100 protein-coding genes and 1 riboswitch (2 of these 101 cut by a window edge) are annotated in these 115343 nt (G+C 51.5%); of the genes, 45 read left to right on the top strand and 55 right to left on the bottom strand.

The features are described 5' to 3' along the window. The 5 genes in view from PsAD5_RS21695 to nagA are tightly spaced (at most 20 nt apart) and all read left to right on the top strand, a layout consistent with a single transcriptional unit that may run on beyond the window. Positions 1-152, top strand: partial view of an SIS domain-containing protein gene (locus PsAD5_RS21695; protein WP_063293650.1) — the end only. It extends 859 nt beyond the left edge of the window; 152 of the gene's 1011 nt are visible here — the last part of the coding sequence; its start codon lies off the left edge, out of view; the stop codon is at positions 150-152. A gap of 20 nt (positions 153-172) precedes the next feature. Continuing rightward, complete coding sequence (locus PsAD5_RS21700) at positions 173-1279, top strand: SIS domain-containing protein (protein WP_063293651.1); 1107 nt, start codon at positions 173-175, stop codon at positions 1277-1279. 1 nt (position 1280) lies between these two features. Further along, positions 1281-2216 (top strand): ROK family protein, encoded by a 936-nt coding sequence (locus PsAD5_RS21705; RefSeq protein WP_063293652.1) that lies wholly within the window; start codon positions 1281-1283, stop codon positions 2214-2216. Further along, positions 2213-3526, top strand: a complete 1314-nt coding sequence (locus tag PsAD5_RS21710) for a class II D-tagatose-bisphosphate aldolase non-catalytic subunit (RefSeq protein WP_063293653.1) — start codon at positions 2213-2215, stop codon at positions 3524-3526. Before PsAD5_RS21705 ends, PsAD5_RS21710 begins: the two co-directional genes overlap by 4 nt. After that, a complete protein-coding gene (gene nagA, locus PsAD5_RS21715; protein WP_063293654.1) occupies positions 3523-4668 on the top strand; it encodes an N-acetylglucosamine-6-phosphate deacetylase in 1146 nt (381 codons plus the stop codon). Before PsAD5_RS21710 ends, nagA begins: the two co-directional genes overlap by 4 nt. A 24-nt stretch (positions 4669-4692) precedes the next feature. Here nagA and PsAD5_RS21720 read toward each other — a convergent pair whose 3' ends face one another. The 3 genes from PsAD5_RS21720 to PsAD5_RS21730 all read right to left on the bottom strand — a co-directional run bounded on the left by PsAD5_RS21720 (position 4693) and on the right by PsAD5_RS21730 (position 9602). Then, on the bottom strand, positions 4693-6003 hold the full coding sequence (locus tag PsAD5_RS21720; protein WP_063293655.1) for an HlyD family type I secretion periplasmic adaptor subunit: 1311 nt from the start codon (positions 6001-6003) through the stop codon (positions 4693-4695). Then, a complete protein-coding gene (locus tag PsAD5_RS21725; protein WP_208988748.1) occupies positions 6000-8219 on the bottom strand; it encodes a type I secretion system permease/ATPase in 2220 nt (739 codons plus the stop codon). The genes PsAD5_RS21720 and PsAD5_RS21725 overlap by 4 nt, the downstream gene beginning before the upstream one ends. 486 nt (positions 8220-8705) lie before the next feature. Beyond that, on the bottom strand, positions 8706-9602 hold the full coding sequence (locus PsAD5_RS21730; protein ID WP_063293657.1) for a LysR family transcriptional regulator: 897 nt from the start codon (positions 9600-9602) through the stop codon (positions 8706-8708). A gap of 146 nt (positions 9603-9748) precedes the next feature. Here PsAD5_RS21730 and PsAD5_RS21735 point away from each other — a divergent pair, with 146 nt between their 5' ends. The 3 genes from PsAD5_RS21735 (at position 9749) to PsAD5_RS21745 (ending at position 12895) form a co-directional block, all read left to right on the top strand. Next, positions 9749-10663, top strand: a complete 915-nt coding sequence (locus PsAD5_RS21735) for a hypothetical protein (RefSeq protein WP_063293658.1) — start codon at positions 9749-9751, stop codon at positions 10661-10663. Between the two features lie 116 nt (positions 10664-10779). Continuing rightward, positions 10780-11520 (top strand): glutamine amidotransferase-related protein, encoded by a 741-nt coding sequence (locus PsAD5_RS21740; protein ID WP_057463794.1) that lies wholly within the window; start codon positions 10780-10782, stop codon positions 11518-11520. A 61-nt stretch (positions 11521-11581) separates the two neighbouring features. Further along, complete coding sequence (locus PsAD5_RS21745; protein WP_063293659.1) at positions 11582-12895, top strand: NAD(P)/FAD-dependent oxidoreductase; 1314 nt, start codon at positions 11582-11584, stop codon at positions 12893-12895. 9 nt (positions 12896-12904) lie between these two features. Here PsAD5_RS21745 and PsAD5_RS21750 read toward each other — a convergent pair whose 3' ends face one another. Both PsAD5_RS21750 and PsAD5_RS21755 read right to left on the bottom strand, forming a co-directional pair. Next, positions 12905-13825 carry an SDR family NAD(P)-dependent oxidoreductase gene (locus PsAD5_RS21750; protein WP_063293660.1) on the bottom strand — a complete coding sequence of 307 codons (921 nt, stop codon included), beginning with the start codon at positions 13823-13825 and terminating at the stop codon, positions 12905-12907. After that, positions 13822-15204 (bottom strand): flavin-containing monooxygenase, encoded by a 1383-nt coding sequence (locus tag PsAD5_RS21755; protein ID WP_063293661.1) that lies wholly within the window; start codon positions 15202-15204, stop codon positions 13822-13824. Before PsAD5_RS21755 ends, PsAD5_RS21750 begins: the two co-directional genes overlap by 4 nt. A 146-nt stretch (positions 15205-15350) precedes the next feature. Here PsAD5_RS21755 and PsAD5_RS21760 point away from each other — a divergent pair, with 146 nt between their 5' ends. The 3 genes from PsAD5_RS21760 (at position 15351) to PsAD5_RS21770 (ending at position 18386) form a co-directional block, all read left to right on the top strand. After that, positions 15351-16415, top strand: coding sequence for an AraC family transcriptional regulator (locus PsAD5_RS21760; protein ID WP_084406028.1), 1065 nt, complete (start codon positions 15351-15353; stop codon positions 16413-16415). Between the two features lie 319 nt (positions 16416-16734). Beyond that, complete coding sequence (panB, locus tag PsAD5_RS21765; protein WP_063287105.1) at positions 16735-17541, top strand: 3-methyl-2-oxobutanoate hydroxymethyltransferase; 807 nt, start codon at positions 16735-16737, stop codon at positions 17539-17541. 107 nt (positions 17542-17648) lie between these two features. Next, a complete protein-coding gene (locus tag PsAD5_RS21770) occupies positions 17649-18386 on the top strand; it encodes a cysteine hydrolase family protein (protein ID WP_063293663.1) in 738 nt (245 codons plus the stop codon). Here the strand turns inward: PsAD5_RS21770 and PsAD5_RS21775 are convergent. The 10 genes from PsAD5_RS21775 to PsAD5_RS21815 form a co-directional block, all read right to left on the bottom strand. After that, complete coding sequence (locus tag PsAD5_RS21775; protein ID WP_063293664.1) at positions 18383-19201, bottom strand: phosphodiesterase; 819 nt, start codon at positions 19199-19201, stop codon at positions 18383-18385. The two genes, PsAD5_RS21770 and PsAD5_RS21775, sit on opposite strands and share 4 nt — an antisense overlap. Positions 19202-19662: 461 nt before the next feature. After that, complete coding sequence (locus PsAD5_RS27915) at positions 19663-19794, bottom strand: DUF2474 family protein (protein WP_152986720.1); 132 nt, start codon at positions 19792-19794, stop codon at positions 19663-19665. Then, a complete protein-coding gene (gene cydB, locus PsAD5_RS21780; RefSeq protein ID WP_063287108.1) occupies positions 19794-20801 on the bottom strand; it encodes a cytochrome d ubiquinol oxidase subunit II in 1008 nt (335 codons plus the stop codon). The genes PsAD5_RS27915 and cydB overlap by 1 nt, the downstream gene beginning before the upstream one ends. After that, complete coding sequence (locus PsAD5_RS21785) at positions 20791-22200, bottom strand: cytochrome ubiquinol oxidase subunit I (protein ID WP_084404363.1); 1410 nt, start codon at positions 22198-22200, stop codon at positions 20791-20793. The genes cydB and PsAD5_RS21785 overlap by 11 nt, the downstream gene beginning before the upstream one ends. A gap of 251 nt (positions 22201-22451) precedes the next feature. Beyond that, positions 22452-22826, bottom strand: coding sequence for a DUF805 domain-containing protein (locus PsAD5_RS21790; RefSeq protein ID WP_063293665.1), 375 nt, complete (start codon positions 22824-22826; stop codon positions 22452-22454). A 151-nt stretch (positions 22827-22977) separates the two neighbouring features. Next, positions 22978-23424: a DUF805 domain-containing protein gene (locus PsAD5_RS21795; protein WP_208980511.1), complete on the bottom strand. Its 447-nt coding sequence runs from the start codon at positions 23422-23424 to the stop codon at positions 22978-22980. 134 nt (positions 23425-23558) lie between these two features. After that, positions 23559-23792 (bottom strand): FeoC-like transcriptional regulator, encoded by a 234-nt coding sequence (locus PsAD5_RS21800; protein ID WP_063287111.1) that lies wholly within the window; start codon positions 23790-23792, stop codon positions 23559-23561. A gap of 1 nt (position 23793) precedes the next feature. Continuing rightward, positions 23794-26136 (bottom strand): ferrous iron transport protein B, encoded by a 2343-nt coding sequence (feoB, locus tag PsAD5_RS21805; protein ID WP_063293667.1) that lies wholly within the window; start codon positions 26134-26136, stop codon positions 23794-23796. Further along, positions 26133-26453: a FeoA family protein gene (locus tag PsAD5_RS21810; protein ID WP_063293668.1), complete on the bottom strand. Its 321-nt coding sequence runs from the start codon at positions 26451-26453 to the stop codon at positions 26133-26135. Before PsAD5_RS21810 ends, feoB begins: the two co-directional genes overlap by 4 nt. 143 nt (positions 26454-26596) lie before the next feature. Further along, the gene (locus PsAD5_RS21815) at positions 26597-28165 is read right to left on the bottom strand and encodes a bifunctional aminoglycoside phosphotransferase/ATP-binding protein (RefSeq protein ID WP_208988750.1); all 1569 of its coding nucleotides are present in this window, start codon (positions 28163-28165) and stop codon (positions 26597-26599) included. A 299-nt stretch (positions 28166-28464) separates the two neighbouring features. Here PsAD5_RS21815 and PsAD5_RS21820 point away from each other — a divergent pair, with 299 nt between their 5' ends. Further along, on the top strand, positions 28465-30138 hold the full coding sequence (locus PsAD5_RS21820; protein WP_063293670.1) for a thiamine pyrophosphate-binding protein: 1674 nt from the start codon (positions 28465-28467) through the stop codon (positions 30136-30138). Between the two features lie 24 nt (positions 30139-30162). On the opposite strand, the gene PsAD5_RS21825 is transcribed toward PsAD5_RS21820, so the two are convergent. Together PsAD5_RS21825 and PsAD5_RS21830 are read right to left on the bottom strand one after the other, a co-directional pair. After that, the gene (locus tag PsAD5_RS21825; protein ID WP_063293671.1) at positions 30163-32880 is read right to left on the bottom strand and encodes a bifunctional acetate--CoA ligase family protein/GNAT family N-acetyltransferase; all 2718 of its coding nucleotides are present in this window, start codon (positions 32878-32880) and stop codon (positions 30163-30165) included. 197 nt (positions 32881-33077) lie between these two features. Further along, the gene (locus PsAD5_RS21830) at positions 33078-33908 is read right to left on the bottom strand and encodes a universal stress protein (RefSeq protein WP_063293672.1); all 831 of its coding nucleotides are present in this window, start codon (positions 33906-33908) and stop codon (positions 33078-33080) included. 450 nt (positions 33909-34358) lie between these two features. Here PsAD5_RS21830 and PsAD5_RS21835 point away from each other — a divergent pair, with 450 nt between their 5' ends. The 4 genes from PsAD5_RS21835 to PsAD5_RS21850 all read left to right on the top strand — a co-directional run bounded on the left by PsAD5_RS21835 (position 34359) and on the right by PsAD5_RS21850 (position 38535). Beyond that, positions 34359-35378: a C4-dicarboxylate TRAP transporter substrate-binding protein gene (locus PsAD5_RS21835; protein ID WP_063293673.1), complete on the top strand. Its 1020-nt coding sequence runs from the start codon at positions 34359-34361 to the stop codon at positions 35376-35378. 138 nt (positions 35379-35516) lie between these two features. Next, complete coding sequence (locus tag PsAD5_RS21840; RefSeq protein ID WP_063293674.1) at positions 35517-36188, top strand: TRAP transporter small permease subunit; 672 nt, start codon at positions 35517-35519, stop codon at positions 36186-36188. Continuing rightward, on the top strand, positions 36185-37552 hold the full coding sequence (locus tag PsAD5_RS21845; RefSeq protein WP_063293675.1) for a TRAP transporter large permease: 1368 nt from the start codon (positions 36185-36187) through the stop codon (positions 37550-37552). The genes PsAD5_RS21840 and PsAD5_RS21845 overlap by 4 nt, the downstream gene beginning before the upstream one ends. 95 nt (positions 37553-37647) lie before the next feature. Further along, on the top strand, positions 37648-38535 hold the full coding sequence (locus PsAD5_RS21850; RefSeq protein ID WP_063293836.1) for a GNAT family N-acetyltransferase: 888 nt from the start codon (positions 37648-37650) through the stop codon (positions 38533-38535). A gap of 367 nt (positions 38536-38902) precedes the next feature. Here PsAD5_RS21850 and xseA read toward each other — a convergent pair whose 3' ends face one another. Beyond that, positions 38903-40438: an exodeoxyribonuclease VII large subunit gene (xseA, locus tag PsAD5_RS21855; protein ID WP_063293676.1), complete on the bottom strand. Its 1536-nt coding sequence runs from the start codon at positions 40436-40438 to the stop codon at positions 38903-38905. 196 nt (positions 40439-40634) lie between these two features. On the opposite strand from xseA, the gene PsAD5_RS21860 reads away from it, so the two are divergent. The 4 genes from PsAD5_RS21860 (at position 40635) to PsAD5_RS21875 (ending at position 45495) form a co-directional block, all read left to right on the top strand. Further along, on the top strand, positions 40635-41363 hold the full coding sequence (locus PsAD5_RS21860; protein WP_084404373.1) for a 16S rRNA (uracil(1498)-N(3))-methyltransferase: 729 nt from the start codon (positions 40635-40637) through the stop codon (positions 41361-41363). Between the two features lie 23 nt (positions 41364-41386). Further along, positions 41387-43222, top strand: a complete 1836-nt coding sequence (locus PsAD5_RS21865) for an adenylate/guanylate cyclase domain-containing protein (RefSeq protein ID WP_063293677.1) — start codon at positions 41387-41389, stop codon at positions 43220-43222. Between the two features lie 146 nt (positions 43223-43368). Beyond that, on the top strand, positions 43369-44187 hold the full coding sequence (locus tag PsAD5_RS21870) for a hypothetical protein (protein WP_208986492.1): 819 nt from the start codon (positions 43369-43371) through the stop codon (positions 44185-44187). A gap of 429 nt (positions 44188-44616) precedes the next feature. After that, positions 44617-45495 (top strand): LysR family transcriptional regulator, encoded by an 879-nt coding sequence (locus PsAD5_RS21875; RefSeq protein ID WP_063287123.1) that lies wholly within the window; start codon positions 44617-44619, stop codon positions 45493-45495. 136 nt (positions 45496-45631) lie between these two features. Here the strand turns inward: PsAD5_RS21875 and PsAD5_RS21880 are convergent, their stop codons facing one another. After that, positions 45632-45955, bottom strand: coding sequence for a DUF1127 domain-containing protein (locus PsAD5_RS21880; RefSeq protein ID WP_057463768.1), 324 nt, complete (start codon positions 45953-45955; stop codon positions 45632-45634). Positions 45956-46149: 194 nt separating this feature from the next. Between PsAD5_RS21880 and PsAD5_RS21885 the strand changes: the two genes are divergently transcribed. Continuing rightward, positions 46150-47049 (top strand): LysR substrate-binding domain-containing protein, encoded by a 900-nt coding sequence (locus PsAD5_RS21885; protein ID WP_057463767.1) that lies wholly within the window; start codon positions 46150-46152, stop codon positions 47047-47049. Positions 47050-47099: 50 nt separating this feature from the next. Here the strand turns inward: PsAD5_RS21885 and PsAD5_RS21890 are convergent, their stop codons facing one another. The 3 genes from PsAD5_RS21890 to PsAD5_RS21900 form a co-directional block, all read right to left on the bottom strand. Next, positions 47100-48038, bottom strand: a complete 939-nt coding sequence (locus PsAD5_RS21890) for a DMT family transporter (protein ID WP_063287124.1) — start codon at positions 48036-48038, stop codon at positions 47100-47102. Positions 48039-48163: 125 nt separating this feature from the next. Then, entirely contained in the window at positions 48164-48787 is a 624-nt protein-coding gene (locus PsAD5_RS21895; RefSeq protein ID WP_063287426.1) for a hypothetical protein, read from the bottom strand. An 85-nt stretch (positions 48788-48872) separates the two neighbouring features. After that, positions 48873-50057, bottom strand: coding sequence for a Na/Pi symporter (locus PsAD5_RS21900; protein ID WP_193757737.1), 1185 nt, complete (start codon positions 50055-50057; stop codon positions 48873-48875). Positions 50058-50315: 258 nt separating this feature from the next. Here PsAD5_RS21900 and PsAD5_RS21905 point away from each other — a divergent pair, with 258 nt between their 5' ends. The 3 genes from PsAD5_RS21905 to PsAD5_RS21915 all read left to right on the top strand — a co-directional run bounded on the left by PsAD5_RS21905 (position 50316) and on the right by PsAD5_RS21915 (position 52920). Then, entirely contained in the window at positions 50316-51113 is a 798-nt protein-coding gene (locus PsAD5_RS21905; RefSeq protein ID WP_208980525.1) for a transporter substrate-binding domain-containing protein, read from the top strand. A 173-nt stretch (positions 51114-51286) separates the two neighbouring features. Continuing rightward, entirely contained in the window at positions 51287-52111 is an 825-nt protein-coding gene (locus tag PsAD5_RS21910) for an amino acid ABC transporter permease (RefSeq protein WP_063287126.1), read from the top strand. A gap of 110 nt (positions 52112-52221) precedes the next feature. Next, a complete protein-coding gene (locus tag PsAD5_RS21915) occupies positions 52222-52920 on the top strand; it encodes a type 1 glutamine amidotransferase (RefSeq protein WP_063287127.1) in 699 nt (232 codons plus the stop codon). A gap of 103 nt (positions 52921-53023) precedes the next feature. Here the strand turns inward: PsAD5_RS21915 and PsAD5_RS21920 are convergent, their stop codons facing one another. Further along, positions 53024-53926, bottom strand: coding sequence for an MBL fold metallo-hydrolase (locus PsAD5_RS21920; RefSeq protein ID WP_063293679.1), 903 nt, complete (start codon positions 53924-53926; stop codon positions 53024-53026). A gap of 15 nt (positions 53927-53941) precedes the next feature. After that, positions 53942-54607 (bottom strand): DsbA family protein, encoded by a 666-nt coding sequence (locus PsAD5_RS21925; RefSeq protein ID WP_063293680.1) that lies wholly within the window; start codon positions 54605-54607, stop codon positions 53942-53944. A gap of 95 nt (positions 54608-54702) precedes the next feature. On the opposite strand from PsAD5_RS21925, the gene PsAD5_RS21930 reads away from it, so the two are divergent. Further along, on the top strand, positions 54703-55608 hold the full coding sequence (locus PsAD5_RS21930) for a LysR family transcriptional regulator (RefSeq protein ID WP_063293681.1): 906 nt from the start codon (positions 54703-54705) through the stop codon (positions 55606-55608). A 14-nt stretch (positions 55609-55622) separates the two neighbouring features. Here PsAD5_RS21930 and PsAD5_RS21935 read toward each other — a convergent pair whose 3' ends face one another. Then, on the bottom strand, positions 55623-56516 hold the full coding sequence (locus PsAD5_RS21935; protein WP_063293682.1) for a LysR family transcriptional regulator: 894 nt from the start codon (positions 56514-56516) through the stop codon (positions 55623-55625). Positions 56517-56617: 101 nt separating this feature from the next. Here PsAD5_RS21935 and PsAD5_RS21940 point away from each other — a divergent pair, with 101 nt between their 5' ends. Together PsAD5_RS21940 and PsAD5_RS21945 are read left to right on the top strand one after the other, a co-directional pair. Next, the gene (locus PsAD5_RS21940) at positions 56618-57547 is read left to right on the top strand and encodes a tyrosine-protein phosphatase (RefSeq protein WP_208988752.1); all 930 of its coding nucleotides are present in this window, start codon (positions 56618-56620) and stop codon (positions 57545-57547) included. Positions 57548-57820: 273 nt separating this feature from the next. Continuing rightward, positions 57821-59338, top strand: a complete 1518-nt coding sequence (locus PsAD5_RS21945; protein ID WP_063293684.1) for a hypothetical protein — start codon at positions 57821-57823, stop codon at positions 59336-59338. Positions 59339-59502: 164 nt separating this feature from the next. Here PsAD5_RS21945 and fbaA read toward each other — a convergent pair whose 3' ends face one another. Both fbaA and PsAD5_RS21955 read right to left on the bottom strand, forming a co-directional pair. Next, entirely contained in the window at positions 59503-60573 is a 1071-nt protein-coding gene (gene fbaA / locus PsAD5_RS21950; protein ID WP_063293685.1) for a class II fructose-bisphosphate aldolase, read from the bottom strand. A 278-nt stretch (positions 60574-60851) separates the two neighbouring features. After that, the gene (locus tag PsAD5_RS21955; RefSeq protein WP_063293686.1) at positions 60852-61667 is read right to left on the bottom strand and encodes a (Fe-S)-binding protein; all 816 of its coding nucleotides are present in this window, start codon (positions 61665-61667) and stop codon (positions 60852-60854) included. Between the two features lie 223 nt (positions 61668-61890). On the opposite strand from PsAD5_RS21955, the gene nfsB reads away from it, so the two are divergent. After that, on the top strand, positions 61891-62547 hold the full coding sequence (gene nfsB, locus PsAD5_RS21960) for an oxygen-insensitive NAD(P)H nitroreductase (protein WP_063293838.1): 657 nt from the start codon (positions 61891-61893) through the stop codon (positions 62545-62547). A gap of 184 nt (positions 62548-62731) precedes the next feature. Further along, on the top strand, positions 62732-63178 hold the full coding sequence (locus tag PsAD5_RS21965; protein WP_063293687.1) for a GNAT family N-acetyltransferase: 447 nt from the start codon (positions 62732-62734) through the stop codon (positions 63176-63178). Between the two features lie 66 nt (positions 63179-63244). Here PsAD5_RS21965 and PsAD5_RS21970 read toward each other — a convergent pair whose 3' ends face one another. Next, positions 63245-63643 carry a c-type cytochrome gene (locus PsAD5_RS21970; RefSeq protein WP_057463750.1) on the bottom strand — a complete coding sequence of 133 codons (399 nt, stop codon included), beginning with the start codon at positions 63641-63643 and terminating at the stop codon, positions 63245-63247. A gap of 340 nt (positions 63644-63983) precedes the next feature. Here PsAD5_RS21970 and PsAD5_RS21975 point away from each other — a divergent pair, with 340 nt between their 5' ends. Genes PsAD5_RS21975 through glcF form a run of 3 tightly spaced genes read left to right on the top strand, consistent with a single transcriptional unit; the run spans position 63984 to position 68029 of the window. Further along, the gene (locus PsAD5_RS21975) at positions 63984-65480 is read left to right on the top strand and encodes an FAD-linked oxidase C-terminal domain-containing protein (RefSeq protein WP_063293688.1); all 1497 of its coding nucleotides are present in this window, start codon (positions 63984-63986) and stop codon (positions 65478-65480) included. Between the two features lie 35 nt (positions 65481-65515). Further along, the gene (gene glcE / locus PsAD5_RS21980; RefSeq protein ID WP_063293689.1) at positions 65516-66715 is read left to right on the top strand and encodes a glycolate oxidase subunit GlcE; all 1200 of its coding nucleotides are present in this window, start codon (positions 65516-65518) and stop codon (positions 66713-66715) included. 3 nt (positions 66716-66718) lie between these two features. Then, a complete protein-coding gene (gene glcF / locus PsAD5_RS21985) occupies positions 66719-68029 on the top strand; it encodes a glycolate oxidase subunit GlcF (RefSeq protein ID WP_063293690.1) in 1311 nt (436 codons plus the stop codon). A gap of 53 nt (positions 68030-68082) precedes the next feature. Here the strand turns inward: glcF and PsAD5_RS21990 are convergent, their stop codons facing one another. The 3 genes from PsAD5_RS21990 to PsAD5_RS22000 all read right to left on the bottom strand — a co-directional run bounded on the left by PsAD5_RS21990 (position 68083) and on the right by PsAD5_RS22000 (position 70634). Then, positions 68083-68583, bottom strand: a complete 501-nt coding sequence (locus PsAD5_RS21990) for a PEGA domain-containing protein (RefSeq protein WP_057463746.1) — start codon at positions 68581-68583, stop codon at positions 68083-68085. 362 nt (positions 68584-68945) lie between these two features. Next, a complete protein-coding gene (locus tag PsAD5_RS21995) occupies positions 68946-69716 on the bottom strand; it encodes a hypothetical protein (RefSeq protein WP_063293691.1) in 771 nt (256 codons plus the stop codon). A 207-nt stretch (positions 69717-69923) separates the two neighbouring features. Then, on the bottom strand, positions 69924-70634 hold the full coding sequence (locus PsAD5_RS22000) for a L,D-transpeptidase (protein WP_063293692.1): 711 nt from the start codon (positions 70632-70634) through the stop codon (positions 69924-69926). A 448-nt stretch (positions 70635-71082) separates the two neighbouring features. Here PsAD5_RS22000 and PsAD5_RS22005 point away from each other — a divergent pair, with 448 nt between their 5' ends. Together PsAD5_RS22005 and PsAD5_RS22010 are read left to right on the top strand one after the other, a co-directional pair. Beyond that, on the top strand, positions 71083-71832 hold the full coding sequence (locus tag PsAD5_RS22005; RefSeq protein ID WP_063287144.1) for a protein phosphatase CheZ: 750 nt from the start codon (positions 71083-71085) through the stop codon (positions 71830-71832). 155 nt (positions 71833-71987) lie between these two features. Further along, on the top strand, positions 71988-72644 hold the full coding sequence (locus tag PsAD5_RS22010; protein ID WP_084406033.1) for a DNA-3-methyladenine glycosylase I: 657 nt from the start codon (positions 71988-71990) through the stop codon (positions 72642-72644). 67 nt (positions 72645-72711) lie between these two features. Here PsAD5_RS22010 and PsAD5_RS22015 read toward each other — a convergent pair whose 3' ends face one another. The 6 genes from PsAD5_RS22015 to hisS all read right to left on the bottom strand — a co-directional run bounded on the left by PsAD5_RS22015 (position 72712) and on the right by hisS (position 83497). Beyond that, on the bottom strand, positions 72712-73545 hold the full coding sequence (locus tag PsAD5_RS22015) for a GNAT family N-acetyltransferase (protein ID WP_208988754.1): 834 nt from the start codon (positions 73543-73545) through the stop codon (positions 72712-72714). Positions 73546-73752: 207 nt separating this feature from the next. After that, complete coding sequence (locus PsAD5_RS22020) at positions 73753-75570, bottom strand: calcium-binding protein (RefSeq protein WP_063293693.1); 1818 nt, start codon at positions 75568-75570, stop codon at positions 73753-73755. 281 nt (positions 75571-75851) lie between these two features. Continuing rightward, positions 75852-79631: a calcium-binding protein gene (locus PsAD5_RS22025; protein ID WP_063293694.1), complete on the bottom strand. Its 3780-nt coding sequence runs from the start codon at positions 79629-79631 to the stop codon at positions 75852-75854. Between the two features lie 257 nt (positions 79632-79888). Further along, on the bottom strand, positions 79889-80854 hold the full coding sequence (gene hisG, locus PsAD5_RS22030) for an ATP phosphoribosyltransferase (RefSeq protein WP_063293695.1): 966 nt from the start codon (positions 80852-80854) through the stop codon (positions 79889-79891). Beyond that, positions 80854-81975 (bottom strand): ATP phosphoribosyltransferase regulatory subunit, encoded by a 1122-nt coding sequence (locus PsAD5_RS22035; RefSeq protein ID WP_084406029.1) that lies wholly within the window; start codon positions 81973-81975, stop codon positions 80854-80856. Before PsAD5_RS22035 ends, hisG begins: the two co-directional genes overlap by 1 nt. Before the next feature lies 1 nt (position 81976). Beyond that, positions 81977-83497, bottom strand: coding sequence for a histidine--tRNA ligase (gene hisS / locus PsAD5_RS22040; protein ID WP_063293696.1), 1521 nt, complete (start codon positions 83495-83497; stop codon positions 81977-81979). A 260-nt stretch (positions 83498-83757) separates the two neighbouring features. Here hisS and PsAD5_RS22045 point away from each other — a divergent pair, with 260 nt between their 5' ends. The 7 genes from PsAD5_RS22045 (at position 83758) to PsAD5_RS22075 (ending at position 89750) form a co-directional block, all read left to right on the top strand. Next, positions 83758-84906 carry a glycosyltransferase gene (locus PsAD5_RS22045; protein ID WP_063293697.1) on the top strand — a complete coding sequence of 383 codons (1149 nt, stop codon included), beginning with the start codon at positions 83758-83760 and terminating at the stop codon, positions 84904-84906. 86 nt (positions 84907-84992) lie between these two features. After that, positions 84993-86498, top strand: a complete 1506-nt coding sequence (locus PsAD5_RS22050; RefSeq protein WP_063293698.1) for a glycosyltransferase family 39 protein — start codon at positions 84993-84995, stop codon at positions 86496-86498. A gap of 81 nt (positions 86499-86579) precedes the next feature. Then, positions 86580-87377 carry a ChbG/HpnK family deacetylase gene (locus tag PsAD5_RS22055; protein ID WP_208988756.1) on the top strand — a complete coding sequence of 266 codons (798 nt, stop codon included), beginning with the start codon at positions 86580-86582 and terminating at the stop codon, positions 87375-87377. A gap of 219 nt (positions 87378-87596) precedes the next feature. Then, a complete protein-coding gene (locus tag PsAD5_RS22060; protein WP_008552228.1) occupies positions 87597-88286 on the top strand; it encodes a Crp/Fnr family transcriptional regulator in 690 nt (229 codons plus the stop codon). Positions 88287-88366: 80 nt separating this feature from the next. Further along, the gene (locus tag PsAD5_RS22065; protein ID WP_063293700.1) at positions 88367-88780 is read left to right on the top strand and encodes a group III truncated hemoglobin; all 414 of its coding nucleotides are present in this window, start codon (positions 88367-88369) and stop codon (positions 88778-88780) included. 59 nt (positions 88781-88839) lie between these two features. Continuing rightward, positions 88840-89268, top strand: a complete 429-nt coding sequence (locus tag PsAD5_RS22070) for an acyl-CoA thioesterase (protein ID WP_057463735.1) — start codon at positions 88840-88842, stop codon at positions 89266-89268. A 32-nt stretch (positions 89269-89300) separates the two neighbouring features. Continuing rightward, a complete protein-coding gene (locus PsAD5_RS22075) occupies positions 89301-89750 on the top strand; it encodes a group III truncated hemoglobin (protein ID WP_244272112.1) in 450 nt (149 codons plus the stop codon). Between the two features lie 29 nt (positions 89751-89779). Here the strand turns inward: PsAD5_RS22075 and PsAD5_RS22080 are convergent, their stop codons facing one another. Then, the gene (locus tag PsAD5_RS22080) at positions 89780-90160 is read right to left on the bottom strand and encodes a hypothetical protein (protein ID WP_208988757.1); all 381 of its coding nucleotides are present in this window, start codon (positions 90158-90160) and stop codon (positions 89780-89782) included. A 47-nt stretch (positions 90161-90207) separates the two neighbouring features. Further along, positions 90208-90338, bottom strand: a riboswitch (SAM-I-IV-variant riboswitch). Positions 90339-90625: 287 nt separating this feature from the next. Between PsAD5_RS22080 and PsAD5_RS22085 the strand changes: the two genes are divergently transcribed. After that, entirely contained in the window at positions 90626-91867 is a 1242-nt protein-coding gene (locus tag PsAD5_RS22085; protein WP_063293702.1) for a PQQ-dependent sugar dehydrogenase, read from the top strand. Positions 91868-91952: 85 nt separating this feature from the next. On the opposite strand, the gene msrA is transcribed toward PsAD5_RS22085, so the two are convergent. Together msrA and PsAD5_RS22095 are read right to left on the bottom strand one after the other, a co-directional pair. Next, entirely contained in the window at positions 91953-92582 is a 630-nt protein-coding gene (gene msrA / locus PsAD5_RS22090; RefSeq protein WP_063293703.1) for a peptide-methionine (S)-S-oxide reductase MsrA, read from the bottom strand. 118 nt (positions 92583-92700) lie between these two features. Continuing rightward, on the bottom strand, positions 92701-93168 hold the full coding sequence (locus tag PsAD5_RS22095; RefSeq protein WP_063293704.1) for a GNAT family N-acetyltransferase: 468 nt from the start codon (positions 93166-93168) through the stop codon (positions 92701-92703). Between the two features lie 296 nt (positions 93169-93464). On the opposite strand from PsAD5_RS22095, the gene PsAD5_RS22100 reads away from it, so the two are divergent. Continuing rightward, positions 93465-94853, top strand: a complete 1389-nt coding sequence (locus PsAD5_RS22100) for a sugar porter family MFS transporter (protein ID WP_057463844.1) — start codon at positions 93465-93467, stop codon at positions 94851-94853. 519 nt (positions 94854-95372) lie between these two features. On the opposite strand, the gene PsAD5_RS22105 is transcribed toward PsAD5_RS22100, so the two are convergent. From PsAD5_RS22105 to PsAD5_RS22130, 6 genes are all read right to left on the bottom strand, one after another. Then, positions 95373-96035, bottom strand: coding sequence for an NAD-dependent epimerase/dehydratase family protein (locus PsAD5_RS22105; RefSeq protein ID WP_057464071.1), 663 nt, complete (start codon positions 96033-96035; stop codon positions 95373-95375). A gap of 124 nt (positions 96036-96159) precedes the next feature. Further along, entirely contained in the window at positions 96160-96606 is a 447-nt protein-coding gene (locus tag PsAD5_RS22110; RefSeq protein WP_057464070.1) for a DUF4268 domain-containing protein, read from the bottom strand. A 94-nt stretch (positions 96607-96700) separates the two neighbouring features. Further along, positions 96701-98353, bottom strand: a complete 1653-nt coding sequence (gene groL, locus PsAD5_RS22115; protein ID WP_063293705.1) for a chaperonin GroEL — start codon at positions 98351-98353, stop codon at positions 96701-96703. A 65-nt stretch (positions 98354-98418) separates the two neighbouring features. Then, positions 98419-98706, bottom strand: a complete 288-nt coding sequence (groES, locus tag PsAD5_RS22120; protein ID WP_057464068.1) for a co-chaperone GroES — start codon at positions 98704-98706, stop codon at positions 98419-98421. Between the two features lie 479 nt (positions 98707-99185). Further along, on the bottom strand, positions 99186-99761 hold the full coding sequence (locus tag PsAD5_RS22125) for a hypothetical protein (RefSeq protein WP_063293706.1): 576 nt from the start codon (positions 99759-99761) through the stop codon (positions 99186-99188). 174 nt (positions 99762-99935) lie between these two features. Then, positions 99936-101387 carry a sigma-54-dependent transcriptional regulator gene (locus tag PsAD5_RS22130; protein WP_063293707.1) on the bottom strand — a complete coding sequence of 484 codons (1452 nt, stop codon included), beginning with the start codon at positions 101385-101387 and terminating at the stop codon, positions 99936-99938. A gap of 380 nt (positions 101388-101767) precedes the next feature. On the opposite strand from PsAD5_RS22130, the gene PsAD5_RS22135 reads away from it, so the two are divergent. Then, entirely contained in the window at positions 101768-103210 is a 1443-nt protein-coding gene (locus tag PsAD5_RS22135; RefSeq protein ID WP_063293708.1) for an EAL domain-containing protein, read from the top strand. Positions 103211-103254: 44 nt separating this feature from the next. On the opposite strand, the gene PsAD5_RS22140 is transcribed toward PsAD5_RS22135, so the two are convergent. From PsAD5_RS22140 to PsAD5_RS22180, 9 genes are all read right to left on the bottom strand, one after another. Beyond that, entirely contained in the window at positions 103255-104610 is a 1356-nt protein-coding gene (locus PsAD5_RS22140) for a M16 family metallopeptidase (protein WP_063293709.1), read from the bottom strand. A gap of 13 nt (positions 104611-104623) precedes the next feature. Next, the gene (locus tag PsAD5_RS22145; protein WP_063287163.1) at positions 104624-106033 is read right to left on the bottom strand and encodes a M16 family metallopeptidase; all 1410 of its coding nucleotides are present in this window, start codon (positions 106031-106033) and stop codon (positions 104624-104626) included. A 186-nt stretch (positions 106034-106219) separates the two neighbouring features. Continuing rightward, entirely contained in the window at positions 106220-106957 is a 738-nt protein-coding gene (locus PsAD5_RS22150) for a hypothetical protein (protein ID WP_208988758.1), read from the bottom strand. 198 nt (positions 106958-107155) lie between these two features. Further along, positions 107156-107662: a signal peptidase II gene (lspA, locus tag PsAD5_RS22155; protein ID WP_063293711.1), complete on the bottom strand. Its 507-nt coding sequence runs from the start codon at positions 107660-107662 to the stop codon at positions 107156-107158. Between the two features lie 27 nt (positions 107663-107689). Further along, complete coding sequence (gene ileS, locus PsAD5_RS22160) at positions 107690-110623, bottom strand: isoleucine--tRNA ligase (protein WP_063293712.1); 2934 nt, start codon at positions 110621-110623, stop codon at positions 107690-107692. A 339-nt stretch (positions 110624-110962) separates the two neighbouring features. Beyond that, complete coding sequence (locus PsAD5_RS22165) at positions 110963-111937, bottom strand: DMT family transporter (RefSeq protein ID WP_063287166.1); 975 nt, start codon at positions 111935-111937, stop codon at positions 110963-110965. 162 nt (positions 111938-112099) lie between these two features. Beyond that, complete coding sequence (locus PsAD5_RS22170; RefSeq protein WP_063287167.1) at positions 112100-113038, bottom strand: DMT family transporter; 939 nt, start codon at positions 113036-113038, stop codon at positions 112100-112102. A gap of 24 nt (positions 113039-113062) precedes the next feature. Continuing rightward, a complete protein-coding gene (locus PsAD5_RS22175; protein ID WP_063287168.1) occupies positions 113063-114064 on the bottom strand; it encodes a bifunctional riboflavin kinase/FAD synthetase in 1002 nt (333 codons plus the stop codon). 234 nt (positions 114065-114298) lie between these two features. Further along, positions 114299-114745 (bottom strand): MaoC family dehydratase, encoded by a 447-nt coding sequence (locus PsAD5_RS22180; RefSeq protein WP_057464057.1) that lies wholly within the window; start codon positions 114743-114745, stop codon positions 114299-114301. A 280-nt stretch (positions 114746-115025) separates the two neighbouring features. Between PsAD5_RS22180 and PsAD5_RS22185 the strand changes: the two genes are divergently transcribed. Further along, positions 115026-115343: the 5' portion of a response regulator gene (locus PsAD5_RS22185; RefSeq protein WP_008552155.1), read on the top strand. Its footprint extends 66 nt past the window's final position; only the first 318 of its 384 coding nucleotides appear in the window; the start codon lies at positions 115026-115028; its stop codon lies beyond the right edge, outside the window.

Genomic DNA, 115343 nt, shown 5'->3' on the forward strand with positions numbered 1-115343 from the left:
CAGAAACCGTTGGTGCGCAGGGCCTTACCCCCGCAGCAAGCTCGGCCATGCTGCTGCGTGCATTGTACCCAGTGATTTTGGAAACTGCTCTCCAGTTGGGTCTGGACCCAGATCAACCGGAAACACTTTCCAAGATAACTGTAACTATTTGATTTTATGAAGGAATGCTGCGATGGTCGATCTGACCAAATGGGCAACTACGCGCGAAATTCAGGCGCAACCGCAAATCTGGGCAAGTTGGGGACAGGATTTCGCTGCACGTCTGAGTGACCTGAGCGAATGGGTTGCCAATTCCGGAGCCACGGAAGTCTGGTTCTGCGGGGCAGGCACATCCGCCTATATTGGCGACCTTCTGTGCAGAGCGCTGGACGCAACCTCCGTTCTTCCAATGCGCTCCGTTCCTTCAACAGATCTTGTCAGTGCCCCACACGTCTTCAAGCGCAACGGTGTTATCCCGCTGGTTGTCTCTTTTGGTCGCTCCGGCAATTCCACAGAGTCCATCGGTACGCTGGACTTGCTGGACGCGATCTTCCCCGAAGCGCCACGGCTGAATATCACCTGCAACAAGGACAGTGCACTGGCAACCCGCCAACCTGCCTCAAAGGCCAGCCAGCGCGTGATTGTTCTGCCGGACGAATGCCACGACAGTGGCTTTGCCATGACCTCCAGCTTCACCACCATGATCCTGACAGCCATGGCAGTGTTTGGGCAGGAAACACCGGAAGAGTTCGCCGCCAACATGAACGAGATCAGCCATGCAGCTGAAATTGTGTTGGCGCAAGCGGATCAGCTGGCAGGCAAACTCACCATCCCGCAGCGCGCCGTCTTTGTAGGCTCCGGCCCGCTTGCCTTTGTTGCCCGCGAAAGTGCGCTGAAGGTGATGGAACTCGCCGCAGGCAAAATCCCGTCTATCTGGGACAGCTCCCTCGGCTTCCGGCATGGACCAAAGTCCTTTGTCGATGACCAGACCAAGGTCTTCGTGTTCCTCTCCAATAACCTGCATTCCTGTCGTTACGACGAGGATCTGACAGAAGAAGTGAAGGCGCAGTTCGGCGAGCACACAGTCACCACCCTTGGCAATTCTGCAAAGGCAGATGTGCACATTCCATGCAAACTGGAGGATGGCTGGATGTCCGTGCTCCATGTACTCATTGCTCAATGGCTGGGAGTGGCTTGGTCTGATCAGCTTGGTTTCAACGTCGACAATCCGTTTGAAGGGCAGGGCACGCTGACCCGCGTTGTCTCGGGCGTCAAGCTCTATGCACTGGAAGAGGCCTGATATGGTTCGAGCTGGCGGCATTGATCTGGGCGGCACCAAAATTGAGGCAACCGCCTTTGATAGTGATTGGGCGGTGGTTGAAACCAAACGCATACCAACCCTTCAAGATTCCTACGAAAATCTGGTTGACGCTCTCTGCGAGATGGTCGTGTGGCTGGAAGAAACCGCAGGCTCAAAAGGCTTGCCAGTGGGCGTTGGTATTCCCGGTTTCCATTCCAAACGAACCGGCAAGTTCCTCACCGCCAACCTGCTGGCCTCAGGCCGCACCGTCCATCAGGACCTGATCGACAAGTTGGGCAGAGCCGTCGCGTTTGAAAACGACTGTAACTGCTTTGCCCTCTCTGAAGCCATGCTCGGCGCTGGGCGCAGCTACGCCAGTGTCTTCGGCCTGATCATCGGCACCGGCGTCGGCGGAGGCTATTGCTCCAACGGCACGTTGATCTCGGGTCTGAATGGGGCTGCCGGAGAATATGGTCACCTCGGCATTCCCTACATGACCATGAAGGAACTCGGGCTCGACGGTATCCAATGTGGTTGTGGTCGCACCGGCTGCTTTGAGACCTATCTGGCTGGCCCCGGAATGCGCCGCCTCGCCAAACATGTCACCGGCAAAGACGCCGATGCGAAGACCATCACCACGGCAGCCGCTGCTGGTGATCCGCAGATGCAGGAAGTCATGCGCATGTGGGCCCGCATTGCGGCGGAACTGGTTGCGGCGCTTCAATGCACGGTGGACCCGGACTGCATTGTGCTCGGCGGTGGCCTTTCTAAGATCCCGAACATCGACCGCCTCATTGCGCAAGCTCTGCCCGGCCATTTGCTGGACCAAACCGAGCCGCCGGAGATCCGCGTTGCAGAATACGGTGACAGCAGTGGCACACGTGGGGCGGCGCTTGCAGCTGTCCAAAACTATCAAATACTGGAGGAGCCGTCATGAGCAACCCTTTGCTTGAGGTGATCACTGCCAACCGTGCAGGCGCAAGAGCTGCGCTTCCCTCCATCTGCTCCGCTCAGCCGGATGTCATCCTTGCTTCCGCTCTGCTCGCAGCAGAAAAAGGCTCGACCCTGCTGCTGGAAGCGACCAGCAATCAAGTCAATCAGGACGGCGGCTACACAGGCATGAAGCCAGCAGACTTTGTCAGCTACGTCAAAAGCATTTGCGCCACTGCCGGATTGCCGGAGGACGCACTCATCCTCGGCGGCGACCATCTCGGCCCGCAAGCATGGCGCTCCATGCCTGCTGATCAGGCCATGGCAAAAGCCAGGGAGTTGATGAAAGCCTACGTTCAGGCTGGCTTCACCAAAATCCATCTGGACTGCTCGGAAGGCTGCGCAGGCGAAGAGGCTCAGGTCGGTGATGAACTCAGCGCCAGCCGTGCTGCGCAATTGGCCGCTGTTTGTGAAGAATATGCACCAGACCCAAGCCGTCTCAGTTACATCGTCGGTACGGAAGTTCCTCCTCCCGGAGGCGCGCGTGAAGAAGGCGAGGCTCATAGCATTGAGCCAACCCCACCCGCGCGTGCCTCCCGTACCTTGCAAATGCACTTTAAGAAGTTCGATGAGCTGGGCCTGCAGGATGCAAAAGGCCGTATCTGCGGCCTTGTCGTGCAGCCGGGCGTCGAGTTCTCACCCTTCCACATCGATCATCTACCCGCTGATGACGGCAAAGCTCTGCGAGCAGCGCTCGACCCGTTCCAAAATGTAGTCCTCGAAGCGCACAGCACTGACTACCAGCTGGACAACGCGTTCCCACGCCTCGCCAACATGGGCTTTGCGATCCTTAAAGTCGGCCCTGCGCTCACCTTCGCCTACAGGCAGGCCATCTATGGACTGGACCAGATGCTGGATTGGCTGGAAGAGGACAAGCGCACTGCGCCAAAAATCTCAAAGATTCTGGAAGCAGAAATGCTGTCAGAGCCCAAGTACTGGCGCTCCCACTATCAGGGATCGGATCAGGAACTGCGCCTGCTGCGCCACTTCAGTTATGCAGATCGTATTCGGTATTACTGGCCACAGGAGAAGGTACAGGATGCCCTTAAGGCACTCTTTGCTGCCCTCCAAACCCATGAGATTCCAAAGGTACTGCAGCTTCAACTGTTTGCATCTCGCACTGTTGAACGAGCACGGGCTTTGCAGCGCCATGGTTTTGGCATAGAGAAGGCGCTGGTGCTTGCTGAAATCCAGCAGGCATTGGACCCATATTTCTTTGAGAGAGTTGAGGCACCTCAGCTTGAGGAGGCTCTATGAGCACCGCACCGGGCAACCAAGACATCTGGCTGTGTCCAGATCAGCTGTTTGACGGCCAGAACCTGCTAACAGATACCGCCATTCATCTCGTGGATGGCAAATGCGCAGGCTTGTCTTCAGCAGACCAGTTGCCCGTCGATGTGACCGTGAAAAAACTCTCTGGCCTCATCACGCCGGGCTTCTTTGATATCCAGATCAACGGTGGCGGAGGGGTTCTCTATAACACCTCTCCATCACCAGAGGGTCTGGCTGCCATTGCAGCGGCGCACCGCCAATTCGGCACCACAGCCTTGCTGCCAACAGTCATCACCGACGCGCCAAATGTGCTGGAGGAAGCCGTTGAGGCCATGAAGGATGCTTACGGCACCCATGGCATCAAAGGCATCCACATCGAAGGCCCGCACATCAGTGTAGAGCGCAAAGGCACCCACGAAGCCAGCTGGGTTCGTCCGCTTAATGAGCGCAGTTTGCAGCTGGTCCGCGACCTGCGAGATCGGGACATCCCGGTCCTCATGACGGTCGCACCAGAAGGCGTTGCCAAAGGTGATGTTGCAAGACTGGTTGAAATGGGCGCAGTTGTCTCTATCGGCCATACTGATGCAGGCGCAGCGCAGATCAAACCAGTTCTGAAAGAGGGCGCAAACCTCTTCACACACCTGTTCAACGGCATGTCCCAGATGGTCAACCGCGAACCGGGAGCCGTTGGAACGGGCATCAACAGCACTGCCTATTGCTCGCTGATCGTAGACGGTCACCACGTCGCCGATGATATGCTCCGCCTTGCCATACGTGCGCGGCCTGTCAAAGATCATATGATCATCATCAGTGATGCTATGCCAACTGTCGGCGGACCGGAAAACTTCAACCTTTACGGTCATCAGGTCTATCTGGAAGACGGCAAGCTCATCAACAAAGCCGGGTCTCTGGCAGGGGCACACGTCACCATGCTGGAATCTGTTGCGCGCATGATAACTGAGCTTCAGTTTCCGGCAGAAGAAGTGTTGCGCATGAGCCTGTCCAATCCGGCTGCTCTGATGGGACTGCAACAGTCCGTGGCCTCTCTGCAAAACACTGACTTGGCCGATATGCTGTTGCTCGCACCGGACTACAAGTCCTTCTCATTCCTCTCGCCTATGCTCTAGTTTGCTGCGAGAGGAGTTGCTGTCTCACCGCTCGCGAAATGCCTCCGCTTTCACCTTGAGCAGTGGTTTGGCGAGATAGCTCAGCACGCTTTTCTCACCGGTCAGAATATCAATGCTCGCCGTCATGCCCGGCGTGATGGGCAACGGGTTTTGCTCTGATCCCAGATGGTTTTGCTTGGTCCGCACAATCACCTTGAAAAACGCCTGTCCCCGCTCGTCCTCTGATGTGTCCGGACTGATCCGCTCCAACACCCCATCCAATCCGCCATAGATAGAATAATCATAGGCCGTGATCTTCACGCTCACATCCTGACCCGGATGCAGGAAGGCCACATGTTGCGGCTGGATTTTTGCAGCAATCAGCAAAGTATCTTCCAGCGGAACAATCTCAATCAGTGGCTCACCAGTCTGAACCACTGCGCCGATGGTACTGACATTAAGTTTGTTGATCACCCCGCGCACTGGTGCCACCAACGCACTGCGATGCACCCGATCCTCCGCCCCACGCAGCCGCTCCTCAATCACAGCAAGTTCCGCTTTGGTCGCCACCAGATCTGACTGTGCCTGAGAAGCAAACGTCGTCTGCGCAGATGCTACCTTTTGTAGAACCTCTTCCTTGGCAGAGCGGGCACTTGCAAGAGAAGCATCCAACATCTGCCGCTCCCCCTCCAGAGTTGTGTACTGCCGCTTGAGCCGCAAAAACTCGATCTCTGGCAGGACACCACGTTTATAGAGCTGCTGGTTGATCTCCAGTTCCCGCGCAATGATGGTAAGATTAGCGCTCAGCATCTGTGCCTCAGCTTCAAGCTGCTTCAGATCCTGTTCTTTCTGGCTGAACTGACTGCGAAGCACTGCAACTTCCGCAGTGAGCTGCTCTTTGCGAGCCTTATAAACCGCCAGCTCTCGCTGCAAGAACGCGGCAATATCGGCAGGCGTGTTTGAAAGATCAAGTGCCAGATGTGCCTGACGAGCCTCAGCGGTCAACCGTGCAAGACGAGCCTGCAACGCATACTTCTTCTGCTGCAGCTCCCCCAACTGAGAGGCAAAGCCGGTATTATCCAGTTTCACCAGAACCGCCCCTTGCTCAACGATCTCACCCTCATAAAACAACACCTCAGAGACAATCCCGCGTTCTGGAGCTTGCACAATCTGCATCTGACGAGAAGGGATGATGCGTCCATTGCCTCGTGTGACCTCTTCCACATGCGCAAATGCTGACCAGACGAACAACAACAGCATAATTGCGGCACATGAGAAGATCAGAACTCTGGACTGCTTTGGGCTGTGAAACTCTGGCAAATGCAGCGGTGTAACGGGAAGCGACCAACCCTTCATGCTCTCAGCCTTTCTTCAATCGGAACCTGCACAGGCTGTGGCACTTCATGCAGACGCGGTTGCTGCATGGATTGCTTCACTTCCTCGCTCAGTCCATCTGCAATGATGCGGCCTTGATCCAGAGCGATCAGCCGATTGGTGAGCTTCAGGAGGGAAGGGCGGTGTGTGCTGATAATGAGTGTCAGAGAACCGTTGTTATAGCGCCGCAAGCCACGCAACAAACGCTGCTCAGCGGAAAGGTCCAACTGACTGGAGGGCTCATCCAGAAACAGGATCTTAGGTTTGCGCAAAAGAACACGAGCCAACGCCACACATTGCCGCTGCCCACCAGAAAGCGCAGCTCCGTTTTCACCCACAATCAGATTGTAACCAGCCGGATGCTTGTTCACGAGACTATGCAGCCCCGTTATATGGCAAATTTCCTCGATCTCCTCGTTGGAAAGGTGAGGCAACCCAAGGCAAAGGTTGTCTCTCAGCGTGCCCTGGAACAGCGTATTGTCCTGAGACAGATACCCAACAAAATGGCGCAGGTCTGATGGATCAAACTGGCGCGTGTCAATTCCATCAATGAGAACAGCACCCTCAGAAGGATACCGAAGCCCGCTCATCAGCCGGCCTACGGTCGATTTTCCGGACCCGACACACCCAACCAGCCCAATGGTATCTCCTGGCTCAATCGAGAAATTGCAGCGGGTCAGGCTGGCCTTCTCACTGAGAGGATAAGAGAAACTGACATTTTGAAACTGAACTTCACCACGGCAGCACCGCAGATTTGCAGTTGCTTTTCCTGTCTTGCGTTCTGTTGGTTGGCTCAGCAAATCTCCAAGCTGGCGATAGCTGTGCAGCACCTGACGAAACCGGACCAGTGCATTGGCGATAGAGGAGATCGGCGCAAGCACACGCGACGACAGCATCATCGCAGCAATCAACCCGCCCATGTTCACAGCACCTGCCTCAACCTGATAAACACCCCAGACAATAATCAGCACCGACACCATGCCTTGCACATGCCCTGTTCCCACCATCGCCAGATTGGACCAATGACGGCTCTGCAACAGGATCTCGCTGCTGCGCTCAACAGACTGCTCCCAGCGGGATTGCATATGAGCTTCTGCATTGAGAGCACGCACTGTCTCATGCCCGCCCAATGTCTCCATCAAAATGTTCTGCCGCTTATTCCCCTCAAGGCTTGAGGCTTGAACGGTTCGCTCCAAAGGCAATTGAGCCGCCAGATTAAGCAGGCAAACCACGGGCACAGCAAGCAGGGGAATCCAGGCGATAGGGCCAACGATGAAAAACAGGATGCAGATGAAAAGCCCGACAAAGCAGAAATCCAGCAGGGCGATCAAGGCAGTTGAGCTGAAGAACTCGCGGAGCTTTTCATAATCATGAACAGTCCCGGCATATTCACCGGCACTCTTGGTTTTGGCAGAAAAATCAATATTCTGCACATGAGAGAATATCTTGGAAGCCAGTCGCTGATCTGCCTTTTTACCAAGGCTGTTGAGGATGGATGATCGTGCCACCTTCAGCAAACTATCTCCCGCCAGTGCCAACGCCACACCAATTGTCAGAGCCCATAGCGACGCCACAGCGAAGTTGGGCAGGATGCGGTCATAGACATTCATGATGAACAAGGGAGAGGCGAGGGCAAGGCAGTTGATCAGCAAGGTCCCGAGCGCAACATTTCCATAGTCAGGCCAGAACCTTGTGAATTCGGACCAGAACCAATGCTTGCTGTCTTGATGAACCTGCCCACTGCTGTCGCGTGCATGAAGAGAAGAAAACAAGATCGCATACCCGGAGTACGCGCGCTGCAAAATATCCAAGCTGAGATACTGCGGTCTTTCCAAATCTAAGGGGTCCAGCAGTTTAGCCTGCCGTGTGGCTGCGTCATAACCCACCAGCAGGCGCAAGGCTCTGTCATGAAACACCAACAGACACGGAAGGCTGCTGCTGGAGATCTTGCTAAGAGCAATCTGTTGCTTTTCGGCTTGTAACCCACAATTCTCGGAGGCTTTTTCTACCTGAGAGAATTGCAACCGCCCATTGATCAGCGGAAGTCCGGCAGTCAACGCTGTTTTACTGAGGAAATTCCCATGGGCGCGGGAGACATAAGCGATGCTTTCAATCAGGGCGTCCAGCACCTCATGCATTGGATGGCTACCTTCCTCAGTATTGAGGGCATGAGGGCTGGACAAGCGAAAATCACTCACGGCGTGTTCCCTTGATTTATGACAGTAATCGCAGTTTCATTATTGTGATTTTTTCGAGGGGCCACGCTTTGTTTGGTCTTCTTGCGAGAAGCAGAAAGATTATGAGATACAACGCATTACAGGTATCAAGTAATCTCTCAGTTCCCGCTAAGAAGTTTCGGTGTTCTTGTGGGATCTAAGAAAACACCCTGAGTAAAATGTGGCAATCTCGGGAACTTGTACTGTCAAATAAGGGGGCAAAAATAGCAGGAGTGTATTTACCAAGGCATTCGCTATAAGATCAGCGCCTTAAAATTCTGATTGTCCGGAATCGCAAGTTTCCCAATGAACACAGCGTTTCTCTCCAAACCAACATATCCGAAAGTTTGAGAGTGAGCGTGTGTACGAAAGGGGATAGTGGGATAATTTCCCCTACGGCAAGTTATCCCATGCATTCTTAGGGGTAAAACACGGGACCAATGAGGTTCAGCACCCAGAACCTCTCAATCACAATAGCTTAGGCAGTTTCCCGGCTAAGAAGTCAAAAAACAGCTTTATGCGTGGAATTTGCTTGAGAGTGTGCGGCGAAGCCAGCCAGACAGGCAAAGCAGGCAATGGGTCCTCCAGATCAAGGCGCACAAGACTGTCATCCTCAAGGCCGATTCCAATCTGACCAAGACCAACCCCGCATCCGGCACGCACCAATTCCCAGTAAGTCACCCTGTCATCACACCGGACACTAAAGAAGTCCCGGTCCACGTTCAGGCCAGCTTCCTGCATGCCGCGCAGGATCAGGTCAGACCTGTCGTACCCGATCCAGTCAAGCGCTAAGAGTTCCTCTCTTGTGCTCGGCATGCCAACCCGCTCTACAAACGCGCGGCTTGCAAAAAGCCCCAATGGCGTCTCGCCAATCTTCTTGGCAACAATATCCAGCTGCGTCGGCGTAAACATGCGCACTGCAATGTCAGCTTCCTGAAACAACAGGTTTTGCGCATCGTCAGAAGGGAGAAGCTCAATCTGGACCTCAGGGTAGCTCTGCCGAAATTCTGCAATAAGCTTTGGCAGCACATAATGAGAGATCACCTGACTGGCGGTGACACACACAGGCCCAGCAAAACCACTTTGCTTGCGCTCTTCTGCATGAAGCAGAAATTGAGCCGCCGCAGAATGCATAGCCTTGGCGTGCGGCAGCAACGCTTCCCCATCCTCTGTCAAGCCAAGCCCGCGCTGATGACGGTAGAACAATGAGACGCCCAGCTCCGCCTCAATCGCCTTCACTTGTCGCCCAATTGTCGGTTGGCTCTGGTTCATCTTCTTGGCAGCAGCTGAAAGACTACCTGTCTCCGCAACCGCTACAAAAACACCAATGAGATCCCAGGAAAGATGATGTAGTCTGCTATTCATAATTGAATATCATACCTGCATTTCATTCGAATTTACATAGGAAATAGAGCGCCTACTATCGTGTCTAAAGCGTATTCCCAAAACGTGACTACCGATGTTCGGATAAGAATATGCGATTTGGAAAAGAGTATTGGACAGGAGCGGCCATGAGACCCGTAGCTTTGATTTTAGGTGCCTCTGGCAGATTTTCAAAAAACATGACTGAGCAGTTAGAAGCTGCAGGCTGGGAAACCCGCGCCTTTGATCGTGCAAACCAAAACATGAAAAAAGCTGCAGAAGGTGTTGATGTCATCGTGAATGGAGCAAATCCGCAATATCCGCACTGGAAGCGGGATGTGCTTCCCTTCACCCACAAGGTGATTGAAGCAGCCAAACATGCCAAAGCCACAGTCATCATCCCGGGCAACAACTACTGCTTCGGCCCAAACATGATCCCCCCCATTGGCCCGCAAACACCTCAAAAAGCAACCAACGAACTGGGTGTGATCAGAATAGAACTGGAACGCCTCTACAAATCATCAGGTGTGCGGACCATTTTGCTCAGAGCCGGAGATTTCATCGACACCTCTGCCAGCGGCAACTGGTTTGACCTGATCATGGCCACCAAGCTGGAGAAGGGGAAGCTCATCTATCCCGGCAAGACCGATATACCCCACGCATGGGCGTATTTGCCGGATATGACACGTGCTGCCGTCCAACTGCTGGAAATGCGAGACCAGTTGAACACCTATGAAGACATCTCTTTCCCCGGTTACACGTGGACGGGGAATGAACTCCGCAAAGCACTCACAGAAGTCACCAAACAGAATGTGAGCATCAAACGGTTCAGCTGGTGGCTGATCCGTCTGAGTCGACCTTTCTGGCCTATGGCAAAACACCTTTTGGAAATGCGCTATCTTTGGAATACCCCGCATTGGATGGATAAAACACGGTTTGATGAGCTGCTCCCTGACTTTGAGGCAACGCCGGAACGGGAAGCTCTGAAGCAAGCCATCAGCCATTTACCCGCTTTCCAGCTGAACAAACCGGTCTCACTGAAACAGCCCAAAAGAGCGGCATGAGATTTTGCCTGAAGTGACCTCCAAGAGTTTACAGAGGCAAAGCCGACAGGATATAACTGAGTAGTCCAATCAGATGTATTATGCGGCATTTGCCTCTTTGAATTTTGGAGTGCTCTTTGACCTTTAAACTTGGAATTCTGGAAGTTGGCCGGCCACCCGAGAACCTGAGCAAGACATTCGGTGATTACCCGTCAATGTTCGAAACGCTCCTGAAGGATCAGGGGGGCAACTGGCATTACATGTCTTACCCTGTGGTGGATGGCCAACTGCCTCAAAACGTTCATGACTGCGATGGCTGGCTGATCACCGGCTCCAAGCACGGTGTCTATGATGATCTTGAGTGGATCGACCGGCTTAAGACATTTCTGAAAACGGCTTATGACGAGCACGTGCCAATTGTCGGCATCTGTTTCGGACATCAGATCCTTGCAGAAGCGCTGGGCGGCAAGGCTGAAAAGTCCAATAAAGGTTGGGGCTGTGGCGTCTTCACTTACTATGTCCTCGAAAATCCCAATTGGGTGCCAGAGGGGCTGACCAGTTTCTCCATTGAAGCTTATCATCAGGATCAGGTGACAAAACTGCCAGCAGATGGAGAGGTTATCGCGTCCTCAGATTTCTGCGAGTTCGCAGCGATCGATTACAAGGGCAGGGCGCTCACGCTACAAGGGCATCCGGAGTTCAATAAAGACTACTCAGTGGCCTTGTTTAAGGAACGCCGGGGTGACACGTTGCCTGAAGACATTGCCGATCATGCAATCGCCTCCTCGGAAGCGCCCATGCAAATTGGCGAGGTTGCACACATGATCGTAAACTTCATTCAGCAGGCAGCAGTGAAAGAAAAGCAAGAAGGGCACTAACTGTTGCCCTGCGCTGTTTAAGAGGCTCGGGTTTGCAACCTGAGCCTTCTCAAGGACTTATATGGCTATTTCCCAAGGCTTTCTTCACGCCAATGATAAGGCAGGCCAATACCCAGCCTCCTACTACACCGCGACCGCAAACAAGCATCTCTCCTTTCCCGCACTGGAAGGCGAGCATACCTGCGACGTCTGCGTCATCGGCGCTGGTTATGCAGGCCTGTCTTCTGCCTTGCACCTGGCTGAACGTGGTTACAAAGTCCATCTTCTCGACGCGCACCGTGTTGGATGGGGAGCCTCAGGCCGCAACGGTGGCCAACTTGGCAGCGGCCAACGAAAAGATCAGGACGAGCTGGAAAGCCTTGTTGGTCTGGAGTGTGCCAAAGAACTCTGGAACCTTGCTGAAACCGCCAAGTCCCTGACGAAAGATCTCATTGCAAAACACCAGATCCAGTGCGACCTGAAACCGGGAATTCTCCACGCAGATCACAAACAAAGCTATGTGAACCACAGTAAGGCCTATGCCGAAAAGCTGGCAGATACCTACGGCTACGATGAAATCCGCTTCGTAGACTCTGCCGAAATACAAGAGATGCTAGATACAACGGCGTATCATGGTGGCACGCTGGATATGGGGGCAGCTCACCTGCACCCCTTCAACTTCGCACTGGGTCTTACTGAGGCTTGCGAGAATGCTGGTGTGCAGATCTTTGAAAATTCTGAAGTGCTGGAGATTGAAAAGGGTGAGCCAGCCAGGTTGACACTCGCCAATGGACACGTCACTGCCCACTACGTGGTCTTTGCCTGCAACGGTTATATTGATAGCCTTGAGAAGCGCGTCGCGGCGCGGGTTATGCCCATCAACAATTACATCATTGCCACCGAACCACTGGGAGACGATCTGGCCCGCTCTCTGATCGCCAATGATGTAGCCGTGGCAGACTCCCGGTTCGTGATCAACTACTACCGTCTGTCAGCAGACAACCGTCTCTTGTTTGGGGGAGGGGAAAGCTACAGCTTCCAATTCCCGCGCGATATAAAGGCTTTCGTTCGCAAACCTATGCTGCAGGTCTATCCGCAGCTCAAGGACGTACCCATCGAATATGGCTGGGGCGGAACACTGGGCATCACGCTCAACCGCATGCCATACTTCGCCAAACTCGCCCCTAACATGCTCAACGCCAGCGGCTTCTCCGGTCATGGTGTCGCCATGGCAACACTGGCAGGTCAGCTCATGGCAGAAGCGATCGACGGGCAAGCCAGCCGGTTTGACGTCTTGGAAAAAGTCCCAACCCACGTCTTCCCCGGTGGCCGCCATTTACGCTGGCCTTTGATGGTTTTGGGCATGCTCTACTACAGCCTGCGGGACAGGCTTTAAGGCTGGCACTCAGCTCTTCTCCAGCTCTTGCTCCATTTCCGGCTTGTCCAGATAAAGCCGTTGCCGCTGATAAAGCTTGCCGTCGACTTCCACCAGCAATCCTTGTCTGCGCAGTGAAGCCACATATTTGGCCATGCCTCGTCGTCCTTTCTTTTCAAAGAACGGCAGAATACGAGGCATCATGTTGGGCAACAGCATGGCCAGACGTGTCAGCCAGGAGTCGCTGGCTTTTGGGTAGCGCTCCAGACATGGCTTTTCCAGATGCTTCACGAACTGATCAGCCACCACGCTGGGCGATTGTGGCTCATCAATGAAGTTGAGCACGCTGCCACCTTCCAACGCTTCCTGCCGCAGCATGTAAGTATCTGTAGCAGTTGGCAGAACGCAACTCACTTTGATGCCGTGCAGGTCTTCATCCAGCGCGAACGAAAGCATGGCGCCTCGTAGACCAAACTTAGTTGCCGCATAAATCGGTGTTTCGCGAAGCGGCTGTATGCCACCAAGCGAAGTGGTTGTGATGATACGTGGATCATCGCCCTTTAGCAGATAAGGCACCGCCAATCGGCTCAGTAACAAAGGGGCGACCATGTTGATGGTGATCTCTTCTTCAATGCTCTCTGGCGTGCGCTCATGAAAGCGATCAACCTTGGTGATCGCCATATTGTTGATGAGCACATCCAGCACGCCAAAGTTCTCTTCCACCTCGCGCAAAAGACGTTCCATCTCCTCGCGCTGTGTCAGATCTCCCTCAAACACATGAACCCGCAGGTTATCCAGCCGGGCCTGAAGTTCCCGCGCAGCCCGGCCATTTTTGTCGGCCAGCACGAGGTTCATTCCCCGCTCGTGCAAACGCGTGGCGATGTGCCCGGCGATGTCACCACCACCACCAGTGATCACCGCCGTACGCCCCTGAAAACGATAGGTGCTCATGCAACCACCTCCGCTTTCTTCGGGCTCGACGAACCCTTTGGCTTAGGCGCAGCCCGCTTGAAGCGAATTTCCTCCGGGAAGGTCCAACCCATCCGCTTGTAAAGCTTCTTCACATACTTGGTGTGCGCTGTGGCATCACAATAACCTGCATGTCGGTCCGTCTTCAAAAAGTGGATGCCACCAGAAAGATCCGGTGTTTCACTGCGGATGATCGCGTCCAATTGGCTGGCACGAGATGGATTGTCTTGCTGGTCCTTCAGATAGTTGGCAACCAATCCAGCCATATAGTCAAACCGCTTGTAGGCGCCCGAGTTGGTCTCGATATAGCTGATGCCAAATAGGTTTTTGTGCTCGCGGGAGGCTGCCTGAATAAACATCTTGGGCCGTCCGCCCTCATAGCTGAAATACTCACCCGCAAAGTCCAGCTGCTGGTTGAACCCGGTCGCGCACAGGATCAGGTCAATCTCTTCCCGGCTGCCATCTTTAAACACCACGTGTGAGCCATCCAGATGGTCCACATCCGGCTTCACAGTCACATCACCATGTTGCAATGAATGCACCAGTTGAGTGTTGAGCAAAGGATGGGTCTCGAACAGCTTATGATCCGGCTTGGGAATGCCAAACCGTTGCAGCGTACCGTTGAACATACGCAGCAACAGTGTGAAAAACGGGCGGATCATCCAGACAGGTAGATCAGGGCCACCATCAGCAAACACGTCCGCAGGCATGCCAAACACATGCTTGGGAATGATGTAATAGCCGCGCCGCATGGAGATGAAGGCCTTCTCCCCCAAGACACCCGCATCACAGGCAATATCACAGCCGGAGTTGCCAGCTCCAATCACCAGAACCCGCTTACCGTCAAACTCACGAATGTTCTTGTAAGTCTGGCTATGGCGGATCTCACCATCAAAGGAGCCTTGCAGCTCCGGCATGTTGGCCTGCCATTGCGAGCCCGTAGCGCAGACCACAGCCTTATATTTGCGGCACTCACCGTTGGAGAGATGAACCTGCCAGCGATCCTTCTCGGTCTTGGTCAGTTTTTCGATCTTAGTTGAGAAGGTAATCTTCTCACGCAGTCCATAAGCCTCTGCGAAGTCGTGCAGGTACTTCAGGATCTCGGTGTGCTTGGGATAATCTGCGAAATGGTCTGGCATCGGAAAATCCGCAAAGCCAGACAAGCTGCGAGAGCTGATAAAATGCGCGCTCTCATAAATGGCTGTACCATCGTGCTTGATGTCCCAGAGACCACCCACATCCGGGTTTGGGTCAAACTGATCCCATTCAATGCCGTTGTGCTGTAATGCCCGGGCCATCACAAGCCCCGCCGGGCCTGCACCAACAATGCAGACCGCGTCACCCCTATCTATAATCTCCACCGTTCCCTCCCCGAACTGTGAAAATCTTACCCTACGGCAAGAAGTGGCAGGTTTAGAAGGACATATACGGACGCAGGGCGGACAAATTCGGTCATATCTTGCGGTCACTCCCGTGTTTCCGTAGCATGACTGCTTTGGGAGAGGGCATGCATTCTGAATTTGGCCAGTTGGCACCGCCAGAAGTGGCGCAGCATTCAAAGGTTCCACCGCACTTGTTGCGCTATCTGTTGCAGGAGCTCGAGCAACGCGGCATCGCCGCAGAAAAAGTGCTGCCTCACACATTCCTGAGCCAAAACACTGACCCCTCGGTGTTTCTGTCTCACGAGGCCCGCCTGACCTATCAGCAGAGCCGTCTCATCATTCTCAAGGCACTGGCGTTGACGGGAGATGAAAGCCTTGGCCTTGCTGTCGGCCACCGTCAGTCCATCACCTCTCTCGGGCTCGTCAGCCTTGGCGTTATGGCAAGTGCAACGGGAAGAGCGGCGCTTGAGTTCGGCATCAAGTACCACCGCCTGACCGGAAGCATGCTGGAGATTGATTTGGTGCCAGCAGCTGATAATGCGCTCACAATGATCGCACGCAGCCGATTCCATGAGCCGGTCCTGCTCACGTTCTTTGTGCAGGAACTGTTTGCCGCCATGGTGGGTGTTGTCCGCTTCACAACAGGAAGCAAGCAAGCCATCCAGCGTATTGAGATGATGCAGGCACCGCCAGCAAAGAAAAGCCTCTATCAGGAGGCACTCGGACCATCTGTCAGGTTTGATGCGTCACGAAATGCAATATTTTTTGACGCAGAGCACCTGCAACGTCCACTGGCAACCGCAGACAGGTTTGTTGTGCAGGAAGTTGAAACACTTCTGGCAGGCATGATGCAGGAAGAAAGCAACCGTCTGGGCTTCCTTAAAACCGTGGAGGAAGAAGTCCGCCGTAGCCTGAAAAACAATCCATCCATCGAAGAAATTGCGGGTGGGTTCTCCATGGGCGAGCGCAGTTTTCGGCGCAAACTAGCCGCTTTTCAAGTCTCCTTCCGCGATATCCTCTCGCAGATCCGCCAGTCGCAAGCCATGGAGCTGCTCTTATGGTCGCGCTTGTCTTCTGAACAGATCGCAGCAGAGCTCGGCTACTCGGATCCAAGGGTGTTTCGAAGGGCATTTAAGCAATGGACAGGGGAGACACCAAGCCAGTTTAGAAAGTCCGCAACTCAACTGTGAATGGTACATACCGCACCAAAAGTCCCATTGGGTATCTCAACGTTATTTTATATTCTCCGAAAATTCCTTATAAAGGCGCAGGAAGCACATGTTGCACTGCGCAATTCCGAAAGACAAAGAGTGGTTTTCGGTGAGGTCGCGTAAAGACATAAGTCTGAAAGCACAGGCACAGATCAAAAACCAATAATAATAAGCGTACGCCGGTTTGATGCTGAACGGACTGGCAATGAGTGCGCGGAATAACAAAGAATGAAGGCAGTTGGATTGCTCCAGACAAAGGGCCAGCTGCTTTGGATGAACGAAACGGGCACCTAAAACAATGTCTCATACATCTGCGACTCGGCGGAAAACCATTAAAGACATCATGAAGGCAAAAGGCCATCACAAGCTGGTCTGCCTCACGGCCTACACTGCACCAATCGCACAGATGCTGGATGAGCACTGCGATCTGCTGCTGGTGGGCGACAGTGTCGGCATGGTGCTCCACGGCTTGCCAGACACGACAGCAGTCACGCTGGACATGATGATCATGCACGGCAAAGCCGTTATGCGTGGCTCTCAAAACGCACTTGTTGTCGTTGATATGCCTTTCGGCTCCTTTGAAGAAAGCCCACAGGCCGCTTACCGCAATGCATTGCGCGTGATGCAGGAAACCGGCTGTCAGGCCGTCAAGCTGGAATACAATTCTGCAGCGCCAGAAACCATCCGCTTTCTCGTAGACCGCGGTATTCCCGTGGTGGCTCACATCGGCCTGCGCCCGCAGTATCTGCATGTGGAAGGCGGCTATAAAGTTGCTGGCAAAAGCGAAGAAAGCCGCAAAGAACAGCTGGAATGCGCACGTCAGGTAGCCGATGCTGGTGCATTCTGTGTTGTGGTTGAAGGCACAAAAGACGAAGTCGCCCGTGAAATCTCCGACAGCGTGCCAATCCCGACCATCGGTATCGGTGCTTCTGTTGACTGCGACGGCCAGATCCTTGTCACCGATGACATGCTCGGCATGTTCGACAAGACGCCAAAGTTCGTGCGCAAGTACGCTGAACTGAAATCCCAGATTGAACAAGGCGTAAAGGCGTTTGCAAATGACGTTCGCCGCGAGCAATTCCCGGCAGAGAACGAAACTTACTAAGATCGAAGACCGCCGTCGGTACCAATAGCACCAGCTGGATTGTGTGCAGGTCCTGACGGCTTTGCTCCCTAAAATTTGGAAATGTCAGACACCGTCAGCAGCATGATATGGTGTGGGAACTGGCATGTCTTGGCTTGGGGGAGCAAACGGTGCTTATTCTGGTTTTAGGAGCTTTACTTTGCGTGGCAGCCCTTGCTGCCTATACCTTTTGGGGTGTCCTCAACATTCAAACGCCAACCAACGGCCCGTCGATCATGTTTGAAAGCCGCAGAGGCACTGCGTTGCTGGTGATTGATGTTCAAAGTGACTTCACCAAGGAAACAAGCTCTCGAAGTTGGGAGCCCGACTATCTGCAAGCCCGCCTCAACTACATAAACGCGCTTGGTGAGCTGGCGCAGCAAAAGGGTTGGCCTGTCATCTCCATCCGGCAAGTTTACAAGGGATGGTACACCAACCTTCTGGTCCGGCTGTTGGGAGGAGGTTTAGGCGCAAAAGGCTCTGATGGCCTAAAGATGGATCCACGCATTACTATTGAGCCGGATCTGGATCTCGTGAAATCAAAGAGCGATGCTTTTGGCGAACCAGCGCTCGCTGAGTTCCTGAAAAATCAAGAAGTTGACCACCTGATCGTGACAGGGCTGGATGGTAATGCCTGCGTCAAGAACACAACAATCGGTGCGCTTAACAGAGGCTACCGTGTCGAACTTTGTGACCCCGCCATTCTCGCCCAAAATCAGAACGCATGGAAACTGCAGAAGGAGGCACTGCAGGAAATGGGCGCCGCCGTCTCATGGGATATTGTTGAGAATGAAGCTGATCTCATAACAGAGAAAGACCCGGCCTAATCAATCAGTTTGCCATCCTTATCAAAGAATGGGTGTTGACCACCAAAGTCGCCGATAAAGCTCAAATGGTTGATCAGTTCGCCCTCGGACCAGCGGAATACACGCACCGCTGGTGGGTCCATAACAAAGCCAGGTTCCCCGTCCGGATCCAGATCAAGCGTGACCTGATGGCCTGAAGCAGGGCAGATGCTCATCGGAATGCCGTTCTTGAAGACCTCGATTGCCCGGTGAACATGACCACAAGCAATCTGTCGGATTTGCGATTGCCCTGTAACCACAGGCCAGAAATCCTCATCAGCGCGCATCAGCATAATATCATCCATATGCTGAATACCCGTCTTGAATGGTGGGTGATGCATGAACACCAAAGTCGGCTGGTTTTTGTGTGCGTCCAGTTCATCGCGCAACCATACCTGCTTATCAGCATCAAAATGGCCGTCATGCTTGCCCGGAATGGTCGTATCCAGCCCGATAATGCGCAGGCCGTCTTTCTCAATGGAAAACTGAAGCGCACCCTCTGAAGTCAGGTAGTCATGATCCGCAAACGCATCCCGCATCGCATCCCGATGATCGTGATTACCGGGGATCACGTAAAACGGCATATCCAGTTGATCGATCTCTTGCCGGAACAACTCATACTCATCTGCATTGCCCAAATCCACCAGATCGCCGCTAATCACCACAAAATCAAGTCGTGGACGAAACGCGTTGAGGTGCGCAACGGCCTGACGCAAATGAGAAAGCGTATCAACACAGTTGTAGGCGAACTTTCCGCCAGCCTTGATGTGAATGTCGGTAAGCTGCGCGAAGATCATGTGTGGTACCCCAAAAAAATAGGCTGCAAGTCAGAATAAACTTTAAGCGATGAATAAGCCTGCATCAGCGGAAATTGCGCTGCTGATTAGTCCGTCTGACCTCAAACAACAAGTGAACTTTTCATGACAGGAGCATGGTTGCAAGACGTCACTCCGAACAATCAGAAGGAGTGGGCAGGCGTCAGCCGCAATACAACCACAGGCCACCCACATATTAGCATCGCCTTGATTTGCTCATTTTCGCCAGTTTTAGGCAATAAAATCGCCTAACTGCGGGTTTTGACGCATTGAAAGGATTTTTAAAACATATCACAGTACACCCCTGAAATATGAGAGGCGAATTTTCGGGAGATATTCGGCTCCGGACAGTTTCGAGCCGTAGCGGAGGAGGAACCGCGAGCGGTTCATTGGGAGAAGGGCGTGCTATGGGGATAGCACGCCCTTATTTTTTGCTGGTTCTGTTAAATAATCAGACTTCTTAAGGCGTAAGAGACCACTGCGATGGAGGCAACGCCTGCCACCCAAAGGGCTGCAAACCAAAGCAACCGCTTCCATAAAGGTTGGTCAATTTCGCCAGTTTTATCGAGGCTCATCAGTGATACCCTTCCGTTGATTTGATCTTGCCACGGAACACGTAGTACGCGTAGGCCGTATAGGCGAGGATCATCGGGATGAGGATGACCGCTCCCACAAGCAGGAATTTCAGACTGCTGTCAGGCGCTGCTGCTTCCCAAAGGGTGTAAACATTTGGCACCACATACGGAAAGATGTTGATCCCAAGTCCCACATAGGTCAGCAGGAAGATCACCAGTGAAGCGAGGAACGGTGTGTAATCCGCATCGCTCATCAAAGCCCGCCACAGCACCAGCGTGGTGACTGCTACAAGAAGTGGAACCGGGAATGTGTAAAGCAGATACGGGAAGCTGAACCACTTCTCCATAATGCTCTCATTGATGAACGGCATCCACATGCTGACCAGCAGAAGGAAGCCAATCAGGATAAGAGCGGCGTACTTCGAAACGCGGCGGAAATGCGCTTGCGGCACACCCTCCAGCTTCATCACCAGCCATGTAGCGCCAAGCAAGGCGTAGCCGGAGATCACGGCAAAACCGGTCATGACAGAAAATGGTGTCAGCCAGTCCCACCAGCCGCCGGCATAGGTGCGGTCAACCACCTCAATGCCTTGCACAAGCGTACCAAGCACCAGTCCCTGACAGAACGCAGCAACGATAGACCCTGCAAAGAAGGATATATCCCAGAACGGCCTGCGCTCAACAGATGACTTGAAGCGGAACTCAAAGGCAACGCCTCTGAAGATCAACCCGATCAACATGCCAATAATCGGTGCGTAGACCGCAGGCATGATAACCGAGTAGGCCAGCGGGAACACGGCAAACAAACCACCGCCACCAAGGACGAGCCAGGTCTCATTGCCATCCCAGACAGGAGCAACACTGTTCATCATCAATGTGCGTTCATCAGCGTCTTTGGTGGTCGGGTACAAGATCCCGATGCCAAGATCAAAGCCATCCAAAATCACATAGGCGAAGATCGCGACTGCAATGAGAAAACCCCAAATGAGTGGATAATCAAGAATCATGAGAACGATCTCCCTCATGTGGTTGAAGCGCCTGTGCAGGAGTGATGCCTGCGGTTCTGACAGGTACGCCTTCCTCAACGCCCTGGCTCGCATCCGGAGATTTCGCCATGGACCGGAAGATGTAGAAGATACCAACGCCAAAGACGATACAGTACACCGCTACAAAGATGACCAGCGAGGCCCAGACGGCAGGTGCTTCAACAGGTGAGACGGATTCTGACGTCTTGAGCAACCCGTACACGGTGTAAGGTTGGCGACCAACTTCCGTTGTTGTCCAGCCTGCGATGACGGCGACAAAGCCAGCAGGTCCCATAACAATGGAAGCTCGCTGAAGCCATTCACTCTCATAAAGCCGGCCACGGATCCGAGACCATAGGCCCCAAACGCCAACCAGCAACATCAAGACACCAATACCAACCATGATGCGGAATGACACAAACACGATCGCTGCCGGTGGCCAGTCTTCCCGTGGAAACTCATTCAAACCAGGGACAACACCATCGAGGCTGTGGGTCAGAATAATGCTCGAGAGGTAAGGGACCTCAATCTTGTACTTTGTTTCTCCAGCTTCCACATCCGGCCATCCAAAGAGGATGAGCGGGGCAGGGCCTTGGGAATCAAAGTGCCCCTCCATAGCAGCAACCTTGGCAGGCTGATGCTCCAGAGTGTTGAGGCCGTGATAGTCCCCGGCAAGCATCTGGATTGGCGTGACCACAATCATCATCCACATAGCCATGGAGAACATCACCTGCGCTGCCGCATTAAAACGGTTCTTCAGCAGATGATAGGCACCCACGGCACCAACCACGAAGGCTGTGGTCAGGTAAGCTGCCAGCACCATGTGCACGAGCCGGTAGGGGAAGGAGGGGTTGAAGATAATCGCCCACCAATCCGCAGGCACAAACTGACCCACGTCATTCATGGCGTAGCCTGCTGGTGTCTGCATCCAGCTGTTGACGGAAAGGATCCAGAAGGCGGAAAGGGCGGTGCCAATGGCAACAACCACAGTGGCAAAGAAGTGCAACTTCTTGCCCACGCGGTTCATACCAAACAGCATAATGCCGAGGAAACCTGCTTCCAGGAAGAAGGCAGTGAGCACCTCATACCCCATGAGCGGCCCAATGACCGATCCGGTTTTGTCTGCAAAGGCAGACCAGTTGGTGCCGAATTGATAAGCCATGACGATGCCGGAAACGACACCCATAGCGAAGGAAAGTGCGAAGATTACGAGCCAGAACTTGAAGACCCGCAAGTATACATCACGTCCTGTCCATAGCCATAAGCCTTCAAGGACAGCAAGAAAACTTGCCAGACCTATAGTAAAAGCCGGAAATATGATATGGAACGCGATTGTAAAAGCAAATTGGAATCGAGCTAGATCAACTGCTAAACTGTCCATGTGACCACCTGTCGATGGGATGTGCTAATTTTAAATCATGGAATTCCGTAGCGGAACACTGTTAATAATTATGTTTTTTCCGCGATCCATGACCAGTGCACCCCAAAAGATAGGGCACTTGTCTTTGCTGTAGTAACTGTTTCCTTGAAAAAGTGAGTTGCATTAGGAGCTATGCGCTATGCAAAGTGTCGCATAATTTCTGCTTATGCCCGATCCAACACAGCACTATCCAGTTTGTATTAATTCTAATTCTAACATTTCGTTTTGCCATGGAATGATGGCTGCACAAACCAGTAAAGCAGCAGCAAACCGCCTAGAATCGGTATGAAAGCGATGAGCAGCCAGAAGCCGGATCGATTGATGTCATGCAGTCGCCGTACGGCCACGGCCAGATTAGGCAAGAAGAATGCGATGTTCAAGATGGAGCTTAACGGAGCACCATCCTGCACACTCCCCGTGGGCAATCCCAGAATAGGGGCGATCACAAAGTTATCGATAAGGTAAGCTGCGATCATCACTATGAGCACGAAGAGTACCCACCACCAAAACTCGGAGCGAGGCGCACGCCCAGTGAACTGCACATACTTCTTGAAACAGGTTCTGATGGCGCTTTGAAAACTAACCACGCTACTCTCCAAGTTTTTGTAGGGACGTTAGACCGCACATGCTGACCAGAACGTCGAGGTTGGCTGTCTAACGATGTGCCAGAGAGCAAAGAACTGAGGTCTGTGCTCCTGTTTTGCGTGCGTACTTTTTGCCTTAGCTGAGTTTGAGTGTTTACTCGTAATTGGCGTTAACGGTTTGCCTTGAAGGAAGCAGATGCCAGTACAATAGAAGCAATGCCCCAAAAAACGGGATCACCGTAATGAACACCCAGAAGCCGGAACGATCAACATCGTGAAGACGACGAACGGCTACCGTTAGTGTTGGTAACAACAGAAAAAGCGTAACAATCATTGTGAGGATGTTGGGCAGGAACATACCGACTGCCACTGCAGTTCCAGAAGTACCTGATGATTGCTGAAGCTCTGAGATGCCCAAAATAAGACCACTCACAACCAAAATATCAAAAAGAACAGCTGCGGTGATGACAAGCGCATTGAACAAAAACCACCACCAGTATTCAGCGCGTGATGCACGACCATAAAAGTTAAAGTAGTTCTTCAGGCATGAGATGATGGCATCTTTGAAACTAAGTTCATCTTGTGAGTGCGTGTAGGCCATTGAGCCCTCTTTTTTGCAGGAAAGGCTAGAGCGCGCTTTCTCACCAGAAAGTTGAGGGCATAGGCCAAATGCAAAACAGGAGAGCAAAGACCCGGCCTTACTCTCCTGTTTGTGCTTATTTGCTTAAGCAGAGCTTATTGTTTGAGCTGATACTGAACCGTCGGCGCAAAGCTGCATCCCCCACAGGAGCTTGCACAGCTACTGGAGGCGGAGCTTGAAGAGCATCCCACTTCCTCAATGCGCCCTAATGCTTTGAGTTGGGAGACCATGGCCATGGCAAAGTCACTTGGGATGTTCATATCCTGAGCGATCTCGCCAACAGTGGCACCGCCGCGCTTTGCCAAAACACCTTCGATCTGCTGCAACATTTTATTCTGCGGCCTCCAGTGCTGCCTGATGCGCAATGGTGCTCTCTGCTTTCTGGCGCATGAAGACCAACACGCAGGCAATTGCAGCCAGTAGTCCAATGATCCAGAGCGCAGAAGATGTTGGGTGGCGAGCGAAGGTGCCAATCTGATAAGCCAGAGAAGCGCCGGAGTAGGCCAGCAAGGTGGTCCAGCCTGCCGCAAACAGAGCCCAGTTGCGCCCAACCTCTCGCCAGATAGTGGCCAGAGCCGCAGTGCATGGAATGTAAAGCAGGACTGCAATCATGTAGGCAAATGCGCCTACTTTTCCGTCAAAGTGCGCCGCAAGTGCGGTGAACAGGCCCACCTCAACCTCTTGCTCTTCAGCAGCCACGTTATAGCTGGAGGTATCACCAATATCGATGCCAAGTGGATCAAGCATCTGCGAGGTCAGATCCACAATGCTGGTCGTGAAGATATTGATGGCCTCTTGTGCAGTCTCCAGCGGCGCAGGGGCTCCACCTTCTTCATCAGTGGTGACGTAAAGCGTCTGCAAGGTACCAACCACGGCTTCCTTCGCAAAGATGCCAGTGACCAGACCAACCGTGGCAGGCCAGTCATCTTCACTCAGGCCCATAGGAGCGAAGATTGGTGTCACTTGTTTGGAAACAACAGCCAAAACAGAGTTGCCATTGGCCTCGTTGCCAATGTTTCCTTCAAAATCAACGGAGTTCAAAATGGTCAGAACAGCCACCACCGTGACAATAATCTTACCAGCGCCAAACAGGAAGATCTTCAGGCGCGTCCAGACCAGCTTCATCACCTGTGCAAACTGCGGCATCTGATAGGTCGGCAGCTCAATAGCAAGGCTGGTGGATTGCCCTCTGTAGAAGGAATTGGACAGCGCCCAGCCTGTAAAGATAGCCACGCCAACGCCAAGCAGATAAAGCGCAAACACAATGTTCTGGCCGTTGACCGGGAAGAACGCCGCTGCAAACAAAGCATACACTGGCAGGCGTGCACCGCAGGACATGAACGGCGCCATCATGGATGTCACCACCCGCTCGCGTTCCGTCTCCAGCGTACGGGTCGCCACAACAGCAGGTACGGTGCAACCAAAGCCCAGAATAAGCGGCAGGAAGGCGCGACCGGGCAGTCCGATCCGGCGCATCAGGCCATCTGCAACCACTGCTGCACGGGCCATATACCCGCTCTGCTCAAGAAAAATCTGACAGAGGAAAAGCAAGCCGACGATAGGGGCGAACGTACCGACAGTCTGTAAACCTCCGCCAAGCGCTGTGATCAGCATTTCCAGTGCACCGCCCTCAAGCCCAACTGCATAAAGCAGGCTCAGGGGTGCCTGAATAAACAAGGCATCTCCCAATCCATCAAACAGATCGATGAAGTAAGAGGAAACATTAATCGCGATGAAGAACATCGCATACATCGCGCCAAGGAACACAAATGGGCCAGCCCACTTGGAAAGCACAAAGCGGTCAATCTTATCTGAGAAGCTGCGTACATCCTGTGGCTCAGGCAGTTCCATCAGTTGCGCGAGGGAGTAAGCCCGATTGAAGTAACTCGTCGCCATCACCAACTCAGTTGGGTCTTGCAGGCGAAGCTCACATCTGTTGGAAATGGCTTGAGCCTTCTCCAGCACAGCAGCAGGCACCATCTCACGCGCCAGCTTGTCTCCTTCCATCAACCGATGCGCCAATGGCATGGATTGATCTGACAAGGTCGGAGCTAGTCTGGCAATCTCATCTGCGAGCTCTTTGACAGGCTCAATCAGATCAAACGGATCTGTCAGCAAACGGGAGGGGACATCTGGTGAGCGAACAGCAGTTGACAATTCATCACGAAAACCAGCCAGAGAATGCTCGTCGTGTACGGAAGTCGCGATCACCGGCATAGCAAGCGCAGCTGAAAGACGATCCGCAGCTGATTGCAAAACACCGGCAGGCCACAGGTCTGCTTTGGTCATCACTGCTACAATTGGCACATCAAATGCGAGTGCTTGTAGCAAAATGGCAAGAGAACGCTCCAGCGCAATCGGATCAAGCACAACGGCCAGTGCGGCCGGGCGATCAGACAAAAGCGCCTGACGGGTAATGCGTTCGTCAATACGGTCATCTTCAGGAGAGGAAAGCGTTGCAACGCCGGGTAAGTCCAGCAGCGCCAGCGCGGTGGTCTGCGTTTCACAAATGCCAGTCTTGCGGTCAACAGTAACACCCGGCCAGTTGCCGATAACCTGACTGCGGCCAGTCAGCTTGTTAAACAGGCTGGATTTGCCGGAGTTGGCAGTTCCAAGCAAATGGACTTGGGGTTTGTCTTCACAGCGGCAAGAGCCAGTGTCGTGGCAGCTCATTGGCTAACCTCTTCCACCAGAATAGTGTCAGCCAAGTCAACACCAACAGCCACGCGCTGAGAGCCGATGGAAAGGATACGTGCCCGTGAACCGCTGCCTTCAAAAATGGAAAGCGGACGATCACTGGTCAAACCAAGAGAACGCAACTTCAGGGCATCTGCCCGGTTGCGTCCAAGGCGAATAACCTTCAGCTCAACACCTGCACGTGCTTCTGTCAGCGGCATAGCCTGTACAGGTGGAACGAATGTTTCGCGATAAGGTGCGAAGACTTCTTTGTGGGGTGCTTGCTCGAATGTTTCTCTGGCTAGCAAAGACATCAACGTCTCCAAAAATCTTATTTCTTGAAGACATAAAACTGCAACTGCGAATGACTTGCAATGACGGGAATCAAACAAGAAAGGAACATTGCTGCGTTATAGAGTACTGCTATCACTTTGGAATTATTATAAAAAATGGAATACTACTGTAACTGAGACAGCCCTGTCACTCTACGTGCTTGTTCTAAAACAGCTTCTTTGGATTTAGCGCTATCCAGCCTAACCCAGTGAATCTCGCCCAGGTCGTAACTTTGCTGCATCCGCACCACCTTAGAGTCTGCATCTGATGCGTCGCCGTGTCGCGCATCAACACGGTTGATAAGCGTCTCAACGTCAGCTTCCAGCCAGATCCCCTGAAATTCTGCACCTGTCTTTACGGCAAGTTGCTCAACCGAGTCTCTTTCTGCCGGCTTGCTATAAACCCCATCGATAATGACGGAGTGCCCGGCTGCCAGCACCACTTTCGCCCGATGCAGCAACTCAGCGTAGACCTTGGCTGAAAACTCTAGTGTATATGTTTCCTTGCTGGCGGTTTCGACCTCACCGAGATCCAGCATCTCCTTACGCAAAACATCTGTGCGCAGATGTATGGCCCCTGGCATGCGTCCCAGTAAAGGTGCCAGTCCTTGAGCGAGTGTGGTTTTACCAGTGCCGGAAAGGCCACCAATCACACAAAGCACGGGCGGAGTTGGTTCAAGTGCTCTCCGGCAAACCTTAAAATACTCTTGCGCCTGATACTCGGTCTTCCGCCGTGTTTCACCCTCTTGGTGCAATGACGCCGCGGCCCCGATCTTGGCGCGGATCGCAGCTCGCATCATCAGGTAGAACCTTAATACACGGAGGTCTTCCAGATGCTTTGGCTGTCGCGCCAACTGGAGATAGGTATTGAGCACCACATTAGCTGCTTCAGGCTCTTTCCGTTCACATAGGTCTAATAGCAAAAAGGCGAGATCATAAAGAACATCTCCTGTCGCGATCGCATCATCAAACTCAACAGCATCAAACAGAAGCGGTTTCCCGTCATGCATCACTATATTGGCAAGGTGAGCATCGCCATGATTTAGACGCACGAGCCCCAACTCGCCGCGGTCCCGGATCATGCCTTCGATATGCCGGTGCTCTTTGCGGGCAGCTTCGTCCAATGCCAACACTTGGTCACTGGGAAAGAACTGCGGGAACTCTCGAAATGCCTCAAGGTTTTGGTCGGTGTAATTGAGCAGATCATCAATCCACGGCTGAGCTTGCCGCTGTGTTGTCCGGCTATGGGCATCTACCATCAGTTTCGCTAAGTCTGCCGCCAGCTCTCTGCTGATACCCTTTTCCTCAGCAACCCTGTCCAGCCCGAGGTGCTCGTTAAAGCGGTTCATATGGACCACCCATTCAACGACAGCGCCATGACCGGCCAGCTCCAAAGAGCCATCCCGCTCTAACGTGATGGGCAAGGTACTGCGGTAAATCTGCGGGGCATACTGACTGTTGAGCTTGATCTCGGCTTCACAGGCTGTTTTCCGCTTCTCTAGCGTAGAATAGTCAAGGAACGGAAACTTCACATCCCGCTTCATCTTGTAGGCATCATTTCCAACCAGAAAGGCAATATTCGCATGCGTGTCGATGCGCTTGACCTCTTGCCCCCGGTGCGCCTCCGGAGAGGTGAAAAAGCTGATGATGTCGCTTTGGGTCAGAGTATCCACGTCAAAACTGGCGGCGGTCATGGGTCCATCCATCGAAACTACGCAAAAGCAAAATACCTGGAGATGTTGTGCACCTTCAGGCTGCAATTGCCAATCTATCAATCGGGCTTAGGACTTATTCTAGGGCGAGAGACTTTGCCTTGCAGTGAAAAACAAGGGTAACTCAATAAACCACTCAATCTGTCATGCAGGCTTCATCATTTACATCGCGATTTGCCCAGTTCATTCCATCTGGGAATAATAAAGAGAAATACTGCAGATTTTCACGAGAGCATAATCCGCGTATCTTCGCCTCAATCGAATTAAGACTGGAGTGAGGGATGAGCCAGACAATGCGGACCGGTGGTCAGTTAATCGTGGATGCGCTGGAAGATCAGGGCGCCGAGCGTGTCTTCTGTGTGCCGGGTGAGAGCTATCTTGCTGTTCTGGACGCACTTTATGATGCTTCCGTTCCAATCACCCTGTGCCGTCAGGAAGGCGGCGCGGCCATGATGGCAGAAGCTTGGGGTAAAATGACCGGCAAGCCAGGCATCTGCATGGTGACACGCGGCCCGGGCGCAACCAACGCATCTGCCGGCGTGCACATTGCGCAGCAGGATTCCACACCGATGATCCTGTTTGTTGGCCAGATTGCCCGCGATATGCGCGAGCGTGACGCCTTTCAGGAAGTCAACTACCGTCAGATGTTTGGCAGCATCGCTAAGTGGGTGGCTGAGATTGATCAGGCTGACCGCATCCCGGAAATGGTCTCTCGCGCTTACCATGTCGCAACATCAGGCCGTCCCGGTCCCGTCGTTTTGGCTCTGCCAGAAGATATGCTGATCGAACTGGCAGAAGCACAACGTGTTCCGGCTATGCGCCCAATTGAAACTTATCCGTCCAATCATCAGATGGAAGAGTTCCAAGAGCTGCTGGAAGGTGCAGTACGCCCCTTCTTCATTCTGGGTGGCTCCCGCTGGTCAGAAGAGACTTGCGACACCTTTAAGGCGTTTGCTGAAAAGACTGGTTTGCCGGTTGGTGTATCGTTCCGTCGCCAAATGCTGTTTGACAACGGCCATGCTTGCTACGCTGGTGATGTTGGCATTGGCATCAACCCGAAACTCAAAGCACGCATCGAGAACTCGGATCTTATTGTCCTGCTCGGCGATATTCTCTCCGAGATGCCAAGCCAGTCCTACTCCATGCTGAATATCCCAGTCCCAGTGCAAAAGGTCGTTCACATCCATCCGGGTGCAGAAGAACTTGGTCGTATGTACCTGCCAACGCTGGGCATCAACGCCAGCCCTGCAGGCTTCTGCGAAGCTCTGGCAGAATTGGACGTAAAGCAGCAAGCTGGCTGGAAAGCTCAGGTTGAAGAAGCGCATGCGGATTATCTGGCATGGTCAGGTGCTCGCCCAACGGTGACGGGTGACCTACAAATGGCTGAGGTGATGGAGTGGATTGAGAACAACCTCGATGACACCACCATCTTCACCAATGGCGCAGGCAATTACGCAACATGGGTGCATCGCTTCCATCGCTTCCGTAAATACAACACACAGCTGGCTCCAACCTCCGGCTCCATGGGCTACGGCTTGCCAGCAGCTGTCGCGGCCAAGCTCAAGTTCCCTGAGCGCAATGTGGTTTGCTTTGCAGGGGACGGATGCCTGCAGATGACCATTCAGGAACTGGGAACAGCGGCGCAGGAGGGTGCAAACATTATTGTAGTTGTTGTCGACAACGGTATCTACGGCACGATCCGCATGCATCAGGAACGCGAGTATCCGGGCCGTATCAGCGCCACCACACTGCACAATCCAAACTTCGCTGATGTTGCAAAAGCCTATGGCTTCCACTCAAGCACGGTGAAAACGGCTGATGAGTTTGGTCCCGCCTTTGAAGCAGCAAAAGCAAGTGGCAAGCCAGCTCTGTTGCATCTGCATCTGGACCCAGAAGCGATCACGCCAATCCGTTCGCTGTCACAGATCCGCGAAGCCTCTATGGCGACGAGTTAAGCGAAATATTGCGGAGGCGATGGCTTAGCTCATCGTCTCCCGATCAAGGGTTGTGACGTCCAGAACAACATCAGCAAGCGCATCGTCATCAGGAGAGCGCTTCACGCGGAACCCCAGGCTACGGCACATATCCAGCATGGTGGTGTTCTCGCGTAAAACTTCACCTTTGACGGTCTGGATGCCGTCCACCTTCGCATAACGAATAATCAACTTCATCAGAACCCAACCAAGACCCATGCCTTTAAGGTTGGACTGAACCATCACCGCATACTCACCCTCAGTATGGTCCGGGTTTGCATGCAGTCGAACCACTCCCAGAATATCGCCCGTTTCAGGATCAATAGCTGAAAATGCCATGGCCCGCGCGTAGTCCAGCTGCACGAGCCGAGCTAGAAACGTATGCGAAAACTCTTTGACGGGAGCAAAGAACCTTAGCCGCAAGTCTTCAACCGAAACCTTCTCAAAGAAGTTTTTCAACTTGCCTTGGTCTTCAGGTCGTATTGGCCGGATCAGGATCGTCTTACCGTCCTTCAGCTTATGTGTGTGTTCCCATTCAACAGGGTAGGGCACGATAGACAGGCGAGATGCGCCTTGCCGTCCAGGCCGTTTATCTGGAGCACTGATTGCGACACGCGCATCAAGCACCACGATGCCATTTTCATCCACCACTACCGGATTCAGATCCAGCTCTCGCACTTCCGGGAAATCAACGGCAATCTGGGAGAGCTTCACCAGCAGATGTTCCACCTCTGCAACATTAGCAGATGGTCGATTACGGAACCCCTTCAACAATTTGGCTGTGCTGGTGCGGGAAATCATTGCCTTGGCGAGGTTAAGGTCAATAGGCACCAGATCAATCGCCCGGTCACCAACCACCTCAACGGAGGTGCCGCCTTTGCCAAATACGACCACAGGGCCAAACATCGGATCATCCGCGAGGCCAGCATAGGTCTCTAGCCCAAACCTGCGCGTCACCATTGGCTGGATCTCAACACCGGTAATATCAGCATGTGGGTAGGAGTGTTTCACATTGCCAAGGATCTTCTCAAAAGTTGCTTTCACACCAGCAACGCTGTCAACGCCAAGATGCACGCCGCCAACATCAGACTTGAAGGTCAAATCAGGGCTGCTGACTTTAAGAACAAGCTGATCATGTTTATCGAACAAAACCTCAGCAACCTTGGCAGCTTCCTCAACGGTTTTGACCAGATGCAACTCTACTTGATTGACTGAATAAGCCCGCAAGAGTTCTCGCGTTTGCAAAGGTGTAAGCCACTTCTGGCCGTTCTCCAGCGCAACTCGGATTGTTTCTTTCGCCAGTCGCAGATTGGGCTTGTAATCGCTGGGCAGGCTGTCCGGCACAGCGGAAAGATGATCCTTCGCTTCCTTGTATCGAACCAGATGCATAAAGGAGCGGATTGCACCAGACGGGCTTGGATAGCAAGGCACACGCGCTTCATCCAGAACCTTTCGCGGAATATTGGCCCCGCCAGCCAGTGTGGTCACAAAGGCTTGATGTTTGCCAAGCCGTTTGCGGTCTTCCTTACCGGCCTCAGCAAATGCTTTAGCGACCTCAGAAAAGTCTTCAAAAGCGGTTGGCGCAGCAATGGCCAATACACCGTCGGAATTCGGATCTTTCAAGAGAGCACTGATACCCTCTTTGAACTCCTCAGGGCTAGCGGCTTCAGGCAAGACCATCGGATTGTCCGCCCGCGCGTCAGTCCGGACCAAAGAGCAGAGCTTCTCTTTGGTCTCATCACTGATTGGCGCCAGCTTGCCGCCAACCTTCGCAAGACGGTCAGCAGCCAGCGTTGCCAGACTACGACCATTCGCGATGATAGAAAGGCGACGCCCTGCCGATGGTGCAACGCGAGTGACGGTTTCCGCAGCCTCAAACATCTCATCAAGGTCGTAAACACGAAGCACACCAGCACGTTGCAATGCAGCATCATAAACAGAGTCGCGGGTTGCCAGGCGGCTGGAATGAGCCGTACCGGAAATATGCTGGTCACGACTAGCACCACTGCGGATAACGATCACTGGTTTGGACCGGGCTGCGGCACGGGCTGCTGACATGAACTTGCGAGGGTTTGCAATGGTCTCAAGGTGAACAAGGATCGCTTTGGTCCGATAATCCTGCGCGTACCAGTCCAGCAAGTCGGAGACATCCACATCCAAACGGCGACCAAGAGAAACAACACCAGAGAACCCGATGGAGTTGGCTTTGGCCCAAGACAATGTAGTGTTGAAGATGGTGCCGGAACGGGAAATTAGTGCCAGTTCCCCCTTCAAAGCTTGCTCACTCGTCAGGAGTGTCGAGAGCTTGGAATGCGGGGAAGCGATCCCCAGACTACCCGGGCCGAGAATTCGAATATTGTACGGATGTGCTGCTTTCAAAAGAGCATCAAGGTGCTCATCGCGCCAGCTGTCAAAACCACTCGCGGGAATAACCACTGCGCGCGTGCCTTGCTCTCCAAGAAGCTTGATGTCATCTGCTGCTGTGGTGTGGTCCCCCAGCAAAATGGCAAGATCTGCTTTGCCCTCCACTTCTGGAATAGAAGCGACGCTCCTAAATCCGTCCGCCGAAGTGTTGGGCAAACCAACAAACGCCCTGGGACCAGAAAAACCGCAACCGACAAGGCTGTCTATGAGACGCTGCAGGACCACCTCCTGCTTGCTGTTCGGGCCAACAATGGCAATGGAACGTGGAGAGGTCAAACCTTCTAGATTGCAGATCGTCATAGTGCATTTCCCGTCAAACTCTGTTGAGTTTTAGGCGCTGTTACAGAGGTATTCAATTTAAACCAATGCCCTTCACGATGGAATTGATGGGCGCTTGATCTTCAAAATAGAAGAGAGGTGCGACAGCAAAGCGACACCTCTCTCCCTCTTAAAATGGGCAAGGATCGGGAGACAAAATGGGGCATCTCCCGACTAAGTTAGTGAGCCATCAGAACTGGAATAGTCATGGAATGCAGAATGTCACGGGTCGCTCCACCAATGAGGTACTCACGCATGCGGCTGTGACCGTAACCACCCATAACAAGCAGATCTGTTCCATTTTCTGAGACATAGTTGAGAAGCGCATCACCAACAGCGATTGGTGGGTTGTTGATCACATCAACATTGATCTCCAGATCGTGGCGGGCAAGGTACGTTGCAATGTCGGAACCTGGCTCACCTTCGAGAGGCAGACCTTTATTCACGATCACGATTGTAACATGCTCTGCCATTTCCAGAATTGGAAGCGCTGCGTGCACTGCACGTGCTGCTGTTGCGCTGCCATCCCATGCCAAAACAACTTTCTTCGTCTGGAAGTCACCTTTGGAGATGAATGGAACGATCAGTGTTGGCACTCCAGATTCAAACAGCAGACCTTCGATCAGCATTTCGCGCATTGGCTCTGGTGCTTCAGGATTGTCCTGACCAATCACAACCATGTCGCTCAAGCGGCAATGACCCATGATGGATTCAAGGCTGCCGCCAGTGACGATCTCTTCCACACGGGTTTCAGTAGAGATGCCAGCGAGTTCTGCATAGCCTTTGAACTTCTCGGTAGAAGTCTTTGCAGCATCGATGGCCTGATTTTTAGCAACCTGCAAATAATCGGTTGGCATTGGTGCAGCCAGGAAACCTGGTACGATTGGCTCAAATGCCAGCGCAAGCCCCGTTGCATGTGCGCCTGCCTGACGGGCAAATTCAACAGCAACCTTAGATGCTGTTTGATCGCCATTCAGGTCTGTAATGGTGAGAATGTCCTTGATTGCCATAAGCCTTGTCTCCTTGCCCTCTATTTCTTAGCGGTACGGGAGGTTGTCCCTCACCTGAAATATTAGGTCAGCATTGCAATAGCTGCTTTGATCCTTGTCAACCTTAATCATTGGGATAAGGTTTTGAAAAATAATGCAGTTTCACTATTATTATAAGTAAGGGAGAGTAAGGTAGCCCAGTTTCGCCCCAAATAGGTATACTTAAAGTCTTTATACTTTAGGCAAAGAAGAACTGATTGGCTGAATAAAAGCAGAGTTTTTATACACTTGCACCCTGCAAAGATATTTTGAACGAATGAACCTAGGGGCATGTGAATAGTCATTAAATCTTCGAATTACTAAGGTTTATTACTGAGAAAATTGTGATATTTCTATATCTGACGGAATTCAGGGAGGGGCTGAATTTGCGCCTATTGCAAGGACGGCCATTTTATTTTCGGGAGTTTATAAATGAAAAATCTTAAGGTTGCGACCGCTGCACTCGCAGCAACAATGGGCTCTGCGTTTGTGGGCGAAGCTTTGGCTGCAGATGTGACCTGGAATGTCTCGTTGTGGGGCAAACGCCGTGCATTTACTGAGCACGTTGAAAAGCTGTCTGAAGAAGTGGCTGCACGTACCAACGGCAAATTTGAAATCAAGCTGCATTACGGTGGAGCACTGTCCAAATCTCGCGAAAACCTTGATGGCATCTCCATCGGTGCGTTCGAGATGGCACAGTTCTGTGCATCTTACCATGCAGATAAAAACCCGACTCTGACCACGACCGATCTGCCATTCCTCGGCGTGCCCGATCTGGAAACTCAGGTTAAGGTGGATTTTGCGCTCTACAATCACCCTGCAGTTCAAAAAGATCTGGGCCGTTGGAATGCAAAGCTGCTGATGCCATCACCAATGCCTCAGTATAACTTGTTGGGTAAAGGCGATGCACCTGCAAAGCTAGCTGACTTTGAAGGCATGCGTGTGCGTGCTCTTGGCGGCGTTGGTAATGCGATGAAGACCATCGGCGCTGTTCCAACAACTGTGACAGCTTCTGAAGCGTATCAGGCGATTGATTCTGGGACCGTGCAGGCCGTTGCTTTCGCGCCTCACGCTCATCTGTCATTCAAAACGGTTGAAGCTGGCAGCTGGTGGACCAACAACCTGAACCCAGGCACTGTGAGTTGTCCGGTTGTCGTCAGCACAGACGCTTACGACATGCTGGCCCCTGAGTTCCAGAAGGCGCTGGATGAAAGTGTAGGCCCTGCAGTTCAGCACTATCTGGATACCTACGCAAAGGTATACGACAAGTTCTATCCAGCTCTGGAAGCAAATGGTGTAAAGCAAATCTCCTTTACCGAAGAAGAGCTTGAAGGGTTCAAGGCTGTTGCCGGTAAGCCAATCTGGGACAAGTGGGTTGAAGATATGTCTGCAAAGGGTCTCCCAGCAGCAGAACTGCTCACACTTGTACAGAACGCAATTGCAGGTAAGTAATTACCTATCAAAAGGCGCACCCCGTTTGGTGCGCCTTTTTACTCCGATGGCTGCTCATCGGAGTTTTGTTTAAGAGCCTGCTCAAAAGTACTCGCTCAGAGCAGGGCACAACATTTCTCTTAAAATCGGGCTGATAACATGTCCAAATCAAACGGCCCCGCATATCCTAAGTCGGATATGGCCTATCTCCGCTTTAATGGTGTGCTGGGGAAAATCGAAAACCTGTTCAACCTCATTGCTGCGACATCCATTCTCGTCTTGATGTTGTTAGCTGTCGTTCAGGTCGCCGGACGCAACTTGTTCAACCAGCCCGTACCCGGTTTTATTGATATTACAGAGCAAGCCATGGCCGTGTTCGCGTTCATGGGTATCGCTTATTGTCAGCGTGTTGGCGGCCACATCCGCATGGAGTTGGTGATCGGCGTCTTCAAAGGCCGTACTCAGTGGATTGCAGAGTTCCTTGGCGTGCTGGCGATCCTTCTTGTCGTATCCGTGTTGATTTATGGCTCCTTCCTGCACTTTGACCGTGCATGGACTTTCGGGGACAGCACGATGGATATTTCCATCCCAACTTGGCCGTCTAAGTTTGTTGTGCCGCTTGCATTGTCCTTGTTGTGGCTTCGCCTCGTTCTTCAGCTGTTTGGCTACACCCGTCTGATCATCAATCCATCAGCCTCAGTTCTGGATTTGCCGCACGTAATGGATGCTGCTCAGCATGCAAAAGCTGAGATTGAGGAGACATTCCATTCCGCCGAAAACGGAGAAGAGGGGTCTGAAATGAGAACAGCTGCCCATGGAGGTGCATCATGACCCCGTTTGATATCGGTCTCATCATGACCGGGATGCTCTTGCTCCTCGTCATCATTGGGGTTCGTGTTGCTTTCGCGGCAGCGTTTGTCGGCATAATGGGCATGGTCGCAATCTTCTCCATGCGCCTCGGGTTTGAGCGCGGTGTTATGACAGCTGCAAAAATGGCTGGCACGATCCCACATTCCAAATCCGTGACCTATGCGCTTTCTGTTCTGCCAACCTTCATCCTGATTGGTTTCTTGGCCTATTACGCTGGCCTGACAAAACAACTGTTTGAAGCCTCGAAACGCTGGCTGGGCTGGCTTCCGGGTGGTTTGGCAATCGGAACTGTCTTCGCCACAGCAGGCTTTGCAGCGGTGTCCGGCGCATCAACGGCAACCTCTGCCGTGTTCGCCCGTGTGGCGATCCCAGAAATGCTGGAAGCAGGCTACTCCAAACGCCTTTCCGCCGCGGTCGTTGCTGCTGGTGGAACACTGGCCTCGCTTATTCCGCCCAGTGCGATCCTCGTGATCTACGCCATTTTGGTGGAAGAGAGCGTCGGTAAGCTCCTCATGGCAGGTTTCTTACCGGGTGTTGTTTCTGTCTTAATTTACGCAGCCATCATTTACGTCATCGCCTCATGGCAAGGCGGAGCACCCGCAATTGGAGGCTATAGTTGGAAACAGCGCTTTGAATCCGTACCCGGTACATTCCCGATCATCGGCGTGATCCTGATTATCTTCTCCAGCCTCTATTTCGGCTTTGCAACACCAACAGAAGCTGGTGCGTGTGGCGCATTCGTAGTGCTACTGGCAGCATTCTACAAAGGTATGCGTACCAAGCAGCTTTTCCTGGCTCTTCACGAAACGGCGAAGCTGACAGTGATGATCTTCACGCTCATCTGGGGCGTACTCGTCTATGTCCGTTTCCTCGGCTTTGCAGGCCTTCCGGATGCATTCCGTGAGTTCATTGTTGCACTCGATTATCCACCAATGATGATCATTGTTTGCATTCTGCTTGGGTATGCTGTGCTTGGAATGTTCATGGATGCAATCGGTATGCTGGTTCTCACTCTTCCAGTAGTCTTCCCGGCGATCATGGCACTGAATGGTGGTCTCGATGTCAGCGCGGCAGAAAGCACACTCGGTATGTCCGGGGCAGCCTGTGCGATCTGGTTCGGTATCATCGTGGTGAAAATGGCAGAGCTTTGTCTGATTACACCGCCCATTGGCTTGAACTGCTTCGTGGTCTCTGGTGTGCGTCCAGACATCCCGGTTCAGGAAGTCTTTCGCGGTGCAACACCGTTCTTTGTAGCAGATGTGGTGACCGTAGCTGTCTTGGTGGCCTTCCCGGCAATCATCACCTTCTTGCCATCCTTGATGTAAAATGGATGATCAATTGAGATATTGGGAAACCCCGGTCGGTGGACCGGGGTTTTTTATTGCGCCATACTCTGTGGTTTCCAACAAAGAGCATTGCCATGAAAATCAAAAAATTATCCAATCAACATCAAGAGATAGTCTGGTCGTTCTTGATGAAACACGTCTACAGCTCAATGTTCCTGCTCAACAACATCGAACAAACTGGCCTTGAATATACGGGCGAGCTCTATTCGGGAGAGTATTGGGGCGCTTACGATGAAGTCGACGAGTTAAAGGGTGTTTTGGCACAGTTCTGGAACGGTAACTTGATGTCTCAGGCACCCGACTTGAACGCTCTGGAAACTCTCACCACGCACTTCCGTGAAGTTGTTAATCGCCCGGTCGCCGGAATGGTTGGTGATGGTGAGCAAGCCAGTTTTGTGTTGAACAAACTGAACTTTCCCGCAAATGCCTACAATACCAACCGCAGTGAAGGCCTCTATCAACTGGCCTTGGAGGACCTGCAACTCTCTGAGAAAGCAACTAGCGATCAGTTCAGTCTGATCCCAATGTCAGAAGCTGATACGTCATTACTGTTCGATTGGCTAAAAGCGTATGAGCTGGAAGCCTTTGACGGTGAAGCCAGCAAAGAGCATGACAAACACATCACAAACCGCGTAATGGAAATGCAAAAAAGCGGCAATGCATGGGTCTTGCTGGATAGCGAGCAACCTGTTGCGCTGAGCGGGTTTAATGCAACCCTCGCAGAAATCGTGCAAGTCGGCCCTGTCTGGACACCACCAGAACATCGCAACAATGGATATGCCAGAGTCGCCGTTGCACTCACACTGGATCTTGTGAAGCAACAAGGCGTACGGAGATCGGTTCTGTTCACTGATAATCCAGCGGCAGCAAAAGCTTATGAGGCTATCGGCTTCAAGCAAAACGGAAGCTTCCATCTTGCCTTACTTAAGGAGCCTGTTGAATTATCGAATGTCTCCGCCTGATCTGCTTTTATCTCGCTTGGGCCACACATACCCCTTAGTCTCTCGGATAGTGATTTCTTCCGAGGCTCGATAACCTCCAGAAACCCATCTCCTTTGCAAAGCAGCAGCATGGGCCAGTCCACGCAATCGGAGAGATTAAGCACTCCGATCGTAGCAATGCCTGGTGAAGGAGGTGGTAGATGGATGAAGCTTGAACTTAAGTCCAAAATAGAAAAAGCACGGAACAGACTGGTACTCTGGTTCCGTGCAATTCTAAAATAAGCCATCGTGAAAGGGGGCAGTAGCTCCCTTTCTCTTCCTCAATATAGTCCTGATCTCTTAATCACGCAATAATGAGGAAATAGAGAGTATTCCTCCGTAATCACTTCTAAAACAAGCTGCCTTGTGCGTCTGGATCAACCATACTTTTCTTCTTTCTCGGAGAAGGCTTAGCCTGCTTTGCTTTCGTCTGAGCCACGTGTTCCTCTAAGTTCTTTGGAGGAGAAGTTGGCTCCGCGGTAGCCTCCGCGACAGGTTCTGACACCGGCTTTACTGCTCGTGGAGGTGTTGGTGTTACACCACCTCCATCAGCCACAGCTCCAACAGTACCGCCCTTCATCTCTAATTTCAGAGCCTGACCGGCCTGCACAGTCTGAGCGCTGGCCAGTGGTACACCGTTCTCATCACGCACCACAGCGTAACCACGCTCAATCACCCGCTCATAGCTTAGTGAGGCCAAAAGCCCGGCAGAGTTGGAAAGGCGCAGGCGTTGCCGTTGCACCTGGTTGGAAAAAGCTGCAATGGCACGATCTTTCAAAACTTGGAGCCGCTCGCGCCCTTGCGCAACCTGCCGTTCAAGTGTGATGGGACGCAAGCCAGAGGAAACTGCTGTCAGAGAATTCCGGTGGATCTGCGTGTTCGTCTTCAGTCCCTGCTCAAGACGGCCTGCCACCATATCAAACCGCTGGCGTGGAAGAGCAAGAAGATCTCGTGGAGCAGGCAGTGCAGCACTTGCTGCCCGCAGCTCGGTTCGGCGCGTTTGGACCAGGCGCAACAAACCCGTTGAAAGGCGGCGGGACAGATCATCCACCTGAGCGGTCATCTCAGCCTTTACCGGAACTGCAAACTCAGCAGCACCAGTTGGAGTTGGCGCCCGCACATCAGCGGCCAGATCAATCAATGTCCAGTCTGTCTCGTGGCCAACAGCCGAAATCAGTGGGATTTGAGAGTCTGCCGCCGCACGAACCACAGCTTCATCATTAAAGCCCCAGAGGTCTTCAATTGAGCCACCACCACGCGCAACGATCAGAACATCAGGGCGTGGGATCGCTCCGTTGGCCTCAAGTGCGTTAAAACCGCGAATACCAGCAGCAACTTCTGAGCTGCAGCTCTCACCCTGAACGCGAACTGGCCAAACCAAAACATGCAAAGGAAAGCGGTCACTGATGCGGTGCAGGATATCGCGAATAACCGCGCCAGTTGGGGACGTAACAACGCCAATCACACGTGGCATACGTGGTAAGGCAACCTTGCGCTCTTCTGCAAATAAACCTTCTGCAGCCAGTTTGCGCTTGCGCTCTTCCAATAGAGCCATCAACGCTCCAGCGCCAGCTGGCTCAAGGCTATCAATCACCATCTGGTACTTGGATTGCCCGGGAAAAGTGGTGATTTTACCCGTTGCAATGACTTCAAGACCTTGCTCTGGCTGCACCTTGAGCCGTGAAGCATTGCCACGCCAGATAATGCCGGAAAGCACGGACTTGTCGTCTTTTACATCCAGATAGATATGCCCTGAAGCTGGTTTGCTCACACGACCCAACTCGCCCCGCACACGGATATAACCAAACTTGTCCTCAAGCTCGCGTTTGATATCACCGGAAATCTCGGAGACGGTATATTCAGCAATGTTGGAGCGTTCAGACAATGTCAGACTTCTTTCATATGCGGCAAAAAGTAAACCATTCTCTCTTAGTGTAGCCCGCGACAATTGCAAAGGGGAACCGTGAGAAGCGCTTCCACCTGTTGAGACATTGAGTTCTCACCAGCAAATCTTTAAGCGCAAAGTGGTATCTGCCGTGTGCTTGGCATATGGTGCCCCCATGTCCCGCTATGAGTTTCGCATGCAACGTTTATTTGTCGATCAAAATCTCCGTGCAGGCCTTCAATTGGAGGCAGACCGCGCACAGGCCAACTACCTTCTGAATGTCCTTCGCATGAAGGAGGGAGGCGACGTGCTCGTCTTCAACGGCAAGCATGGAGAGTGGCGGGCCCAGATACTGCCGACGGGGCGTAAGTCCTGTCAGCTGATTGTGACTGAGCAGCTGCGTGAGCAGACACCGATGCCAGACTTGGACTATCTGTTTGCACCGCTGAAACTGGCGCGTCTGGATTACATGGTTCAAAAGGCCGTGGAGATGGGAGCTGGGCGCTTACGCCCGGTGCTCACCCAGTTCACCCAAAACCCAAAGGTGAAGCTGGAGCGCATGGAATCCAATGCGCTTGAAGCCTGCGAACAGTGCGGCGTGCTTTCAATCCCCTCCGTAATGGAGCCACAACAACTTAAGAAACTTCTTTCTATGTGGGGGCAAGAAGAAGGTGATCGTCAGATTATCTTCTGTGACGAAGGCCATGGGACGCACAATCCGTTGGAGGCACTGAAAGATGTTCCTAAAGGACCTCTGGCCGTATTAATCGGCCCGGAAGGCGGTTTCTCTGAGGAAGAGCGTGCGCTTTTGCATAGCAAACCATTTGTACATGCTATCCCGCTTGGCCCACGGATTTTGAGAGCAGACACAGCTGCCGTCGCGGCTTTGGCCGTTGTTCAGGCAAAATTGGGAGATTGGTTCTAAGGTACCTCCGAATGGAGGCCTGAATGGACCTGAACAACAAGACTGCTGACGCTGAAAAGCAGCCCCAAAAAGAGAGCTCAAAAAAGAAAGACAGCAAAAGATGGCGCCTGTCCATCTCCACTGTCTTCAGCATTGGTGCGGCGATGCTGCTGGCCTTAATTGGCGGTTCCATGCTGCTTTATGTATCTGATGCCACAAACCGTCAGACAACCGTCATTATGCGCGAAACCGGGGCTCTCATTGTCGAACGTGGTCTGGAGGTTGTTGAAGATTTCTTCCGCAATGAAGAACGGATGGGGCTGTTGGCGGCCGAAGTCCTGTCAGATCCACTAATCTACAACGCGCCTGTAGCTTTACGTGAGCAGTTGATTTCCATCCTATCACGCCAGACCAATATTAAGCGGATTTCCTACACTTTCCCGACTGGACGACGGATCTCGGTTCAGTTAGATCACGCGAGCCAGCCGGTTCAGCAGATGGTGGTCATGCCTCCTAATGAACAGGATATGGAAGTCGGCAATCATCGCTGGGCTCCTCCGTATTATGATGAGGGCATAGGTGAAACGTTTATGCAGTTTGCCGTCTACATTAGAAATCCAGTCGACAATACAATCTCTAAACTCACGTTGGATTATCCAATATCTCTACTCGGTCAACTGATGGCTCGCATCAAATGGCGGGCTTCTCAGATTCCGTTTATCCTTTATGGACGAGATCAGGTTCTGGCGAGCTCTGAGCAAGCGTTTCTGAGCTTCAAGCCGAGTAAGGCAAAGCCGATCCCATTAATCTCAGATCTGCAGGACACACCTCTGAGCAATATCTGGTCCGAAAATGCCAATCGCAGGTCTCTCAACACCAATTATAAAGCCCACATCGACACAACTACCCATGGCACCTATCTGTATCTTTATGACGATTTGAGAAACGGAAATCGCTTCCCCATCATCATCGGTAGCTATGTATTAGCCTCTGAGTTCAGTGTTCCCTTCGAGAATCTGCACAAAATCTTTGTTGCTGCCACGGCTTTTCTGGCTGTCGGTGTGCTTCTTATGTTTTTGATTGGCCGAAGACTTGCAGGACCGTTTGTGGCTCTCGGAACCCAAGCAAATGCTATCCGTAAACTCAATATGGAAGGGTTGAGTGCGCTGCCTAGGTCGCGACTTAAAGAGGTAGATCAAGCCAACCAGGCCTTCAACTCAGCAGGCGTGGCTCTGAGCGCATTCTCCAGATATGTGCCTAAGGACCTTGTCAGAGTGCTGCTGGAGCGAGAATTTGAAGGTCTCAACAGCACGGAGCTTCGTGAGATGACAATCTTGTTCTCTGATATCGCTGGGTTCACTGGTGTTGCCTCTAAGCTGACAGCAGAAGAGACCACGTCCTTACTCAACACACACTTCCAGGAGCTTGCCGATTGCATAAGCCACACTCATGGAACTATCGACAAATACATTGGTGATGGTTGTATGGCGTTTTGGGGAGCTCCGGAAACCATGGAAAACCACGCGCAAGCAGCTATCGATGCGGTACATCTCATTGCGCAAAGGCTGGAGACAGAGCTCAAAAACGAGGAGGGCGCGACTGAAAAGCCACGCTTGCGTATAGGAGTTCACACAGGAACAGTCGTTGTCGGCAACATCGGTGCCATTGAACGGATGAACTATACTGTCGTTGGAGATGCAGTGAATGTGGCTGCACGTCTACAGGAGCTTGGCAAAACGGTGGATCCTGATGCCCGAGTGATTGCCCTTGCCAGCAACGCGACGGTGGACCATCTCAGGGATAAATCTCATACGAAACATTTGGGAGATTATCAGTTGCGTGGCCGTGAGGAGGCCGTTGATGTCTACCGGATTGTTTAGAGCGGGCATCACTATTGAACCCAATTCAATCAAATTTCGTCTCTTAGACATAATATTTGCAGAATACTACATCCAAAATTAGGGAACTGACGTTACGTCTGATGAGTGATTAAATAGCCGTGAGAAGCTTACGAGGGGAAAACCTCATGTTACGACATCCCAATAACAATATGTTTTCCCTTATGGAAATGCTCAGCCAAAACTATGCAAAAGCCTATAAGGACTACTGTGAGACTAGCCACGGTTTTATGCCCTTCATGCAGAAAGAGGAAACGCCCTCTGGAAAGTCGGGTGCAAAATCTACAGGTGTTCCTGAGTTTCCATACATGAATTGGGCTGATCCGTCTAAATGGCAAGGGATGACCGGATTGCCACAGCAGGCTATGCTCTCTCAAGTCATGAGCATGTTCAGTGGCGATAAAAATATCAGTGCAGCCATGCAACGCCACCTCAGTCGCAAAGATGCCATGAATGTTGAAAGCTGGATGGAGCTAATGCCCATTTTACTGATGCTTTCCTATGGCAACATGATGAAGAATTATCTGGCAGGGCCTCAGCGCACTATGATGGAGGCCTACTTGCAAGGCTTTGCAAAAGGATGTCCAGAGTTACATCAGGACACGGATGCTGCGCGTAATCCAATCTTGGATGCGCGGGAAGCTTTCTGGTCGCAGATGATGCCATTAGAAAATCCGATGCTTGAATTCTGGACAAATGCTCTGCAGGGTACAAGCTCAGCTTCTGATGAGCACAATGAGTCACCAAAAGAATCTACAACGCAAAACACACGAGCCAAGAAGCCATCGTCTCCGGGGAACGGATCAGGCCGTAAGGCGCATCAATCCACTGCGAAGGAATCGGGTGTGCCATCCTTGTCTGGAGGTTTGGCAGCAATGCAACAAGCTCAGGGCGAGGCTTGGCAGCAATATTGCGACGTTTTTTGGCCAACTCGATCTCGTAGGTAACAATATTTCACATATACCTGAGGATAACTTTTTGTGATGAAGATCACTAATTGAGGAAGTTGTTTACTGCAATTTCCTCCGTTTCCGTTCAGACCGAGAGTTCAGAACTAGCCTGATCGTCCAAGCTAATACAAACCGGCATGAATTAATCTAGCATAACTCTCTATCTTAGAGAGAATTACTAGGTGTTTTTTATATCGTAACTCCAAGTCGATTGATCTCTTTCGGGTTTTATTTTGACTATTGGATTCTTTCGAGAGTCTAACCCAGAATAAGAACAATTTTGATTATATTAATTATTGTGATGAATCGACTTAAGCTCCCTAAAAGAGGGAAAAGACTGCGATAATAAAGTATTATATTCCAACTCTCGGTTTTCTTTCCACCAGTTTGCTGTATATTCATATCAAATTGTTATGGATTGGGGACATGACAGCACTATTAGACTTAGATTCTCTGCGAACTCTGGTAATGATTGCGGATACTGGGAGCTTCACAAGAGCAGCAGAAGAACTTGATAAAACGCAATCAGCGATTTCCATGCAAATGCGTCGCATGGAAGATAAGCTTGAGCGCACGGTCTTCCGGAGAGAAGGGCGGCACTCGAAACTGACAGAGGATGGCGAGCTACTGTTGCGCCATGCCCGTCAGATGCTGCGTTTGAATGACGAGACATTAGCTATGTTCTCGGAGCGCGAAGTGACCGGTAAGGTTCGTCTTGGTCTTGCGGAAGGCATTGACGAAACCAGAACCGCAAAGATTATCTTCGAGTTCTCTAAGAACAATCCAAAAGCTGAAGCATCCATCGTCTGCGCACCGGCAGCAGATCTTCGTAAGGCTTTGGGAGAAGGCAAACTGGATCTTGCCATCATCGGCAGCCTCGCAGATGAAGCCGAAGCTGGTGAGGGGAGTGTTCTTTCCAGCGAGCGTCTCGTTTGGGCAGCTGGCAGCAATTTCAAACTTGCCAGTGAAAGAGAATTGCCATTGGCTGTTGGTCTGGAACAATGCCGCATTCGAAAAGCTGCTGTTGAAGCGCTTGAGGATGATGAACGCGCATTCCGTATCCAATACAGTTCAAGCAATCCAGGTCTTGTTGAAATGACAGCAGCAAGCGGTATGGCGATCACAATTCAGCCGCGCTCATCTCTTGTTGCATCTGATGCTGGGCTGCTGGAACTGGAAGGCCTGCCGCAGCTACCAAACTACGTGGTCAAGCTGGTTCGCGGTAAGGAAAGCCATTTCAAAGCAGCAAACGCTTTGAGTGATTATCTGGCGAAGTCCTTTGAGAAAACAGCAGCCTCTGCCTGAGTGGCTTGCAAAGAATAAGTCCGAGTTATCGGAAAAGAAAAAGGGCCTGCGCAATGCAGGCCCTTTTCATATGTGGGTGATGAATTTTTGGCGGTTCAATTAGGGGTAGAGCCGCCAATTGAGGCTCCCACAAAAATTATGCGCGCTGGCGGCGCTTTTCCATTTCGGCGCAGCGGCGTTCGCTGGCGCGAATACGTAGATGCCAGCTTGGGTCTTTGCCATCGCCAGCAGAAAGCGCGCTGAAAACGTCATCACGAGTAATGCCGATGTCGTCCAGCATACGGTCTTCCAAGCGTGCAAGCTCAACCATTGCGCGACGATCCTGATAGTGTTTCCAGAGCTTTAGAGGCAAAGCTGTCAGCAGGTGCAACGTGTGAGCCAGCGTCAGTGGTTCAAAGGTGCCTGCATTAGCGCGATTTGGGTTGCGATATTCAGAAGGGGTAGGGAATGCAAGCGTCATGGTATCACTCTCCCGTTTGGATAGGCTGCTCTGGCCATCCATTGGAACTGGTATAGGGGGTTAAAAAAAGAGGGAACGGTGTCGTTCGATGCGTCAAATATCACCGAAAAGTTGTAGACAAACAAGAGAATGTTTTCGATTGAAATCCATTCAAGATCGTGATTGATTGATCATCGTTAAATGGGAGGGAGCCCATGCCTTATTCGATCGATGTTGATCAATTGAGAACATTTCTGGCCGTCGCAGAATTGGGAAGTTTTACCAAGGCTGGCGATGCCGTACATAAAACTCAGTCCGCTGTTTCCATGCAAATGAAGAAGCTTGAGGAGCGTATCGGACAACCAATATTTGTGAAAGACGGACGTAACTCTAGGATAACAGAACACGGAAGACGTCTTGTCGAATATGCGCGGCGCATGGTTGCTTTAAATGATGAAACGCTCTCTGCGTTTCATGAACCTGAGATCGCCGGACGAATCCGACTCGGGCTGCCAGATGACTACGCAGAACGACTGTTGCCACAAGTACTTGCAGCATTTAATCGGCTGAACCCTTGCATCAATTTGGATGTGGAATGTTCCAGCTCTAACGAAATTGGGCGACGAATCCAAAAGGGTGATCTGGACGTGGGAATTGTCACCAGCGGTGACTGTACCAGTGTACCAGGACAGATTGTGCGCCGTGAGCCTCTTCAATGGATTGGCTCTCGTGAGCATATCGTCCATGACCAGCGCCCATTGCGCCTTGCGGTTGGTCCAACAACTTGCTCATGGAGACAGGCAGGCGTTGCCGCGCTTGATCATCTGAACGTTCAGCATCAGGTGGTTTATACCAGCGCCAGCGCCGCAGCTCTTGCTGGTGCCGTGAATGCCGGACTGGCCATCGCAATCCTGCCAGCCAGTGCGTTGCGTCAGGGACAGCGTATTCTTGGAGAAAAAGAAGGCCTGCCACCACTGCCACCTTGCGACATCACCATCATCAGATCTCAAATGGCAATTGAGCCGGTTCATGATGCGCTTTGCCATCACATCGTGGCGTCCATTGGTAACGTCACGATGGAGTATAACGGAATGGAAACAGAAGCCGCTGAATAAGCGACTTCTCTACTGAAGTGCTTTAAGTCCGGTGGTTCAACACCCCGGGCTTATTTTTTGGCAGAACGGCTGAGCACGATCCAGTTGCCACCCAGCGCAAACATCAGGCCAAGAATGGATGTTGCAGTCCAGGTGTAACCTTCCATCGCAGTGGAAACGCCAAGCGCTACAATCGGGAACATCACTGTCGCATAGCCTGCGCGTGCAGAGCCGATCCGGCCAAGCAATGTCAGATAAGCTCCAAAGGCAACGATGGAGCCGATGACCACCATATAAAGGAAACTCCAGATAAACTCCGGCGTAAACGGAACCTCAAAGCTGGCACCTTGTAGCAGGCCGTTCACACCAAGAAGGACAGCGCCGTACACCATACCCCATGCACTGGCTGAGATAACCGAGATCTTTTTGGCAGTCGCACGTGCAGAAACGATGTTGCCAAAACAGAAGCTTAAGGTCCCCAAAGCACATAGACCAAGCCCGCCCAACGCTGCGATATTCCAGGTACTGCCTGCAATCTCTTGATAAAACATCAGACAGATACCAGAGAAACCAAGAACAGCACCAACCACAAGCGCACGGCTTACTTTTTGCTTAAATAAAACGAAGCCAAGGACGATGTTGAACACGGATGCAAGCGAAAACACCACCGACAGCAAACCTGATGGCAGCTCTCGTGAGCCATGATAAAACAAAAGGAAGTTGGTTGAAAACAGCAGCAGACCAAGCCCCGCAAAGCTCAGATGAGCCCGCAGCGGAAAGGCCATCTTATGACCGCCAAAAATGGCCCAGCCCCACATTAGGATTGTCGCAAACAGAAACCGCCAGAAAAGTGCAATCTCAGGGGTAATGACCGCCTGCAACTTCAAGGCGTACCAGCTGAAGCCCCACGCAAATACGGTTGTGCCATAAAGGGCGAGATCGAACATACTAAGTGCTTGAGGCTTTCGAGAAATAGCAATGCCTGCATCAACGTCGCTAGCACTTGTCATGAAATATTCCTGCCAATTCAAAGTGTTCCAAGCAACTTCCTGCATGAAATCGCGAGATGAAACAAATGAATAAACGTCATCTATTCATTTGGAAAACGAATGATTTAGAGGTCTATAGGTCAGTATTAGAGATTAAAGATGCCCCATTTGGGGCTGTAGCCATCTCTCAGGATCGCAATGATCTGTGGCGGCGTAATAAGAGTAACATCCTCGGGCAACTCCCGGTCAGCCGCCGTGTATCCCTCAAAACTCCAGCTCCACCATTTACGGTTCCTCAGAGCATAAAACTTGTCGCCACAATGAACCACAGCACCTTCCGGCCAATTCTCGTGCGGATTGATCTGCGGAAGGGAAGCCGGTGATTTCTTGTGGCCGCACCGTTGGGAATGCAAAACCAGATCCATTTCGTCAGAGCTTGGGGGCACCTCTAATCCTTCGCAGCATTTCCAATGCTCAGCAAAACGACGTGCATCCTCCTTGCGGCAGAAGAAACAAGGACGATGGCCCGCGGCCAGCGCGGTCACCTCGTCAAAGAAGAAGAGTTCCGTATAAAACTTGCCCCAGACATCACGGTGCCAGTCTTTATAGGTCGTAGAGCAACACAGCCACCTGCGAGAGGCATGCGTTCGGCCAGTCAGCTTCTGCGTCTCTGGATCATGAATACGGCCACCACGATTGCCCATGAACATGCCACGGGCAGGGACAGCACACAGCTCACCATTGGGAGCAACACGGTTTTGCAAAGGCATAACAACAAGCTCATGTAAATAGAGAGCAGCTTTTGGCACACGAAAGAGCACAGCGCTGCAATAAGGAAAGATGACTGGAGCTAGGTTATCTGCTCAGTAGGAAGATGCCAAGAGCGGGGATCAAAAAGAAAATACCGACCACATAACTGGCGGCAACTACAAACCGACGGGCACCCAAGTCACCAACAAACTCGGCAAGGCGTACAGGTAAATAGCGCGTGAATGGCAAACTGTAGATCAACACAACACCCAGTACGTTATAGACCAGATGAACAATCGCGATCTCAAACGCCAGCTCTCGCTGCCCAGTCACAGCAAATGCAGCCAGAATTGCTGTTAAACAAGTGCCAATATTTGCGCCAAGTGTGAACGGATAAACCTGCTTTGTTGTCAGAACACCAGAACCCGCCAGCGGTACAATAAGGCTGGTAGTTGCTGAAGATGACTGCAGCAGCAAGGTCGCAATTAACCCTGTGAAAATGCCGGAGGACGGAGCGACAGACGTCATCGTCTCAGCCAGACGACGTGCATGTCCGGCAAGCAATAGCTTGAGCAGTTGGCTCACAAACGTGATGCTGATAACAATCATCACAAAACCAATTGCCGCAATCACGAGGCCGTTCCACGGTTGCGCCAGCCCATAGGCTAGCTCACGGATTTCTCCAATGACGGGCTCGGTTAAGTAATTGACGAAGTTGAAGTTTGCGGTGATCAGATTGTCGGCAGGATCGAGCGCCGTAAAGAAATCACCAACAGCCATAGCGATCTTCTGCAAAAAGCCAAAGGCCAACTCCAGCGGTAGAAAGATCAGCAGGCAAATCAGGTTGAACGCATCGTGAACTGTCGCCGCACTAAAGGCGCGCCGGAAATCTGCACGGTCCCGCGCATAACCAAGGCTCACGAATGTGTTGGTGAGTGTCGTTCCAAAGTTGGCGCCAATCACAATAGGAATGGCAATGGAGATTGGCATCCCTGCCGCAACCAAGCCAACCACAATGGACGTGGTGACAGAAGAACTCTGCACTAAAGATGTGGTGAGAACGCCAACCAGCACGCCTGCAATTGGATTGGTGGCATAGGAAAAAATCTGCTCGGCTGTCTGATGACCAATAGCAACAAAGCCCGCTTCAATGAGGCCAACAGCACAAAGAAGAAAATAGATCAGGAATCCAACAGAGATCCAGTTGAGCAAACTTATGCCCAGTGGCATGTGATGCTCATCCTCAAGATAGGGCTCGTCGTTGTTCAGGGGATCTTTTTGCACCGACATATCCGTCTATAAAAGTTCACCACGACATTTAGCCGTATCTTCTAACACCAGTAGCACAACCTAGGAAATCACCAAGGCTTTCGTTGACCGCCTCTGCATTTGCAGGGTAAATACTCAAGCTAACTACGGTATTTTACAGGTCAATCACCTGCATCCTATTGCTCACTGATCGGCTAACTGTCAACATCTGCCGGGTGTGATTCTGCCAGATTTTTCTACGTGGTGGCCAAATTTTCCTTGGAGGGGACATACCCGATGATGAAGAAATTTAAACTAGCATTAGCAACTCTTGCTCTTTCTGTCGGTTTCGGAGCAGCTGCTTCCGCAACGGATCTGCCAGATCTGAAGGGCCGCACCGTTGTTGCCGTAACCGAAAATGCATACACACCTTTGAACTTTGCCGACCCCAAGACCGGTGAAGGCATCGGTTGGGAATATGACGCGTTCAATGAAATTGCGAAACGCCTCAACATGAAGGTCGACTGGCGCCTGGCCTCATGGGACAGCATGATTGAAGCTGTTCGTCAGGGCCAGTTTGATGTGGGCATGGATGGTATCACCATAAACGAAGAGCGTGAAAAGCAGATCGACTTCACCGATCCTTACATGACCTCCGAGATGTTCATGTTGGTGCGGGCGAATGAAGACCGCTTCGACAACTCAAAAGCTTTTGCTGACGATCCGGGCTTGTTGGTTGGCGCGCAGCCGGGCACCACAAACTTCTACACCGCTGTTTATGCTGTGTTGGATGGCGATGAAAACAACAAGCGCATCCAACTGTTCGAAACCTTTGGTGCTTCTGTTCAGGCATTGCGTGCTGATGATGTCGACATGGTGCTGATGGATGCAACTGCAGCAGCAGGCTACATGGGAGCATCACCAGACAGCTTTAAAGTTGTTGGCGGTCCAATCGGCTCTGAAGATTTCGGCTTCATTCTGACACCAGGTTCTGATCTGCGCGAGCCGATCAACGCAGCACTTAACTCCATGCGCGAAGATGGCACCATGGATGCTCTGAACCAAAAATGGTTCTTCGACTATAAGTCCAAGAATTAACAGTAACCTGGTTGATTTTGGCGGGTACTTGCGACCCGCCATTTTATGTCTGGGTATTGCAGGAGCGTCGAAACCGATTTTCGCACGCAAATACACCCAACAATCTGCTTCTGGTATGACTACGGATTTCCGCATCTCTTCAGGAAATTCAAACGAGATTTAAAGGAAACGCGATGGGCATGCGTTCTGCCACAAGATCCCGGTTGAACAAGCTTCCATGGTGGTTGCTCGCATCATTTGTTCTCGCAGTTTTCTTTCTCTGGCTCATCGCCGCCAACGGTGATTATCGCCAGATCTTTGAGACCCTTCTCAGAGGTGTCGGCATTACCCTGTTTGTCACCTTTGTCTCTTTCATCATCGCCAGCATTGTAGGACTCGCCATCGCATTAGGGCGAGGGTCTAAACACCGCGCTATCCGTGAGTTGTGTTCGTTCTATACCGAGATTATGCGCGGCGTACCAATGCTGGTGCTGCTCTTCTACATTGCCTTTGTCGGTGCCCCACAAATGGTTGCAGCTTACAACTGGCTCATGGGGCCGCTGATTGAATGGGAGATCGTCGACAAGCTGCGGGTGCGCGATCTTTCCATGCTTTGGCGTGCGATCATTGCGCTGTCCATCGGCTACTCTGCCTTCATTGCGGAGATTTTTCGTGCAGGTATTGAGAGCGTGGATGACGGTCAGTTGGAAGCAGGCCGGGCACTTGGCCTTTCCAGATGGCATACGTTCCGCTTCATCATCTGGCCGCAAGCACTCAAGAACATCCTGCCGCCACTTGGAAATGACTTCATCGCACTCATAAAGGAAAGTGCGCTGGTCTCCGTGCTTGGTGTGCAAGACATCACTCAGCTTGGCAAAATCTATTCTGCCTCCACATTTCAGTTCTTTGAAACTTACAATGTGGTTGCGTATCTCTACCTCATCATGACAGTCTCGCTGTCTCTGGTCGTTCGCGGTTTGGAACAACGCATGAAGCGAGCCTTTGAAAACGAAGCTTAGAGCCTGTCCCTAAAAAGCCCACAGAGGTTTTAGGTCGGGTTTCTACCAAACAATGATAAATGCAGCATGCCCAATAAAGAAGGCACAGCTGCTTATGACAGGAAGTTGGAATGACCGTTCTCGTTATTGAAAACTGCGAAAACGTAACGCTTGGCCTGCTGGGACAGGCACTGGATGAAGCGAAAATGCCGATCGATCTGCGTGTCATGGCAGAAAGTGATCCTCTGCCATCAGACATCTCCAAGTTCAGCGGGCTGGTTGTTCTGGGCGGTTTGCAACATGCCAGAGCAGATGAGGAGTTCCCATTCCTGAAAGGCGTTTGCGACACGATCCTTGCATTTCACGAAGCTGATAAGCCGGTGATGGGCATCTGCCTCGGAAGTCAGTTGATCGCACGCACATTCGGCGGCGAGAATATTTTGGGTAATCCGGTGGAAGCTGGCTGGCTACCACTGCAAGTCTCAGAGCAAGGCAAACAAGATCCGGTCATCTCCGCCTTCGAGGAAGACGACCACATCTTCATTCTGCACACGGATACTTATACTCTGCCAAAAGACGCCGTACATCTGGCATCCAGCGAGATGACACCCAACCAGGCCTTCAAAATGGGCCGCGCTACATACGCCATCCAGTTCCATTTTGAGTGTTCTGTCGATCAGGTGAACCATTGGAACGGCTGCTTCCATGGCCCAATCAATGAACTGGTGCCGCACTGGAACGAAATTCTGGAAGAGCAAGGACCAAAATTCGGCCCAAGAGCCGACGCGTTGGGACTGGAAATCTCCCGCCGCTGGATTGCTCTGCTGTAAGAAAGGCGAGTAGCAAGAAATGTGCTTATGCCTCAGTAAGCTCAATTAGAAAACAATGACAGGAAAGCCCCCGCAGAAAACTGCGAGGGTTTGAAGCCTTCGATTATTCAGCAGGCCATTTCATCTCGCCCATCACCACCTTGGCTCCAAGAGCAAGGTCACTGGTTCTGCGTTCTTCCAGTGCTGGAAACTCTGTCTTCATGAGCGTCACCAGTTCATCAGAGTTTTTTGCAAGAGCGGCATTTTTCTCAACCGCAGCCACATAGGCCTTGGTAAAGGCGATAGAACCCACCGTCTGGCTGTTGGTGTTACCAAGAAAATGCCCAGGGATCACACGTTTCGGGTTCAGAACAAGAAGATCATCAAGACTCTTCTGCCAATCCTTACGCTTCTCTGAAGTCGGATTATCAGCCTGCCATATATGAGAGTTGTCATAGACCAGCACACCGCCAACCACAGTACGCTCTGAAGGAACCCAAAGACTGGTGTGGGACGGGTCGTGTCCATCAAGACCAACAATCTCAACTGGAGTTCCATCCACCTCAAAGCTGTTGCCATCAATGACCTCAGGAACGATCAACTCCTGTGGTGCATCATCTTTCAGGATCGGTCCCCAATAAGCAAACTTGCCCTCAATGGTGGCTTTGATCTTCTCTACCGTCGGCTGCGTGGCAACGATCTTCGCATCAGGAAAGGCCGCATGAAGCGCATCCAGACCGAAATAGTAATCAGGATCACCATGACTGATGTAAATTGATGTCAGCGTCTTGCCACTTTCCTTAATGATTGAAATTAAGTTCCGGGCATCGCGGCGCTGAAACTGCGCATCCACCAAAACAGCTTCCTTTGGGCCTTCAATCAACACTGAGGTAACTGGGAACAAACCCTCATCACCCGGATTGTAGACCTCAAAGGTGAGGGCAGCAGTATCCTGAGCATAGGTTGCAACAGGCGTAAGAGTAGCGGTTGCTGCAAGGCTTGCAGCAAGAGCAAAAGGTTTAATCATTTGTTTTCCTTGGGGTTAAAGAGCAGGAAAGCCCTGCTGAATGCTGTGGGAGAAGTTGTTCAAAGCTTCTGTTAGTTGCCCGTAAGAGCCGTAAAGCAGATCAGAGGGCAGCAGCACGCGCTCACCGAACATGTCTGCAACAAGTGTTGGCACACCACGTGCACCCATCTGGTTTAAAACCACCTGTCCATAAGCAACGCGCTGTGAAGTCTCCGCCTCAACAGACGTCATATGGTCTTGAAGCAGAGTGGCAGCATCTACAAAACCTGCACCGGAAAGCAGATCCAGCAGGATGGAAAGGTCGGTGATGTCTTTGCCTTCCACATACCGGGCATCTTGGATGAGCTTCAGCGCCTCTGGCCCTCTCGCTGGTTCCACGATTGAGCATGCTGTCATGGCAAGTGTCGCAAATGTTGAGTCTAGCGTTTGTCTCTCACCATTTAGAATCTGGCTTTGATAGGCCCGGCTAAATGTCTGCCCTGTCAGCCTCGCAATCTTCTGGTCACTGGCCCACGCATAAGATGCAAAAGAATGGTCCAGAGGGCGAGCTCCAGCACCGCTAAACAAGCCTGCTGGTAACATCTCAACCTCGTAGTCCTTCGCCAAGTCCGCCAGTCTGGGAGTTGTGCCGTAACACCACCCACATAGCGGATCGTAGATGTAGAGGAATGAGTGCGTCATAAGTTTCTCCTTGTTGCAGGGGAACCTAGGACAACTTGACTATCTGTAAAATATAGATAATTTCGACATACTGTCTGCAAAATAAAGACAATTATATGAGCCTCTACAATCTCAATCGCCTCCGCCATTTTGTTGAAGTCGTCGAAAGTGGTTCCTTCACCGCAGCAGCGAAAAAGCTCGGCCTGGGAAAAGCCATCGTCAGTCACCAAGTCGCAAAACTGGAAGAAGAGCTCGGCGCAGCCCTACTGGTGCGTACAACACGCTCTCTTCAAGTGACAGAAGCAGGGCAGCGGTTTTATGAAAACGCCGCAGAAATTCTCGATCAGGCAGAACGAGCGGTGCAGGGACTCCAGCATGAACAAGAGGTTCCCAGCGGTTTGCTCACAGTGACAGCACCAGAAGATTATGGCCAGTGCGTCGTCGCCAAAGCGCTCATGCGATTGAGGGTAAAATATCCAAAAATCAGGGTCAATGCGGTCTTCACGGATGAAAAGTTGGACCAGCTTAAAGAGAAAATAGATGTCTCCATCCGCGTTGGTTGGTTGGAAGACAGCTCTGCTATCGCAAGGAAAATAGGCAGTTTCCAGCAGTTTACTGTGGCCTCACCGCAATATGTTGAAGCGATGGGACCGGTCTCAACACCAACCGATCTGCAAGATAAAGACTGGATCTACCACTGCAAGCTGCCTGCGGGAATATCGTGGCAATCAGCTGAAGGGGAGGAGGTGCAATTTGTACTCCAAAATCCGCCGATCACAGTCTGGAACACACTGACTTCGCATGCATGCGCCCTCAGTCACGGCGGTCTGTGTCTCCTCCCGTCCTTTCAGGTCCGCGAAGATCTGGCATCAGGTCGCTTACAACGGGTTTTACCAGACTGGCACCATAAGGAAGGCGGAATTTACGCGCTCTTCCCAAACAGCCGCTTTCGTCCAGCTAAGACCAGGGTGTTTGTAGAAGAGCTGATAAAGACGCACAAAGAGGCTCGCGATGTATTTTGAGAAGGTCGCTGACGCTATACCCAAGTCTTCTGGTGCAGCTGGCACATCCGGTTGATCAACCATTTACAGGCAGGGGCTTGCGCCTGCTGTTTGCCCCAGACAAGAGAGACCTTGTTGAGAATAGCATTCTGCTGAAAATCATAGGAAAGCTCTTTCAGCGCACCAGCCTTCACCTCATCATCCACCATCTGCGCAGGCAACTCCGCCCAGCCCACACCGCCATGCACCATGGTGTGTGCCACGCGCGGATTATCTGTAATCAGCAGATGCGGCCCTTTCTGACGTGAAAACTCAGGTGAGTTTCGGTCAGTCTCTGTCCCAGAAATAATCTGTCTGTATCCGCGCAAGTCCACCAACCGGACTTCCTTCAGTTCGGCGAGAGGATGGTCCTTGTGACAAACCGCAATCCGGCGCTCAAATCCAAGCCCACGGAAGTGGTAGCCTTCCTTGTAGGGGTGCCGCTCGATAATAATCCCCAGTTGAGCGCTCTCTTCCGTCAGCCTGGAAAATACATCACCAAAAGAGGTGGTTTGGACATGCAGCTCTACCTTCGGAAACTGCTTGTCGAAATCATGGAAAACCTGATTAATCTCAGAAACATAGGTCCCATACTCAAACACCACTTTGAGGCTGCCTTCAGCCCCTTCACAAAGGGCACCAGCCTTCACAAGCAAGTCCTGCCTGCTCTGCAAAATGGATCTTGCATAATCCAGTAAGGAAACACCCGAGACAGTCAGCTCTGCACGGTAACTGCTGCGATCAAAAAGATCGGAGCCAAGATCAATCTCCAGATTGGAAATCGCAGCACTTACAGCGGATTGAGCCTTACCCAACCGTCGTGCAGCAGCAGAAAAAGACCCTAACTCTGCGGCAGTCACAAACGCTTCCAACTGGTCAACACTGGGCATCCAACCTCAACACGATCTGAAATTCTGATGGAGTTCAACTTTACTGCATAGGTCAAACTGATCTTTATGTCACCCAAATTTGCAAACTGAGAGGAATGACCATGCGAAAAATAATCGGGCTGGCAACCGCAACAATGATTGGCTCACTCATGACGTCAGGGCTCGCCATGGCAGACACAATGCCGTGCGAAACCAAACTGCCAATTGACATCCCCTCCAATTGCGATGCCATCAAGGTTATTAAACCAATCGAAAAACTGGAGAACTTTCGCCCACTAACCACGCCGAAAAATGGCCCGGCTTTAAAGCCGCAAACAGTCTTCCGCTCTGACCAACTGGACAACCTGACAAAAGCTGATCAGGAAAAACTCAGTGCATTGGGCATTGAGACCATTGTGGATTTGCGTGCTCCGGATGAGTTGGAAAAACACCCCAACAAACATATTTCGACAGTAGACTTCAACATCAATCTGCCAATTGGCTCAGACCCGGCAGACGTAAAAAAAATCATGCCTTTAGATGTAGCCTCGCAAATTGGCCCTTTATGGTTCAGCGGTAAGTTTGATGAGATTGACCAACTGCTGAAAGACCATAATGTAGACCTCTACAACACCCGGATTGATCGCTATAAGGACTTCGCCCGTAAGTTTATACCGCAGATCTCCCGCTTCATGCATGTGTTGTTGGAAGAACAGAACTACCCATTGGTGTTCCACTGCGCAGGCGGCAAGGACCGCACCGGTTATGTGGCAGCTGTACTGATGTTGTCTCTGGGCTTTTCTGAGGAAGACGTCATGCGCGACTACCTCACCACCAATCTCTACACTTATGATGAACTGAGCAAGTTAGTCGCAGACGGCCCGCATTCTCTCCGTCCGGCTTTCGGTGCACATAAAGAGCAGATCACGGCTGCGCTGCAAGCGGTGAAAGAAGACTACGGCAGCTTTGACACCTACCGCCGTGAAGCATTGGGCATTTCTGACGAAGAGCTAGCCCACATCAAAAAGAACCTGCTGGCAGACCCAACCTAAGGCCTCCCAGCACCCCTCGTGCTGCCTTCCCCCAACGTTGGCGGCACGAGGTTTCTCTTAAACGAAAGAGAAGCACTCTACGCACCTCCTCGTTGATGATTGTGTGCTCGCAAGTCTGTACCGATTGTCTCCAATTTGAAAGTAAATCAGGACATTCAGGAAAGTTTTCATTTGAGGGAGCGTAGTAGTCTGGCGGCCCGTTAGGAATACAGGCGTTTACTTTCCAAAAAAATGCGGTTGGAAGGGAGGCGCAAATGTTGTCGGAGTGGATCTATGTCCCCGCAAACGTTGAACAAACAAGAGCACAAATGGGCCAGTGACATGGCGCGCCATCTTAACCTGAACTTTGTGGAAGAGGTGAATGCTCCTATTGATCCTGGGGAAGAGCTTGCTGCCTTGGAAAAAACAGCAGAATACTTGTTTGCAAATACGGACCTCGTAAAGCACCAAAGCGCAGTCTTCTCACCATTCAAAAAGGCAGGTCAATCCGCTCGCTCAGGTATTGCAAGTGCGAAGAAGGATTTTAAAGGCCCCAAAACTCAAAACGCACAGGCAAGGATCACAAAGGTTAAAGAGAACATCGCCTCTATGGAGCAACTCATTACAGTTGCCAAATCTAACCAGATAGGTTTAGAGGCGCAGCTACCTTGGGTGAAAGAAGACCTCGCGCAACTGGCACTCGAGTTACCTATTGTTGACAGCCTTGCCATTGCTAAGAAAATCCCGAGCAAAAAGCACAAGAAATTCCTCAGTCTTGATCAGGAAGCCAACGGCCTGATTAGTGAAGCAGAGACGCTTTGCGCAAACTTTCAGGTGGATGCTGCGAACAAGATCCTGAAGAAACTCAATAAGACGCTTCAGAACTATCAGAAGGAAGTCGATTGGCTGCATGCTCTGCCCGAAGTTACTGGCGTCGGAGCTAGCGAAAACCCACATGTTTCCAAACTCGACAAACTCGACAAACTTGCTGCTGCATTTATGCGAAAAAAGACTCAGGAGCATAAAGTCGAGCTGGTCAAAGCTGAGCCGGATGAGAAGACAAAGGCTTTTCTTAAGACTTGGAACAGAGAGAACTTCTCTGATCCTTCCGAAAGGCTCGACCTCCAAAAAAGAGGCGGCTGCAAAGCACCTTTCAAGTTCATCGTTCGAACAGGTTCAATGGATGATTTTATCAATCAAAAGGGCTGTTTTTCTGCTCAGGGAACCGAATATCTGGAGAATAAAGATGCCATTTGTACATCCGTTGTGACTGATGAAAAGTGCTTTGTTTACGGAGCCTTTGGCGTCATCTTGGATGTCCCGCCACAAAACGTGCTGGTCTCCAGTCCCGATGATCTCATGAGCGAGCTTAACATTGGCCGCAAAGACAAAAAAGACAGAATGGTCAATGTCACACAAGAGCAAAACGAAAAGCTTCTCGATGTGCCAGATCATGTTCGCAACGGTTACTTGAAGAATGAGCTGGACAGATACCAGTACGATAAACGCCAGCAGAACGTCGATGACTTGGTGGACAACACCTACTATGCGCATAACGAGGTAATCGTTTCATCCAAAGATGGTATTCAGCATAAGCAAGGCGTAGACGCAACCGAGCCCATCAAGATCAATGGAATCTTTCTCATAGACGCTGAACCCTCTCCCGACACCATCGCGTTTCAGGAGTTTGAAGGCAAAAAGGCCCTGACCAAGGAAGAAAAATACCAGATTTTCATGGAACACGCCGAAAAAGTAGCCAAAAACCTCGGTGTACCGATCCTGTTTTTAGATGGTGAGAGCACGATGGCTTAATCATCTTAGAACAGGTTAACTACTAGATGTTGGCTCTGCCAGCACCCATAGTGCGGTGTAACCTTCCACGAAACGTAATGTACTGCGTCCCAGCATAAGTGGACAAACATAAAAAGCCCGGCGTGTCTGCACCGGGCTCTTTAATCTTATAAAATCTGGTCAGCTTACAGGCAGAGGCTCTTGCCAACGCAGTTCAGGTCTTCGCAAGCTTCTTTCAGGCGTTCAACAATGCCCAGCTCACCTTCACGCAGCCATTTGCGTGGGTCGTAAGCCTTCTTCGTTGGAGCACCAGTTTCCGGGTCGATCTGGTATTTGAAAGCATTGGCGTTTGCTTCCACATACGCTCCAACTTTCTCGGAGAATGCGAACTGTGTGTCGGTGTCGATGTTCATTTTGAACACGCCGTAATTCAGGCTCTCTGTGATCTTGGACTTCTCAGAACCGGATCCACCGTGGAACACAAGCGCCAGCGGGTTTGCACCAAGGCTGTGAGTTTCGCTGACCAGCTTCTGGCTTTCACGCAGAATTTCAGGGCGCAGCTTCACGTTACCTGGCTTGTAAACGCCGTGCACGTTACCAAAGGACGCAGCAACAGAGAAATGGCCAAGCGGGTTCAGACGGTCATAAGCCTGCAGAACATCTTCAGGCTGGGTGTAGAGCTTCGGATTGTCTGCACCGATGTCATCATCAGAACCGATACCGTCTTCTTCGCCACCAGTCACGCCCAGCTCAATCTCAAGGCTCATTTCCAGCGGAGCCATCATCTTCAGCAGGCGTTCGCTTTCAGACAGGTTAAACTCGATGTCTTCTGCAGAAAGATCCAGCATGTGGGAGGAGAACAGTGGCTTGCCATTTGCCTTGTAGAATGCCTCACCGTGTTTGATGAGCTCTTCCAGCCAAGGGATCAGGCTCTTGTCTGCATGGTCGGTGTGCAACACAACGCCAACACCGTAATGCTCTGCCAGAAGGTGCACGTGTTGAGCTGCAGCAACTGCCCCAAGCACTTTTGCCTGGAAGCTGTCCTTGATGCCTTTACCGGCATAGAACTGCGCACCACCGTTGGAGAGCTGAACGATAATATCTGTATTGTTTGCAGCTGCTGCTTCAAGAACTGCGTTGATGGAGTCCGTTCCAACAACGTTGACCGCAGGCAAGGCGAACTTACCTTCGCGGCATGCTTCAATCAGGGTTTTATAGTCTTCACCAAAGATGACGCCCGGCTTGAGCTTTCCCATTTTTATAGGCTCCTGTGTAACAGCAGATAAGGGAGACAAAGTGCCTCACACTGTGAACTGGCAACAAAGCCGGACCATGGCCTTGGCCAGTTGCCGCGCACACTACTCAGCAATACGCAGAACTACAACATTTGTAAGGGCATTCTGAGGAATTTAATGGATTTAAGAGGCAAATCACTGGCCTTAAGCAGTAATTCCCGTCATGCAGAATTTGTGTTTTTCACAAGCAGCACCAGGAACCACAATCCCTGCGCAAGGTTCGGTGACGACCTAGGGAATCAGAGGATGGACTGACCTGCCATCACACGAGCACTCAAGCCAATCGGCATGGACTGAGTATCACCTGCCAGAACCTCCAAAACCGGCCTGAGCTCAATGGCAGACCCATAGCGGCGTAAATGCGTGGAAAGCTCCATCAGGAGCGCCAGATCTGTCGAGACAAGCGTGCCAGCTCCACAGGAGCGCACCGCATGTAGCAAACCGCTCAGATCACCTGGACCCAGTTCAGGGGAGATCGTTCCCTCTGGAGCGCCTTTGACCTGGGAAGCGCAGATCTGCGGCAGGTCAACAACGCCCACTTGCTCCATCTGACCCAGCAGAGTGCGGGAAGCCACCTGACTGCCAAACAGATTTGGCGCGTCTGACACATCCAGAAACGCGACCTTTCCTGCAAAGCCTTGCAAGCTCTGCCCAAACTCTGGCGCAGCCAGCAACAGATCAGAGACTTCAAAACACTTACGCGTAAACTTGGCGGTGATCTTCGTGAGTTCTTCAGACTGCTCAGAAAGCAGCGGCGCGTAGGCCCGTTCAAACACCTTGGCACAAAAAGGAGAAAGCACAGCCACATAGTCGTAATGACCAAACTGAGAAATCACCTCCTTCGCCAAATCCCGTGCATCATCCAGTTCATTAGAACGTAGCGACACAAGTCCGCAACAACTCTGAATGCTGGGCGCTTCAACCTCATAACCAGCTCTTTCCAGCAGATGGACTGCAGCTTTTATGAGGGAAGGACGAAAGAGATTGGTGGTGCAGGAAACAAACAAACCGACCCGGGCATCCTTCTTGTATTTGGGGCGTCTTGGTCGGGCCATAAGAGAAGAAGTCCTGCAGTTTCTGAGCAATGCATAAATGAAATCGCTACAACCTGCCTGCCACAATTCAAAGGGGACTTCAATGCTTTATCAGATGTCGGATACGGAGCTTTTAGTATACTTTTTGTGCCTATGTGCATTTTCTGTGCGTACTTGCTAAGAAAAAACTAATGGTTATCTTCCGGTCAGAACATCACTTAAAATAAGAAACTGGAACATGAGCATGAACCTGAAAGACGTCGCGCTGAGCCGCTATTCCACCAAGGAATTTGATCCATCAAAGCAGATTTCCGCAGAGCAGTTTGACCACATTAAATCCCTGCTTCGCTTCAGCCCATCAAGTGTGAACTCACAACCTTGGCACTTTATCATTGCAGACACCCCAGAAGGACGTGAGCGCGTTTCAAAGGGCACACAAGGCATGTTCTCCTTCAATAACGGCAAGGTGCTCAACTCCTCCCACGTCGTCGTCTTTTGCGTAAGAACGGACATCTCTGATGAATATCTGGACCGCCTGCTGGAAGCCGAAGAACAAGACAAACGCTTCGCTGACCCAGCCGTAAAAGAGACAGTCAAAGCAGGCCGTGCCACCTTTGTGGGTATTCATCGCGACCAGCTCAAAGACGCTGACCATTGGATGGAAAAACAGGTCTACCTCAACATGGGAACCATTCTTCTGGGCGCAGGCGCGCTGGGCATTGATGCTGTGCCGATTGAGGGCGTAGACGTTGACGCGCTTAACGAAGAGTTTGGCCTTCAGGAAAAAGGCTACCGCGCAGTTGCTCTGATTGCCCTCGGCCACCGTCACGAAAGCGACTTCAACGCCGCCCTCCCAAAATCCCGCCTCCCGGAAGGTGAAATCTTCACAGAACTGGCTTAATCAGTTCTACAGCTGACGCAAAAGGGGATGCTCCGCGCATCCCTTTTTACATGAAATGGCCGAGTTTTATTCTGCATTTTGACTGTACTAAACTACAATCAAAAGCAGGTGCACAAAGTTACCTCAATTGCCTGCCATCAAAATACGAGGGAATCGAAAAACACATATACTTAGAAAGAGTTGAATGATGATCAGATTGTATCGGGACGCGGACCTTCCAGCTGTGCTAGACATTTACGCGAAGTCCAAACTTGATGAGTTCGCCTATGAAGATCAGCAGTTTGAATTACTCCCGCTTGATCAGGACCCCAAGCGGTATACGAGTCTAATCACGTCGCAAATCTCAGTTTATGAAGAAGAGAAAATGCTGGCTTATGCAGCTCAGGATGGAGCTGATCTCAGGTCATTGTTCGTCCACCCGCAAGGCAGAGGCAAGGGCATCGGTAGAACGCTCATGCAACACATGCTGGAGAAGGCTGAGGGGGAGGCAACTCTCTATGTCGCTAAATCCAACCTGCCGGCCAAGCGGCTCTATGAGCAATTTGGTTTTGTCATTACCAGCGAGTTCATGACCGATTATAACGGCATTCCGATCCTTGCAAACAAGATGGTGCGCAAGGCAGAAGGATGAGGGCAGGCCAAATAAAAAAGGGCCGCAGAACTGCGACCCCCGATCTTTAGAATCTCTGGAATCCAATTATTTCTTGGAGCCGTCTTTATTGAACTGAGCGAGGTACGCAATAACGTCCTGACGCTGAGTTTCTTTCTTAAGACCAGCGAAAGCCATCTTACCTTTCGGGATAACTTTCTTCGGTTTTGTAAGGTATGCGTCCAGGGTAGCTGCGTCCCAAGCTTTACCTTCTTCTTTACCTGCCAGAAGAGGCTTGGAATACTTGTAGCCTTCGACTTCACCCCAACCAGCATCGATGATGCCGTTGAGTTTAGGTCCTACCTTGTTTTTGGCTTTTTCACCAACAGCATGACAAGCCTTACATTTTTTGAAAACTTTTGCGCCCTTAGCAACATCGCCTTCAGCGAATGCCGCACCGGAACTCAACAGCAATGCAAGCGCTGCAACGACGCCAAACTGCTTCATATTTTATCCTTCCCACTATATCCTAAGAGATAACCGCGAATAGAGAACAACATAGTCTAACTCATGGGGCAGTTCCCACAGATTCGACGTTACCTTCGTATATATTGTTACGGCATATTGTCGCGGACGGAATTGATCATAAGCATAAACGACTGAAAATAACTTGCTTTGAGTCAAACTCACCAAAAACTGAAGCCGTTGTTTTGTGGGCGACAATAGACTTAATGCGGCTTTTATCTTTGCAAAAATTATGAGAGTCTCAGCTATTGTATTCAGTAAGTACGGTTGGGTTGGTGGCTTGGAAATATAGTTTCAAATCACAACTCAGGAGGGAGGCCTGATGGCAGCGAACGCAATGCCAAAACCGTCACAGGAAACACTAAAAAAGCGCTCCAAAATCGTTGCTGATTTGCAAAAAATCGTGCGTGGAGAAGGTGTTATCTGCGATGAAATCGAGATGCGTCCTTATGAGACGGATGCCTTGACGGCATACCGCCAGCTGCCGCTTGTGGTGGTCTTGCCTGAGACCGTAGATCAGGTCTCGCAAGTGCTCAAGTACTGCTATGACAATGATGTAAAAGTGGTGCCTCGTGGTGCCGGAACTTCCCTATCTGGCGGTGCATTGCCGTTGGAAGACGGCGTTTTGCTGTCCATGATGAAATTTAATCGGATTTTGGAAATAGATCTGGAAAACCGGGCAGTTGTGACCCAGCCGGGTGTAACCAACCTGGGGATTACGACGGCTGTACAGCAGGATGGCTTCTATTATGCTCCTGATCCGTCCTCCCAAATCGCCTGTTCCATTGGCGGTAATATCGCAGAAAACTCCGGCGGCGTGCACTCCCTCAAATACGGTTTGACCACCAACAACCTGTTGGGACTGGAAATTGTCCTTATCACCGGAGAGGTGATCCGCCTCGGCGGCAAACATCTGGATTCTGAGGCCTACGACTTGATGGCCCTGCTCACAGGGTCCGAAGGATTGCTTGCAGTTGTCACTGAAGTCACTGTCCGCGTTCTACAAAAACCGGAAACAGCCCGTGCCGCACTCATCGGCTTCCCAACCTCAGAGGAAGCTGGCAAGTGCGTTGCTGAAATCATCGGAGTAGGTATCATCCCCGGTGGCATGGAGCTCATGGACAAGCTCGCAATTGATGCTGCCGAGGACTTCGTACATGCCGGATATCCGTTGGATGTTGACGCCCTCATGATCGTGGAACTGGACGGCCCTGAAGCTGAAGTCGATGATTTGCTCAAGCGCGTCAGTGCAATCGCAGAAAAGAACGGCTCATCTTACCTGCGCGTCTCTCAGTCAGAAGACGAGTGCAACACATTCTGGGCAGGGCGCAAGGCAGCCTTCCCGGCAGTGGGCCGTATTTCGCCGGATTATTTGTGCATGGACGGCACCATTCCACGCGCAGCTCTGCCACAAGTCCTGCAGGAAATGCAGGAGCTGAGCGAAAAACATGGGTTACGCGTCGCTAACGTGTTCCATGCAGGCGATGGAAACTTGCATCCACTCATCCTTTATGACGCCAACAAGCCGGGCGAACTGGCCGCAGCAGAAGCCTTTGGCGCAGACATCCTGCGCCTTTGCGTAAAAGTAGGCGGCGTCCTCACAGGGGAACATGGTGTCGGCATTGAGAAACGCGATCTCATGCCGGAAATGTACTCTGAGGATGACCTGAAACAGCAGCAACGCGTGAAGTGTGCGTTTGATGAAAAGCAGCTTCTCAATCCGGGCAAGATGTTCCCGGTCCTGCACCGTTGTGCAGAGCTTGGCTTCATGCACGTTCATCAGGGCCAACTGCCATTCCCGGATATTCCACGCTTCTAGAGCGTGATCCTAAGACAAGAGAACAGGACGAAACCATGGGAGAGGGTTTCCACCCAACAACAGCTGATGAGCTGGAGGCGGTCGTCAAATGGGCCGCCGCCGAGCGAACTCCGCTGGAAGTAATCGGCAGCGGCTCCAAGCGCAACTGGGGCAGGGCGGTGCAGTCCGCGCATACTTTGCGCGTTGACGGCATCACCGGCGTGATCGACTACGAACCGGCAGAACTTGTGCTCACCGTGAAGGCAGGCACGCCACTGACGGACGTTCAGACCCTCTTGAAGGAGCACAATCAGGAACTCCCCTTTGAACCAGCAGACCTAAGTGCAGTTCTGGGTGGCCCAAATCAGGCAGGCACCATTGGCGGTGTTCTGGCAACAAACCTGTCTGGCCCGCGCCGTCTCAAAGCGGGTGCAGCACGCGATCATGTACTTGGTCTGGAAGCTGTTTCTGGCCGTGGCGAGATCTTCAAGGCAGGCGGACGCGTGGTGAAAAACGTGACGGGTTATGATTTGTCCCGGGGCTTCTGCTCCTCATGGGGCACACTCGCCGTCGCCACAAGTTTCTCCATCAAAGTTCTCCCACGAGCAGCCAAAGAATGCACCTTCGTATTGCTGGGCCTGACCCCGCAAGAAGCATCCAGTGCCATGTCAGAGGCGATGGGGTCTTCAGCAGAGGTTTCTTCCGCAGCTCATCTGCCAAAAGGCTTCTGCCCGCTCTCACAAGAACACTCCATCACTTTGCTCAGATTGGAAGGCATTCCCGTTTCCATCGACTATCGCTTGAACAAACTGCGCAGCATCCTGAAGCGCTTTCCATCGCAAGAGCTTATCGAAGGTCAGGCCTCCCGCAAAACATGGGGTGATCTACGTGACCTCATTCCGTTCGCCGGAAGTGACAAGCCGCTCTGGAAGCTCTCAGTAAGCCCGACTGCTGGTCAACAGATGATTGCTGAGCTGGAAAAGCGCTTTGCAATCCGCTGGATGATGGACTGGGCAGGTGGTCTGGTCTGGGTGGAAATGCAAGGCGAAGAGCCTCACGATGTTCCGCTCCGCCGGCTTATCACTGAAAACGGTGGTGGTCACGCTACGCTCCTGCGCGCAAGTGCTGAGCTGCGCATGAGCGTGGATGTGTTCCAGCCCTTGCCGGAGACATTGATGGGGCTTTCTAAGCGCTTGAAAGCTCAGTTTGATCCGCACAACATCCTCAACCCGGGCCGAATGTACGCGGGGATCTAGGTCATGCAAACCAACTTCACACCAGAACAACTCAAAGACAGCGCCACAGCAGTCTCCGAACAGATCCTGCGCAAATGCGTGCACTGCGGATTTTGTACTGCAACGTGCCCAACCTTCGCGCTGCTGGGAGATGAGCTGGACAGTCCACGTGGCCGCATCTACCTCATCAAAGAGATGCTGGAAAACGACCGTCCTGCGGATGCCAAAACGGTCAAGCATATCGACCGCTGCCTGTCTTGTTTGTCTTGCATGACCACATGCCCTTCGGGTGTGAACTACATGCATCTTGTGGATCACGCTCGCATTCATATTGAACGCACCTACAAGCGTCCGTTGCAAGACCGGATGCTCAGAGCAGTGCTACAGGCCATTCTGCCCAAACCGGGCCGTTTCCGTCTTGCAATCGCAGCCGCCTTCTATGGTCGCCCACTTGCAGGGCTCATGAAGAAATGCGGTGGTACGCTTGCAAAACTGGGTACCCTGCTGGCGTTGGCTCCGACCAAATCAGCAATGCCTTCTCAGTTCGCAGGACAGGAAACCGTTGCCCCGAAAGTGCAGAAGAAGGGCCGCGTCGCCATCCTGAAAGGTTGCGCACAAAGTGTCCTTGCCCCGTCCATCAATGATGCAGCGACCCGCTTACTTACTCGCATCGGCTATGAAGTGGTCTTCCCGAAAGGCGAGGGCTGCTGTGGTGCGCTTGTTCATCACATGGGCAAGGAAGAAGCCTCTAACGAACAGGCTAAAACTAACATTGATGCATGGATGAGAGAGATGGAAGGTGAGGGGCTCGATGCCGTCATCATCACTGCGTCAGGCTGCGGGACCACCATCAAGGATTATGGCTTCATGCTGCGCGATGACCCGCAATATGCGGCGAAAGCTCAACAAATCTCGCAGATGTCCAAGGATATTGTTGAGTTTCTGATTGAGCAGGACTTAGGCGAAGCACAGCCGCACGAAGAGCTGACCATCGCCTACCACTCTGCCTGCTCCATGCAGCATGGCCAAAAGATCACCTGGCAACCGAAGAAGCTGCTGCAAAATGCTGGCTTTACAGTCAAAGAACCTCTGGAAGGTCACCTTTGCTGTGGCTCAGCTGGTACCTACAACATCATGCAGCCCAAAATTGCCACTGCTCTGCGAGACCGTAAAGTAAGCAATCTGGAAGCTACCCAGCCAGACCTCGTCGCCACCGGCAACATCGGCTGCATCACCCAAATCTCCAGCGGCACCCAAATCCCGGTCATCCATAACATCGAGCTTCTGGATTGGGCCTATGGCGGTCCAAAGCCGATGCTGCTGGATAAGGCGTAAGTATGCTGCTTTACACAAATCCCTCTCAAACAAGATTGAGAGGGATTCGGAGGTTATACGCCGCCTCCACGACGCATAACATTCTCCTGATGAGCTTTCTCATCATCAGCATATTGCTTCCGAATATGTGAGAGATCGCCGACAGGTGTATTAGGGTTTGCTGGGTTTGTTGGCTTAAGCTCAACGAGAACTGGGTTCGGTTTGTGATTGAGCATCGCACCGGTATACGCGTCCACACCTACGCCAATCACACCTCCGATCAGGGCATTGCCTGCCATAGCTGCTGCACCGCTTCCTGCAACTTCAGTGGTGACATGTACTTTCTGCGTTTTATAACCTTCTTTGGAAACGGTGACGTTGAACTTTTCTTTGCGTGAAACCTTGAGTGTACAAGGCGAGGAACTGCAGGTCATCCCTATGTCCGTCGAGATCTGTGCATCCTCTGGAGAGGTATAGATTTTGACTTTTTCACTCATACCGCGTGTGACACTGGCGCACCCTGAAAGGACAAAACCTGCTGAAATAAATGACGCAAACAAAAATGTAGTCTTCATCTCAAAATTCCCGCCTTAGAAAACTGAACCGATACCCTCGGCATCGTGGGGGACATGCAACGGTGAAAAATTTGATTCCCAATGCATTTATGAGTCTGATTTTGTGCCTTTCGCAGCTTCAGGCAATTCCTGAAAATGAATATGTTAAACTGATGGTTTTAGGGGTAAAAATCTATTGAGTTCAAACCCACCCTCAATCTCGTGGATTAATTGCAGAACGGCTCAAACACTGACAGTCTAAAACCCCAAAGTTGCGTGAGCTTAATTGAGATCGACATCCAAAATGCAGTCGTACTGCTGTTCATCCAAACGCAGACTAATTGGTTGGGGTGAGGAGTGAGCTACATGATGCCTTCTGCCATTTACTCAGCGAGAATATGCTCATCGGAGTGAATTATGCAGCTGACTTTCCCGCCAAGTTCACCTTCTATTTGTCGTAACTCCGCTGCAATTTCTGGTGGGATCTGATCTTCGTCAATCGTTGGAGGCGGAACAGCGATGACTTGGGTATGCCAATCTCCGGCAAACACCAAACCAGTCTCATGCGCAAGCAACAACAAGCTCAGCATACTGGCGAAACAGCCAAGCAGGATGGCTGCAAGCGTATACCGGTTGAGTGATGGTCCTTGATCTTTCAGGCAATCCTCCAGAACACCGCGGATCTGGGTGATGTCTTCAGAGTTCAAAGGCTCATCCAACAGCTCAATGGGTGAGCGTTCCTCGCTCGTGTGTTGTGAGGGAGAGGCGTTGCTCTCTTCATCAGCTCCGTCAACAACGGGTCGTAGACACTCAAATACAGGTACATAGCCCATGTCTGGCAACCGGATCTGCATGTGATGCACATCAGGGTGTGCGTCGTTGTAACCACGCAGAAGAGACCGCAAGCGCGAGATGTTGACTCGCACAATCGGGTTTTCACGCGGATTAAACCCCTCAGGCAAATTGAAGACCCTCTGTCCAATAACTTGCTCTTTGAGGTCTTCTTCCTGTTTGGAGAGTTTACGCTCGACGAGAAATGTCAGGAGGGCAGTTAGTTTCGGGCTTCGCCTGAAGTTGGGGCTGGACAAAATACTGGAAAGAGTTGCAACCACTTCGTCCTTGCTGATGACTAGTCCATTCTTCTTGGCACACATACGCGGCACTCCCAAAACACACAGATGTGGCCTGGGGGAAAAGTCCCTCAATCAGATGGTCAGCAACGGCACATTCACATAATAAGCCTGTTTAAAGACAGACCTTTATTTTTTGATGCTTTGCCGTTGTCTGGGGTGCGGCAAGCAACTTGAAGTTGTTGTCTTATCATAGGTTCCTGTACCCAAGATTGCAACAAACGTGCATGCCTAGCGCACATAGACCTTTGCGCCAACCGGAACCATATTATACAGCTCCGCCACATCTTCGTTTCTCATACGAATGCAACCGGAAGAAACCGCCTGGCCAATCGTCCATGGTTCATTGGACCCATGAATACGGTAAAGCGTTGAACCCAGATAAAGTGCACGCGCGCCCAATGGGTTGCGCGGTCCGCCCGGCATGTAACGAGGGAGGCTTGGTTGCCGTTTCAGCATCTCAGCAGGTGGCCTCCAGTCTGGCCACTCGCGCTTACGGGTGACTTTGTGAACGCCAGCCCATTCAAAACCCGGGCGGCCAACGCCCACACCATAACGGCGGGCCTTGCCATTGCTTTGCACCAGGTAAAGATATCGTGATGTCGTATCGATCACGACAGATCCCGGTGAATACGAGGTGTTGTAGCTCACTGTCGTCGGCAAGAACTGTTTGGGAATACGGCGGTCGTACCGCTTTGATGTCGTACGCGGCCGTCTTGCTTGTTTTGCAGATCCACGAAGGTTCTGGACAGCCTTGGCTTGGGATCGCGGAATTTGCACAACCCATGGATTTGCAAGATCAGGACTAAGGACAAGTGGAGGTGCAGAGGCGCGCGGCTTGTACTCTGCTTGCGCAGCAGTACCAAACGCACAAACTAAGCTACCCACGCCGAACAAAGTAACAAACCAGTTTGCTTTGCTTTTTGCCGTTGCTCCAAACATTCCACACTCCTCTGGACCTTGCCAATGACCCGATGTCCTCGGGAAAACTAGGAGTTGCAGTTCTAATAATCGTTAAAATTAACAATGTAATTAATGCTAGTTCAAACTAAGGTTAACCAATTGTTACTGGGTTATGCGGCCAATCGTCGAATTTATCCTTAAAAATCAATGCTGATAAATCTAAGGTAATAATTAACACTCTAAGAAGTATGTGAGTAGTGACCGGCGTGCAGGAGTGCGAATCGTGCCCATCTTACTTATGGGTGCATGGACGCGTCTTGTGACCGGGATTGCTATTTAAAACCTGTAATTGAGAGCCTGTCTTCGTAAGCCTGTGCCAGTTTGCGAAGAAAGGGCGGAAAACAAAAGAGGGTGCATCGCCGGACAGGAGTAGCGACGGTGTGGTCCTCATTAGGAAGCGTATTGGCTTCATGAGTTCGGGGTTGGGATGTCAGTTGTAAGAAAAACCTTTCGTGCAGAGGCTCAGTTCGGAGTGCGTAGCAAACGCACCGAAGTAAGCACTCCGATTCAGGACAATGGTGAAGAGTTGCGTCACCAGCAGATCATGGAAGAAATTGCCAGCTTGAAAGAGTTGGTAGGATCTCCGGCAACTGACCCACAAGAACTGTCCCGACGCGTCGCAGAAGAACTGCGTGAGGAAATCGGCGAGGCTGCAAAGCTCAAGGGTGAGCTGGATGCGATTTATCAGGCAATCGCTGAGACCAAGAATGAAATTGCTGCTCTTCACAACAAGGCCAGCGTCGACAATGACGAGCGTGGCCGCGTGACATTGGAGCTGGGTGCGATTGTATCCGGCACCGAAGGAGCAACTGAGCAGATCCTGACCGCAGCTGAGGTCATCGACCAGAGCGCAGCAACCGTCATGCCAATGGTTCCGAGCGAGCATGAAGGCCTTGTCACTGACATTCACGAGCAGGTTGTGTCGATCTTTGAAGCCTGTAACTTCCAGGACCTCACTGGCCAGCGCATCAGCAAGGTGGTGAACACCTTGTCATTCGTCGAAGAGCGCATCATCCGTATGATTGAGATATGGGGCGGTATTGAAAGCTTCAAGGAGATCAGTGATCGTATTGCCTCTGATAAAGAGGGCGATGATTCCGCACTGCTTCATGGTCCGGCTTTGGATGTGGAAGCTGGTACCGTGACACAGGATGACATTGACGCTTTGTTCGATTGATCTGTCCGAAAAGTGATATGCAGATGGCTTGCTATTTTGGCAAGCCAATGCTTTATAAGAGAACATAACATAAACATTTTGAGCGGGTTAGTGAGGGTGACTGATGGTCGCCCAACAAGAATCTGCAAAGACGATTGACCAAGAAGGGCAAAGCAATGGACCAGAACTCAACACCGATTGCTGAAGGACTGATCCGCGGAGAAGATGGCAAAGACCGCTGCTGGTGGCATGGGGGAGATCCATTCTATCAGGCCTATCATGACGATGAGTGGGGGCATCCGGTCACCAACGACATCCGCCTCTTTGAAAAGATCTGCCTTGAAGGTTTCCAGTCAGGCCTGTCCTGGATCACTATCCTGCGCAAACGCGAGAATTTCCGCGCCGGTTTTGCAGGTTTTGACTTTGAGAAGGTCGCAAAGTTCACACAAAATGACATTGAACGACTTGTTCAGGATGCCGGCATCATTCGCCACCGCGGCAAGATCAACTCCACCATCAACAACGCCAATCGTGCACTGGAAATGCGTGAGGAGTTCGGTTCACTCGCAGCTTACTTCTGGAAGTGGGAACCAACCCCGGATCAACGCCCTGAGACCTGTGATTACGCCAACCTGAAGACCCTTGGCAAAACCGAAATCTCCACGGCCATCTCCAAAGATCTCAAAAAACGCGGATGGTCCTTCGTCGGCCCAACCACCGTCTACGCTTTCATGCAAGCTATGGGCATGGTCAATGACCACCTCGAAGGCTGCTGCTGCCGGGACATCGTTGAGGCCAAGCGTGAGGCTCTGGTGCGTCCTATGAAGGGCTAGCAGAAGTTCTGCTGTAACGAAACGACGAGGTGAGGGGGCTTAATGCACTAGTCACCTCGTACGATTGCTATGCAGTGTCAGCCGGACGCTCAAAGGTGCCTTGGGGTGGAAGGATCGCAAGAACAAGCGTTTCGCGATGCTCGAAGCCACAACGCCGATAAATCCGGCCTGCCGGGCCGTAACTGTGAGCTTGTAAGACAGGTATGGTTGCAGGTGCCTGTGCCTTAGCCCAATCGACACCAGCAGTAACAAGAGCCGCGCATATGCCGCGCTTGCGATGGCTGGGCCGTGTCTCAACTTCCTGAAAACGCGAAACCGCTGCATCGGTATAGATTCCCAGATCTGCAACCAAGAGATCCCCATCAAAAGCGCCAAACCAGTTCGCCAATCCTGCTTTAACCTGGCGGCGACGGCTCTCAAAGCGTCTCCGCGCGTAGTTCCCGAAACTGTCTCGATCATAGCCCTGATCAACAGCAGTGTCGATTTGGAGCGCGATGACTTGCTCCCAGTCTTCATCAGTCTGAACAGGACGGATATCGATCCCATCAGGCACCGGAGCACGGTTCAAAGGCCCGGTCAGGCTTAGCACATCGATTTGTTCCAACTTGTATCCAAGATCAGATAAAGGCGTATGTGCAGCCCCAATCGTCATGTCAGGCGTATCCCAACCGAACATTGTGTGTGCAGCCTTTGGAAGGTCCTGACGAAACTGCGCAATTTGCTTTTCTGGTTCAACCTTGTCACCCCGGAAGAACACCATGTTGCCAGCCCAGTAATGAGGCTCTTCCGGTATGCGCAAAATGATCCGGTCTGGATGAACCTCAACCTCACTAACGCTCCGTTCCACAAGAAGATCACTGCGTACCCCCAGCGTCTTCGCTATTTCCTGCTCGTTGCCCACACCGCGTCCTTCAAGTCACCCTGCTTTCAATCAGCATGAAGCTATTGAAAATAATCAACGCCCACAAGGGCAACACACCCCATCAAAGCAGAACCAAGCGTCCTGTCACTCATCCGCTATTGTCAAACGTTAGATCAGCAGGGCGAAATATAAAAAAGCCCCGGCGAATACACGCCGAGGCCTCATATTAGTCTAATTCACCACCACTTAAACGAATGCAAAATCATCAGCATGGAGATCAGCTACAGAAACATTCTGCAGGGTGATTGAAGTGTCATCATTCACATAGATAACAGTATCCGCACCAACATCACTTGCTGCAGCAAGGACATCTGCAACGCTATCGAAAGTCTCAGAGAATTGAAGCACATCCTCGGAACCAGCGCCGGCTACAAAATCCGTGATGATGTCATTGCCAAAGTTTGACCGGAAATAGAACGTATCGCTATCCGCTCCACCTTCCATGGTGTCATCACCCGCGCCAGCATCAAACGTGTCATCACCAGCACCGCCGATAATAGTATCATTGCCACCATATCCGTAGATCTTATTTGCATTTGCATCACCCGTTAGATGATCGGCATGCTTATCAGATCCCATAATGTTTTCGATGGAGACGTAAACGTCGCCAGCAGCATCTCCAGTGTTGTTTGATTGGTCGGTCAAGTCCACAGTGACTGCAGATGTAGACCAACGATAACGCACAGTGTCATTGCCAGTGCCGCCATCGAGATAATCTGAACCCGAACCATAAGCGTTGAGCCAGTCATCGCCGCCGCCGCCTTCCAGGTGGTCATTGCCACTAAAGCCAAACAGTCCGTTATTTCCGTCGTCTCCGACGATAACGTCATCAAAGTGAGATCCGAAAACCTGACTGATGTTTGTCAGTTGATCGCCTTCAGCATGGCCGCCAGTATTCACGTTGGTCGCTAGATTAACTGACACGCCTTCTTCCGACAGTGTGTATCTGATAGCATTCCGGCCACCACCACCATCAACATTGTCAGCACCAGCACTGCCGTAGATTTCCTCATTGGAGTCCGTACCGGTGAAGGTGTCGTCACCAGAGGTGCCGTAGTACCTAAGGACACCATCTTCTTCGATTGGGAACTGAGATAGCATTGTTCCATCAGAAAACTCAAACTGCTCAATTTGAGGGTTATCTGCACTCCAGTTTTTGATTGTTATAACGTCAGCAATCTCGTCAAGTGGTTGGTCTGGATTAGCTGGATCAATAAGATAGATCTTCAGGTCATTACCATCAATCACGCCTTTAAGGTTTGACAGTGTGATACCATCTTCAAAGCGGATGGTATCTGTTCCAGATGTCTCAGTAATAACGTCCTTGCCAAAGCCAAGCTTGAACACATAGGTGTCATTGTCTTCTCCACCGAGAAGGTGATCATCTCCTTTACCACCATAAAGGGTGTCGTTACCTTTATCGCCGTAAATGGTATCATTGCCGCTTAGTTTGTACTTTGAGTCATCACCATAAATGGTGTCATCTCCATCTTCCCCATGAAGAGTATCGCTACCATCTTTTCCTTCAATGTAATCATCATTGTTCGTTGCAAAGATTTCATCAGCTTTATAAGAACCATGTAGTCCGGTAATATTGGTAAGCTTCACATTTCGAACATCTAAAACAAGAGGATCGTTCTCGGACCCACCAGTTGGATTGAAGGAATATTTCGGAAGAGATGTTCCTACCTGCACAAAAGTGTCAGCATATGTCACAGTGCTTTTTATCTCTTCAATGCCAGTCATTGTAATGATCTCGACATTAGCGTAACTTGAATACTGATCAAAGCCATAAATCTCAATTACATCATATCCAGAGCCCCCGATGTAATGATCTCCATTTGTTGTAGTACCAATTCGGAAGGTATCATCACCTCCAAAGCCACTCATGATGTCATTACAGAGTGTGCCTTCGAAAATATCATTCCCTGCTGTTCCGTTGTACTGACCGCCATATCCGTAGGTATAACCCAGATTGTTCTTATCAGTATCTATATACGCCATAATAAAATCCCACTATACATTGTTTCTATGAAGTTGTTTAGGTTCATTCAACTTCATATGGATAGTGTTTTACGTAGCTTGCGCGTGGCTTTTATAAATAAATTAATGTATTTTTGATTTTTTTATTAGTTTATTCACTTCATGTATGAATGTGATGTTGTTCTTTTGCTGTAATGGAAAGTGGTATATTTTTGAAAACGTCTTTTCAAAATTTACCACTTCCTACTGTGAAGCTCCGACATAGAAATGCCGGAGCTCAAAGCACTTGATTACATAACTACTCAGGAAGCGAACGCAAAATCATCTGCATGCAGATCAGTAATCGTTACATTCTGCAGAGTTATAGAGTTTCCCTCATCAAGGTGGATGACAGTATCAGTTCCAACGTCACTTGCTGCCGCAATCACATCCTCAAAGTTCCCAAAGGTGCCTTCGCTGAAGTGGATGGTGTCGACAGAATCTGCTCCCGCAGCGAAATCTGTAATGATATCTTTGCCGAAGTTTACACCGAAGTAGAATGCATCATTGCCTTCTCCTCCAGTCAGAGTGTCATTACCGGCTTCACCATGAACTTGATCATCACCGCCACCAGACACAATGATGTCATCACCTGCACCGGCAAGGATAGTCAGGTCATCCAGCGAATTTGTTGAATAAAATTCCGCATAGTCAGAGAAAACCAGATAAGTGCCAATTTCATCAGGTTGGCTTGCGCTTTCACTCGCACTGTCAAGCTTCTGGCTAATGTCATCTCCGGTCCAGATCATACCATCTGCGAAATGAAGCTCCCCAAAGTCGAACTGCGAAGTTTGACGGTTGAAAGCTTTCTTGATGATGATTGTACCACCATCAGCAAATGTCAGCTGCAGATCTTCTTTTTGCTCTGCCACGTAAGCAACAACAACGGAGCTCGGCGAGACATCTTCACCAAATACAATCTTGTTTGGCTGAACTGTAGGAGAAGTTGCTTCCAGTGTGTCATTGCCATCCCCCAGATTATAAAGGAATGTCGCATCTTTACTGCGATAGATAATGAAGTCGTCGCCTGTCCCGCCTTCAATTATGGATGAACCACCATGTGCGAATATGTTGTCATCACCCGCACCTCCGAGTAGCTCGTTACTCTCGCTGGAAAAACTAACGATAACGTCGTCACCATCTCCGCCATCAAGGATATTTTTGCCTCTATATCCTTCGAGTGTATCATTACCTGCCCCACCTTCAAGATGATCATCACCTTCGCCGGCATTCAGTTTGTCGTTGCCTGCACCGCCAATTAGATGATCATTTCCATCGTCACCGAAGATGATATCATCACCTCCGAGCCCATCGATGGTATCATCAGCAGTAGTGCCTCGAAGATGGTCTGCCTCATCACTCAAGCCTCCAAGAAGCCTTTCATTGATGCTTTCCCAGTTCCAAATTGTGCCATCGGTAAATTCGATTTCACCGAAGTTTAGGCGCAATATATCAGGATCAATGACAGATAGCAGGTTTACTGTTCCACCATCTTTAAATGTGAGTAAGATGCTTTTTGAAGTACCTGTGAAGCGTGTCACTGAAACTTCGTCTGGCAAGATACCTTCGCCAAGGATCAGTTTATGACTTTCATTCTGCAACTCGCCTGAGTACGCTAAATCAACTGTGTCATTGCCATCTCCAAGCTTGTAGTGGAGTGTGACTTTTGCGTTTGAGATGTAAAGTTTATCGTTTCCTGTTCCTGCATCCACAACGGCAGAACCACTCCAAGCAAGAATTTTATCGTCACCACTTCCCCCTTTGATCTGGTCTACTCTATCAGTGGCGCTGTAAATTGTATCGTTGCCATCTCCTCCATCGAGGATGTTGTTGCCCGTCCAGCCGTTCAGTTTATCGTTGCCAGCCCCGCCTTCCAGGTGATCATCACCTTCTCCACCGAAGAGATCATCATTCCCTTCACCTCCAATGAGATGATCGTCACCGGAGTAACCGTCGATTGTGTCGTCACCACCCCGGCCATCAATCACGTCATCGCCCAGGGTGCCAGCGAGTTCTTCACCTTCGTCACTAGCGTTTTCAAAGCGCATCTTGTTGAAGCTTTCCCAGTTCCAAACAGTGCCGTCTGCAAAGTGGAGTTCGCCAAATGTAAAGTGATTTGGTCCATAGTGGAAAACATCGTAGAGACGCAACGTTCCGCCATCTTTGAAAGTCAGCAGAAGGGTGGTTGAAGTGCTACTTGCACGCGTAACAGTAACCTCATCAGGTGATATACCTGCTCCAAAAATAACTTTATTGTTGTAAGAGCTATCGTCAGAGTGCTTGATGTCAACAGTATCATTGCCATCACCTAGATCGTAATGAATGGTGACGGTTGAACTAGATATATCTATATCGTCATCACCTGTTCCACCATCAACAATCGCAGTTCCACTCCACGTATAAATGGAATCGTCTCCGCTCCCACCAATAATTGTATCCTCGCCGTCTGTGCTGCTAAAGAAAGTGTCATTGCCATCGCCACCATCGAGAATGTTGTTGCCAATAGAGCCTTTTAGCGTGTCATCGCCAGTACCACCTTCCAGGTGGTTATTTCCTTCGACACCTTCAAGCGTGTCGTTTCCGGCACCGCCGATTAGGTGATCATTTCCTGAATAACCAATGATATCATCGTCACCACCCCGGCCATCAATCACGTCATCGCCCAAGGTGCCAGCGAGTTTTTCACCTTCGTCACCAGCGTTTTCAAAGCGCATTTTGTTGAAGCTTTCCCAGTTCCAGACAGTGCCATCTGCGAACTGAAGTTCTCCGAAGGCAAAGCCATTCGGTCCATAATAAAAAGCTTCTTTGACAAGCAAGGTGCTGCCATCTTTGAATGTCAGCAGGAGGTCAAGATCATTGCGTTCGGTGCCATATTTATCTGTGCCTTCTCCCTGGCGAGTTACCGTGATCTCATCAGGGGAGATGCCTGGGCCAAAGACGATTTTGTCATTGTAGGAAGAATCTACATCGTGGTTGACGTGAATGGTGTCGTTGCCATTGCCAAGGTCATAGCGGAAGGTAGTGGTACCTTCACCGTAGTTGAACTCATCGTCTCCAGCGCCACCGTCGAGATAGTCGTCACCATTACCGGCTTTCAGGATGTCGTTGCCATTTCCGCCAAGGAGAGTGTCGTTCCCATCGCCACCTTCCAGCGTGTCATTGCCGCCGTAGCCCCAGATTTTGTTGTCACCGGCATCGCCTGTGATGTGGTCACCGTAGCTGTTGCTGCCCATCACGTTTTCGATGGAGACGTAGACGTCACCAGAAGCATCACCAGCATTGTTTGCCTGGTCGGTCAGGTCTGCGGTAACCGCAGATCCTGACCAGCGATAGCGTACAGTATCGTTTCCGGAACCGCCATCAAGGTAGTCCGCTCCAGAGCCATAAGCATTGAGCCAATCATCACCGGCTCCGCCTTCCAGATGATCGTTACCGTTTTGAGCAAACAGGTTGTTGTTGCCATCATCACCAATCAGAACATCATCATGATAAGAACCAATGATGGACTCGACATTTGAGATCTGATCGCCTTCCGCGTGGCCACCAGAGCCTTCACCTGTCGCAAGATTAACGGTCACGCCAGCATCAGACAGGAGATAGTTGACGATGTCGGTACCGCCTTTGCCATCAATCGTGTCTGCACCTTCACTACCGTAAATCTCATCTCTATCGGAAGTTCCGATAAAGGCATCATCTCCATCGGTTCCATAGAGCTTCAGACGTCCGTTACTTTGAACGGCAATTTTTGACAGAGATGTCCCATCAGCAAATTCAAATCGTTCGATGCCGTGATCACCAGCAATCCAATTATCAAAGTAAAAAACGTCAGCAATCTCATTAAGCGGCTGGTTCGGGTTAGCCGGGTCGATCAGATAGAATACCAGATCGCCACCTTCGAGGCGGATCTTGAAATCGCTTAGTGTGAGGTCACCATCAAAACGAATGGTAGTGATTCCGGGCGCTCCTCCAAAATAATCGACGCCTATTCCACGCTTGAAACCGTAGCTGTTATCGCCTTCAAGAGACATTTTCTCTGCAGCCATCTGTTATCCTCGAATTTCATAAATATTTAAATATGTGCATTGAGCACATATAAGAAATGCACTTCAAGGTTGTGCCTAGGTGACTCAGAGAAATCGCTAAATTTACATAAATTGGATGGATAAGTATTTTGAAGTTACTGCGGGTATGTCATAGATACATAAATGCGCAGATTTCTCGCAAGTAACGCAAATCAACGCAATAAAAAACGCACCCCGAGTAGAGGTGCGTTCAAAAATTTTTCTCAGTGGTTTAGGTGTTAGCCTGCGACTTTTTGTGCCAGAGGCTCAAACAACGGGTTTGCTGTGTGGAACACATACTCCAGCGGTGTCACTGTTACCATTTGTGCTCCTTCTTCGCGCAGCATGTCTGCACATTCAGGCACTCTGGCAGCAGGGCAATGCAGGACTAAAGAAGAACCTTCAATGCCGAACGGGGCAACACAGCCAAGAGCAGCAACCTTCTCCAGCACCTTTGCAGGGGTTGCGACAACAGTACGCATCTCTTTGAAATTGTGAGCGTTATCCTGCGCCGTGATCCGGTCCAGCATCAAACGGGCGGCCTGCAAAGCACTCTCATTCCATTTGGCTGTTCTGGATGCCACCAGGTGTGCCTGAGACCTGGCGATCACACCATCCTCAGGGATCTTCAGATTGTTGGCTTTCAGCGTGGAGCCAGTCGAGGTGATGTCCACCACCAACTCAGCAGAACCAGCAGCAGGTGCACCTTCAGTCGCGCCAGCACTCTCAACAATGCGGTAATCCGCAATGCCTTTTTCCGCAAAGAACTGCCGAGTATGGTTCACATACTTAGTCGCAATGCGCAGGCGGCGACCATGCCGCGCACGAAAATCAGAAGCAACATCAGCAAGATCGGACATGGTGGACACATCAATCCATGCAGTCGGAACAGCTATCACAACGTCCGCATGGCCAAAGCCAAGAGCAGTGATGATATGCGTCTTCTCCTCGGGGCGGTCGATGTTCTCGTTGACCAGATCCGTTCCGGTGATACCGAAGTGAACAGTACCAGCCGCAATCTCACGCGCGATCTCAGAGGCAGAAAGGAACGCGATTTCAACGCCATCCACACCCTTCAAGGTTCCGCGGTAATTGCGATCACCACCCGGACGCTTCACCTTCAAACCAGCCCGCGCGAAGAACGCGTGGGTCATTTCCTGAAGGCGGCCTTTGGACGGTATCGCAAGAATAAGATTAGAGCTCATCAGCTTGCTCCCTCAAAAGCGCGGTCCAGCCAGATTGTAAAGCCAACAGCAGGCACAGTACTTGGCGCACCAAGACGTTCCACCAGCTTGTTGTAGCGACCACCACCGATCACCTGTCCAAGATGTTCACTGGTTTCATGATGAATTTCAAAGACAAAGTCGGTGTAGTAATCGAGACGGCGACCAAAATCACCGGAGTACTCCAGCTTTGAAATGTCAATGCCACGCGCTGCCATCAGGTCGGTACGCTTCGCCAAACGCTCAATAGAGGCATCCAGATTAAGCCCGGTCTCGTTGGCAAACCCGTGCAAGGTCTCAACCGCTTTCGCAGGTGGCGGACCGGACACGTTGAGATACTCGCTCAATCGCGAGATCACATCCTTGTCCACGCCTGATCCAGCAGAAAGGGCGGCTTGCTCCATGAAGCGCTCAGCAATTTCGTGAGCTGTACGTCCACCAACAGCAGAAATGCCCGCAAGTGAAAGCACATCTTCAACAACAGCCACAGCTGCTTCTGGGTCCCGACCCTCAAGAGCAGCAAGAAAGCCCAGCTTCGCATCCGGCTTGGCTTCAACACCACTCATTCGGGTGATAACCTGATCCAGCCGGTCACGCTCACCAAACACATCACGCAGACGACGTTGCCAAACCTTTGGAATCTCAAGCGCTTGCAGAACAGCTGTAAACAGGCCTTCATCACCCACTCGAATGCGAGGGGAGGACAGGCCCAGCTTATCAGCAGTCTCTATAGCAAGCGCCAGCATATCCGCATCAGCTTGTTCTTCATCCTCGCGGCCAATGGATTCAACACCGGCCTGCATGGTTTCACCCAGTTGCCCAGGTCGATGTCGGAAAACTTGCCCAACATAGGAGAATGCCGCAGTACGTCCGGCGATACCTGTTTCCAGATAATGTCGGGCAATCGGAATGGTAAAATCAGGACGCAAGCAAAGCTCTTGTCCATCTTCCCCTGTAGTCAGGAAAAGGCGCCGCCGGAGATCTTCACCAGCCAGATCTAAAAAGATATCGGCTGGCTGTAAGATTGGCGGGGTTGCCTCTTCATAACCTGCATCCCGAAAAAGCCGGCTCAGAGCCAAGCTGCGGTTATCCCCCAATGTCATATTAGTTCTCGCTTTGGTTTTTGCGATCGTCTTCCTGTGCGGCCAGAAGCTTTTTCACTTCTGCAACAAGATCATCCCGTTTCACAGCAAACTGTGCAGGACGGCTCTCACGCCAGGTTTTGTTATCTTCAATCTCGGCAGAAAGGCGTTTGCCTTCAATGAGATCTTTGATTTGAATTTCGCCTTCTTCACGCTCTTGCGAGCCTTGAATGATGGCACAAGGTGAGTTGCGGCGGTCAGCGTACTGAAGCTGCTTGCCAAACTGCTTTGGGTTGCCCTGATACATTTCTGAGCGGATACCAGCAGTGCGAAGTTCCTGAACCATGGCTTGGTAATGTGCAAGGGAGTCAACGTCCTTGTCCATCACGCATACAACCACTGGGCCTGCAACTTCTTCCTGCCCAAGCTTGCCGAGCATAGTGAGTGCTGACATCAGACGGGAAACACCAACAGAGAAGCCGGTAGAAGGCACAGGCTGGCTCATGAAGCGGGAAACGAGGCCGTCGTAACGTCCGCCACCACCAACAGAGCCAAAGCGCACAGGGCGGCCTTTATCGTCTTTAACTTCAAAGGTCAGCTCAGCTTCATAAACAGGGCCGGTGTAGTATTCCAAACCGCGCACAACAGATGGGTCAATGAGAACACGGCCATCGGTGTAGTCAGCTGCATCAAACAGCTTGCCCATGGTTGCTAGCTCTTCAACGCCTTCTGCACCAGTTTTGCTGTCTGCGATCAAACCACGAAGGTTCTCGATGGTCTGGTCAGTGGTTTCCCCGCCAGCTTCCACAAAGGCAAGAACCTTTTCCGCTTCCGCTTCGCCAAGGCCAGCACCCTTGGTAAAGTCGCCGGAAGCATCTTTACGGCCTTCACCCAAAAGCAGCTTAACGCCTTCAACACCAAGACGATCCAGTTTATCGACAGCCCGTAGAACGGTCAGGCGGGTTTCAGCGTGTTCGTCACCGGAAAGGCCGATCACTTCCATCACACCGTCCAGAACCTTGCGGTTGTTCACGCGGATCACGTAGTCACCACGAGCAATGCCGAGGCGCTCCATCGTGTCGGACGCCATCATGCAGATTTCAGCATCAGCAGAGACAGAAGGTGCACCAATCGTATCTGCATCAAACTGCATGAACTGGCGGAAACGACCCGGTCCTGGCTTCTCATTCCGGAATACATAACCAGCGCGGTAGCTGCGGTAAGGCTTTGGCAGGCTTTCGAAATTCTCGGCCACATGACGGGCGAGGGGCGCGGTCAGGTCGTACCGCAGGCTCATCCATTGCTCGTCATCATCTTGTAGCGAAAACACACCAGCGTTCGGACGGTCCTGATCTGGCAAGAACTTGCCAAGAGCATCAGTGTACTCGAACATTGGAGTTTCCACGGGCTCAAAGCCGTAAAGCTCATAAGTCTGCTTGATAACGGAGAGCATCTGCTCCATCGCCTGCAGTTCAGCTGGACCGCGATCTACAAATCCACGCGGTAAACGAGCTTTGAGCTTGGCACTTTTCTTTTTTGCCATGAGGCCGTCTCATCCATGAAATAAAAGGGTTGTTGCAAGCGCTTCCCGCAATAAGTCCCCAGAACGCACCAAGGGAAGCATGCTGTTGTCTGTCTCCTAGCCCATTGAGCAGGGGAGGGCAAGGCGCGAAGCGGGTGCAATCCGGCGCAAATTTCCCAATCAATACTTGCAATAGCGTCAAGAGAAGCTAAGGTCGCCCCAAAAAATGGAAGGACCATTCCCTTACGCATGCAAAGGAAGGTCTGCACACTGGAGAAATCATGGTGTCAAACACCAACTACGAACCAACTGAAATCAGCAAATCCGAAGGTCGCGTTACAGGTCCAACAGAGTTAACTGTTGTATTGCCGACTTATAACGAAAGCAAAAACGTTCCCATCGTGGTTGAGCTGCTGGATAAAGCGCTCGCTGGTGTAGCTTGGGAAGTTATTGTTGTTGATGATAATTCTCCAGATGGGACCTCTAAAGTCACTGCTGACATTGCGCAGCAAGACCCGCGTGTTCGCATTGTTCAGCGTATTGGTCGTCGTGGTTTGTCCGGCGCATGCATTGAAGGCATGCTGGCCTCCAGCTCCAAATTTGTAGCTGTGATGGATGCTGACCTTCAGCACGATGAGAGCCTGTTGCCCAAGATGCTCGAAGCACTTCGTTCTGAAAGCTACGACATCTGCGTTGCCTCCCGCCATGTGGAAGGTGGGGATGTTGGGACGGGTTTGTCCTCAATTCGTGCATGGGGCTCCAATCTTGCCAACAATCTGGCACGTAAGTTTCTTAAAGTGGAACTGTCCGACCCGATGAGCGGCTTCTTCATGCTGCGTCGTGACAGGTTTGTTGAGCTCGCTCCGCGTTTGTCGTCCCAAGGCTTCAAAATCATGCTCGATATTGTCGCCAGCGGAAAAGGCGCTCTGCGTGTGAAAGAACTGCCTTTCGTTTTTCGTGAGCGTCAGCATGGTGAAAGCAAGCTCGATACACTAGTGACCATGGATTACCTCGGCCTGCTGGTTTCCAAAATCTTCGATGACAAGATTTCAGTCCGTTTTCTTATGTACTCCATGGTTGGTGGAACTGGTGTCGTCGTTCACCTCATCGCACTGAAGATCTTCCTTGCTGCCTTCGGCATGCCATTTGGCCTCTCTCAGTTGGTTGCGACCTTTGTGGCCATGTCCTCGAACTTTTTCCTCAACAACCGCCTGACCTATCGCGACCGTCGTTTGACAGGGCTTGCGTGGATCAAAGGTCTGCTCACATTCTATGTGATCTGTAGCTTTGGTATTTTGGCAAACGTTGGTGTGGCAGAGTTGATCTACACGAACAAACCAATCTGGTGGTTTGCTGGTGCTGCTGGTGCCGTTATGGGCGCGGTTTGGAACTACGTTGTTTCCAACGCTCTGACATGGCGCAAAGGCTAAAGCGTTTCTTCGAAATAGTGAGAGAAGCTTTTCACAGGAAGAAACGCAGGAAACCAAAGTTAAAGCACTTTGAGGAAAGCATTTAAATGCAGGACAATCCCGCAGGAAAGCCGCTGAGCTTTTGGTTGCGCCCGACCAATCTGATCCTGATTGTCGCCGTGCTGTCTTTGGCACGGCTGGCAACTGGTATGAATGTCGATTTGGTTGAGGATGAAGCCTACTATCGTTTGTGGGGGCTGTATCCTGCATTGGGTTATTACGACCACCCGCCAATGGTCGCTTATTGGATCTGGCTTGGCCAATCCTTGTTCGGTGACACGGCACTTGGCGTTCGCTTCATCAGTATCCTGTCTGCTGCAATCGGTTCCCTTGCGCTCTGGCGAACTGCAAAAATCCTGTATGACGCCCATGTCGCTGGCTGGACAGTCCTGTTTTTCAACGCAAGTTTGCTGATTGGTGTCGGCTCATTGTTAGCTACGCCTGACGCCCCCTCTGTTTTCTTCTGGGGACTGGTTTTATGGGCCATGGCAGAGCTGACGGTATCCAAAAATGCGAACTGGTGGATTCTGGCTGGTATCTTTGCAGGATTAGGCCTTCTTTCAAAATACTCCGTGTTGTTTCTGGGGGTAGGGATTATTCTCTGGCTGGTGTGGGTGCCGGAGAACCGCAGATACTTCCTGTCCTGGCAGTTGTGGCTCGGCGGAGCACTGGCAATCGCAATCTTCTCTCCAGTACTTTACTGGAACTCGCAGCATGAGTGGATTTCTTTTGTAAAGCAGTTTGGGCGTTCTGTACCGGAAGGGTACTCCGTCAAGTACATTGGCGAGTTCATAGGCGCTGTTGCAGGCCTACTGAACCCGCTCGTCTTTATCATTGCGATGGTTGGTGCGTGGCGCGTCATCCGCAAAATGATAAAGCAAGACAACACGGCCAGCCTGCTGGTTCTGACGGTCCTGCCGTTCCTGATTTATCTACTCTTCCATTCACTCCATTCGCGTGTTCAGGGCAACTGGCCAGCACCAATGTATCCGACACTTGCCATGTTCGCTGGTATTGCAGCAGCTTATCCGCCTGCCAATGTTGGTCGCTGGTTCAAGGTGCTTGCCCCGACTACAGTCGGCCTGGGTGTCGTTGTCGCTGGCGTGGTCTATATCCACGCCTACACCCCGCTCAACACATCTCTGGGCCGTAAAGATCCAACGCACCAGATGCGCGGCTGGCAAGATATTGGGGATGAACTAACCGAGTTGGCAGACGCGAATGACATCAATTGGATTGGCACAACCAGCTATGGTTTGACTGGCCAAATGTCGGATGCGCTCAAGAAGACAGACCTCAAAGTCTACGGAATTCCTGAGCGAATGCGCTATGCAATGATTCCCGATAATCTCCAAAATCCCGAAAATAGTGACATGCTGTACGTCACCGAGGAAAGAAGAGACCGCTCACAAAAGCTGAAAACTAACTTCAATCAGGTTGAGCTGCTGAAGACCATCCCCCGAGAGAATAAGGGATTATTCGGAAAAACAGCTATTGAAAATGTACGGGTCTACCGATTGTCAGACCCGAAACAGCCCCTGAAATCCAACTGAAACAGCTGAGATTCCGTTGCGTTAAATTTGCAGGCTTTGTTAAATGTACTCCTGAACCTTTTGGATTGGGAGATCCGCGCGATGAAGCGCATCCTCTTGACGAGTCTCGAATTTGGGCAAAGCTACGGTGTTGACCGGGCGATCTGCGATCTAATCATCGCAGGTCGGCTTTCTGCCGTAGGCTGCGTTGTCACTGGCAAGATGTGGTCGAGGGAGTTCTATCAGCTGCGTGACGTGGTTGCCTGGGCCGAACATGAAACCATGGTCGGTCTGACAGTCACACTGACAAAGCCCGCCGGACCGCTCACCGATTTTGGCCGGACCGTATTCGGGGAGACGTTCCCCGCGCCGTGGTGGTACGCAATGCGCAGCCCCATGAAGATGCTACCGGAAGAGGCGATCGCCGCTGAGATCGCCGCACAAGTGGATCTGTTCGAAGAGGTCTATGCCCGTCCGCCAGCATTTGTTGCCATTCAGGGAAACCTCGCAAAGCATCCTGCCGTGCATTCAGCGCTCATCACGGTGCTCAGCATGATGGCAGGACGAGAGCCTGCACTGGTACTGCCTGCTGGTGTTAGTCGATCGAGCAACTCCATTTCAAAGCGCGCCACCAAAGCCGGATTAGAAACTATATTCTCAGGACCAGATCTGCCAATGGCTGATGAGGACACGGATCTGAGAGATTTCTTCTGGCACGGAATCAATAAGGCACAGGATTCAGCGATGGTCCTATGTCGGCCATCCTATCCTGAAGAGCAGGCCCAACCCGTCAAAAAGAAAAACGTACGCCAGAGCTCATCCCGTGAGAACCAGCTGAAGTTCCTGATAAGTGAGGAATTTCCGTTTCTTTTGATGGAAAAAGATATCTTCTTGTTCTAAGAACGATCTCTTCCTGCGGTTGAAGAGATCGTTCCTTTTGAATTTGCCATAAACGTTGGGGTATTTATGAACACCCCTAATTTGCCTAAAACTAAAGAACATCTCTGTGACTCCGGTCACAAAATGGCCGCATGATAGACCTAATTAAAATCATCAATTATATTGATGCAGCTTAAACTAAAAAACTGAATCTACGGCGCGTCAGGATCTTGTGGCAAGATGACAAAGTTCAAAGAACTCCTTCAAAACAGCTTTTCACTGTCGGGTTTGGCTGAGGAACACGCACACGGTCTCTCTGAGATAGCTCAGCCTATGTCATTGAAATCCGGCGCAGTTCTCTTCAAGGCCGGAGATCCAGGCAATGGTTGTTACGCAATCATCGAAGGCAGCATGAAAGTCTCCGTCGTCTCGCTGGATGGCAGTGAGCAGCTGCTCGCAGTTCTCGGGCAGGGCTCTCTGGTAGGTGAAATTGCTTTGCTTGATGGCAGTGAGCGCTCCGCTACCGTAACGGCACTCAAGCCGAGCCAGCTTGCATTTATCTCCAAAGCTGCATTTTATCGCTATGCCGATGAAAACCCCGCTGTTTACCGTCACATGCTGCAAATCGTAGCGACCCGCCTGCGTCGTTCAAATGATGCACTCGCTGCACGGTCCTTCTTGCCACTCAATGGCCGGGTTGCGCAGACGCTGCTGCAACTCTCTGAAACATTTGGCAAAAAAGTCGACAGCAACAAAATTCTTGTTCACTATAAGATCTCTCAGGCTGAAATCGCCAATATGGCTGGTGGGGCTCGGGAGAACGTCAGCCGCGTCCTCAATGTCTGGAAGAGAGAAGGTGTAATCAGCCGCCTCTCTGGATATTACTGCCTCGAAAAGCCGGAGGTGCTACGAGCTGCCGCAGAGCTTTAAACTCGGTATTTGAGTAAAAGTGACCCTAAGTAACAAGAAGGGCATGGGCCTTGTCCCTACAAGGCTCCTGAAACACCGAGATGACCTATCAGCATTTTGACATTCGCCCGCAGGACGAGTGCACACCAATCCATCCTGACCTGACGCATTCTCAAGTGCGTGCTTTGGTTGCCAGTCATTCAGAAAAACTCCGTCACAATGGCGAGCTGGCATCGGTCTACCAAAATAGCATGAAGTGCGACTGGGAGGATTACGAAGCTCAGGCCGTGCGGTTCTGGTGCTCCGCTCTCATGAAAGACAGAAGCTATTCTGGTCGTCCACTTGGCAAGTATCGTGGTGCTGCAAAGCAGGTATGCAGTGATGATATTGCCAGCTGGTTGAAATTATTCGAGAATGCAGTCGATGAATGCGTTGCTGAAACCGCTCGGGCCAACACCAAGAAATGTGCGACCCAGGTTGTTGATTGCTTCCATATGGCGATGATCCCTGCTTGAGTAGTTGAGCTTCGCCATGCATAGCATTTCCTCTGGTGGATCTACGGAGCTTTAGAACTATGAATGATACAAGAGACGCTGTCGAAGAAGAGCAGCCAATTGGTGAACTGACCACGCGCACAATGGCGATGCCGGCAGACACCAATGCTTCTGGCGATATCTTCGGCGGTTGGGTTGTCTCTCAAATGGATATTGCCGCCGGTATTGCAGCAAGCCAGTGCGCCATGGAGCGCGTTGTGACTGTTGCGATCGACAGCATGACCTTTATCCGCCCTGTTAAAGTAGGCGATGTAATGTGTGTCTACTCCAACGTGCTCCGTGTTGGCAGAACCTCTGTAACGCTTGCCATTGAGGCCTGGGCTTTGCGCCACCGCTTTGGCTATCGCGAGAAGGTTACGAATGCTCAGTTCACCTTTGTTGCTGTTGACGATGACGGCAAACCGATTGTGATCTCTGAAGAGCAACGTGCTAAATACAACAAGGCTTAAGCGGATCGCGGACCAGGAATAGGAAACAAGCAGTGTCATCAAAAATTCCCGTTATGTCAGCGCGTGAACGGACACCGCTTGATCCTTCCATCACACCTGCCCAGATCAATCATCTGGTTGAGAGTTTTTACGGCAAGGTCCGCCAGCACGAAACGCTTGGGCCGATCTTCCTGAGAGAGATGGGTGAGGACTGGGGGCCGCATCTACACAAGATGAAGCACTTTTGGGCGTCAGTGCTGCTAAAAACTGGATCGTATAAAGGCAAGCCGGTTCCCGCTCACGCGAGGATTCAAGGGGTCACCACTGAGAACTTCCATGAGTGGATGGACCTGTTTGAAGACGAAGTCTATGCGATTTTCTCAGCAGAAGCCGCACCGCTTCTTCTGGCAACTGCACAGCGCATCGCACAGAGCCTGTGGCTTGCAATGTTCGCAGACCCGTTTGCCACGCCTCCCGCAAAATTCGGCAGCCGCGCAGCTTAAAAATCAGTTCTTATTTTAGTGCAGCTTAACTAGCTCGGGAATTTCTTTTTCGAGCGCAGCGCGTTTTGCCTGAAGTACTCACGCAAGGCTTTCAGTTCTTCAGGACGACGGCGTGCAGTATCCGCAAACAGGCGCTCGTCAACAACTGTATGACACCCTTCTGCCCAAAGCCGAAGCAGCACAGCAAACCGGTCGGAGCGCTCGTCATTGGTCAGCGGCGTATTCGGCTGGCGTGTGGAGTTGGAAAGCAGCCGGCTGCGCAGCCCTTTTTCTAAAATCAGGCAATCCAGCAAATAGGCAGCAGTAAACTCGTCGGCAAGGTGTGCGACGGCTTCCCTCAAAGATTGAGGCACATATTCAGATACATACGATTGCCATGCAGACTGTGGCTGACCAGCAATATCAAACATTAAATCCTCCATCGGTTTCCCGAGGAGGACTGGCGCAAAATCCATTGAAACTACCGCTTGGTTGTTACGAATGATGAAGACAGCGTCCTCACTTCGAAACCACATCCCTTTTGGCGGAGACCACCTTGCCCGGTTAGGCAGGTTGGCGAGGGCGCCAGCCCTTCTCTTGATGATGCGTAGGGTTTGGCACGAAAATGAGGCAATTGCAAGTGGGCACCTTTCCTTTGTTCTTTGTCCACACTTTCAAACTTACGTTGTGTCGTATTCTAGCACCACAAAACGCAACTTCCGCTAAGTGAATATCTTCAATTTTTGTGGTTCTATAAACCGAATTCCCGTCATATCTGAGTATTCTCCTCAGACTTTGAATGAGCGCATAGTGACGGCTCAAATAGGCAGAGCATTTCAATTATTCCGATAAATTTTCTCAGTCAAATTTCTAAGCCCTTCAGGAAGGAAAAAACGATGTGCACCACAAAGCCCGTTCTCTTTGGAGTCCTGACAGGGTGCGCCTACGCCTTGCTGCTAACCACATCTCTGGCAGCAACGACCACCAAAATGGTCGATGGTGTCAAAACAGAGTTTGTGGAGCAGGTCTCTGAAGAACAGAAAACTCTGGCTCGCAACGCTGAAGTTGTGGTCATGCCCAAAGGCTTCCACATCGAGCCTTATGCAGCCGTGCCTGATGCCCGTCATATGGCCGTCGCGCCTGATGGCAAAACTGTCTTTGTAGGGACGACCACGGACAGAGTCTGGGTCGTTACTCCGAATGAAGAGGGCAAGAAAGCTGCAGAAGTTCGTCAATTCGCTCCAGATCAATCCTTTATCATCCCCAATGGTGTGTGTTTCACAAAAGATGGCTCATTAGTCCTTGCTGAGCAAAACCGTGTCCTGAGTTTTCCGAACGCATTGGAAAATAAAGAGCAGGGCAAGCCAGCGGTGAAGGTGCTGGTCGGCAAGGGTATGCTTATCCCTCCCTCTGAAGAAAGCTATAATCACTCTTCCCGTGTGTGTGATCAGGGTCCGGATGACCGCATCTACATTTCTCTTGGCCAGCCTTACAACGTCCCGCCCAAGATGAAACTGAAACTCTATGACAGCCTCGGCATCGGCGGCATTATTTCCATCACCGCAGATGGTATGGACCGTCAGGTCTATGCGACCGGGATCAGAAATTCCGTGGGCCTGGAGTTTCATCCAAACTCCGGCAATCTCTGGTTTACCGACAATCAGGTGGACGGCATGGGTGATGACATCCCGCCTGAAGAGCTGAACAAAGGCACCGAGCCGGGCAAGAACTACGGTTTCCCATGGTATGGCGGCGGAACGGTCCGTACCCCGCACTACATTGATGAGCCTGTTCCAAGTGGCGTGGTGAGTCCGGAAGTCGAACTGGATGCCCATGCCGCAAGTTTGGGCATGACGTTCTATCAGGGCGATATGTTCCCTGAAGAATACAAGGGCGGTGTCTTCATCGCGCAGCACGGCTCATGGGACCGCTCAGTGCCAATTGGCGCACGTGTGGTGTTTGTGCCCATCAACGAGAAAGAAGAAGCTGGCGCCCCAAGTATTGTCGCAACAGGCTGGATTGATGCCAGCGGCGATTATCTGGGCCGTCCGGTAGACGTGGTCGAGCTTGGCGACGGGTCCTTGTTGATCTCTGATGATTCTGCCGGAGGGATCTATCGTATGTACTACGAAGACTAGGGATCTCCTCTGACCTGCGACAACACACCTAAAAGCAAAAGACCAGAGCAGTGCCTCTGGTCTTCTTGAGTTCTATACTAAGCCCTTAGTGCTCGCCGGGGATACCTTTGTAAGCATTTGGACCCCAGACCTGCTTGACGCGCTGATCACGACCACAGCGATAGCGGTAGAACTTGTAGCGGATCGGGTTCTTCTCATAGTAGTTCTGATGATAATCTTCTGCATCATAGAACGGAGCTGCAGTGCGGATCGGTGTTACAATCGGGCGGTTCACTTCACCTGACTTTCCAAGCGCTTTCTTGGAGGCTTTTGCAGCCTTCAGCTGCGCAGGAGAGGTCGCAAAGATGGTTGTCTGATAGCTCTCACCACGATCACAAAACTGACCACCAGCATCGGTTGGATCAACGGAATGCCAGAAGGCTGTCAGCAGCTCTTCATAAGACACCTTGGCCGGATCAAACTTCACTTCCAACGCTTCAATATGACCTGTGCCACCAACAGAAACCTGCTTGTAGGTCGGGTTTGCACTGCGGCCACCCGTGTAACCAGATGTGGTCTCAAGAACGCCCTCGATCTTGTCAAAGTCGGACTCGATACACCAGAAGCAACCACCAGCAAAAATTGCGGTTTCGGTCTCAGCAGCCTGTGCAGGCTGGCTCACAGCATAAAGCAAAGGAAGAACGGCAAGGGCTTTTGCAGCTTTGCGTGCAATCATCTCAGATCCTTAAATCAGGTCATGCATTGGAATTTCCAAAACCCTAGCAGCCACCAGCCCTCAACGGAAATGAAGTCCCTTCAACAAAACGTCAATCAGCGAGAGCATGGTTCGCGCTTCAAACCTCGCAGGACATATTCCAGCCTGTTACGTTAAAACCAGCCTTGTAATAGGTGCGTATGGCACCGTGATTGTCGGGGGCAACACGCAGTCCAATCTGCGTCAGGCCATCTTTCTTGAACGTCGCCTTCAACGCCTCAAGAGCTTTGGAGGCATACCCCTTGCCACGGTGCTCTGAGTAGACCAGAAAATCCATGATGAAGACAGACGCATCATCCTGAAGGGAGTACCAGAGAAACCCAACTTCCACTTCGCCAGCCTTCGTTTTGTTGACGATGCTCAGCAGCTTATTGTGTTTGTTGCTTTTTCCCTCTGGAAAGGCCTTTGACAAGCCTTCCTCGGCTTTCTTCAGCGCGGCCTGTTCCTCCATTCTGCGATTATCCATCAGGTCCTGAGCGTATTCAGAGACGGAAATGATCTGAAACTCATCAAAACGAGCTGCGGGGAAATCCTGAAGAACAATCATGGTAAGTCCTGGTTGCCAAAGGTTGAAGCGCTTGGGAAGGCCTTGCGCTGATCATGCGACGGGAAGCTTAATTGAAGGCAAAGGCCGCGAAAAGCTCAATGCTGTAATTCCTAACAGGTGCGGTTTTAAGCCGCTGGATCATCATAGCGACACTGAAACGATCTAGGTTTTCTTTCCCGCATATGATCAAACGTTATTGGGGTCTTGCGAAAAACAGCTCAATTCAGGGCTGTGTGTCCTCCGGTTGGTTAGAGACCTCCGCCTATACTTTCCCTTGGTCTTTAAAGGGAATGCGCATGATTATCCTCCTGGCATGTATCGCCGTACTCTGTGGTTTGCTCTATGGCTACAACGAAGGCGTCATCGCTGGCGCTTATGAGCCCATCAAAGCAGAGTTTGAATTCTCTGCGTATTGGGGAGGGCTTCTGGTCGCATCCTTGTCCATCGGCGGTTTGATCGGAGCCTACCTGAGCGCCTATCTCAGCGACAGATTTGGCAGACGGTCAACGGTCATCATCGCAGCCCTGTTTTTTATCACCGGAGCTGTCTTATCCAGTGTGGCGCAAGACCTTTTCATCCTCACATTCGCCCGTTCTCTCATCGGAATGGGGATTGGCCTGTCCTCAATGGCTGGCCCCCAATATGTCTCAGAAATTGCGCCGCGCAAGATCAGAGGCCGTATGCTGGGCGCATTTCAGTTCATGATCTCCTTTGGTGTCTTGATTGGCTACCTCTCCAATCTGATCACGCTTGATCTCGGCTACAGCGCAGAAGCCATTAATCGTTGGCAGTTCATGTTCCTCCTTTCCGCGATCCCTGCAGCGTTTCTGCTTTTTGGAATCTGGAGTGCCCCCGAAAGCCCGCGCTGGCTCGTTATGGCAAAGCGCTCAGCAGAGGCTGAGGCCGTCTTTGAAAAGATCGAACCAACCCGATCTGAGGCGTGGGTCAAAGGCAATGTGAAGCGGATTGAACAAGACCTCGCCGAAGTCGCAGACCAAAAGGGAGGTTGGCTGGACCTCATCAATCCACGAAACCGGCCTATCACCAGTTTCTGTGTCTTCACCTTCCTGTTTCAACAGCTCAGCGGCATCAATGCTGTCATCCTCTATGCACCGGAGCTTTTTGGCGACCTGGGCTTTTCTGAGGAGGCAAGCCGCTTGTCTGCAACAGTCGGGCTTGGCGCTGCACTCGCTCTGGCCGCAGCTGCCAGTTTGCTCCTTATTGACCGCGTTGGCCGCAGACCCCTGATGGTCTACGGATTGCCCGCCTGCGCACTCTCCCAGTTCCTGATCGTGGGAGGTTTTCTCATGGGGGACGGGATTGGCACGGCTTTGTCCGTCTCAGGTCTTTGCCTCTACGTGATCTCCTATTCCCTCTCCATGGGGCCGCTGCCATGGGTCTACATGTCAGAGGTATTCCCCAATTACCTGAGGGCCAAAGGCATGGTCGTAGCAGTAACCGTCAACTGGGTCTTCACATTCCTCGTTGTGTTCGGTTTCCCCAAATTGAACCAGCTCTTCACGATCACCGAGATCTTCCTGTTCTTCGCCATATGCTGTTGCATCGGAACCGTCTACGCCATCCGCCGCGCACCAGAGACCAAAGGTGTCTCTCTGGAGGATATCTACGAGCTGTTCCACAAAGGGGACAGCAAGACGGCTGAAAGGCCAGTCGCTGGCGAGTAAAACCACAAGCACCAAAAGCACCGCATGACCTCTCATGCAGTGGTGAAGCTAAAATCCCGAGAAACGGGAGGGGCAAGGCGAGCAGGCAATACCTGCGCATTGTATATAAATTAGTTTCTTCGGCATTGGCTGTCGCCTTGCCCGGGCGTTTTTGTATGAAACAAGGTCTCCACCGAAAGGCATTGGGAGCAGGTGCCTACCCATCAACGTGAGGTCTCACAAAACACAAGGCTTTGCTTCGAAACTCACAGTCAGGGCAGTTGCTGTAAAGGACAGTTTGACTTGTCCCTGACAGCTGCAGCTGCCAGTGTAGACGCCCATCGGGTGACCAGCTTCCGCTTGGTCCCTGCACTAAAGACTTTCAAGGGGTGTTTCAACGGACCCGCCGGAGGATGCGTTATGTCTTCCGGTAGCCCCGCCCAGCCCACGCCACACTGACGGTCGCTCCGCCAGCTGCCCGTGTACGTGGACATAGGATTAGTATGGCGGGTGATTTGGGCGAGGGGGATAAGATTCTGCTCAGCCAGCCCTCTTGGCAATCTCGTCGCCTTGCAGAATGCTGAAACCATTCCCGCCTTCAAGTGCACCGGCAACAAGTGCGCGTGCAACTGCTGCCCCCTCAATTGGACGATATTTGCGCAAAGGGCCTTTAAAGAGAAACGAAAGCCGTGGCAGCACCGACGCGGCAAGCCCCTCAGCAAAGCGTTGTTCCTGACGCTCACCAAGCAACAAAGACGGTCGGAACACTTTTGTGCAAGCATAAGACAACCCACGAACCGCCTCTTCAAGCTCCCCTTTGACCTTCAGATAGGAGTTGGAACTGCCCGCTGCTGCACCAATCGAAGAAACCATGAGAAACTGCTCAGCACCTGCTTCACGTGCCAACCGTGTAAGGTCGTAGGCAAGCTGGAAGTCAATCGCGTAAAACGCTTCTTTTGAGCCGGCTGCCTTCAGCGTGGTCCCCAGACAGCAGAACACATCCGTCACGTTCATTGGCAGTTGAAGGCTGGAAAAATCGCTGAAATCGGTCAGATGCAAACGAAGCTTATCATCTTCAATCGCTGGATCTTTGCGCACAACTGCATGAACCTCGTCATACGCCTCACTGGCAAGCAGCAGCCGAACCACCTCAGAACCAATCAGCCCAGTTGCACCAAAGACCATCGCCACACGATTTTTCATAGGAAATTTCTCCGATTATCAGCCAAAGCAGATTGGTAGATCAGGGTGAGAGTTTAAAACTCGAGCAAATTGAAGCCTAATGCAAAAAATAAGAGCACCATTTCAGGTGCTTTCATTTCGATTGCTATTTGGGAATGGCAGAGAGCAGCGGGAAGAGTGCCATATGGAAGTTTCCGAGCCAGGTTACATACCAGTCCGCAAGCTCTGGCATTGTCGTGTTGGTGCCAAGATCAACATCTCTCTTCCATAACACGATGCTGCAATATCGAGCATGTTCAGCAGGGTCCCAATCAAGTGATGCACCGATCTCTGTCTCTACATGTTCTTTTTGGCGTAGCAGTTCTTTGAAGTAGGCCTCGCCGGGCTCATTCCGAAAGTTGATCATAACTTTCGCGCAGTTTTCTTCATCCAGGTAATGGAGACTCAGATAGGCGTTCGGTATGCCAAATTTGATGTCGTAGTAACTTCCGTCAGGAACATTATTTCTCAGTTTAATCGGCAGTTTAGTGTCAGACATCTGGTCTTTGACTGCTTGCCAAATATCATGATGTTTTTGTTTTAGTTCACTCATGAGTTGTTTTTTCCTAGCTGAAGCTGTTTGTGACAATGCAAAAAAGGGCACCCCGAAGGATGCCCTAATTCGTTTAAGCGTTGGTTGGCTTGGCTTAGAAGCCCATGCCGCCCATGCCGCCCATGCCGCCGTCCATAGGAGGCATTGCTGGGCCAGCGTCTTTCTTAGGCAGTTCAGCTACCATTGCTTCGGTAGTGATCAGCAGGCCTGCAACAGATGCAGCATCCTGAAGAGCAGTACGAACAACCTTAGTTGGATCGATGATGCCAGCTTCAATCATGTTGACATATTCTTCGGTCTGAGCATTGAAGCCGAAGGTCTCATCCGCAATGTTGTCCTGGATTTTGCCAACAACGATGGAACCTTCAACACCAGAGTTTTCAGAGATCTGGCGAAGCGGAGCTTCAAGAGCGCGCAGAACGATCTTGATACCAGCTTCAATGTCAACGTTCTCGGAAGATACTTTCTCAACAGCAGCTTTTGCACGAAGAAGAGCACAACCACCACCTGGTACGATACCTTCTTCAACAGCAGCGCGTGTTGCGTTTAGGGCATCGTCGATGCGGTCTTTTTTCTCTTTAACTTCTACTTCGGTTGCACCACCAACGCGGATAACTGCAACACCGCCAGCAAGCTTAGCAAGACGTTCCTGCAGCTTCTCGCGGTCGTAGTCAGAAGAAGTTTCTTCAATCTGGGCTTTGATCTGGGAAACGCGTGCTTCGATGTCAGCTTTTTCGCCAGCACCATCAACAATGGTAGTGGTTTCTTTGGTGATGTTCACCTTGTCTGCAGTGCCGAGCATGTCGATGGTGACATTTTCCAGCTTGATGCCCAGATCGTCAGAGATCACGGTACCACCAGTCAGGATAGCGATGTCTTCGAGCATTGCTTTACGACGGTCGCCGAAGCCAGGAGCCTTAACAGCAGCAATCTTCAGGCCACCACGCAGTTTGTTCACTACGAGAGTTGCCAGTGCTTCACCTTCAACATCTTCAGCGATGATGATGAGTGGGCGGGAAGACTGAACAGCGCTTTCAAGGATTGGAAGCATTGGCTGCAAGTTGGAAAGCTTTTTCTCGTGAAGGAGAATAAGTGGCTTTTCCAGGTCAGCAATCATCTTTTCAGCGTTGGTGACGAAGTATGGAGAAAGGTAACCGCGGTCGAACTGCATACCTTCAACAACTTCAAGCTCGGTCTCAAGAGACTTAGCTTCTTCAACGGTGATAACACCTTCGTTGCCAACGCGCTGCATTGCTTCAGCAATGTCTTCGCCGATCTGGGTGTCGCCGTTAGCAGAGATAGTGCCAACCTGTGCAACTTCGTCAGTAGAAGAGATAGACTTGGAACGTGCGGTCAGGTCTGCAACAGCAGCAGCAGTTGCCATGTCAACGCCGCGCTTCAGGTCCATTGGGTTCATGCCAGCAGCAACGAACTTTGCACCTTCTTTAACGATAGCCTGCGCCAGAACTGTCGCAGTTGTTGTACCGTCACCAGCAATGTCGTTGGTTTTGGAAGCAACTTCACGCACCATCTGTGCGCCCATGTTTTCGAACTTGTCTTCAAGTTCGATTTCCTTCGCAACAGAAACACCGTCTTTGGTGATGCGTGGTGCGCCGAATGCTTTATCCAGAACAACGTTACGACCTTTAGGGCCGAGGGTAACTTTTACAGCGTTTGCAAGGATGTCGACGCCTTTAAGCATCTTGTCGCGGGCATCGGAGCCGAATTTGACTTCTTTAGCAGCCATGGTTTTGTCTCACTTAAATTCTTGAATAACAGAAGGGATCGTGGGGTCTCAACAATGGCCTGGAATTAAGCCAGGATACCCATGATGTCGGATTCCTTCATGATCAGCAGGTCTTCACCGTCGATCTTAACTTCAGTACCGGACCATTTGCCGAACAGAACGCGGTCACCAGCTTTAACGTCGATAGCGATCAGCTCACCGTTGTCCTTACGTGCGCCAGCGCCAACAGCGATAACTTCGCCTTCCTGTGGCTTTTCTTTTGCAGTGTCAGGAATGATGATGCCACCAGCTGTTTTTTCTTCAGACTCAATGCGGCGAACGACAACACGGTCGTGTAGCGGACGAAACTTCATAATTGGCTCTTCCTCTCATACGCGAGCGCCCCTTTTAGGCAACGCCCGGACGCGAAGGTTAAAAACTTTGAGAGTGGGTGAAACCTTGCGGGCCCACAGTGATTAGCACTCCCAAAGGCAGAGTGCTAACAACCGTGAAATGATGTAGTTTCACCCTCTGGTATAGTCAAGGAGAGAGCGGCAAAAAAATATTCTGGAGCGCAAAAAATATAGGAATACTGCGAGAAATTGGGGGCAATCTGGGACAGTCTCAACTCACCCTAGACGAATGGACTGTCTGTGCTGCCTGCACGGGAATTTCCGGAATCAGCGCAAAAGAAAAGCCGGCTTTAAGATCAAAGCCAGCTTTTGAACTTTAACAGGAAGCTTTCAGGTCTTAGAGCGTGTTCCCGAAAAGTGGTTCCGGTTTTTGGATAAGAATACGCGCAAAATTAAAGAGTTAGAGCTTGGTGCGTGAATGCATATGAACGCAACATGCTCTAATTCTGAAGAGGCGCGTCCTTCATGGAAAACGGAAGCTCAAAGCTGCCGGACTTTTCCGAGTTCTCGTCGTTAAACTGCACCTTCAGCACATAGTCTCCAGCTTGCAGCCCTTTAAGGTTGAAGCTCAAAGATGTCTGATACTCGCGGATTTGGTTGAAGCTTGCGGAGTGCAAGGCGGTAAACCCGTCCTGCGAAGCAAGCACCTGACCAGTGGTGTTGCGCAGTTCAAAGTCAACGCTCAGATCAATCGCATATGTGCTGCCCATTTCTTTGTAAGAGAAGCCAACAGGCTCAGCATAAACGGTCAATGGATCACCGCTCTGGAACTCTGCCGTCTCTAGGGGTGTGTAAGCCCCATAACTCTCAGCTGGTAGTGCGATGAATTTTGCTGCCGTAAAAGCGAGTGGCTGCTGCTGCCAGGCAATGGTGTAGGCGTCCTGAGCAGCTTTAAAGCCAGCGCTCGGCGCACTCTTGTCTTCAGCAGATGCAGCGCTACCCAACAAAGCAACCGCAAAAATAGAACAGGCTGCAGCTTTTGCGTAAGCTGACATCCCTCTCACTGTAAATGGCATTGTTAGCCCCCTAGAGCCAGCAGAACACAATATCTGCGGCACTCACCTGATTCTTGGCGGTGGTATAGCTCTTAAATCTAAGGGAGACAATACTGCCCCATTTGTTGAGGCAGCTTAGATATGCGTCACGAAGACATTCCTCATGCGATGGTTAAGCAATTACCACGCAATTGATCAGGCACCGGCTCGTTCAGCCCAGGATTGCTTCTTCCGGTAGATGGTCGAGGGGCTGATTTCCAAGGCGGCAGCTGCAAGGGCAATGTTGCCGTCAAAAGTTTCAAGCGTGGTCTCGATAATCTGCTTTTCCTGAAACCACAGCGGTTCGATTGACCGCCCCATGGAAGGCATCGGTTCGCTTGTGCTGAAGGCAATCTCGGAAAGAACAGGAACAGCCTGGTCACGCAGTAAAGGAGAGAGCATGAGTTCAGTGACTTCATCACCGTCATTCATGACCACAAGCTGGCGAATGACATTCTCCAGTTCGCGCACGTTACCCGGCCAGCTGTGCTGCAACAAAAGAGCTTCTGCATAGGTCGAAAAACGCTGAAATCTGCGATTTTCTTCTGCTGCATACTTCTTCAGGAATGTTTGAGCGAGGGACGGTATGTCCTCGCGGCGCTCCCGAAGAGCGGGCAGGCGGATCGGCAGCACGTGGAGACGATAGAACAGGTCCTCACGGAAGCGACCTGCGGTGATCTCTGTTTTCGGGTCTCTGTTGGTTGCGCAGATAACGCGCAGATCCAGCGAGCGTGGTTTATGCTCTCCAACCCGTTGAATGGAGCCGGTCTGAAGGAAACGCAAAAGTTTGCTCTGCAAGCAGAGTTCCATTTCACCGATCTCATCAAGGAACAAAGTTCCCCCATCGGCAAGCTCTGCTGCACCAGCTCTGGCCTCATCTGCTCCGGTAAAGGCACCGCGTGCATGACCGAAGATCTCGGACTCCATCAAATTGGCCGGAATCGCTCCACAGTTGATTGCGACAAAAGGCCCGCCTTTGCGTGCCGATCTGGCATGCAGCGCCTGTGCACACAGTTCCTTGCCTGTACCTGATTCTCCGGTAATGAAGGCTGGTGCGCTGGATGTGGCCATCCGGTTGATCTGCGCATAAACGCTTTGCATGCGGTTGGAAGCACCAACAAACCCTTCAAACTGAGCAGCTGTTCCAGACGTGTCGCTGGAGACAATCGCCTCAGAGCCAGTCGCGGCTGAAAGGGAAGGTGAGGGTGCCGCTCTCTTGAAGACACCCAGATGTGCTTCAAGTTTCTCCAAAAGCATTTCGCTTGTGTAAGGTTTGGTCAAAAAGTCATGGGCACCATTGCGCATGGCATTCATGGCACGGCTCACAGACCCCTTGGCACTGACAGCAATCATAACCGCGCGCGGCGCAGCAGCGACAATCTCTGAAAGCTCGGCTTCCCCACCGATGCATTCAAGATCGACAATAACGATATTGATTGGGGTATGTCGCAAAAAGGCGACAGCATGTTCTTTGCTCGCAAGAACATGCGCAGGTTGTCCGCTGGTAACATGCTTCGACAAAGCACTACTGGTTTTACGAGCCTCTGCACGATTAGTGTCAACGACACAGGCGTTCAAAAACCTATTGGTAGCTTTGGGGGATCCCATTGGCAGGCAACCTCAAAAATCAATACATCAGGTCGAAAATCATTCGACACCCTGAGTTTGTGCAAACAGGGTAAACAAACCCTTTTCGTTTTCGAGGTTGATTGCATTATGCAGTTAATTTCTTTCACGCAGAACGCTTCGAGCAACTTTCTTACCCGATAAATATCATTGTTCGCCAGAATCGCGCGCCGAAGTTCAGCTCGGGATTGTGACGAAAATCGTATGCGCTGATGATATATGTAGCTCTATTGTCATTCTTGCGGGGACAACACGGGTTTTCCCTAGAAATATAATGGGTATAGGGTTCGAACGACCTCAGTAAATGCGGCAAAATTCAGGTATGTATTTTGTGATTCGGACCAACAGGTACTCTTGAGGATATGACGCGCTTGGCGAACATTTCCATTTTGTTTTCTATTTCAGCCATTGCGGCCTCTTGTGGCACTGTGATGGTCTACCTTTTTGCGCGTCCGGTTGGCGAGGCCATCACCGTTGCCTTCACGGCGATGTGCACCATGATCTTCATCCATTTCATGTTGACCCGCTCTCAGGAAAAATCTGCGGTATCTGACGCTGTCAATCGCTTGGAAGAGCGGATTGCAGTCATCGATGATGATGTCGGAAACCTCGAAGGCCGCCTCACTGGCGTCGAGCACAACATTCCGCGTCGCACACGGGAAGAGATCGACCCGCTGTTTGCTGAAGTGGAGGTAATCGGTTCTCTGGTGAAGCAGATGGCCGAAGCCATGGCCGACATGGAAACCCGGATCGAAGATCAGGGCATTGCCATCGAGGACCAGCGCACCAAGCAAGCACAGCTTCAGCCTCAACCAGCTCAGCGCCTGGCCGCTCCGCAGGCCGCGGTGAGAGAACCATCTGTTGATCTGGCCAGTCAGGCAGCTGCTGCATTTGCGAGCGCAGCAGGCCAACCAATGGCTGCAAGTCAACCGATGGGTGCGGTGCAGGAACCGTTTGCTGAGACGCGCGCACCAGAGATGAAGCGCCCGGCAGCTCCGCGCATGCACCATCCTAATGCTGCTCTTGCCGAAGAAATTCGCGCAAGCATCGAAGCGGGTAGGGTGGACCTCTACCTTCAGCCTATCGTGACATTACCGCAGCGCCGTGTTCGCTATTACGAAGCCCTGACGCGTCTGCGCAAAGCCAATGGCGACACGCTGGAACCAATCGAGTTCCTTCAGGAAGCGGACCGCACCGGCCAAATGCCAGCGATCGACAACATTTTGTTGTTCCGTTCCCTTCAGATCCTGAAGCGTCTGGCAACCCGCAACAGAGAAGCAGGTTTGTTCTGTAACCTGTCTCCAAGCACGCTCATGGATGAAAACTTCTTCCCGGGCTTTCTGGAGTTCGTGCGCGCCAACGACACATACTCAGATCTGTTGATCTTCGAGTTCTCGCAGGCTGATGTCGCCGTCATGAGCGCGATTGAGTATGAGAGCCTCGCTGCTCTGGCTGAGCTGGGCTTCCGGTTCTCTGTAGACCGCATCACCGATCTGCGCATGGACTTCCGCGCTCTGGCTGATCGCGGCTTCCGCTTTGCAAAGCTGCATGCATCACGCCTGTTGTTGCATGAAGATGATCTGGCCAAGAGCAACATCCATCCGGCTGATTTTGGCAGTTTGCTGCAACGCTATGGCATTGAGCTGATCGTGGATCACGTGGAGAGCGAAGGCGCTGTGCTGGAGCTTCTGGAAATGGACATCCGCTGTGCGCAGGGCTTCCTGTTCTCACCGCCGCGTCCTGTCCGTGCAGACGTTCTGCAAGGCGCACCAAACCCGCGGTCACTAAAGAAAGAGGCGAGCTGATTTTCATCAACTCGCCTGCTTGTTTTTCATGCTTTGCGTAAGAGTTAGTTCAGTGGTTTGCCAACCGTAACAAAGGTTGGCTCAATACCATCAAACATGTCCTGAGCAACCTCACGAACACCTTCTAGTGTCACGGCTTCAACCATCTCATTGCGCTTGTCGATGTAATCAATGCCCAGCTCCTGGGTCTGAATGCCTGTCAGCTGACGGGCAATGCTGCTGGAGCTGTCAAAGTTGAGAGCGTAGTTGCCAGTCAGATAGGACTTCGCTTCTTCAAGTTCTGCCGGAGTAGGCCCAGTCTGCGCCATACGCACCATCTGCTTCTTGATGATATCAATCGCTTCACCAGCTTTGTCCGAGCGTGTACCCGTGGACCCCATCAACAGCGCTGCGTGCTTGTAAGGAACCAGATAAGAACCAACGGAGTAAGCCAGACCACGCTGCTCGCGGATTTCGTCATAGAGCCATGAAGAAAATGATCCGCCACCCAGAATGTGGTTCATCACGAAGGCAGACATGAACTTCGGATCATGACGTTCATAACCCGGCAGAGCGAACTGAATGGAAGTCTGTGGGCTCTCAAAGTCAACGTGAACAGCCTTATCTGTCACAGGCTCCACATTGGGAATGGCAACCAGATCTCCGTTTTCAGGCAAGTTTGCAAAGACTTTGTCCAAAACGCTGGCCAACTCATCAGCACTAATGGCTCCCACAACGCCGATCTTCAAAGAGTCCTTTGCAAAGATCTTTGCGCGCTGTGTTTTCAGATCATCAGAAGTCAGCTGGGCAACCGTATCCTCTGTTCCCCGGCTTGGGCGGCCATAAGGGTGATCCGGGAAGATGGTCTTGGACAAATTCAGACCAGCCAGAGCATCTGGGCGCTTCAGGCTACGACGAATGCCAGAGATCGTCTGTGCTTTCATCCGCTCAAGCGGGTCATTATCAAAACGTGGCTCGTTCACAGCTAGACGAAGCATCTCGAAGGTGTGATCTTTATTGGCCTGCAAGCTCTGGAAAGACCCATAGAAGAAGTCGCGGCCAGAACTGAAGGACAGACTCATAGTCAGATCTTCAAGGCGTCCCTGAAAGGCTTGGGAATCCAGATCACCAGCCCCTTCATCAAGCATGGTGCTCAGTAGGTTGGTCACACCCAGCTTTGCATCTGAATCCTGAGAGCTACCACCTGCAAACGCGAAGTTCAGTGCGATGATCGGAACAGTGTAGTCTTCTACCAACCATGCTGTGATCCCTCCAGGGCTTTTAACCTCTTGAATCTCGATGGCCTGGCTGTTCTGCACAAAGGTAGCGACAAACAGGAATGACAAGGCCAGCAACGCAAACAAGCTTGCCGTCATGCGGGAAGCGGAGGCAGAAGCTGCCATAAGAACTTTAGCTTTCATCGAGCGTCCCCTCTCACTCTGCATTTTCAGGTTTTGCAGCAGGCATCAGATAGCTCGCTACACTGGTTTCACTAAGGTACTTCTGTGCAACTGCCTGAACCTGTTCAGGTGTCACTTTGGCAATGCGAGCAGGCCAGGTCTGAACCTTCTCAACAGAACCGCCTGTGGTCAGAGCTGTCCCAAAGATGCGCGCCAGCACGTCTTGCTTGTCTTGCGCGTAAATGGCAGAGGCCAGCATAGAGCGTTTAGAACGTTCCACTTCTTCAGCTGTCACACCATTCTCAAGAACATCATTCACGATTGCCAGAGCACGTTTCTCCAGTTCCTCAAGCTCAACACCATCCTTTGGAGAGGTGTAAAGAATGAAGCGGGTGTCATCCAAAGCGGTGGATTGGTACCAGGCTCCAGCACTGGTCGCGACTTCGCCTTCAATCACCAACGCTTTGTAAAGCCGGCTGTTAGCGCCGCCACCTAAAATGTCTGAAAGCACTTCAAGAGCTTCAGAGTCACTTGGCTCAGCAGTGGTTGAGCTTGGTACGATCCAGCCATGTTGCAGGCTTGGCTGCGCAACCTGATCACTCTGCAGACTAACTTCGCGATTACCTGGTACGATCTGGACATGCGGACGATCACGTGGACCCGGGTCTGCACGTTGCTCAACCTTGCCATAGGTCTTCTTGGCGAGGGCCAGAACGTCTTCCGAGGTCACATCACCGGCGACAATCAGGATTGCGTTGTTTGGTGTGTAGTACTTGTCGTAAAAGGCGATAGCATCGTCTTTGTTCAGCGCCTGAATTTCGTTTTTCCAGCCAATCACCGGAATACCGTAGGGGCTGTTCGGAAACAGGACCTGATCGAATGTCTCAGATAGTCTGGCAGCAGGACTGCGGTCCACACGTTGGGAACGCTCTTCGAGCACCACATCCCGTTCCGGATCAACCTGCTTTTCAGTCAGGATCAGGTTGGACATGCGATCCGCCTCATAGCCCATCACCATTTCCAGATGTTCTTTGGCAACCTGCTGATAATAGGCCGTGTAGTCTTGAGAGGTGAAGGCGTTTTCCTGACCACCTACCTGAGCAACCTTTTTGGAGAACTCACCCTCTGGTGTATTCTTGGTTCCTTTGAACATGAGATGTTCAAGAAAATGCGCGATGCCGGATTTACCGGGTTTTTCATCTGCTCCGCCAACGCGGTACCACACCATGTGGGTCACAATCGGGGCGCGTCGGTCAGGGATGACAACCACCTGAAGGCCGTTGTCGAGAGTGGTTTGGGAAACATCGGTTCCGCCGATGTGTATTTTTGAAAAGTCTTCGATTGAAGCTTTCCCTGTCGTATCCGCAGCCACGGGCAATACTGGGCTTGCGAAAACAACCAGACTCAAAGCGAGGGCTTTAAGCGCGAGAGATCGACCAGTCACGTAGGGGGCTCCCTTTAAAATGAGCAGGACACAGCTGTCCTACCTATACCGTGATTGTGGTTAATCTCCTCGTGAATTATTCGTAATCTATTGCAGCTATAATGAAAAAAGCGCGAACATGGTCGCGCTTGCTTCATAGTTTATTCAGGCTTTCAGTAAGACTTGAACTCTCTGTGAGAGAGGTTCTTACTGCTTGCTCATATCGATACGAGCGCCGTCTTCAATTGCTGCTGCTTCACGCTTTTTGCGAACTTCTTCGCTTTCGTCCACTTCCGGGGTCGCAAAAGCAACGCCTGCAACAGGAGTGGAGTAAGCCACTGGAGGCTCGGTCAGGTACTTGCGTGTCGGCGTACAACTTGGATCGCCAGGTGCGCAAATCGGTGCTTCCACATCCTTGCCACCAAGCTGTTTTTTAGCGTCCTGATACTGCCTGCCAAGAGCTGCCAGTTCAGTCGGGCTCAGCTTGTCACCATCAAGAAGCTGCTGCTGACGTTTCTCAGCTGCGAAATCGCGAGGGCGAGCCGCTGCTTTCTCCAACGCAGGATGGCCGCGCATTTGCTCAATGCTCAAAGGCTCACCTGGCTCTACCTTGTAGAACGCACGGATCTCTTCAAGTTCTTCCTTGGAGCGGTCAACCGGCCAGTTGCTAGCAACTTCAGAAAGCTTGCGGGAATCTGGCTGCGGAAGGTTGCCAGCCTGTGTCGGCATAACAAGCGGAGCACGCTCTTTGTACTTGATGTCAGTGTTTTTCTGAGACTCAAGACCAACGGCACTCAGGACACCCGTCATCAAACTCAAATCGGTGGTTTCAGTGCCATCATCGAAGTCACCATTACCTGTCATACAGGCGGATAGTGCGAGAGAGAGCCCGCAAACAAAAGTGGCCCGAACAACGAATTTTTTGCTACGGCTTTGCAATTTCATTACCCTTGTTTCCCGATCACCATCAAAACGGCGTTTGACAGGCATCACGGGTCAAATGACAGCCTGCGAAATCTGTAGTCCTCATAATCCAGTGACGCCACCTTAAAACAGGAATCACGAAACCATGAAGGCCCTAAGTGTGTAGTTATGCCCAGAAGCACCCGATATTCCCCACATATAATTGAGAATTAGGCAGTTTTAGGGCCGGCTATCCTTATTTTTGCCAATAAATAAGGTGTCGAGCAGCAAACCAGCAGCGCCAATAACAATCCATGCATCGGCAAGATTGAAGACGTACCAGGAAAATTCCCCAACATGGAAATAGAGGTAATCGACGACTTTGCCATAATAGAGGCGGTCAAAACCATTGCTCAGGGCGCCGGAGAGAACCAGCCCGAGGCAGAAACCTTCCAGCCGGTTACTTGCGCGCGCACTCCAGAACCAGATGAAAACTGAGGCAACAACCGTAAAGGCTGCCAATCCCCAGCGGCCAAACTCTGTCGTTTGCTGGAAAAATCCGTAGGAAACGCCTTTGTTCCAGACCAGAACCAGATCCAGAAAAGGGCCAACTGGGATTGTAGGAATACCGCCACCTGAGAAATGGGCGACAGCCCAGAACTTGGCAATCTGATCAACAACCAGACCAGCTATGGCAAGGAGGAGGACGAGGGAACTGTGATGTCCCCAAAACTTCAGTTTCTTCAAGGTCAATTCCCTCGTCACATCGTTCGCTTAAACAGTCGCGCCATCCAGCTCGCGCATTGCATCCGCATCGCGCAGTGTCAGCTCAGGATACTCAGCGTCTGCACCAACTTCTGGCAGGATCTTCCAGGAGCGGGCACACTTGTTGCCCTCAGCAAGACCCGGCACAACGCCAACACCAGCAGTGTCTTCCAACGTGAACGCACCTTCAGGAGCGCTGTCGGAGGACAGGTTCAGCTGGGATGTGATCGCGATTTCTGCAGCGTCCAGCCCGTCCAGAGCAGCCATCAGGTCTGCATCTGAGATGTAAACGGTTGGATGTGCTTCCAAAGAAGAACCGATCCGCTTTTCACGGCGTTCGATTTCCAATGCTCCAGTGATCACGCGGCGCACCGCACGGACCTTCTCCCACTTCGCTGCCAGCTCATCGTTTCTCCACGCAGAAGAAACAGCAGGGAACTGCTGCAGGTGCACAGAAGTTGTCGCTTCACCGTAACGGTAGATCCAGCTCTCTTCCATGGTGAATGGCAGAATTGGTGCCAGCCACATGGTCAGATGACGGAACAGCTGCTCAATCACATAAAGAGAGGCTTTGCGCTTCGTGGAAGACGGAGCATCGCAATACAGCGCATCCTTGCGGATATCGAAGTAGAACGCAGACAGTTCAACAGTCATGAAGTTGAACAGAGCAGAGAACACGCGCTTGCTGTCGAACGCCTGATAGGCATCACGAACCAGCACATCCAGCTCGGCCAGACGGTGCAACATCAACAGCTCAAGCTCATTCATGTCAGCAAGAGCAATCTCTTCGCCGTCATAGTGACCAAGAGACCCAAGCATGAAGCGCAGAGTGTTACGCATCTTGCGGTAGGCATCAACGTTGGTCTTGATGATCTCAGGGCCGATACGCTGGTCTTCAGCATAATCGACTGAACCAACCCACAAACGCAGAATGTCCGCGCCGTACTGCTTGATGACGTCCTGAGGCGCAACCGTGTTGCCCAAAGACTTGGACATCTTGCGGCCTTGCTCATCCATGGTGAACCCGTGGGTGAGAACAGCGTCATATGGTGCATGACCGCGAGTACCACAGCTTTCCAGCAGGGAAGAGTGGAACCAGCCACGGTGCTGATCGGTACCCTCAAGGTACAGAACGTAGTCGTCACCACCCAAACCTTTACGGTTCGGGTTCAGGTCTTCACGGCGTTCCATGCAGAAGGCGTGTGTTGAACCGGAATCGAACCACACGTCGAGGATGTCCTCGACTTTCTCGAAGTTCTCAGCATCATATGCATCGCCAAGGAAGCGCTGTGTTGCGCCTTCTTCAAACCATGCATCCGCACCTTCATTCTGGAAGGCTTCAAAGATACGCGCGTTAACCGCTTCGTCCTTCAAAACTTCACCAGTTTCCTTGTTCACAAGCACGGTGATCGGCACGCCCCATGCACGCTGACGGGAAAGAACCCAGTCAGGGCGGGCTTCGATCATGGCGTTCAGACGGTTCTGGCCAGTTGCTGGCACAAAACGGGTCTCGGAGATCGCCTTTAGCGCGCGGGCACGCAGTGTGTCACCTTTGGCGTCCTCGGAAAGCTCCTTGTCCATGTAAACAAACCACTGCGGCGTGTTACGGAAGATCAGCGGTGCTTTAGAGCGCCAGGAGTGCGGATAGGAGTGCTTCACACGGCCACGAGCCATCAGACCGCCAACTTCTGTCAGCTTTTCGATAACAGCTTTGTTGGTGGAGCCTTCCTTGCCTTTACGGTCCAGGATGTACTTGCCTTCAAACAGCGGCACATGCGGATAGTAAGAACCATCCGGCTGAACGGTCATCGGAACCTGCTCAGTGCCAGCTCTTGCAAAAGCTTCCCGGTTGTCCAGGAACATCTGGAAATCTTCCTGACCATGACCAGGAGCGGTGTGCACGAAGCCAGTACCAGCATCATCGGTGACATGCTCACCGGCAAGCATTGGCACGTTGAAGTCGAAGTAGTCGCCAGCGCCTTCTGCACCACGCAGCGGATGCGCGCAGTATTCGATTGTGCTCACATCAACATCGGAAACACGCTCATAGGCATCAACGCGGGAGGCTTCAAAAACAGTTTCAGCAAGCTTGTCAGCAATAATGAACTCTTCGCCAACCTTCGCCCAGTTGTCTTCAGCAGCTTCAGTCACCTTGTAGATGCCATAGCTGATGTCGTTAGAGAACGAGATCGCGCGGTTAGCAGGGATGGTCCATGGAGTGGTTGTCCAGATAACCACTTTCTTGCCGATCAGCGCTTCATTGCCGGACACAATCGGGAAGGTTACCCAGATGGTGTGGGAGATATGGTCTTCATACTCCACTTCTGCTTCAGCAAGAGCAGTCTTCTCAACGATGGACCACATCACAGGCTTGGAGCCACGATACAACTGGCCGGATGTTGCGAACTTCATCAGTTCTTTCGCAATCACAGCTTCACTGTCGTAGCGCATGGTCAGATATGGGTTGTCCCAGTCTGCTTCAATACCAAGGCGCTTGAATTCTTCGCGCTGAACGTCAATCCACTTGTCCGCAAATTCACGGCATTCCTTACGGAATTCGTTGATCGGCACAGCGTCTTTGTTTTTGCCTTTTTTGCGATACTGCTCTTCGATCTTCCATTCGATCGGCAGACCATGGCAGTCCCAGCCAGGAACGTAGTTCGCATCAAAGCCCTGCATCTGCATGGAGCGGTTGATGATGTCCTTCAGGGTCTTGTTCAGCGCATGACCAATATGGATGTTACCGTTCGCATAAGGAGGGCCATCATGCAGGATGAACTTAGGGCGACCTGCGGATTGATCGCGCATCACCTTGTAAAGGTCCTTGTCCAACCACTTGGAAAGGATCTTAGGTTCATTCTTTGGAAGGCCTGCCCGCATTGGGAACTCAGTTTTAGGCAGGTTGAGCGTGTCCGAATAATCGCGGCTCGGTGTATCGGTCATTTGGCAGTCCGCTTATGTGGGCATTTGTTTGCCCATAGGCATTTGGTAAAGCGCAGGAATTTGCGCAAGTTTGAAAATCCCGCCGTCTCTGTGACGGTTGGAGGTCTCCCGGTACTTCAGGGCGCCAGCGGGCGTCTCAACTGAAGGCCGGGCCAATAATTCGAAATTGGCACACCTTGAGTAAGGTCAAAGGAGCAGTCCTGTTATCTTCAAACTCGGCTAACATAATGAGTGCTTTTAGCAGCGCTTATCCTAGGAATAAAGAGCCTCTAACAACAAAGCTCAATATTCTCAAGACCAAGCGCAATTTTCCTGAAGACGGAACCCACGACCCAATCGTCAGTAATGGCGCTTGGGTGAGCTGTCGACAAGCTCTTCACTTTCCGCCTGACGCTTCGCAGCGGTCCGTTCACGGTGTGCAATGTAAAGCCCGCCACCTGCAATCAAAGCCACACCCAGCCAGACAAACATGTCCGGAATGTCCCCAAACAGCACAAAGCCGACAATCGTTGCACTGATGATCTCGGTATAGCTGAGCGGTGCAAGAACGGAGGCAGGGGCTCGGTCAAACGCAAGCACGATACAGCCGTGTGAAGCAAACGAGATGATGCCCATCAACACGAACAATGGCAGATGAGTAAGATCCGGTGTTGTCCAGGCGGCAGCTTCAAACCCAAGCAGGCTTGCGATGATAACAAGCGGTGTCAGCGTCAAAACACCAGCAATACCCGTCGCGAACTGAATGCCAAGCAAAGAGGCACTCCCTGCAAGTTTGCGCGTCAGAACAAGATAAACTGCAAAGGAGGTCGCGGCAGCAAGTGGCAACAGAGATGGCCAACCCAAAGCGCTGGATCCTGGACGGATAATGATCAGCGCTCCGATCATGCCAACCACAACAGCCGCCCAACGGCGCACACCTACTTTTTCCTTCAAAACAACGGCAGAAAGTACAGTCAGGATCATCGGCTGCACAAAGAAGATCGCAATCGCATCCGCCAAAGGCATGTATTTAAGAGAGGTGAAGAAGAAGATTGAGCAAATCGCGAGACAAGCACCGCGCACCAGCTGAATACGGTTGACCTCTTTCATCAAAGAGCCGAACGAACGGCCCATGAAACCCGCAATCACGAGAACAATAATCGCCTGACACAGGAAGCGGCCAAGCGACACCTCAACTGGCGAAATGAACGCACTAAGATACTTGGCCGTGCCATCCATCAGGGGGGCCAGAGACATTCCGGCGACCATAAACAGAATGCCATGTAGCCCGGCATTGGAGGTATGACTATCTGTCGAGGCGGTTGTTGTTGTCATGTTGCTCTCGGATAATGGGGATACGCTGACATATCAAAGCCAGCGCAGAGGGTAAGGGCCTATATTGACGCACCAGCTATTCCTTTGCGCAACCAAAAGAAAGTGCCGGTAGCGGGCTATTCAGTGCAGTTATCTAAAGAGTATCTGTTCCGCCCCTCAATATTATGAGGGAGAGGGTTTTCTCTCTGCATTTGCAAGTATCAGTCCGCTGCAGATAAGCATACCAACGCCAACCCAGACAAACTCGTCTGGGATTTCATTGAAGACCAGGTAACCGATTGTAGTTGCCGAGAAAATTTCAACGTAATTGATTGGAGCCAATACAGATGCCGGTGCTCTCTCAAAGGCTTTGACCAGCAAAACATGCGCGATCAGGCCAGTGGCACCAAGACAGCATAACAGGATTGTTGGCAGCGTAAAGTTGGCCTCCTGATTGACAATCACCAGATCTCCACCAAAACCAGTCAGCCAAGCATAAATGATGATCGGCAAAATAAAGAGACTGCCAGCAAAGCCAGTCGCGAACTGTATGGCGAGCTGAGAGGATTGCCCGGAGAGCTTGCGTGTCAGCATCAGATAGCAGGCAAATGTAAACGCAGCCGCTAAAACGAGAAGGCTCGCCGGTTGGAAAACGCCGGTGCTGGGGCGCATGATCACAAGCACACCAGCAAACCCAATCAATACCGCCAGCCAACGTTTTGGACCAACTCTCTCCTTCAGAAAGACTGAGGACAGAACAACAAGAATAACCGGCTGCACAAAGAAAATTGCCGTCGCATCTGTCAATGGCAGGTACTTTAACCCAAACACAATGAACACCGAGCCCACCGCAAGCAGCAAGCCACGGCAGAACAAGGGCAAGGTGGTCTCTTTCAAAAGACTGAGCCAGCTCCGTTTTTGAAAAGTGGCAATCGCCAGAATTATGACGAGCTGCACGGCAAAGCGGAAGAACGCGACCGTCAAAGGAGAGAAAAACTCTGAGAGGTATTTCACCACGCCATCGGTGCTCGATAGAATGAGCAACCCGCACATCATCAGCAGTACGCCATGCAACACATTATCAGAGCTGGCAGTGCCAGCTCTCGTAGCCGCTGATGTCATGAACTATCTTTCTAAAGGGGGTGACTACCCGTCAGCATTGAGCATTTGGTCCAGATGAGAGAGCGGTCGCATGGAGGCAATCATTGCCCGTGCCTCAGCGCTATCCTGATCCATTTGGCTAATTAAGGCTTCAATACCGTCAAATTTAAGTTCGGCACGGATAAATCCGACGAAGCAGACTGTGACTGGCTTTTCATATAGGTCACCAGTGAAGTCAAACACATGCACTTCAAGCAGCGGTGCGCCATCATCAAAAGTTGGACGACGACCAAAACTGGCCACACCATCATGCATCACACCGTCAATTTTGATCTGAACGGCATAAACGCCTTCTTTCAGCTCGCAATTATCGGCAAGCTTCAGGTTCGCAGTTGGGTATCCCAACTCGCGGCCACGCTTCTCACCGTGTTGAACGGTCGCTTCAACAAAATAACGATACCCAAGTAAGCCGTTTGCCACTGCCAGTTCGCCTTCAGCAAGAGCGGCGCGGATACGGCTGGAAGAGATGATTTCTCCCCCTTCGTCACCTTCTGCGCCAACGATGGTCACGGCAAATCCATGGGCTTCACCAGCTTGCTCAAGAAACTCAGGTGTTCCTTGACGCCCCTTCCCAAAGTGGAAGTCATAGCCAGTGATGCTCTGGGAAATGCCAAGGCGTCCAACCAGAATGTCCTTCACAAAATCTTCAGCGGCCATACCGCCAAACTCTTTTGTAAAGGGCAGTTCGATCACGCCATCCAGATGTTCCGCTTCAAAGATCTCTGCTTTGACATGTGCAGGCGTCAAACGAAACACAGGCTGATCAGGCCGGAAAAAGGTGCGTGGGTGTGGTTCAAATGTCATGGCGAGGGCCGGAACACCGCGCTTTGAAGCTTCATCACGCGCTAAATCAAGGACAGCCCGATGTCCGCGGTGAACACCATCAAAATTCCCAATAGCAACAACGCCGCCGCGCAGTTTGTCGGGAAACTGCGCAAGGTCGGTAATATGCTGAAAAGAATGCGCCTGTTTGATCGGCTCACCCATGAACTGTACTTCCCGCTTGAGCGTATTACCGAAAAGTGGCTCCGGTTTTCGGATTAAAATACGCGTGAATAGAGAGATTCAGAGTCTGACGCGCGAATGCGTAGAGCGCAGCATACTCCAAACATCTGGAATTTTGCGAGACGGTGCCGTGAGAAGTCCGCCCCGTCAAGCTCTTGAGATGGAGTTTGCCGGGCCGGACACAAGAAACTTCAAGTCCTGTGCAGGAATTTCAGCTTAAAGCGGAATATCCATGTCGGCGCGAGCAGGGACTTTGACCATCGCTTCCCCCTCCAAAACCACCTTGCCTTCGACCAGGCACTGGCAATCCAACCTAGCGCGATTGCCCTTGTCGATCAGCTCTGCAACGCTTACGCGCACCTCAATATCGTCGCCGATATACACAGGCGCGCGAAAATTTAAAGATTGAGACAAATAAATTGCACCTGGGCCCGGTAATCGCGTTCCAAGTACGGCTGAGATAAGGCTCGCAGTGTAAAGACCGTGCGCAATACGAGTTTTGAAAGGGGTCTTTGCTGCAAAATGCTCCGACAAATGGATTGGGTTTCTGTCACCGGAAACCTCTGCGAATCCTACGATGTCTTGAGAGCTGACGTGCTTTACGAAAACTTCGGTCATGCCGACTGAAAGGTCTTCATAAGCGAGTGGACGAAGGCTGAGCATAGTGTTTCCTCGAATTAACCACAGGCAATATTGCCGGTAAAACGCGCGGAAACGCTAGTAAGCGGACCTCTAAAAAACAATTAGGCTTTTAGCATTATTGAAATCGTATTGGAGAAATTAACCTAACTATAACGTAGGGCGGTTAATTTCGCGAAGTTGAATTGGTGGGGACCCCTTTTATTTGGAAGGACACCTGCGTCCAGTGTGACCGAACAATGTCGTGGTCGCCGTGAGTATAGCAGAGAGGCAACGACAGCCTCTTGAGAATATGGAGTTGTACATGGCCCTTGATCTTCAGATGCCAATTCTGGTTGTCGATGATTATAAGACCATGATTCGAATCATTCGGAACTTGTTGAAGCAACTTGGCTTTACGGACATCGATGATGCGGCTGATGGCACTGAGGCCTACGAGAAAATGAAGCAGCGCCGCTACGGCCTGGTGATCTCGGATTGGAACATGGAACCTATGACTGGCTACGAGCTGCTCAAGCAGGTCAGACAGGATGCTGCTCTGTGTAAGACGCCATTCATCATGGTGACGGCTGAGTCTAAAACGGAAAACGTGATCGCTGCCAAAAAGGCAGGGGTTAACAAC

The sequence above is a fragment of the Pseudovibrio sp. Ad5 genome, from assembly GCF_001623095.1.
Lineage (GTDB): Bacteria > Pseudomonadota > Alphaproteobacteria > Rhizobiales > Stappiaceae > Pseudovibrio.

Excerpts from the sequence above, each read along its gene's own strand:
- PsAD5_RS21775 (WP_063293664.1), bottom strand. The coding sequence starts at position 19,201 with ATGATCTTCGCGCAGCTTACCGACATTCACATCAAGGCTGGCGGAAAG.
- PsAD5_RS21730 (WP_063293657.1), bottom strand. The coding sequence starts at position 9,602 with ATGAATAGCAGACTACATCATCTTTCCTGGGATCTCATTGGTGTTTTT.
- hisS (WP_063293696.1), bottom strand. The coding sequence starts at position 83,497 with ATGGCAAAAAAGAAAAGTGCCAAGCTCAAAGCTCGTTTACCGCGTGGA.
- PsAD5_RS21885 (WP_057463767.1), top strand. The coding sequence starts at position 46,150 with ATGCCTTATTCGATCGATGTTGATCAATTGAGAACATTTCTGGCCGTC.
- PsAD5_RS22055 (WP_208988756.1), top strand. The coding sequence starts at position 86,580 with ATGAAGCGCATCCTCTTGACGAGTCTCGAATTTGGGCAAAGCTACGGT.
- PsAD5_RS21925 (WP_063293680.1), bottom strand. The coding sequence starts at position 54,607 with ATGACGCACTCATTCCTCTACATCTACGATCCGCTATGTGGGTGGTGT.
- msrA (WP_063293703.1), bottom strand. The coding sequence starts at position 92,582 with ATGATTGCACGCAAAGCTGCAAAAGCCCTTGCCGTTCTTCCTTTGCTT.
- PsAD5_RS21880 (WP_057463768.1), bottom strand. The coding sequence starts at position 45,955 with ATGACGCTTGCATTCCCTACCCCTTCTGAATATCGCAACCCAAATCGC.
- PsAD5_RS21810 (WP_063293668.1), bottom strand. The coding sequence starts at position 26,453 with ATGTCTTTGCTAGCCAGAGAAACATTCGAGCAAGCACCCCACAAAGAA.
- PsAD5_RS22070 (WP_057463735.1), top strand. The coding sequence starts at position 88,840 with ATGAATGATACAAGAGACGCTGTCGAAGAAGAGCAGCCAATTGGTGAA.
- PsAD5_RS21800 (WP_063287111.1), bottom strand. The coding sequence starts at position 23,792 with ATGTTGCAGCAGATCGAAGGTGTTTTGGCAAAGCGCGGCGGTGCCACT.
- PsAD5_RS21940 (WP_208988752.1), top strand. The coding sequence starts at position 56,618 with ATGCGAAAAATAATCGGGCTGGCAACCGCAACAATGATTGGCTCACTC.
- fbaA (WP_063293685.1), bottom strand. The coding sequence starts at position 60,573 with ATGGGAAAGCTCAAGCCGGGCGTCATCTTTGGTGAAGACTATAAAACC.
- glcF (WP_063293690.1), top strand. The coding sequence starts at position 66,719 with ATGCAAACCAACTTCACACCAGAACAACTCAAAGACAGCGCCACAGCA.
- PsAD5_RS21750 (WP_063293660.1), bottom strand. The coding sequence starts at position 13,825 with ATGAGCACCTATCGTTTTCAGGGGCGTACGGCGGTGATCACTGGTGGT.
- panB (WP_063287105.1), top strand. The coding sequence starts at position 16,735 with ATGTCTCATACATCTGCGACTCGGCGGAAAACCATTAAAGACATCATG.
- PsAD5_RS22130 (WP_063293707.1), bottom strand. The coding sequence starts at position 101,387 with ATGGGATCCCCCAAAGCTACCAATAGGTTTTTGAACGCCTGTGTCGTT.
- PsAD5_RS21910 (WP_063287126.1), top strand. The coding sequence starts at position 51,287 with ATGGGCATGCGTTCTGCCACAAGATCCCGGTTGAACAAGCTTCCATGG.
- PsAD5_RS21935 (WP_063293682.1), bottom strand. The coding sequence starts at position 56,516 with ATGCCCAGTGTTGACCAGTTGGAAGCGTTTGTGACTGCCGCAGAGTTA.
- PsAD5_RS21895 (WP_063287426.1), bottom strand. The coding sequence starts at position 48,787 with ATGCCTTTGCAAAACCGTGTTGCTCCCAATGGTGAGCTGTGTGCTGTC.
- PsAD5_RS22085 (WP_063293702.1), top strand. The coding sequence starts at position 90,626 with ATGTGCACCACAAAGCCCGTTCTCTTTGGAGTCCTGACAGGGTGCGCC.
- PsAD5_RS21820 (WP_063293670.1), top strand. The coding sequence starts at position 28,465 with ATGAGCCAGACAATGCGGACCGGTGGTCAGTTAATCGTGGATGCGCTG.
- PsAD5_RS21920 (WP_063293679.1), bottom strand. The coding sequence starts at position 53,926 with ATGATTAAACCTTTTGCTCTTGCTGCAAGCCTTGCAGCAACCGCTACT.
- PsAD5_RS21905 (WP_208980525.1), top strand. The coding sequence starts at position 50,316 with ATGAAGAAATTTAAACTAGCATTAGCAACTCTTGCTCTTTCTGTCGGT.
- PsAD5_RS21745 (WP_063293659.1), top strand. The coding sequence starts at position 11,582 with ATGGCTATTTCCCAAGGCTTTCTTCACGCCAATGATAAGGCAGGCCAA.
- PsAD5_RS21945 (WP_063293684.1), top strand. The coding sequence starts at position 57,821 with ATGTCCCCGCAAACGTTGAACAAACAAGAGCACAAATGGGCCAGTGAC.
- PsAD5_RS21850 (WP_063293836.1), top strand. The coding sequence starts at position 37,648 with ATGAAAATCAAAAAATTATCCAATCAACATCAAGAGATAGTCTGGTCG.
- PsAD5_RS21735 (WP_063293658.1), top strand. The coding sequence starts at position 9,749 with ATGAGACCCGTAGCTTTGATTTTAGGTGCCTCTGGCAGATTTTCAAAA.
- PsAD5_RS22065 (WP_063293700.1), top strand. The coding sequence starts at position 88,367 with ATGACCTATCAGCATTTTGACATTCGCCCGCAGGACGAGTGCACACCA.
- PsAD5_RS21840 (WP_063293674.1), top strand. The coding sequence starts at position 35,517 with ATGTCCAAATCAAACGGCCCCGCATATCCTAAGTCGGATATGGCCTAT.
- PsAD5_RS21705 (WP_063293652.1), top strand. The coding sequence starts at position 1,281 with ATGGTTCGAGCTGGCGGCATTGATCTGGGCGGCACCAAAATTGAGGCA.
- feoB (WP_063293667.1), bottom strand. The coding sequence starts at position 26,136 with ATGAGCTGCCACGACACTGGCTCTTGCCGCTGTGAAGACAAACCCCAA.
- PsAD5_RS21830 (WP_063293672.1), bottom strand. The coding sequence starts at position 33,908 with ATGGCAATCAAGGACATTCTCACCATTACAGACCTGAATGGCGATCAA.
- groL (WP_063293705.1), bottom strand. The coding sequence starts at position 98,353 with ATGGCTGCTAAAGAAGTCAAATTCGGCTCCGATGCCCGCGACAAGATG.
- PsAD5_RS21875 (WP_063287123.1), top strand. The coding sequence starts at position 44,617 with ATGACAGCACTATTAGACTTAGATTCTCTGCGAACTCTGGTAATGATT.
- nagA (WP_063293654.1), top strand. The coding sequence starts at position 3,523 with ATGAGCACCGCACCGGGCAACCAAGACATCTGGCTGTGTCCAGATCAG.
- PsAD5_RS22105 (WP_057464071.1), bottom strand. The coding sequence starts at position 96,035 with ATGAAAAATCGTGTGGCGATGGTCTTTGGTGCAACTGGGCTGATTGGT.
- PsAD5_RS22095 (WP_063293704.1), bottom strand. The coding sequence starts at position 93,168 with ATGATTGTTCTTCAGGATTTCCCCGCAGCTCGTTTTGATGAGTTTCAG.
- PsAD5_RS21970 (WP_057463750.1), bottom strand. The coding sequence starts at position 63,643 with ATGAAGCAGTTTGGCGTCGTTGCAGCGCTTGCATTGCTGTTGAGTTCC.
- PsAD5_RS21710 (WP_063293653.1), top strand. The coding sequence starts at position 2,213 with ATGAGCAACCCTTTGCTTGAGGTGATCACTGCCAACCGTGCAGGCGCA.
- groES (WP_057464068.1), bottom strand. The coding sequence starts at position 98,706 with ATGAAGTTTCGTCCGCTACACGACCGTGTTGTCGTTCGCCGCATTGAG.
- PsAD5_RS21720 (WP_063293655.1), bottom strand. The coding sequence starts at position 6,003 with ATGAAGGGTTGGTCGCTTCCCGTTACACCGCTGCATTTGCCAGAGTTT.
- PsAD5_RS21900 (WP_193757737.1), bottom strand. The coding sequence starts at position 50,057 with ATGTCGGTGCAAAAAGATCCCCTGAACAACGACGAGCCCTATCTTGAG.
- PsAD5_RS22010 (WP_084406033.1), top strand. The coding sequence starts at position 71,988 with ATGGACCAGAACTCAACACCGATTGCTGAAGGACTGATCCGCGGAGAA.
- PsAD5_RS21990 (WP_057463746.1), bottom strand. The coding sequence starts at position 68,583 with ATGAAGACTACATTTTTGTTTGCGTCATTTATTTCAGCAGGTTTTGTC.
- PsAD5_RS21965 (WP_063293687.1), top strand. The coding sequence starts at position 62,732 with ATGATGATCAGATTGTATCGGGACGCGGACCTTCCAGCTGTGCTAGAC.
- PsAD5_RS21760 (WP_084406028.1), top strand. The coding sequence starts at position 15,351 with ATGCATTCTGAATTTGGCCAGTTGGCACCGCCAGAAGTGGCGCAGCAT.
- PsAD5_RS22140 (WP_063293709.1), bottom strand. The coding sequence starts at position 104,610 with ATGAAAGCTAAAGTTCTTATGGCAGCTTCTGCCTCCGCTTCCCGCATG.
- PsAD5_RS22020 (WP_063293693.1), bottom strand. The coding sequence starts at position 75,570 with ATGGCGTATATAGATACTGATAAGAACAATCTGGGTTATACCTACGGA.
- PsAD5_RS21785 (WP_084404363.1), bottom strand. The coding sequence starts at position 22,200 with ATGGACAGTTTAGCAGTTGATCTAGCTCGATTCCAATTTGCTTTTACA.
- PsAD5_RS21700 (WP_063293651.1), top strand. The coding sequence starts at position 173 with ATGGTCGATCTGACCAAATGGGCAACTACGCGCGAAATTCAGGCGCAA.
- PsAD5_RS21860 (WP_084404373.1), top strand. The coding sequence starts at position 40,635 with ATGCAACGTTTATTTGTCGATCAAAATCTCCGTGCAGGCCTTCAATTG.
- nfsB (WP_063293838.1), top strand. The coding sequence starts at position 61,891 with ATGAACCTGAAAGACGTCGCGCTGAGCCGCTATTCCACCAAGGAATTT.
- PsAD5_RS22035 (WP_084406029.1), bottom strand. The coding sequence starts at position 81,975 with ATGACATTGGGGGATAACCGCAGCTTGGCTCTGAGCCGGCTTTTTCGG.
- PsAD5_RS22165 (WP_063287166.1), bottom strand. The coding sequence starts at position 111,937 with ATGACAACAACAACCGCCTCGACAGATAGTCATACCTCCAATGCCGGG.
- PsAD5_RS22025 (WP_063293694.1), bottom strand. The coding sequence starts at position 79,631 with ATGGCTGCAGAGAAAATGTCTCTTGAAGGCGATAACAGCTACGGTTTC.
- PsAD5_RS21835 (WP_063293673.1), top strand. The coding sequence starts at position 34,359 with ATGAAAAATCTTAAGGTTGCGACCGCTGCACTCGCAGCAACAATGGGC.
- PsAD5_RS21975 (WP_063293688.1), top strand. The coding sequence starts at position 63,984 with ATGGCAGCGAACGCAATGCCAAAACCGTCACAGGAAACACTAAAAAAG.
- PsAD5_RS22060 (WP_008552228.1), top strand. The coding sequence starts at position 87,597 with ATGACAAAGTTCAAAGAACTCCTTCAAAACAGCTTTTCACTGTCGGGT.
- PsAD5_RS22100 (WP_057463844.1), top strand. The coding sequence starts at position 93,465 with ATGATTATCCTCCTGGCATGTATCGCCGTACTCTGTGGTTTGCTCTAT.
- PsAD5_RS21930 (WP_063293681.1), top strand. The coding sequence starts at position 54,703 with ATGAGCCTCTACAATCTCAATCGCCTCCGCCATTTTGTTGAAGTCGTC.
- PsAD5_RS22150 (WP_208988758.1), bottom strand. The coding sequence starts at position 106,957 with ATGAAATTGCAAAGCCGTAGCAAAAAATTCGTTGTTCGGGCCACTTTT.
- PsAD5_RS21865 (WP_063293677.1), top strand. The coding sequence starts at position 41,387 with ATGGACCTGAACAACAAGACTGCTGACGCTGAAAAGCAGCCCCAAAAA.
- PsAD5_RS21955 (WP_063293686.1), bottom strand. The coding sequence starts at position 61,667 with ATGGCCCGACCAAGACGCCCCAAATACAAGAAGGATGCCCGGGTCGGT.
- PsAD5_RS22080 (WP_208988757.1), bottom strand. The coding sequence starts at position 90,160 with ATGTTTGATATTGCTGGTCAGCCACAGTCTGCATGGCAATCGTATGTA.
- PsAD5_RS22180 (WP_057464057.1), bottom strand. The coding sequence starts at position 114,745 with ATGCTCAGCCTTCGTCCACTCGCTTATGAAGACCTTTCAGTCGGCATG.
- PsAD5_RS21825 (WP_063293671.1), bottom strand. The coding sequence starts at position 32,880 with ATGACGATCTGCAATCTAGAAGGTTTGACCTCTCCACGTTCCATTGCC.
- PsAD5_RS22175 (WP_063287168.1), bottom strand. The coding sequence starts at position 114,064 with ATGGGTGAGCCGATCAAACAGGCGCATTCTTTTCAGCATATTACCGAC.
- PsAD5_RS21795 (WP_208980511.1), bottom strand. The coding sequence starts at position 23,424 with ATGGCCTACACGCACTCACAAGATGAACTTAGTTTCAAAGATGCCATC.
- PsAD5_RS22000 (WP_063293692.1), bottom strand. The coding sequence starts at position 70,634 with ATGTTTGGAGCAACGGCAAAAAGCAAAGCAAACTGGTTTGTTACTTTG.
- PsAD5_RS21890 (WP_063287124.1), bottom strand. The coding sequence starts at position 48,038 with ATGACAAGTGCTAGCGACGTTGATGCAGGCATTGCTATTTCTCGAAAG.
- glcE (WP_063293689.1), top strand. The coding sequence starts at position 65,516 with ATGGGAGAGGGTTTCCACCCAACAACAGCTGATGAGCTGGAGGCGGTC.
- cydB (WP_063287108.1), bottom strand. The coding sequence starts at position 20,801 with ATGATTCTTGATTATCCACTCATTTGGGGTTTTCTCATTGCAGTCGCG.
- PsAD5_RS21995 (WP_063293691.1), bottom strand. The coding sequence starts at position 69,716 with ATGTGTGCCAAGAAGAATGGACTAGTCATCAGCAAGGACGAAGTGGTT.
- PsAD5_RS21870 (WP_208986492.1), top strand. The coding sequence starts at position 43,369 with ATGTTACGACATCCCAATAACAATATGTTTTCCCTTATGGAAATGCTC.
- PsAD5_RS22110 (WP_057464070.1), bottom strand. The coding sequence starts at position 96,606 with ATGAGTGAACTAAAACAAAAACATCATGATATTTGGCAAGCAGTCAAA.
- PsAD5_RS21915 (WP_063287127.1), top strand. The coding sequence starts at position 52,222 with ATGACCGTTCTCGTTATTGAAAACTGCGAAAACGTAACGCTTGGCCTG.
- PsAD5_RS22170 (WP_063287167.1), bottom strand. The coding sequence starts at position 113,038 with ATGACATCAGCGGCTACGAGAGCTGGCACTGCCAGCTCTGATAATGTG.
- PsAD5_RS22125 (WP_063293706.1), bottom strand. The coding sequence starts at position 99,761 with ATGCCATTTACAGTGAGAGGGATGTCAGCTTACGCAAAAGCTGCAGCC.
- PsAD5_RS21815 (WP_208988750.1), bottom strand. The coding sequence starts at position 28,165 with ATGACCGCCGCCAGTTTTGACGTGGATACTCTGACCCAAAGCGACATC.
- PsAD5_RS21770 (WP_063293663.1), top strand. The coding sequence starts at position 17,649 with ATGGTGTGGGAACTGGCATGTCTTGGCTTGGGGGAGCAAACGGTGCTT.
- PsAD5_RS22135 (WP_063293708.1), top strand. The coding sequence starts at position 101,768 with ATGACGCGCTTGGCGAACATTTCCATTTTGTTTTCTATTTCAGCCATT.
- PsAD5_RS21845 (WP_063293675.1), top strand. The coding sequence starts at position 36,185 with ATGACCCCGTTTGATATCGGTCTCATCATGACCGGGATGCTCTTGCTC.
- PsAD5_RS22005 (WP_063287144.1), top strand. The coding sequence starts at position 71,083 with ATGTCAGTTGTAAGAAAAACCTTTCGTGCAGAGGCTCAGTTCGGAGTG.
- PsAD5_RS27915 (WP_152986720.1), bottom strand. The coding sequence starts at position 19,794 with ATGAGCCTCGATAAAACTGGCGAAATTGACCAACCTTTATGGAAGCGG.
- PsAD5_RS22050 (WP_063293698.1), top strand. The coding sequence starts at position 84,993 with ATGCAGGACAATCCCGCAGGAAAGCCGCTGAGCTTTTGGTTGCGCCCG.
- ileS (WP_063293712.1), bottom strand. The coding sequence starts at position 110,623 with ATGACCGATACACCGAGCCGCGATTATTCGGACACGCTCAACCTGCCT.
- PsAD5_RS22045 (WP_063293697.1), top strand. The coding sequence starts at position 83,758 with ATGGTGTCAAACACCAACTACGAACCAACTGAAATCAGCAAATCCGAA.
- hisG (WP_063293695.1), bottom strand. The coding sequence starts at position 80,854 with ATGAGCTCTAATCTTATTCTTGCGATACCGTCCAAAGGCCGCCTTCAG.